We start from the raw sequence: 113765 nt of genomic DNA, 5'->3' as shown, positions 1-113765 counted from the left end.
CGGTGGAGTCCTCCCAGGGTGGAACCCGCTTCGTCGTCTGGCTGCCCCGCGAGCCTCCCGGCCGCTGACGGCCACACGTGCCTGGAGGGGCTGTGCTCCCTCGCTCGCCGGGCACCGGGGCACCGTCGCTTACCGGGTTGATAATGCCCCGAGAGCCCCGAATGTCGTGCGCATTGCAGTGGGTAGGGGTGCGTGGTAAGGGGCCCCGACTTCTAGCTTTCGGCGGACCCGAACCGACCCGGCCCGCCCCCTGTTCGAGGACGCAAAACGCCCATGGAAATCCGCGCCGACGAGATCAGCAGAATCATCCGGGAGCAGATCAAGGACTACGGCAAGAAGGTCACCGTCGCGGAGACGGGCACCGTGCTGTCCGTGGGTGACGGTATCGCGCGCATCTACGGGCTCGAGGGCGTGCAGGCCGGTGAGCTGGTGGAGTTCACCAACGGCGTGAAGGGCCTCGTGCTGAACCTCGAGGAGGACAACGTCGGCGTCGCCATCATGGGTGACTTCCAGGCCATCCGCGAGGGTGACGTCGTCAAGCGCACCCAGCAGATCGCCTCCGTGCCGGTGGGCAAGGGCCTGCTGGGCCGCGTGGTGGACCCGCTCGGCCTCCCCCTGGACGGCAAGGGCCCCATCGAGGCCACCGAGACGCGCCGCCTGGAAGTGAAGGCGCCCGGCATCGTGAAGCGCAAGAGCGTGCACGAGCCCCTGCAGACGGGCATCAAGGCGCTGGACGCGCTGGTGCCGGTGGGTCGTGGTCAGCGCGAGCTCATCATCGGTGACCGCCAGACGGGCAAGACGGCCGTCGCCATCGACACCATCATCAACCAGAAGGGCCTGAACGTTTACTGCATCTACGTGGCCATCGGCCAGAAGCAGTCGACGGTCGCCCAGGTCGTGGAGAAGCTCAACCGCTTCGGCGCCATGGAGTTCACCACGGTGGTCGCGGCGAACGCCTCCGACCCGGCCCCGATGCAGTTCTTCGCGCCGTACGCGGGCGTGGCCATCGGCGAGTACTTCCGCGACAACAAGATGCACGCCCTCATCATCTACGACGACCTGTCCAAGCAGGCCGTGGCATACCGCCAGCTGTCGCTGCTGCTGCGCCGCCCCCCGGGTCGTGAGGCGTACCCCGGCGACGTGTTCTACGTGCACAGCCGCCTGCTGGAGCGCGCCGCCAAGCTGTCCGACGAAGAGGGCGCGGGCTCGCTCACGGCGCTGCCCATCATCGAGACGCAGGCCGGCGACGTGTCCGCCTACATCCCGACGAACGTCATCTCCATCACCGACGGTCAGATCTTCCTTGAGACGGACCTGTTCTTCGCCGGCGTCCGCCCGGCCATCAACGTCGGTCTGTCGGTGTCCCGCGTCGGTTCCGCCGCGCAGATCAAGGCCATGAAGCAGGTGGCCGGCACCATGAAGCTGGAGCTCGCGCAGTACCGCGAGCTGGCCGCCTTCTCCCAGTTCGGCTCGGACCTCGACAAGGCCACGCAGGAGACGCTGGCCCGCGGCGCCCGCATGGTGGAGCTGCTCAAGCAGGGCCAGTACGAGCCGCTGCCCGTCGAGCGTCAGGTCATGCAGATCTACGCCGCCACCAACCGCGACGACCCCAAGAAGCGCGGCTGGATTCGCGAGATTCCCGTCGCGGACGTGGTGCGCTGGATGCGTGAGTTCCTGGACTTCACGGACGGCAAGTACCCGACCATCTCGAAGGACATCGCCTCCAAGCGCGAGCTCACCAATGACATCAAGGCCTCGCTGAACAAGGCCATCGTGGAGTTCAACGACGTCTTCCAGCCCACCCCGGGCGCGAAGGTCTAAGACTCTCCGGCCGCCAAGGCCCGTCGCACCGAGCCCCGCGCTCCCTTCCCTGGGACGCGGGGCTTCGTGTTTCTGGCGTGTGCCCGGGCTCCTGCTTCGGCTACCGCTTCGCGCCGTCGGCGGGCTTCACCTCGCGCTCCACGGTGCCAACGGACTCGCCCGTCCACTCCGGGTCCACGGGGATGATGAGGTAGCCCTCCTGGGCCGTGGGTGGGGGGCGTTGGTGGAGGGGTGGCGGCTCGTCGCTCGAGGCCACGCGGGCGGGCACGTCCGTCCAGGCGACGAAGCGGGCCTCGTACTCCCGCACGCGCTGGCCGCCGGCCACCTTGCGCTCCAAGGGGCGCGGCAGCAGCACCGCGTCCGCGCCCATCAAACAGGCGGTCTCCTGGAGCAGCTCCTTGCGGCCCTGCGCGCCCAGGTACTCGTTGCCCGTCACCGCCAGGGTGCCGAGCTCGGCATAGGGGCGCGGGGGCTCGCGCTCCTCGAAGACCTCGAACGCGCAGCCGGGCTCCCTCGCCGGACGCTGGACGCTGACGGAGTGCGCCTCCAGCGCCACCTGTGCCGAGGTCGCGCAGGCGGACATGCAGGCGGCGAGGACGCACGACGACAGCGAGCGGCTGACGGACATGGCGGGCTCCGATGAAAGGGCGCGGCGGACGACAGTCTCGTCAACGCCGCGCCTCTCGGGAGCATATCGGCGGGTGGCCGCGTCAGCGCAGGCGAGGCAGGAGCGCGAGCAGGCTCTTGTCCACGCCACCGCGAGTGCCCAGCGCCTCGATGGCCTTCAGCTCGTATGGCAGCACGTTGTCACGGGCGACGAGCTGCACGTGCGCGCCCAGGGCGGCCGGCAGCGCCAGGTCCAGCTCGTAGATGTCGCCAGCCACCAGCGTGTCCTCGGGCCGCGTGCCCGTGGTGTCCCAGATGCGCTTGAGGGCCTCGAAGTAGCGGCCCCGGCGCAGGTAGACGGGCCGGCGCAGCACGCCGTCCAGCGTCTGCGTCTCCGGCAGCGCGTCGAAGCGCGCGTCGGACACGTCTGGTGGGTCCAACAGGAACTTGCGCGCGTCGCCGGAGACCTTCAGCCGCTCGCGGCCCTTGGGCGCCAGGGTGTCCAGCTTCTTCTCCACCAGCTCCGTGTGCGCGTTCGTGACGACAGTCACGGGCAGGCCCGTGGCGAGCAGCGCCTCCAGCACCTCCTTCGCCTCCGGCTTGAAGGCCGTGGCCGAGTGCACGTAGGACTCGCGATACATCGTCTGCACGGCCTCCGAGCGCGTCACCTCGTCGGTGCCCACGGAGAGCCGCTGGAAGATGCGGTGCGCCGCCGTCGTGGCCGTCAGGTACGGGTCCGCCGTCGCGGGTGCCACCACCTTGCCGCCCAGGTTCCACCCCAGGAGGTCGGCGCCCGCTCGCAGCGCCGCGACTTCCTCCTCCCAGGCCTGCTCCACCCCCTGCCCCAGTGCGCGGACCAGTCCGTCACGAAAGTGTTTCAAGAAGGGCGCGCTCTCCGTCGCCACGTCCGTGAAGGTCCCGTCGAAGTCCAGCACCACGCAAGCAATCGCCATCAGCCCACCGACTCCCGAAGTTGGAGGAAAAGGGGCCGGATGACGCCCCGGCCCGGGTTCCGAATCAAGCCTGTGACATCATTTCGGCCCTGTAAACTTGAGGCCGCCCTGTAAATCCCGAGTGGCAGGGCCGTCGCCTTGAGTCCTACAGCGGGTGGCTCGCTAGCCTTGGGCGGGCATGGAAGCGACGCGGCGAAACGAGGCGGCGCTGTGGCGCCGGGCGTGGCTGCCCTGGGGCTTGCTCGCCGGAGTGTGCGTGCTCTGCGGGTCGGCGGCCTGGGCGAGCTCTCGCTCGGTGTCCGCGCTGGCGGAGCGCGGGGCGCAACTGGAGCGCGAGGCGGCCGAGTCCGAGGCCCGCGTGGCCGAGCTGCAGGCGCTGCGCGAGGCCATGGCCCGACGACTGCGCGTGCTGGAGCAGCAACACCAGAGCGCGCGGGCGGAGGTGCTGACCGCGGCGGCGGCCTGCTCCCTGGCGCCACCCGAGGCACCCCAGAGCCAGGGGCGCTCGGAGCCACGCCGCTCGGGCTCGGCGAAAGGCAAGAAGAGCGCGCGCCGCTGACGGGAGCGCGCTCCGACGTGGCCGCCAGGTCCACACCTGCCCTCGCCGCTGTGGACCTGGGGGCAACAGGGCACCGGGGCCGCGCGCGCAACCTCACGGAAATACTGCGAGGCGAGCGTCGGCCCGCCACGTGCTACCTCGCAACTCCGAGTCTCCTTTTCGCGCGAGGTCCCTTCCGCATGTCTTCCGTCATCCTCCGACTCCCCGCCCCCCTCCGCTCCGCGCTGGCCGCCCTCGTGTGCGTGGCCGCGCTGCTCCCGCTCTCCCGCGCGGAGGCCGAGCCGGGTATCCGCATCCTCAACTCGCTCTCCACCGCCGACCTGGCCTTCAACGCGCTCACCACCAACGCGGGCTCCATCGAGGCACTCATCTCGCAGCCGCTGACCTCGCGCGCCTTCGCGGGTGACTGGCGCCTCAGGCACCAGCTCGAGGACCCGGCCGCGCGCAACGTCATGCACTACCTGGTCGAGTGCGCGCTGGGCCCGACCTCCAAGGTGGAGTGGAAGGACCGCCTGGGCAACGTGTACACCTTCAGCGGAGGCGCGGCCCTGTGTCCGGAGTGGGATTTCACGGCGCCCAGCCCCCAGTGCCTGGGCTACGTGAGCGCGTGCCTGCTGTCGCGCAACAACGCCTACGGCCACACCGTGGAAATCTCCCTGCGCGGCGAGGACCCCCGGGACGACCTGCGCTTCAACCCCACCGGTGACACCAAGCAATGGCACCCCATGTTCCTGCCGTGCGACAAGGGCGGCTCCGGCCTGGGTGACGAGTGTGGCTGGGTGGGCGAGGGCGTGGGCGCCTGCACTCCGGGACTGGAGGTGACGGTGGCCGCCGGCGCGCCGAGGCCGGACACGTGCACCGGCCTGCTCGGCGCCATCTCCGGCCACCGCGTGCTGCGCGTGTGTGAGAAGCCCTGGGGCTGCGAGGCCGGCGACGCCCTGGCCGCGGCCGAGAAGAACGACTGCGGCGGCGACGCCCCCAGCGCCACGTTCTTCTGCCCCCGCGGCGGCAGGTACAGCGTCATGTCCGCGCCCTTCAACCGCATGGAAGCGCCGGGCTCGTGGGTGAGGCCCGGCACCACGCAGGGCCGCTACCCCGTCGCATCCTTCGGCGCCTTCACCTTCCGCGAGGGAGCGTTCTTCGGGAACATCTTCGACTCGAAGGCCCTGTCCGTGGAGGTGAGCATCAACATGGACACCTACCTGCCCCAGCTCTCCAAGCCGAACTTCACCGGCTACCCGTACCAGAACGTCCACGCCTGCTTCGCCAAGGACTGGATTGCCGGAGACGTGCACCTGGCCTCGCGCATCTGCGCCAACACCACCATCGGCGACCACAACGCCTTCGGCTGCCTGGCCCGCACCGTGGGGCCCTGCGAGTTCGGCAGCGCCAGCCCCCAGGCGCCCCGCTGCGCCGTGGGCGATGGCTTCAAGGTCCAAGGCGACGGCGACTTCGAGGTCTGCTCCGACGATGACGGCGTCTTCCACCCCGAACCCATCACCACCTACCTGAACAGCCCCTGCGACGCGCTGCCCGTGACGGACCGCAGCACGTGCGGCGGCGGCGAGTGCGACTTCAGTGTTTCGCCCCCCAAGTGCAAGAAGGGCTGCGAGCCGCGCTCCGCCAGCGAATGCCTGGCCGTGGCCTGCGTGAAGAACCCCAAGCTCTGCGTCCGGAAGTAGCACCGCGTCACGACCAGCCCGGGGGGTCGGCTTCCACCTCCCGGGCCCGGCGACACGGTGGGCTCGCGAGGGCTGCCCGGCCAGGGGGCAGGCGGCATCCCATACACCATGGGTGTATGAATAAAGCAGGCGGCCGGCCGTCCTGACTCGCGTTGCCTCGTTCCGGCCACCGCCGAGGAGCCCACCGTGTTCTCTTTCCGTTCCGTCCTGAGCGCCGTGCTTGCCCTGGGATTGCTGCTGGGCTCGACGCCGTCCGAGGCGCGCTTCGGCAAGCGTTCCCGTCCTTCGCAGTTCGACTCGAAGAAGGACGACGACAAGAACGACACGCACGAGGCCACGCCGGTGGGCCACTCGGACTCCGACGACGATGACGATGACGACAGGCCCCGGCGGCGGCGCAACAACTCGCGCCACGTCGCGTCGGACGTCGCGGACAGCATCGGCTTCCTCGCCTTCGTGTTCTCCGGCGGCAACCACCGGCTGATGGTGGTGGACGAGCCCCGGCACCGCGGTGAGCTGCGGCAGGAGCGTCACGCGGCGCCCCTGTCCTTCCGCGTGGGCTTCCAGGCCGGGCCCGTCAACAGCGGCGGCGCGGGCGACCTCTTCATCGGCCTGGAGGGCCGGCGCTTCGGCGTGGACGCGCGCATCACCGGCATCAGCGTGGACGCCGATGACGGCACGGACGCGTCGGACGGCATCACGCTGGTGGAGGCGCACCTCACCTGGGCGCTCGTCTCCCTGGAGCGCGTCCGGCTGCGCGTGGAGGCGGGTGTCAGCACCGCGAACGCGCCGGACATCTCCTTCGTGGGCCCCAGCCTGGGCATGTCCCTGGAGGCGTGCCTCGCGGGACCGCTCGACTTCGAGGCGCGCGCGCAGATGACGCCCTTCCCCTACCGCCAGGTGGACGCGAGCGCCGCGCTGGCGCTGCACCTGGGCGCGCTGGTGCTGCGCGGCGGCTACCGGGGCATGGTGCTGGACGACGCGGGCCACGTGGACGGGGTCGTCCACCGCGACGGCTTCCACGGCCCCTTCTTCGGCCTGGGCCTCACCTACTGATTCGTCGAGGCACCTCCGGCCTCGGTCCCGGGCAGTGCTCCTGGACCGTGGCCATCAGGTCCTTGAGCCGCACGGGTTTGCGCAAAAGCGCCACCACGTTCGCCGGACGGGGCCCCGGCTCCGCCGCCATGGCCACCACCCGCGACTGCTCGAAGCGCGCGTCCCGCTGCAGAGTCTCCAGCAACCCCAGGCCCTGCACTCGCGGCGTCTCCAGGTCCACCAACACCAGACACGGCACCTCCAGCGACACGAGCACGCGCAGGGCCTCCCGGCCATTGATGGCCATGGCCACGTCGTAGCCTTCGTCCTGAAGCGCTTCCGCCATCGCGCCCCGCAGGTCCGGGTCGTCTTCCACCAGGAGCACGGTTGGCTGCATCACCACATGGGTCACGATTGCCACCCTAGTGCCTCCGTAGCTCGCTGACACAGTTCACACCGCGAGGCCTTCGCCCACTGTCGAACCGTGAGCATCCGCCCGGTCCAGACAGGCAGATAGTCCCAGCTCCCCCGCGCGATGAGCCCAGGAGATGGGGTGCGGAGGGCCGGGATGCACGGCGAGCGTCCGCCGGTGAATGGCGATTCCTCCCACGTGTCGGGCCGTGCGCACTCATTGGACGGCGCGCTGCCCAATGCCACACAAGCGCGATTGGCCAACGCCCGCCCACCCCGGGGGACCATGGCCGCGCGGGGCCGGCGGCCCTTGAATGTCGCTCCCCCGTCGTCCCCCGCCAGGAAGAGGAGTGGACCTTGCCCTCATCGAAGGCCGTGCTCGGCTCCGCGCTCACCGCCACCCTCCTGCTCGGCGGAGCCCCCGCCGAGGCCCGCTTCGGCAAGCGCTCCACGCCGTCATCGTCTGGAGGCACCACCCGCCCGGAGCGCGGCGCGGACCGCCCGGACGCGAGCCACGAGCGCCGCTCGCGTGAGCATCCCGCCACACCCGTCGGACAGGGCTCGAGCGACGGGCGCTCCGCGCGCGAGCACCCCGCGACAGCCATTGGCAAGGAGCGTGACGCCCAGGACGACGCGCCCCGCAGGCGGCGGCGACGGGCCCGCGTCCCCGTGAGCGCCGCCGTCGTCGGAGTGGGCGCCGCGGGGGCCTCGGCTTCGCCCCGGCTGAACGCCACCACGCGCACGGAGCGCCGGCGCGACGAGCCCGTGCCGCTCCTGGTGCGCCTGGGCGCGCAGGCGGACTGGCTCACCGGCGGCGGCGCCATGGGACTCTTCATGGCCATGGAGGGCCGGCGCATGGGGTTGGACACCCGCATCACCGGCCTGACGCTCCGGGCGGAGGACGGCTCCGACAAGGTGGACCGCATCACCCTCTTGAGCGCGCGGGTGACAGCGGCCCTGTGGGCCAGCGCCCGCGGGCGCGTGCGGGTCGAAGCGGGCCTGACGAGCGCCCACGCCCCCAGCGTCATCTTCGTGGGCCCCAGCTTCGGCGCGTCCGTGGAGGCCTGCATCGGCGCCTCACCGCTGGACGTGGAAGCGCGCGTGAATGCCACGCCCTTTCCCCACCGCCAGGTGGATGCGCAGGCGGGCATGGCCCTGCACCTGGGAGGCTTCAACCTGCGCGGCGGCTGGCGCGCGCTGTACCTCAACGACGCCGGACACGTGGACGGCGTCGAGCACGAGGAAGGCTTCGGCGGGCCGTACTTCGGCCTCGGGTTGACCTTCTAGTCCCCGGGCACCTCTCCACGGGCCGCGCGCACGCACGAGCGGCCCGTCATGCCCTGCTCACACGACGGGCCGGAGCCGCCCGATTGAGGGAGCCCCGGCCCTCCAGTTCTTACTCGTCCGGCGACGCGGCCATGGGAACCGAACCGCCCCCGCCGCCGATATCCGCCACCGTGGTGAGCCCCGAGGACGGCCGCTTGCCGGTGCCTCGGCGCTTGGGCGGCGGCGCCAGCTTCGGCTCCGAGCCGAACAGCCGCTCGTACGTCTCCGGGCCGTTGATGTTCACAATCACGCCCGGGTCCTTCAACGGCACCCGACGCACCTTCATGTTCTTCAGCACCACCTCCAGCTGGTCACCCTCCGCCGCCCGCAGCCGCTCCGCCGCGGCCCGCGACAACATCACCGGCCAGCCAGGTGCCCCCTCGAACTCCGGACGCAGCGCCTCCTCCGCTTCTCCCATCAACTTGAGCAAGGACTTCACCGTGGTGGCCCGGAGCGCTGGCATGTCCACCGGATGCAGGAGCACGACGTCCGCTCCGGCCTCCATCGCCGCGTCCAACCCCACCTTCACCGAGGCCATCTGGCTGTCCTTCCACTGCTCGGACTCCACCAGGTCCAGCCCCGGATGCTGCTCGCGCACGGCCTCAGCATCCTTCCCCACCACACCCAGCACCTGACAGCTCGCCTTGCCAAAGGTCGACGCCAGCGACTGAAGGAAGCTCTTGTCGCCTTCGTGCAGGATGAGCGCCTTGGGGTGGGCCATCCGCCGGGCCTCGCCCGATGCGAGGATGATCGCCACTGCCTTCATACCAAGCCTCCTCCGTCCCCCGGGGAATCGAGTGCCAGCTGGCCCGGGGCCACCGGGAACAGGCTGTGGCCTCCGCGGTGGTTTTTGAGCCCACCCCCCGGTGCTAGCCGTCAGACGGCCCCCAGTCACTTCGCGAGCCGTGTGAGAGGAGCGCGAGCACGCGCGAGCAGCGCCGGAAGAGGCACGGGCCGCCTGCTCGTTCGTACCACCCCGGAGGCTCGCCTCCCCTGCCCTCCGGCCACCTGCCCGCGAAAGACTCAATGCAGCCACCGGGGCGGCGGCGTGTGCAGCAGCAGCGCCGAGGCGGGCACGGACGCGGCGGTCTTTTCTTCCGTGCTCGCCAGCGCCTTGGCGGTCAGAATTTCAGCCAGCCGCGCGAGCGGCGCAAAGGAAGACAGCCGATGCAGCTCATGCTGGGACACCTCGCCCAACCACGCTCCGTCCCGGCCATCCACCACCGGCAGCGCGTGCGCCCCATGACGGTGCATCACCTGAAGCGCCGAGAGGACGGTGTCCTCGGGGAAGAGCGTCACGGCATGGGCAACGAGCATCTCGAACTCGGGGCTGCGGCACATCGTCACGGAAGGCCTCCATAAAGCAGGCGTCAGGCGCCTCTGATCCACCCCTAAGCAAGGCCCTTGCCGGGCCCGGACGACTTCCGAAAGGCGACACACAACCTGGGACGGCCGGTGAGCGATAATCTCCAGGCAGCCCGCCACCCCCTCGACGCGTCCCGAAGTGGAGCCACCGCGATGAGCATCAAGTCCCTGCCGTCCTCCACACCGTCTGCCGCACCGCGTCGAACCCCGGAGCCCGTGCAGCCGCAGAAGGCGGAGGCCCCCAAGCCCAACCTGCTCGAGCGGATGGGCCAGGGCCTGCAGAACGTGGCGCGCGCGGCGAACCAGGTGGTGGACCGCTTCGAGGCGAAGCTGCCGGACCTGTCCAAGCTGGGCCTGCCCCAGCTCGCCGGCACCGGCGGCAAGCCCTGGGAGGGCATCACCCTCACCGGCAAGCCGCTTCAGATTCCGCTGAACAAGCTGCTGGACGTGGACCTGGGCGACCTTCGCAAGGTCCTCGAGCGCGTCCTGCCCCCCAAGATTGACGACAAGCAGGGCAAGCAGCTCGTCGAACAGACGAAGGGCTTCCGTGACGCGCTGGGTCAAGTGCGCTCGCTGTCGGCGCAGCTGGACATGCTGCCCTCCACGCATCCGCGCTACGCGCAGGTGAAGGCCGCGCTGGAGAAGGCGGAAGGGGCGCTGACGCAGCAGACGGGCTACACGCGGACCACCGCGCCGCGACCCGGCTCGCTCTGGTTGGATCCGCAGTTCCTGGCGAAGGAGCTGCCCAACGGACAGGTCCACGCCAGCCGCTTCCCCACGGGCACGCCGGTGACGAAGCCGCCCGCGGCGCTGGACATCGTCGCGGGGGGCGACGCGAAGAAGGCCGCCGAATACACGGCCTCCGTCGCCCAGAACCGCGCCGAGGCGGGCATGCCGGTGCAGGGCGGCGAGCCCATGGGCGTGCACCTGAGCCTGGAGGGCGGTGGCGGCAAGGGCAAGCGCTACGCGGCGATGCTGACGGAGATGCGCGAGATGGGCGTGGTGCCGGTGAGCCTGACGGGCACGTCCGCGGGCTCCATCGCCGCCGCGTTCGCCGCCACGGGCGCCACGCCGAAGCAGGTGGAGGACGTGGCCAAGGACCCGCGCCTGGGCAAGCTGTATGACGCCGACCTGGACCTGAACGACGGCGGCCTGCTGGATGGCCAGGCCGCGTATGACCTCTTCGACCAGAAGCTGCGCGAGCTGACCGGAATCACGGACCGGCCCGTGACGTTCGCCGACCTCAAGATTCCCCTCCAGCTCGTCGCCGCCAAGGCCTACGACAGCGCCGTTCCCAACGGCGGCTTCAAGAGCGCGCAGGACCGCATCTTCGTCTTCAGCCAGGAGACGACGCCGGACACGCCCGTGGCGCTCGCCATGCGCGCCTCCATGGCCATCCCCGGCGTCTTCGAGCCGGTGCAGGTGGTGGACCCCGTCACCGGCCGGCAGATGCACCTGGTGGACGGTGGCACGCTGGACAACCTGCCCATGGGCTACAACAAGAACGACCTGCCGCAGATTGGCGCGTCGCTCCAGCCGCGCGGTGGCACGCACCCGTCCAACGGCACCGCCCAGCCCAAGCCCTTGCCCACCGGCCAGCTCGACACGGACGACGTGGTGTGGAACGGCTTCAACGGCCTGGCCCTGCTCAAGGACAACGCCACCGAGGCCCAGGACTGGCGCGACAAGGCGAAGCCCGGCGCCAACCAGTTCATGCTCAGCGTCCCCACGTGGAACCTGGACAACCCCAAGCAGGGCAACAGCATCCTGGGCTTCGGCTACGACAACAAGGTGGACCCCATCCTGGATGGGCAGACGCGCGAAGTGACGCGCGACTTCCTGCGCGAGTTCATGGATGACATGAAGGTCCCCGGCTCGCGCGGCACCAACATGGTGACCCAGGTGCCCAAGGACTTGAAGTTCAGCGAGCCCGTCCAGATTTGGGGCGAGAAGTTCCAGGTGACGTACAACGGCGGAGACACCGTCGTCGCCACCGCCGCCAATGGCAAACGTCACGAAGTGCGGCTCGGCCAGAAACAGATTGAATCCATGTGGCTGGATGGCCAGGCGTTCAACGACTTCGGCGCGCAGCTGTCTCACTCGCTCAGCGACGTGCGCAGCGTGCGACCTTCCTGGTTCCCTTTCTGACACACGGTGTGGGGCTTGCGCCCCTGCTGCAAGGTTGAACCTCCAGACACCTTCACGCACCCGGGGCGCCTTGAGGCGCACCTGGGTGCCGTCGTTACGGTGGCTCGCATACATCCCCCTGGGAGGTCTTGATGCAAGCGGAGCGAGGGCGGGCCTGGGTGCCCTGGCTGGTGACGGTGCTGGTGGTGCTGCTGGCGGGCGGAGTGCTGTACCTGGCGCACCGAGGCTCGGCGCAGTCGCAGGCGCAAGCGGAAGAGGCGCGCAAGGCGGCGGACGAGGCCACGGCGCGCGCGCGTGACGCGGAGGCCGCGCGCAAGCAGGCGGAGGAGAAGCTCGCGGCGCTGGAGACGGAGCACGCGAAGCTGTCGTCGGAGAAGGAGCAGCTCAGCACGGAGAAGGAGCAGCTCTCCCAGACGGTGCAGGAGCAGGAGGCGGAGCTGGCCAAGCTCAAGGACACCTATGACGACCTCCAGGACAAGATGAAGTCGGAGATCGCCGAAGGCGCCATCAAGCTGTCCCAAGCCAAGGGCCGCATCCAGGTGGACCTGGTGGACAAGGTGCTCTTCGACTCCGGCGACGCGAGCATCAGCAAGCGCGGCCAGGAGGTCCTCAAGCGGCTGGGCGGCGTGCTCGCCAAGGTGGATGACAAGGCCATCCAGGTGTCGGGCCACACGGATGACTCGCCGCCGTCGCAGAAGCTGCAGGCCACCTTCCCCACCAACTGGGAGCTGTCCGTGGCGCGCGCCGTCAACGTGGTGCGCTTCCTGGAGGAGCATGGCGGGGTGCGCTCGCGCCGGATGATCGCCGCGGGCTACGGAGAGACGCGGCCGGTGTCGGCCAACGCCACCCCTCAGGGCCGCGCGCGCAACCGGCGCATCGAGGTGCTGCTGATTCCAGAGCTGCCCGCGAAGAAGGCCGCCCTGAAGACGGCCCGGGACAGCCGCTAGCTACTTCTTCTTCACCGACTCCAACAGCTTGCGGAAGGACTTCTCCGAGGCCGCCACCGTCTTCTCCGGGCCCGTCAGCTTGAAGAAGAGGGCGCCCTCGGGGCCTTCCACAATCGCGCCCAGCAGACGGAAGCCGGGCTTCGGCGTGGAGGGGCCCATCATCGGCCCGCCGCCCATGTACGTGCCCTTCACGTCCACGGTCGTCACCGGCATCCCGTTGAGCTTCTCCGTCTTCGTCTTCGCGACCTTGTCCACCGGCTTGCCCTCCGCCGTCTGGAACTGGCCCAGCCACCGCTTCACGTTGGCGTCCACCGCGCCGCCCTGCCCCTGCCCGAAGTAGAAGACCGCCAGCTCCCCGCCCTCCGTGTCCCCCTTCGCCGCCGGCAGCTTGTACGTCGCCGCGCGCATCGGCCGCTCGCCCTGCGCCGCCCACTCCGCCGGCGCCGTCCACGCCAGGCCCCCGGCCTCCTCCGCGGACGCCGCCATCGCCATGCACATCACCAGCACACTCAGCAGTCGGTTCATCCGCTCAGCGTACCGGTGATTGGCTCCAGCGCAGTGTGTCAAAGACAGTCTGTGCCACTCCCGCATACGCTGATGCATGAGTGACACAACGCGTCAAGTCCCGTCGCTTCCGGCCAACCCACGGACGTGGTACGCCACGCGACTGTCACCTAGTCCTGAAGTCCAAACCTGGACTCGGAGGGGGTTGTACCCATGAAAAAGGCGTTGTTCCTCGGGGCCCTGGCCCTGGGCACGGTAGCGTGTGATCCAGACATCGCGCAGGACCCACCTCCGAACGCGGCGGATGTCGTCGTGGCGGAGTTCGACCCCTCGGCGTCTCCGGCTGTCGTGCCGTCTCCGAATGACCTGGCCATCGCCAAGTTGCCGGATGGCTCGAACATCGTCGCGGCGCCCATCAACCCGAAGGCGCCGGCAGCCGAGCAGGAGTTCACCCGGGACTACCTCAACACGCTCAATGGCTTCCCGACGTCCGCGATCGCCACCACGCTGGTGAAGGACCTGAACCCGGCGACGGTCAACTCGGACACGGTCAAGGTCATCGACCTCTACGAGGGCACGGAGCTGGCGAAGCCCGTCACGGCGACCATCGGCTACCGCCCGGAGACCAACCAGATCACCGTCATCCCGCCGCAGCCGCAGGGCTGGCCCAAGGGTGGCCGCTACGCGGTGGCCATCATCGGTGGCAAGGATGGCGTGAGGACCAACCAGGACAAGCCCATCATCGCCTCGGCCACCTGGTCCTTCGCCAGCTCGCGCGAGCCGCTCGTCACCTGTCCTGGTCAGGACCTGGCGTCCCCGGACTGCCGCCTCAACACGGAGCTGCTGCCGTCCATCAAGACCGACCCGGCCGAGCGCCTGGCGGACCAGCTCAACAGCGCCAAGCGCCTGGAGCAGCTGCGCCTGGGCTACAAGGACGTCCTCAACGCGGTGTCGGCGAAGTTCTCCGTCAACCGCGACGACATCGTCCTGGCGTGGACCTTCTCCATCCTGAACCAGCCGGAAGCGACGTTCGATCCGAGCACCAGCACCATCCCCTTCCCCAACGACCTGCTGCGCACGCCGAAGACGGCCACGGCGGCGGCGCACCTGAACCTGCCCGTGCCCCCCACGGCCGGCACGGTGCAGGACCTCATCAAGGGCCTGAACACGCTGGACGGCTGGTCCACGACGGCGACCATCATCTCCGAGAACAGCGCCACCCGCGGCGTCATCGACAATGACGCCAAGCTGGACATGAACACCGTCCGGCTGGGCAAGGAGCTGCTGTTCGTCAAGCTGACCCCGGGCGGAACCACGCCCAAGGTCAAGGTGTGCCTCAACTGCGCCTCCAGCCGGAAGCGCGATGGCAGCGCCGCGGACCCCGCGCCCCAGCAGCTGCAGATCATCCCCGAGGTTCCGCTCGACCCCGCCACCCAGTACGCGGTCATCCTCCTGCGTGGCGCCAAGGACGAGAAGGGCAACTTCGTCGCCGCCACCGGTCCCCAGGCCCTGATGCGCCTGTCGTCGCCGCTGTTCGTCGACGGCAAGAGCCAGGTCGCCGCGGTGCCGGACGGCACCGCCGCCGCGCTGGAGCCCATCCGCGCGGGCATGAAGCCGCTGTTCGACAGCCTGGCCGCGAACTTCAAGATTGAACGCAAGGACGTGCTGCTCGCGTGGACGTTCACCACGCAGAGCACCCACACCGTGCTGGCCCAGCTCAACCAGGCGCCCACCCCGGTGCCCACCACGCCGCTGTACATGGTGGACCAGACGGCCCAGCTCACCGGCGCCATGGACGCCAACGGCCTGGAGCACCCGCACGTGGGCAAGGCCCTGGTCGGCGCGTTCCTGTCGCCCATCCTGCTGGACGACGTCAACGGCGCGCTCAACCCCCTGCGTCCCACGCGCCTGGACCACATCCCGTTCTGGCTGTTCCTGCCCGCCTCGGCGCCTCCGGCCACCGGCTACAAGGTCGTCGTCTTCGGTCACGGCCTGGGCAGCAACCGCACCTCCGTGCTCCCCATCGTCAACAAGCTCAACGAGGCTGGCTACGCGGTGGCCGCCATGGACACCGTGCTCCACGGCGAGCGCACCAGCTGCGCGGGCATCACCGCCGCGTCGGGGCTGGGCTCCATCACCACCCCGGACCAGGCCTGCGCCACCGGCTCCACCTGTGACGTGACGGCCAACAGCCCCACGTACGGCCGCTGCATCTCCGCGTCGCCCAACGCCTGCAACCCGCAGGCGGGTGGCGACCTCGCGTGCCAGGCTGCCGGCCAGGGCGTGTGCAGCGTGACGACGGCCAAGTGCGAGGGCGGCGACTTCCGCCGCGCGTCCGCGTCGTCCCCGCCGCTCGTCTCCAGCTGGAACTTCCTCAACCTCACCAACCTGTTCGCCACGCGCGACAACTTCCGCCACCACGTGGTGGACTTCTCGCAGCTCACCCGCGTGCTGGCCAGCGACGGCCTGCGCACGCAGCTGGGCACCGTCGTCCCGGGCGCCACGCTCAACGCCGCCACGGTGGACTACGTGGGTCAGAGCCTGGGCGGCTTCCAGGGCGCCCTGTCCGCGTCCGTCAACACGCGCGTGCGCCGCACCGTCCTCAACGTCCCGGGCGGTGACCTGGTGGACACCCTCCTGACGTCCGTCAACCCGACGTTCGTCGCCCGCCGCGAGGGCTTCCTGGGCTTCCTGGAGTCCGTGGGCCGCGTCTCCGGCACCCCGGCCTTCGACGAGTTCATCGTCCTGGCTCGCACCATCCTGGACCCGGCCGCTCCTCGCAACTACGGCTGGAAGCTGGAGAACCTGGAGGGTGCTCCCGCGGAGCGCGAGGCGTTCATCCAGTACATCGAGGGTGACGAGGTGATTCCGAACCCCGTGACGCAAGGGCTCATCGCCGCGGCCAACCGCGACAGCACCCGCACGGTGCAGAGCTACATGGCGGAAGTCGACCTGCTGCCCACGCAGACGCGCCACGTGTTCCTGCTCATCTCCGACCCGTCTGACCCGGGCAACCCGTTCCTGAAGTCCGTGCGCGACACGGCTCAGGCCCAGGTCGTCAACTTCTTCAACACGGGCGACGCGGCCACTCCGTAACGGACAGGACTCAGGGGAATGACTCACATGAAGAAGACACTGTCCCTCGTAGCGCTGCTGGCCGCGGGTTCCTCCCAGGCCGCCGGCTTCCAGATCAACACCCAGAGCGCCCGCTCCACGGGCATGGGCAACGCGGCGGCCGCGTGGCTGGACGACTCGTCCGCCATCTACTCGAACGCCGCGAACATCCTGGGTGTGAACAAGCTGGACGTGCAGATTGGCGACACCGGCATCCTCCCCGGCATCAAGTTCACCCCGGTGAACGGAACCGAGCAGGGCCAGAAGACGACGCTGTCGCCTCCTCCGCACCTGTTCGCCGTGTACAAGCCCTTCGACCGCTTCGCGGTCGGCGTGGGCGTGTACACGCCGTTCGGCGCGAACAGCCGCTGGGTGGATGACTTCGTGGGCCGCTTCAAGGCCCAGGAGTCGGCCATGGCCGTCTACAACATCAACCCCACCGCGGCGTACCAGCTCCACGAGCGGTTCCGCGTCGGCGCGGGTCTGAACATCTACCGCGGCACGCTGGAGCTCAAGCGCGCGCTGGGCTTCGTCGAAAGCGAAGGCCAGGTGCACCTGGGCGGCGCGTCGTGGGGCGTGGGCTACAACCTGGGCGTGCAGGCGGTGCTGCTGCCCAAGTGGGTCACCATGGGCCTGCACTACCGCAGCTCCGCGGACCTGACCTTCAAGGGCAACGCGGACTTCCAGAACGTGCCCGCGGAGTTCCAGTCGCGTCTGCCGGACGGTCCGGTGGAAGGTGACGTCACGCTGCCCGCGACGGTGGCGTGGGGTCTGGCCGTCACCCCGTTGGAGAACCTGACGATTGCGTTCGACGCCAACTGGGTGGACTGGTCCTCGTTCCAGGAGCTCGCCATCGAGTTCCCGGAGAACCCGGCCATCAACAACCCGCTGCCCAAGCGCTGGCGCGCCAAGTGGAACTACCACCTGGGTGCCGAGTACGGCGTGACGCCCGCTCTCCAGGTCCGCGCCGGCCTCATCCTGGACCCGGCTCCGGGTCCTGGCGGCACGCTGACCCCGGACCTCCCGGACGCGGACCGCTTCGGCGTCTCCGTGGGCGCGGGTTACCGTTGGAACTCGCTGCGCGCGGACTTCGGCTACCAGTTCGTCAGCCTGGCCGACAACGAGAGCTCCGCGCCGGGCATCTCCGGCACGTACAACGGCTCCGCGCACGTGTTCGGTCTGACGCTCGGCTACTCGATGTAGTCGGCTGACACCTCCGGCCCGCCTCACCGCGAGCCGGAAGTCCCAAACGCCCGGGTCTCCCTCATGGGGGCCCGGGCGTTGTCATTTCCAGGGCACGCACCACGGCCCGGCTCAGACGCGCAAATCCCCGTCGTGCAGCACGCGGCCGGAGGCCAGCACGCGCGCGGAGTTCTGCAGCCGCTCCGTGCCCATGCGCATGAGCAGCCCCTTCATGCCGGGCTGGCTGAGCAGGTGCTTCTCGAAGGCGGCGCGCGGCAGCCGCAGCACCACGCCCTTCACATCCGCGCGCACCGTCGCGGACACCGGCTTGTCCAAGAGCAGGGAGATTTCACCAAACACGTCCCCCTCTCGCAGCTCCGTGAGCGGCATGCGCCGCCCACCCGGCTGCTCCAGCCACGGCGTACACCGGCCCCGCAGCAACACGTAGAAGGCATCCCCCGGCTGACCCTGCGCCAGCAGCACCTCGTCGGGCGCCACCGCGCGCAGCATGAAGTCGTGGGAGAGCGCCGCCTTCTGCTCCGCCGTGAGCCGACTGAGCAGCGGATTGCTGCGCAGCAGGTTGTCCACCAGTCGCCGTCGGTAGAAGTCCTCCAGCACCTCGCCCACGCCCGGGTGACGCACGGCCACCGCCGTCAGGCTCGCGCGCGTCAACTCCAGCAGCACGGCGCGCTCGGTGGCCACCACGCTGGCCAGCCTGGGACCTTCGGACACCAATGCCAGCTCTCCGAAGAAGTCCCCGGGCACCACCGTGCCCACCACGCCGCGCGCACCGTCCTCCAGCGCGCGCACCACCTCCGCGCGGCCCTCCACCAGCGCGAACATGGACGCGCCCGCCGCGCCCTCCTCCACCACCGCCTGGCCCGGGAAGAAGGCGCGCACCTCCAGCACGCCCACCAGCGCCACGAAGTCCTCGCGGCTCAACCGGGAGAACAGCGGCACGGGGCGCTCCGCGACAACCCCCGGACAATGGGCGAAGCGCTCGGCCAGCGCCCGCGCGCACCGCAGCTTCGCGGCGTCGGACGCACCCAGCCGGGACAGGGCGACACACGCGGCCACCGCGCGCAGGGGCTCCTCCACCTTCGCCCACGCCAGCGCCGCCGTCTCGTGGGCCGCCGCGGCGTCGGCCGTCCGGCCCAGCCACTCCAGCAACTCCGCCACCCGCTGGCGCACGTCCGCGTCGTCAGGGGAGGACTTCAAGAGGCCCTGGTATTCCCCCAGCGCCTCCTCCAGCTTCCCCTGGCTCGCGAGCTCCACGGCCCGCGCCTTCCCCACGCCACGCATGTCCGCCATCCCGTCATCCTACCGCCACCCCGGGTCCTAGGCGCTCAGCGCGCGCACCCGCTCCGCCAGGTTGTGGGTGAACAGCCGGTAGATGCGCAGCGCCGCGGCCTCGTGCGTGGCCAGGTAGTGCTGGAAGTCCGCGCGAGTCACCCTCAGCGCCCGGACGGCCGAGCGTGAGCGCACGTGCGCGGACGTGGGACCATCCAGGATGAGGCTGATTTCCCCCAGCCACGCGCCCGGCCCCAGCGTGTTGAGCCGGCGAGCGTCCAGGCCCGGACCACTGGACACGTCCACCGTGCCCTCCAGCAGCACCAGGAGTCCCGTGCCCCGCGCGCCCTTCTCCAGCACCGTGGTGTCCTCGGGGATGGCCACCTGCTGCGCCATGCGGAACAAGTCCTTCAGGTCCTCCAGCGCCAGCTCACCGAAGATGGGGATGGCCTTGAGGTACTCGTACCCGTCGGGCGCGGCGCTCGCCCGCTCCGTGACGGGCGCGGACTCGTGGGACGAGGACGTGCCGTCCCCCAGGCCCAGGTGACGCAAGAGGCGCAGGTGCTCCGCCTGGAGCACCTCGTCCGCGCGCGCGTCCGCGGACTCCTGCCGCGCATCCGCCAGCAGCACCAGGGCGCGCCAGGATTCACCCTGCTCGTCGAGCAGCGCGCACATGCGCAGCACCGCCTCGCGCCGCCGAGGATGCTCGGGCGGCACGCCGCGCAGCGCCTCCAGCTCCGCGTGCGCGTAGCCCAGCGCGTGGTACAGCTCCGCGGCCTCCAGCGGACGCTGCAGTCGGGTGAGGCACTGGGCCATGGACTCGCGCGCGTCGAGCGCGCGGTACAGCTCCAGGGCCCGCTCCAGCGCACCCGCGCTCTCGAAGGCCGCCGCCGCGCGCGCCCGCTCTCCAGCGCGCAGCCACGCCTCGGCCGCCAGCATCAACGCGCCCGCCTGCTCGTGCAGCGCCGCGGCTTGCGCGTCCGCGCCCTGGGCTTCCAGGAGACGGGCCGCGCCCGCGAAGTCCCGGGCGCGCCGCAGCACGTCCACCAGGGCCGAGCGCGCCTGGGCAGGCACGTTCCCGGACTCCTCCAGCACCCGCTCACGTTGCACCGGCGACAGGTCCTCGTAGGCCCGCACCGCCACATCCACCGCTGCCTGCATCAGCGCCTCCCACACCGCACGGCCCGGGCCTCCCACGGGCACACTCCATCCCTTGGCGCCCTCGTCCAGAATGAGGTCGGACACCTTCGCGGCCCCCGCCATGTCGTGCTCCCCCCTGCGACTCAGTCTCCCGCGTCCGTAGCAGACCGGCCGCCAGGAGGCGAGCCCCCCGCACCGACGGCGTGGAAGTGGTGGATGCAGGACTCCGCGCATGTGGCGAAGCGCCACACCCGTCCATCCAAAGCCCGCCGCTATATGTCGGCCATCCAGGCGTTATCGTCCGGGATGGGCCGGCCCCCATACCCCCTGGAGCCCGAATCATGACGACTCGCCACATGCGCCGCTGGAGCCTGTTCGTCACCCTGTGGGTCCTGGGTGTCGGAGGGACGGCGCGAGCGCACGCGGGCCTGCCGGAGACCTCCAACGTCACCCTCCGCCGAGGTCACCCGGAGGATTTCTTCCTGGGCGCGACGTTCGGCGCGGTGATTTCGCGCGACAGCGGGAAGACCTTCAGGTGGATATGCCCGACGGCCATGGGCTACGGCGGATGGAGCCCCAACGCCTACCTGTGGCGCGAGGCGGGCGACATCGTGGCGGCTACCGGCAGCGCGCTCTTGCGCTCGCCCGACGGCGGCTGCGTTTGGAACACCCACCCCTACTTCAAGGAGACCTGGGTGGCGGGGCTGGCCGCGCATCCCACCGACGACCGCATCCTCTACGTCGTCACCTCCCGCCACGGCAGGCCCAACGGCGTCTATCGCTCCTACGACGGAGGTGAGACGTGGGCCCCCTCGCCGCTCATGCGCCTGGGCCTGGTACTCAACGCGGTGCGCGTGTCCCCGGCCAACCCCCAGCGCCTCTACGTGAGCGGCAAGAACGCGGAGAACCAGCTGCTGCTCTTTCGCAGCGATGACGCGGGCGAGACCTGGACCGAGGTGGCCCACCCGCTGCCGGAGCTGATGCTGCCGTATGACCTGCTCGTGGAGACGGCGGACCCCACATCGCCGGACGTGCTGTGGGCGCGCGTGTCCGCCCAGGGCGCCACGTACCTGCTGCGCAGCGACGACGCGGGCCAGACGCTGAACATCGTCTCCACCATCAACGACGTCTTCATCAACATGGAGCTGTCCGCCGACGGGAAGACGGCGTGGGTGGGCACCCTCAACCACTTCTTCCGGGGCCCCTCCACCGGCCCGCTGCAGATGTTGTCGCTGCCCACGGGCAACGCGTGCGTGCTGCGCGACGGGCAGACGCTCTACGGCTGCGGCTCCACCTGGCTGCACGACTGGGCGCTGGCGCGCAGCACCGACGAGGGCGACACCTGGCAGCCCCTGTTCGGCCTCTACGAAATCCAGGGCACGCACCACTGCCCGAAGGGCACTCCCGTGCGAGACTTGTGCCCCAGCCAGTGGCCGCAGCTCGCGGAGCAACTCGGCGCGCCGCTCTACCCGGAAGGGCCCCCCGGGGAGCCCGACGAGGACGCGGGCACTCCCGGGGACGCGGGCACTCCCGAGGATGCCGGCACCCCCGAGGACGCGGGCTCCACTCCCAAACCATTGCCTACCCCCAAGGGCTCGGGCGGATGCGGGGCCATGGGTGGGAACATGGTGCCCGTCCTGCTGTTGCTCTCCACCCTCACCCTGCTGCGCCGTGGTCGGCGGCGCCAGAACTGAACAGGTCCCCTCATGAAGCCCCTTTCGCGAAAGCCGCTCTGGACCTCCTCCCTGGTCGCCCTGCTCTCCCTGACGGCCACGGCCTGTGGCGACGACGGGGAGCCTGAGTCGAAGTGCGGCGAGCCCCTCTACGGCGGTGACGCCACCGACGAGGCGTGGCGCTCGCTCGTCGACGCGAAGGACCAGCCCGCGGACAGCACGGAGGCCGCGCAGCTCGCGCTGCCCACGACGGGCACCACGTATTCGGTCAACGACGCGCCGCCGAAGTGGACGTGGGCCTCGTCCCTGGCCAGCGCGCTGCCCCGCCCCGTGTCCCCCGCGAGCCCCTTCGACACGGCCCGCTCCATGCTCGCGCGCGTCGGCGAGTGGGTGCTGCCCACCGCCCATGCGCACCTGCCGCCCTTCACCGGCGACATCCACTGGGTGCAAGTCACCGTGCCCGGGCGCGAGTGCCCGGTGGAGATGCTCACGTCGAACCTGGAGTGGCAGCTCGACGCCGCGACCTGGGACACGCTCAAGGCGAGCGCGGGACAGGACCTCTCCGTCCAGGTGGTGAGCGCGTACCTGCTCCAGAACCGCATCACCGAGGGCCCCTACCGTCTGGCCCAGCCCGTCACCATCCGCATCCAGGAGGCACCATGAGGCACGCGTGGGTCTGCGCGCTGGGGCTCGCCTTCGCGGCCTGCAGCGACGACTCGAGTCCCTTCGACGGCGTGAAGCCACCCGAAGGCCTCGAGTATGCGCATCCGGAGCCGTGGGTGACGGGCACGGGCGTGCCGCCTCCCGGGCCCGGTGGACGCGTCATCATCACCAACAGCCTGGACGACACGCTGAGCCTGCTGGAGCTGGAGGGCGCGACGACCCCGGGCTGGCGCGAGCTGGCGCGCGTGCCGGTGGGGCTCAACCCGGTGGAGCTGGAAGGGCCGCACCACACCGCAGTGTCGCCGGATGGGAGCCACTACTACGTCGGCATCTCCAACTACGTGCCGGGCGGAGGCTCCGGTCCTCACGGCGCGCACGGCAGCGGCGCGGATGATGGCTACTGCCTGAAGCTGGACGCGCGCGACAACCGGCTGGTGGGCTCGGTGCGCGTGGACCCCAACCCCGGCGACGTCATCGTCAGCAAGGACGGGAACACGCTGTACCAGACGCACTTCGACACGCTGAAAATCGCGGAGGTGGCGCGTCGCGGCGGCATCGAAAAGGAGATGTACGCGCGGCTGGCCATCATCGACGCGAAGACGATGACTCGCAAAGCCATGGTGGACGTGTGCCCCGCGCCGCACGCCATCCGACTGTCCGCCGACGAGCGCACGGCCTACATCGCCTGCTGGTCGGACGAGGTGGCCATCGTCGACCTCTCCGCGCCCACCACGGAGGCCCCTCGCGTGAAGGTGGCCAACAACGCGGGCACCGCCACGGCGCCCCGGCACCAGCCCTACGCGCTGACGATGTCGCCCACCACGGGGGATGTCTTCGTCAGCTCCATGAGCAGCCGCGAGGTGCAGGTGCTCGAGGCGCGTACGCACGCCATGAACGCGGCCCGGACGATTCGCCTCGCGGGCTCGCCGATGTTCGGTGACATCAGCGCGGACGGGGCGACGCTGTACATGCCGTATCAAGGCGTGGAGGCCCTGGCCATCATCGACGCGGCCACGGGCTTCATCCGTCGCGAGGTGGACCTGGCGCCCGCGGGCTGTCTCAACGCACACCAGGCGAAGCTGACCCCGGACGAAAGCCACGCGCTGGTCGTCTGCGAGGGAGACCACGTGCGTCCTGGAACGCTGCACTCGGTGAATCTGGCGCAGGGCACTGTCGTGAACACGGTGCGGGTCGGCATCTTTCCCGACTCGGTGAGCATCCTGCGGGGGCAGCCATGAGCCACACGGCCTGGAAGATGCTGCCCTTCGTGGCGCTCGTCACCCTCGCGTCGGCATGCGGTGACGATGCGAAGCCGGTGAACGCGGCGGAGTACGGAGAGTTGCTGTTCCGCGACGCGCGCTTCTCGGAGAGCCAGTTCAACGACTTCTCCTGCGCGACGTGCCACGCGACGACGCCCACGCCGCTGAACGGGCGGATGGACTCCGGCTACACGCTCTACAACGTGGCCTCGCGCCCCCACTGGTGGGGCGGCTACGAGACGAACCTGCTGGACGCGGTGAACTTTTGCTACGTCAGCTTCATGCGCGGCGTGCAGAAGCTGCCCGAGGACTCTCCGCAGAGCCGCGCGCTGTATGAGTATCTGGTGAGCATCAGCCCGGATGCCCAGGCCCCCGCGCTGCCCTACACGGTGGTGAAGGACATCCAGGAGGTCCCTCGCGGCAGCCTGGAGCGCGGACAGGGGGTGTATCAAGCCGCGTGTCAGGAGTGTCACGGCGCGCTTCACACCGGCGAGGGGCGGCTGACGGAGATGGCCTCCATCCTCCCGGAAGTGACACATGACTACGATGAACTCTTTCCAGGGATTCCTCACTCACTCGTCGTCATCGAGAAGGTGAGACACGGCCAGTTCTTCCACATTGGCGGCAACATGCCCGCGTACAGCCTGGAATCCCTCTCAGACGCGGATATGGGAGCACTGCTCACGTACCTGGGGCTGTAGTGCTGTAGTAAGGAAGCCCGCATGGGTTTCTGGAAGAAGCTTTTCGGTCTGGCGAAGGCGGGCTCGGAGTCATCCGCGAGCCCGCCCGAGACGGTGAGCCCGCGCGAGTACCTGTGGCGCGAGATGGAGGCGGCGCTGAAGGCCGTCCCCACGGTGACGGAAGTGACGCGGCTGCCGGATGACTACGGCCTGCGGTTCTTGAAGAACGGGGAAGCCGTCCAGATGTACCTGGACAACCTCTTCGCGGAGACGCGCGAGGTGTCTCCCGACGAGCGCGCCCAGCAAATCGGCCGCTTCCTGTCGGCCTTCGCCGGGGAGAGCAGGGACAAGCTCTCGTGGAAGGAGGCGCGGAAGAGGCTGCTGCCCGTGGTGCGCTCGGCGACGTTCGGCCTGATGGCGCCACCGGGAGAGTCCCGCCCGCGCCCCATGGTGGGGCGCCGCACCATCCCCTTCCTGCGAGAGCTGCTGGTGTTGGACCTGCCCGACGCCACCATGTACGTGCAGCACGACCACCTGAAGGAGTGGGGCGTCTCCGAGGCGAAGGCCTTCAAGGCGGCCTTCGCCAATCTGGACCGCATCCACGCGTCCGGCGTGGAGCTCCAAGAAGAGAATCCGAGCCCGCTGTGGTCCGTGGACTCCAATGACACCTATGAGGCCTCTCGCCTGCTGCACCCGGGCTTCCTCGCGTCCTTCACCGCCCGCGTGAATGGCCGCCCCATCGCCATCATCCCCACGCGCTCCACGCTCGTCATCGCGGGTGACGGGGACCCGGCCCTGCTCAAGCGACTGTGCACGCTCGCCGAGCGCGAGCACGAAGCCAGCACTCGCGGCATCTCCCCCGCGCTCTACACCGTGGACGACGCCGGGCACGTAGTGCCCTACCGGCTCGCCGGCAACGACGAGTTCGCGCAGTTGGTGCGCCGGGGCCACCTGCGCCTCGCGATGGGCGAGTACGCCACCCAGAAGCAGTTGCTGGAGGCCCAGCACGCGGCGGAAGACGTGGACGTGTTCGTCGCCAGCTTCGGCGTCCTGGTCCGCGAGCAGGACAACCGGCCCATCAGCTGGTCCAGTTGGAGCAAGGACGTGGACACGCTGCTGCCGGTAACGGACGTGGTGGCCATCCAGGCGGGCGAGGAGGACTTCTTCATGGTCGCCTACCTCGACGTGGAGCGGATCGCCTCCAGATACCTCTCGTTCATGCCGGAGCTGTGGCCGCCGCGCTACCGCACCATCGCGTGGCCTTCGAACGCGGTGCTCAACGAGCTGCGCGCCGCCCAGGTGGACCTGGCGGCGTACGCGGACGACTGAGGCCCTTTCGCGCGACGTCAGCCGACCGAACGCCTCCGCGTCCGCCGGAGGCCGTGCTCCCGAGGAGATGATGATGCTCGCCTGCGTGGATGTGGACTACCGCGATGACGTCACCGTGGCCGCGTGCGTCGTGTTTCGCGACTGGGCCGATGCCTCGGAGGCCGCGCACCACGTGGACCGGGGCCCTCCCGCGGCGGCCTATGAGCCCGGCCAGTTCTACCGCCGCGAGCTGCCTCACCTGCTGCGCGTGCTCGCCCTGGTGCCGGAGCCGCTGGAGGCCATCGTCGTCGACGGCTACGTCTGGCTGGGACAGGACAAGCCGGGCCTGGGCGCGCACCTGTACGAGGCACTCGGCCGCGCGGTGCCCGTCATCGGCGTGGCCAAGACGTCCTTCCACTCCAGCGACGTCGCCCTGCCCGTGCTGCGCGGCCAGAGCCAGCGGCCCCTCTTCGTCAGCGCCGTGGGCCTGGGCTCCACCACCGCCGCCGAGCTCGTCCAGCGCATGCACGGCCCCTCCCGGCTGCCCACCCTGCTGGGCCGCGTGGACCGGCTGTGCCGCGAGTCGTGAGCCCGCTTCACCCCTGACACGCGCGTCGCGCTTACGCGCCATCCAGACCGCCTCGCGGGGGCTGCTTCCCTCGGAGGAAGGAGCCCACACCCCTGGTATGCGCCTTGCTCTGGGACTGGACCCCATGCGTCCACCCCGCCTTCAACGACATCACCTCGTCACGGGCCTGCTGCTCGTCCTCGTCGTCTCGGCCTGCCCTCCGGAGCGCCGGGACCTCACCCGCGAGGAAGTCGCCTCCATCACCTTCACGCGGCTGGAGCGCTTCGAGTCGGAGCAGACGTTCGACAACCATGTGAAGCAGCTCGAGGCGATTCGAAACAGCCTGTCGACGGGCGGCGGCCCTGTCGTCGGCTGTGGCGGCACAGGCTCCGACATGGAGCCCCCCACGCAGACGCCCGGGTCGGGGGAGCCCTCCATCACCAACAACCAGGAGGCCGGCGTCGACGAGGGAGACATCGTCAAGGCCGTGGGTGACTGGTTCGTGGTGCTGCGCCGGGGCCGACTCTTCACCGTGCGACAGACGGAGGGTGCGCTGGAGGCGGTGAGTCAGGTGGACGCCCATGCGCCGGGATTCACCTTCGGCACCTGGTATGACGAGATGCTCGTGTATGGCCGTCGCGTCATCGTCGTGGGCTACAGCTCCACGCTGAGCGCCACGGAGATTGGCCTGTTTCGCCTGGATGACGCCGGAGTGCTCACCCACGAGGGCACGCACTTCCTGAACGCCGGCGACTACTACTCCAGCCGCAACTACGCGAGCCGGCTGGTGGGCGGCACTCTCGTCTTCTACATGCCGTACCCCCTGGCGTGGTGGGGCAGCGAACGGATGATGATGCCGTCCGTGCAGAGCTGGATGAGAGACAACGACAGGACGCCCTGGCGACCCATGCTCTCGCGGAGCGACGTCTTCAAGCCCGTGCAGACGACGCTGTGGCCCATTCTGCACATGGTGGTGCGCTGTGACCTGGACGCGCGGGACTTCACCTGCACGGGCAACGCGCTGATGGGGCCGCCGGCGCGGACCTTCTACGTGTCGCGCGACGCGGTGTATCTCTGGGTCAACCCGGGCTACGAGTCGTGGACGGTGGAGGGCGAGACGCGCGACGCGAAGACACCTCGGGACTCCGTGGTGTACCGGCTGCCATTGGACGGAGGCGAGCCCGGAGCCCTGCGCGCGCGCGGCGGCCCGGTGGACCAGTTCTCCTTCCGGCAGAACGAGGATGGACACCTGGATGCGCTGCTCGTGGCCACGGGCAAGGGCGATTCGATGTGGGGCCCGGAGCTGACCCCGGGCGACGGCCGCTTCGCGCTGCTGCGCGCGCCGCTGGACGCGTTCTCCCCGGAGCTGACCAGCCTTCGCCCCGAGGACTTCACCACGCTCCCCGGCCCCCAGGAGGGCACGCTCCAGAATCGCTTCGTGGGCAACCACGTGCTGTGGGGCTCGGGCGAGGCTTACGACGACAGCACCACCGCGGGCGAGCGCGCGGTCTGGGTGACGGACGTGCGCGCGCCCTGGGATGTCCATCGCTTGTCCCTGGGCCACACGGTGACACGCCTGGAGCCGCTGGGCGCGGGCAGCGCGCTGGTGGTGGGTGAGAACACGCTGGGCCTGCGACTCACCACCGTGGCGCTCGGGGAAGGCGGGCCCGAGCTGAGAGGCACGCTGCTGCGCCCCGGCGCCGAGCAGGGCGAGTCGCGCAGCCATGGCTTCTTCTTCAAGCCGGACGGCTCGGGAGGCGGGGTGATGGGGCTCCCGCTGCGGTTCCAGGGTGGGGCCTGGAGTTCGCTGCGCTACGGCTCCGCGGAGGTGTCCTTCGTGCGGGTGGACCCGGAGTTGGAGCTGACGACGCTGGGCTCGCTGGGCGCTTCGGTGGAGATGGGCGACGACGCGTGCACGAAGTCGTGCACGGACTGGTACGGCAACGCGCGCCCCATCTTCTACCGGGAGCGCATCTTCGCGTTGATGGGCTACGAGTTCGTGGAGGCCCACCTCACCGAGCGCGCCGTGGAGGAGTCCTTCCGCGTGAGCTACCTGCAACCGGGCCGCTGAGCCCGGCTGCCTGGGGTGGAGAGAGGCACCGCGCGGGACGACTCGGGCGCGGTGCCCACCGGAGCGTGACTCCGAAGCGCTTCCCCTGAGGCGGGACCTGCGAGACAACGCGGGCCATGCACCGCCGTCACTTCCTGCGATTCTCCGCCCTGGGGGGCAGCACGCTGGCCCTGGGGAGCCTCGGCTTCTGGCGCAACGTGTACGCCGCGCCAGCCACACCGAGCGTCGGCGCGGGCCCCTACGGGCCGCTGGCGGACAGCCCGGATGCCCAGGGGCTTCGGCTGCCGCGCGGCTTCACGTCCCGCGTCATTGCCCGGAGTGGGGACGTGGTGCCGGGCACGGATTACGCGTGGCACATGGCCCCGGATGGGGGCGCCTGCTTCGCCCAGCCGGACGGCGGTTGGATTTATGCGTGCAACAGCGAGACGACACCGGATGGCGGTGTGTCCTCGGTGCGCTTCGACGCGAAGGGCAACGTCACGGGCGCCTGGCGCATCCTCTCCGGCACCCACGTCAACTGCGCGGGAGGCCCCACGCCGTGGGGGACCTGGCTGTCCTGCGAGGAACACCCGAGGGGGCTCGTCTGGGAGTGTGATCCTTCACGACCGGGACAGGGCGTCGCGCGGCCCGCGTTGGGAGCGTTCACGCACGAAGCGGTGGCGGTGGACCCGATTGGCCGGCGGCTGTACCTCACGGAGGACACGCCCACGGGGCGGCTCTACCGCTTCACTTCGGCGAAGTGGCCCTCGCTCGAGGAGGGCACGCTGGAGGCGGCTCGCGTGATGGGAGACCCTCGCACGGGAGTGAAGGTGCAGTGGGTGCCCGTGTCGCCCCAGGCTCCGGCAGCGATGCAGGCGGCGGGGAGGGAGACCACCGCGTTCCCGGGTGGTGAGGGCTGCTGGTACGACGGCGGCGTGGTGTACTTCACCACGAAGCACGACAACCGCGTGTGGGCGCTCACGCCGCTGACGGGGCGGCTGGAGGTGCTTTACGACGCGGCCACGTATCCAAACGCGCCCCTGCGCGGCGTGGACAACGTCACCGTGTCGCGGGCGCGCGAGCTGTTCATCTGCGAGGACGGAGATGACTTGCAGATGTGCCTGCTCACGCCGGACCGGAAGGTGACGCCGTTCCTCCAGGTGATGGGGCACGCGGGTTCGGAGCTGGCGGGCGCGGCGTTCAGCCCGGATGGCAAGCGGCTCTACTTCAGCTCCCAGCGCGGCTCGGACAGGCGCGGGGTGACGTACGAAGTGAAGGGCCCCTTCCGCGCCCGTGGCTAGGGGACCGTGGCAGCAAGCCCCCAAGACGGCTCGTCAGACGTGATCGGACAGCCCTCCTTCAGAGCCCGCGTGTCGGATGGTGACCGGGCGGACGAGCGTTCCTCTGGAAACCGCCCCCTCTGGAGGCATACCTTCCGGTAGCGATGGGAGTTCCCCCCTCACAGCTCGGGCTGTTCGACACGGTGCGGACCGAACGGCCCGCGTCGACGCCCCAGCCCGGCCGCGCGCAGGAGCCAGCCTCCACCGCGCGCTCAGGTCGCGAGGAGCAACGGCGCGCGGCGGCACTTCCCGTTCGCGACGAGCCCGCTCCCGCGCCTCGCTTCGCCGAGGATGTCGAGGCGACCACCGCCCCGCTCTTCTCCGAGCACGACGAGCCCGCCCCCGAGCGCCGCCTGCCCGAGCGTGAAGAAGCGCTGCTCCAGGCCGCGAGCCTCGCGCGCCGCCTGGCCGTGGAGCTGGGTGCACCGGTCCACCTTCGACTCACCGACAACCGCGCCACGCTGGTCAGCTTCCGCCGCGTCGCCCAGGGCCTGCGGCTGCGCGTGCACCACCTCTTCCTCGAAGCCCCCGACGACGTCGTGCGTGCCATCGCCCGCTATGCCATCCGGTCCGACGCGAGCGCCGGTGAGCTGCTGGAAGCCTACGCCCGCGAACGCCAGGGACTCGTGCGCCGCGAGCGTCGGCCCGGCAAGGCCCTGCGCACCCGGGGCCGCTGCTACGACCTGCGCGCCGTGCAGTCACGCCTCAACGCGGACTGGTTCGACGGCCGCGTGCGCGTGGACATCGGCTGGGCGCGACGCCCCTCCAAGGGTCGCCGGCGCACCATCCACCTGGGCGGCTACGACGCACGGCTGCGGGAAATCCGCATCCACCCCGCCCTGGACCGCCCCCACGTCCCCGCCTTCGTCGTGGACTACCTCGTCTTCCATTCGATGCTGCACGCCGACCTCCACGAAGAGGGCGGCTCCAGCCTCGACGCCGAGGGACGCTGCACCCCAGGCCACTCGCCCGCATTCCTCCAGCGAGAAGACACCTTCCCGCTGCGAGACACCGCCCAACGCTGGCTGCAGGACAACCACACCTCCCTGCTGCGCGGCTGAGCGTCGACACGTCTCCACACGCCCGCCGACTCCGTGCGGTTGTCCGCGCTCCGGAAAACGAGCGATGGCGGCGGCGAGGCAGACCCCTGCATGCTCCACGGCCATGCGCTACTTCAGCGTCGACGAAGCCAACCGACTGGTGCCCCTGCTGAGCCGCACCTTCGAGCACATCCGCCCGTGGGTGGAGCGCGTGCAACAGCTCGTGGAGACGCTGGGCACCCCCGAGGGCAAGGCCCTGTCCAATCAGGAGGCGCTGCGCGAGGAGCGCGATGCCCTGCTGGAGAGGGTCCGCACCGAGCTGCACCACTTCCACGAGATGGGCCTGGAAATCAAAGGCGCGCAGGGGCTCGTCGACTTCCGAGCCCACCGTGGTGACGAACCGGTGTACCTGTGCTGGCGCATCGGAGAGGCCGCCGTCTCGCACTGGCATGGCATGTACGACGGCTTCTCAGGGCGACGTCCCATCGACAGTCCGGACGAGTTCGCCCCCACGTACCTCAGTTGAGCCACACTCTCGGCTCAGCCGCCGTTGAAGCTCTTCTGGAGCAACGTCATCTTGTTGCGCGCGGCCAGCAACTGCTGACGCAGGGAGTCCGCCTGCCGCGCGATGTCGTTGAACTCGCTCTGCTCCGCGGCCTGGCTCAACGACTGGGCCTCGTCCGCCACCTCGGACATGCGGTCCTGCAGGGACTGGAACGTCACGGCCAGCGCGGCCTGCTCCTCCGGCGTCTTCGCGTTCTGGCGCTGCGTGGCGAACTCCTGCATCCGCACGTTGAGCTCCGCCGCGCTCTGCCCCAGGCCGCCGTAGCGCACCAGCAGGTCCTTGAAGGTCTCGGTGCGCGCCTGGAGTTCCTGCGCGCGCACGTGCACGGCCTCGGCCTGGGCCTGCTGCCTGTCACGCACCTGGGAGATGGCGCCCACCAGGGCGCTGACCCGGGCCCGCAACTGCTCGTCCATGTCGGCCAGGGCCTTCAAGGTGGCGGAGGCTCGCTCCAGGTGTTTCTCCGCCTGGAGGGGCGCGTCCTGGAGTTGTTGGGCCAGGGCCTCGAATCGCTCCAGTCCCTCGTCCAGGGAGCGGGCGGCCTCGACCAGCTCGGAGTCCTGCGGTTTGTCTCGCTTGCTCATGGGCGAGCGGGAACATGGCACGCGCGAGGGGCACACGGGGCGAGGACTTCACGGCGGATACGTCCAGGGCCCGCCTGCCCCCCTGCCCGGCGGGCCCGGCCGTGGGCACGGGCGGCTCCTTTCCCACGCTCGCCAGACCCACCCATCGTCCCCAACTTCCCGACATCCAGCAGACCTGTCTGTCGTGAGGTTCACACATGCCCAGGGCTCACTCCCTTTCCGTGCTCGTCACAGGCGCCACCGGTCGGCAGGGCGGCGCCGTGGCGCGCTACCTCCTTCACCGGGGACACCGCGTCGTGGCCTATGTCCGCCAATCCGACTCCCCTTCCGCGCGCGCACTGGAGTCCCTGGGTGCCGAGCTGTCCGTGGGCGACTTCGACGACGTGGACACGCTCGCCCGGGCCGCCAGCGGCGTGGATGCGTTCTACGCCATGGCCACGCCCTTCGAATCAGGTGTCGAGGCGGAGATACGCCACGGCATGAACCAGGTGGACGCCGCGCGGCTCGCCGAGGTGAAGCACCTGGTCTACGCGTCGGTGGCGGGAGCGGACCGGCTGACGGGCATCCCCCACTTCGACAGCAAGCACCGGGTGGAGCTGCACGTGCGCCGCAGTGGCCTGCCCTTCACCATCCTGGGGCCCACGTTCTTCATGGAGAACTTCACCAGCCCCATGTTCGAGGAGGGACTGAGGGCGGGAGTGCTCGCCTTCGGGCTGCCCCCCTCACGCGGGTTGCAGATGGTGACGACGGACGACCTGGCCGCCTTCGCGACGCGGGTGATGGAGGACGCGGAGCGCCACGCGGACCAGCGCATCGACGTGGCGTCGGACGAGGTGACGGGCCAGCAGGCGGCGGGCCTCCTGTCGATGGTGAGTGGCCATCGCATCCACTTCGAGCAGCTCCCGCTGGACTTCATCCGCGAGCGCAGCGAGGACCTGGCCGCCATGTACGAGTGGTTGGACCGGGTGGGCTACCACGCGGACATCCTCACGCTGCGCCACAGCTATCCGGACCTGCGCTGGCACACCTTCGAGGACTGGGCGCGGCGTCAGGACTGGAGCGCGCTCACCTCGCCCGCCTGGCCGCACGCCGCCGCCGAGGTCACCCCGCCTGCCGAACAGTGAGGCCCCGCGCCCCCTGGCGATGCGCCGGGGTGGCGCCGCTCACGCGTGCTCGGCGTGCCTTGCCGCTGCCTACCTTCGAACAGAAGGAGGCATCTCATGCGCTCGCTCGTGCCCGTCGCCGCGATGTTGCTGGCGGCAGGCTGTGTCACTGAATCGAATCTGAAACCCTCGATGGAGGCCCAGGTCCTCCAGGGAGACAAGGACACCGCCGTCGCGGAGTCCTCGGGGGTGACCTTGGTGGCGGATGGCGCCGCGTGGAAGGGCAGCCCCTCCAACCTGGAGCGCGCCCTCACGCCCGTCTACGTACGACTGGAGAACCAGAGCGGCAGGACGCTGCGCATCCGCTACGAGGACTTCTCGCTCGTCGGCACGGAGTCGCGCTTCAGCTACTCCGCGCTGCCACCCTTCACCCTGCGACAGCCGGTGGCGTCGTCCTCGTCGGTGGAGGGGACGCTGGAGGGCACGGGAGGCTCGGGGAGCGGCGCGGTATACATCGGCGCGGGGCCCGCATGGCGCACCGGCAGCTGGAGCTACGGACCGCGAGGCGCGTGGGGCAGTCCCTTCTACCCATATTATGGCCCGTACTACCCGGGGCCCTACACGACGTATCAATGCGAGGAGCCCCTGCCCACGCGGGACATGCTCCAGAAGGCCCTGCCCGAGGGCACGCTGGCGGACGGCGGCACCGTGCAGGGCTTCATCTACTTCCAGGTCGTCACCGGCCGGGAGAACGGCGTCATGCTCCAGGCGCGGCCCGTGGACGCGAACAGCGGCGAGTCGTTGGGGACGCTCGACATCCCCTTCCGGGTGGGAAAGAGCTGAGCGCCCCCACGCGCCGTCACCGTGACGGCGCGCGGGCCGCTCGTCAGTGGAGCGTCATCGAGACGCAGCGCGAGGACGCGCGCCGGTGGCCGTTGAGCAGCGAGGCCTCTCCCGTGACGCCCAGCTCGCGGCGGATGTCCGAGCCGCGCATGGGAAGCCCGAAGAGGGGCCCCAGCAACACCAGGTCCAGTGATGCGGCGACCAGGGGCCCCAGGCCCAACAGGGCCACCGCGGCGCCCCGGGCCGTCCCGGTACGCAACCCGCCCAGCACCAGACAGGAGCCCGTCACGATTCGCAGCCAACGCCCCGTTCGCGATGCCATGAAGCCGACGACCATGCGCACCTCCCCAGGGCGAAGATGGACACGCTCCGGCGAGCGACCACGGGCCTGACCTCTCCGCTCGGATGCCATGCGGGCGTCCGGACAAGCGCCCTCTTCAGTGGGTGGCCACCGCGTCCGGCTCGAGCAGCCAGGGCAACGCCGCGGCGGCCTCCCGCGCCAGCCTGCCCCGGGACTCCAGCAGGTGCTCCAGGGCCACGGCCGCGAAGTCTCGAGGCTGCTCGGGTGGGTGCCGCTGCTCCAGCGCATGGACCGCGGAGAGCTGCGCGCAGGAAGACACCAGCGCCATGTGCGTGAAGGCCTGGGGGAAGTTTCCCAGCGCCTCGCCGGTGAGCGGGACGGCCTCCTCCGCGTACAGCCCCACATCGTTGGCCAGTCCCAAGAGCCGCGACAGCAGCACCTCCGCGTCCTCCCGCCGTCCCTCGTGGGCCAGCACATCCACCAACCAGAAGGAGCACAGCAGGAAGGCGCCCTCTCCGCCCGACAGTCCGTCCGGCGCGAGGTAGCGGTACAGCAGGCCACCGGACTCCAGCCGCTCGCGCACTCGCCGCACCGTGCCGCGCACCAGCGGATGCGCCAGGGGAAGGAAGCCCAGGGCCGGCACCAGCAGCGTGGAAGCATCCGCCACGTCCGAGCCCCGCGATTGCGGAAACCAGCCGTCCGCCGCGCACTCCATCAGGTAGCGACGCAAGGCCTCGCGCTCCCGAGCCCAGCGCACCAGCGGCACCGGAAGTCCTCGCTCCCGCGCCAGTCGCAACCCCCTGTCCAGCGCCACCCAGCACAAGAGCTTCGAGTGGATGAAGTGTCGAGGCGCGTCCCGCATCTCCCACAGCCCCTGGTCCGGCAGTCGCCAGCGTCGGCACACCTCCTCCACGAGTCCGGAGAGGAAGGCCCAGTTGCTCGGCGTCACCGGCCCGCCCGCGCGCGCATACAGCCACGTCGCCTCCAGCAATTCTCCAGGCACGTCGAGCTGGAGCTGCTTCACCGCGCCATTGCCGATGCGCACCGGGTGCGAGCCCGCGTGTCCGGACAGGTGGCTCAGCTCCACCTCGGGCATCAGGCGATGGCCCTGGATGCCGTACATGATTTGCACGTCCTCCGCGCGCCCCGCGCTGGTGCGCCGCAGCCAGTACCGGAAGGCATCCGCCTCTTCGCGGTAGCCCAGCACCAGGAGCGAGATGAGCGTCAGCGACGCGTCCCGCAACCAGGTGAAGCGATAGTCCCAGTTGCGCGAGCCCCCGAGCTCCTCGGGCAGCGAAGTGGTGGGCGCGGCCACGAGCGCCCCGGTGGGCGCGTACGTCAGGGCCTTCAGCGTGAGCGCCGAGCGCCGCACCGCCCTCGCGTGCTCGCCCGTGTATTCGCAGCGGCCAATCCACGTCCGCCAGAAGGTGAGCGTGTCCTCCAGGCGGCGACGGAAGTCGTCGAGGGACGGCGCGTCCGTGGGAACCCTCTCGACGAAGGACGGCGTCCACGCGGCTTCAATCCACGCCTCGTCTCCCGCGCGCAGCGTCCAGCGGGCGCGCAGGGCGGACTCATGGGCCATGAGCGGATGCGTGGCGGCAATCCACAGCGCGTCCGCGCCGCCGACGACCTCCGCGGTGCGCCATGACGTCAGCCGCACGCGAGGGACGAAGGCGCCATACTCGAAGCGCGGGGCCACCACCGCGCGCACCCGGACCTCGCCGTCGAGACACCGCACGCGCCGCAACAGCGCGTGACGCGTGCTCACGCTCGTTCCGCCCGACGCCCCGGGCGACACCGGCATGCAGTCCACCACCTCCAGCACGCCACGCGACGTGGTGAAGGTGGTGGCCAGGACGTTGGTGTCCTCCACGTAGGCGCGCGTGGCGGTGAAGGGGCCCTCGGGTGACACGCCGAAGCTGCCGCCCCGCCGCGCGTCCAGGATGCGGCAGAAGACAGCGGGCGCGTCGAAGCGCGGGAAGCAGGCCCAGTCGATGGAGCCGTCCCGTCCCACCAGCGCCGCGGAATGACAGTCACCCAGGAGGGCATAGTCGGCGATGCGTCGCATCCACGCTTCCTTCCCTGAAGGCTCGCTTGTTTCAGTCCTGGAGACAGACCTCCTCACACCGATGGGGACGCGCGGGCGCGGGTGCAACCAGGCTTCAGTCCATTCCCGGACTCACCGCATCGGTCGCCTGCCTCCCGTGAAACATCCCTGTCGACTGAAACATCACCCGCACGCCCGGGCGCCGAGTCGCGGGGGTAGCCGTCTCCCGCAAAGCCTCCGAGGGGCCGTCTCACCGTGCGGGCGTTGCACCCGGCGAGGTCCCTCTCCAGCTTGGCCACGAGGGGCTTCTCCCACGCCCCCAGGGAGCTCCCATGTTCAGCCGAGCCGAGATTCAGAAGGGAATGAAGGTCCGCGGCAATGATGGCCACACCATTGGCCGCATCATCGACATCACGGAGAAGGAGCTCATCGTGGAGAAGGGCCTGCTGCGCCGCCATGACTTCGCGGTGTCCTTCGACGATGTGACAGAGGTCCTCCACGGAGAAGTGGTGCTGCGCCATGGACGCGACAGCCTCTTCTCCGCCCCCCGAGAGGTGCCCCCCGTCGAGCACTGAGCGCTAGTCCGCGCGCGCGGCCCCGGGAGCGGCGGTCGTCAGCGGAGCATCATTCCACCCCGCGCGGGCGTCGTCCTCGCGAGCGGCGCGCTTGCCTGCCTCCACGTCCACGCGCCACAGCACCGCCGCGCCCGCGCCGAAGAAGCCGAGCAGCGACAGCACCGCCAGGCGACTGGAGCCCGTCAGCTCCACCGTGGCCGCGAACACCAGCGGGCCCGCCACCGCCGTCACCTTCTCGAAGACGCTGAACAGGCCGAACATCTCCGCGGCGCGGTGACGCGGAATCATCTGCGCGAACAGCGAGCGGCTCAGCGCCTGGCTCCCGCCCTGCACCATGCCCACCAGCAGCGCCAGCGCGAAGAAGTGCACGGGCGAGCTCATGAAGTAGCCCAGGAACGTCACCACCACGTACACCGCCAGCGCGAACATCAGCGCCGGCTTCGAGCCTACCCGCGACGCCGCCTTGCCGAACAACACCGCGCAGGGCACGCCCACCGCCTGCGTCATCAGGAGCGCTCCCATCAACGCGCCCTGGCCAATGCCCAGCTCCGTCCCATACAGCGTGGACAGCCGGATGATGGTGCCAATGCCATCGCTGTAGAGCAGATAGGCCACCAGCAGCAGCAGGGCCTGCCGGTATTGCCGCAGCGCCCGCAGCGTCTCCGCGAGCTGCGAGAAGACGCCGGTGAGCGACAGCCGGGGCAGGGGCGCGCCGCTCGGGGGCCGAGGCTCGGGGACGCGCAGGAACAGCGGCACCGAGAACGCGCCCCACCACAGCGCCACCGTCACGAAGGACACGCGCGAGGCCGCCGCCGCGTCCGGCAGCCCGAACCAGCCGGGCTTCACCAGCAACACGAGCTGCGCGGCCAACAGCAGCCCGCCTCCCAGATAGCCCAGCGCGTAGCCCGCGGTGGACACCCGGTCCAGCTCCTCGTCCCTGGCGATGTGGCGCAGCAACGCGTCGGAGAAGACGATGCTGCCCGTCACCCCCACGTTGCCCAGACCGAAGCACACCAGCGCCCAGGCCCAGTCACCGGGCCCCACGCCGGCCAACCCCACCGTGGCCAGCAACCCCAAGGCGAGGAAGCCACCCAGGAGCGCCTTGAGTCGGCCCGCCCTGTCGCTCAGCGCGCCGAGGACGGGCGACAACACCGCCACCGTGCCCAGCGCCACGGCGGTGACGGCGGCGAAGCGGCCCGTGGCCACCTCACGCTCCAGCCCCTTCGACGCGACGGAGGCGTAGTAGATGGGAAACACCACCGCGATGACGGTGGTGACGTAGGCGGAGTTCGCCCAGTCGTACATCGCCCACGCGCGCAGCTCCGGCCGCGTGAGCCCCAACCGCGACATGAGCGAGTCCCAGACCCTCATGCGCTGAAGTCCAGGCCCTGGATGGCGTCATCACCCCGCGCGGCTTGATACACGTGCCACGCGGCCGCCAGGTCCTGGAAGGGCAGCCCCACCGCGCCGAACACCGTCACCTCCGCTGGAGACGTCCTGCCGGGTTTCAGCCCGGCAATCACCTCGCCCAGCTCCGCGTGGATGGCGTCCTCGCCCAGCCCCACGTTGCCCACGGCTCCACTGGTGACGGACAGGCCCCGGTGGTCGCAGATGAAGCGCGCCTGTCGCAGCAGCTCCGCGGAGACCTCCGCCTTGCCCGGCTCGTCCGCGCCCAGCGTGGTGACGTGCGTGCCCGGTCGCACCATGCCGGGGTGGAGGAAGGGCTGCCGGCTCCACGTCGCGGCGATGACGATGTCCGCGTCCGCCACCGCGTCCGCCACGGAGTCCTCGGGCCGCACCGGCAGGTTCAGCTCCTTGTACATTCGCGTGGCGAAGGCGAAGGAGCGCGTGGGGTCCGTGTCGTAGACCCGCACGTGGGACAGCGAGCGCACCAGGCGCAGCGACTTGAGTTGCATCACCGCCTGCGCGCCCGCGCCGATGATGGCCACCCGGCTCGCGTCCGGCCGCGCCAGCACGTCCGCCGCCAGCGCGCCCATCACCCCCGTGCGCACCGCCGTCAGGTGGCCGGAGTCCATCACCGCGAGCAGCTCGCCGGTGGCCAGGTCATTCAGGTGCAGCACGCCCTGGATGGCCGGCGTGCTCGAAGGGAACTTCGCGTGCACCTTCACCGTGTACGCGGGGATGCCGGGCAGACAGCCGGGGAGGAGCGCCATCACGGTGCCTTCGGCGTGCAGCGACGCGCGCACGCGCTGGGGAGCCACGGTGCGTGCCAGGGCGTCGGTGCGGAAGGACTCTCGCAAATCCTCCAGCAGGGTGAGCGCCTGGAGATTGCGAGACACATCGGAGCGGGTCAGCAGGAGGGTGCGCATCTGCCACTCACCCTAACCGAGCGCGTGCACTCCGACAGCCCCCGACGTCGTCCTTCGGGGTCAACCGATTGCCGGTGGACGGACGAAGACCTCGTCCAGAGGGGAGCGACGGACGACTCCGGCGGGCGCCACGCGGGCTCCTCGGATGACGAGGGCTCGGGGTGGCCCTCGCACGCGCGACTCCCGCCAAACGGAGGGGCCGGACATACATACAACTGCCCAGGTGCCCAGATTCAAGTCAGGGCGGCGCGAGGGGGCGGGGCCTCAGGAGGTCGGTGATGCTGGAGCCGGAAACACGCTCCACGGAGCACGGCGAGCCCGAGCGGGAAACACCGCTCAGGGCGTCGGACTTCCTGCGCGCGAATCGAGAGGCCCTCTTGTCGGAGTGGGAGCATGCGATGCACGCGCTCCACGCCGGCTTGCGCGAAAAGCCCTCCTGGTTGCTGGACCACATGCCGGGGCTGCTCGTGTCGCTGGCGGACACGCTCGACCAGGGGGAACAGGGCCCCGACACCGCGCTGGCGGACGAGCACGCGGTGGTGAGACTGGACCAGGGCTTCGACTTGGGCGAGGTGGTGGCCGAGTACGCGCTCCTTCGCAAGTGCATCCTCCGAAGGCTAGAGGCCCAGGCCCGGCTCCTCGAACCCGGGGAGTTGGAGCGACTGGAAGGCGCCCTGGACCGGACGGTGGTGAGGACGGTGCAGCGCTTCGCGGAGGAGCGACAGCGCGGCCTCCAGGCACTGGACCGCATGGCGCAGGCCACGCTGGACGGCCCTGCGGTGGACACGCTCCTCGTGCGGCTGCTCAACGTGGTGATGGAGTCGACCCTCACGGTGGACTCGGCGGGGGTGTTGATGTTGGAGGCGGACCGCCTGGTGGTGCGCGCCGCGGTGGGGCTGGGCGGAGACAAGGCCCTGGGCAGCTCGGTGGCGCTGGGCGAGGGCTTCGTCGGCGAGGTCGCCGCGACACGCCAGCCCATGACACTGCGCTCGGCCTCCACGGACTCGCGCGTCGTGCTGCCGGTGCTGCGCGACGTGGGGCTGCGCGCCGTCTACGGCGTGCCCCTGGTGGAAGGAACGCGGCTTTTGGGCGTGGCGTACCTGGGCTCGCGTACGTCTTTTGGCTTCTCCGACGCGGACCTGTTGCTGTTTCGCACCATGTGTCAGCGCGCCGCCGCATACATCCTTCAGGCCCGGCTCCAGGACATGGAGCGGGATGCGCGGGTGGAGGCCCAGCGCTCGCTGGCGCTGCTCGACGCGCTGCTGGCGGCCTCGCCCCTGGGCATGGCCTTCCTGGACCCGGAGCTGCGCTACCTGCGCATCAACCAGACGCTGGCGGACATCAACGGCTTCCCGCCCGAGGCGCACCTGGGCAGGACGCTGCGGGAGATGCAGCCGAAGGCGGTGGCGGACCTGATGGAGCCCTTGCTGCGGCGCGTGCTGGAGACGGGCGAGCCCCTGCAGTCCTTCGAGTTCGCCACGCCGACCTCGCTGATGCCGCCGCGAGGCAAGCGCATGTGGCAGGTGACCTTCTATCCGGTGCGCGAGCCCCAGGCCTCGGGGCTGTTGGGCCTGGGCTGCGTCCTGGTGGACATCACCCATCACAAGCAGACGGAGGCCTCGCTCCAGCGCGCGGTGGACTTCCGGGAACAGCTCCTCGCCGTCCTGGGACATGACCTGCGAAACCCGCTCAACGCCATTGGCGCCTCGGCCTTCCAGTTGGCGCGCGCGGAGGAGCTGGAGGCACCGGAGCGCCGCGCGGTGGAGCGCATCCGCAAGTCCGCCGGGCGCATGGGGCGCATGATTACGGACATCCTCGACTTCGCGCGCAGCAAGCTGGGCGAGGGCATCCCCGTCTCACCCCAGCCCATGGACCTGGCGGACGTGTGTCAGGCGACGCTGGAAGAACTCCAGGTGAGCCACCCGGGGCGTCCGCTCCTGTTCGAGTCGTCGGGAGACACGTCGGGCGACTGGGACCCGGACCGGGTGGCGCAGGTGCTGGGGAACCTGGTGTCCAATGCACTTCAGCACGGCGGCGGCGACACGCCGGTGCACACCCGGGTGCGTGGAGAGGCCCACGACGTGGTGCTGGAGGTGCACAACCGCGGCGAGCCCATTCCCGCGGAGCTGCTGCCGCGAATCTTCGACCCGTTCAAGACGCCGGTGGCGACGTCCGAGTCGGCCTCGACGTATCAGAAGCAGCGCAGCCTGGGATTGGGCCTCTACATCGTCCACCAGATTGCCCGCGCGCACGGCGGCCGCGTGGAGGTGCGCTCCTCGGAGGAGGAGGGCACCACCTTCCGCGTGTACTGGCCCCGCGCGAAGAGCCCGCCCGCGAGGGCGTAGCCTTTACTTCTCCTGCGCGGAGACGGGCGCGGGCGTGAGGGCCAGCGTGTGGATGGCCTCCGCGAGCATGCGCGTGCCCAGGTCCAGGCTCTCCAGCGAGATGGACTCGTCGGGCGCGTGGCCGGTGTACTCCTCGCCCGGGAAGCCAGGGCCGAAGTCCACCGCCTTGGGGAACAGGCGCGCGTAGGTGCCACCGCGCACGGACGTCGCCTTCGCGTCCGGGACGTTCTTGTGACGCTTGTAGATGTCCAGCAGCGTGGTGACGAGCGGCCCGGACGTGTCGGCCACGTGCGCGTCTCCCACGTAGCGTCCGCCACCCTCCTTCACGCGGCCTCCGGAGTCCTGGCCCACGCGCTCCGCGGCGTGGTCCAGCGAGGCATTGAACGCCGCCGCATCCTTCCCCTGGGGACGGCGCATGTTGACGCCCAGGCTCACCTTGCCATCCGCCACGCGCAGCACGGTGGGCGAGACGATGAGCGTCCCCATCAGCCCGCCGTCCGAGTACACGAGACCCAGCTTCTCACCGTGGTGGTCGCGGTCGAAGCGCGTGGCCAGGACGTGCAGCATGGCGGCGATGCCGTTGTCCTCCATGAGCAGCCTCGCCGCGACACCGGACAGGCCCCACAGCGCGTTGTTTCCCTCGTCGGCGATGGAGGCATGCACCGCCTTGCCGTGGACGGTGAGCACCACCGCCCCACCCTCCTCCTTCACGTCCGCCTTCAGCCCGGGGCGCACCCGCTGCTCCTCGGTGACGGCGCTCCTGACGGTCTCCAGGGCGACGGCGAGCGAGCCCTCCTCACCGGGCAAAAGCTTCAGCGTGGCCGTGCCGGGCACCTGCGTGAGGAACTCGCCGGCCTTCACGTCCACCGGCCGCAGCGCGACCTTGGAGGACTTCAGAGCCGGCCCCACGGGCGCGACGAGGTTCCACGCGACGAAGCCGGACTGCGCGGCGACGACGGGGTAGCCCGAGTCCACGGAGATGACGTGCGTGGGCTTGGGCTCGGTGGCCGCGTACTTCGCCATGCCGTTCCAGTCGCTCTCCTCGCCGTTGCCGACGATGACGAGCACCTTGCCCTGGGGCTTGAGCCCGAGCCTTCGCGCGTGGTCGAGCGCCACCAGCGCCGACGCGAGCGGCCCCTTGTCGTCCTCCACGCCCCGGCCGAACAGGCGGCCCTCCTGGACATAGGGTTCGAAGGGCGGGCGCTTCCACTCATGCACGGGGGCGGGGACGACGTCACCGTGGAAGACAAGGCCCAGTGTCGGCGCGCCCTCGCCCCAGGCAATCTCGAACACGTCGTTGTCGCCCACGACGCGGTACGCCATGCCATGGGCCTTGGCCCACTTCTGGAGGAAGCGGCCCATGGCGGCGATGTCGGGGCTCTTCGCGGGAGGCGCCTCGCTGCTGACCGTCTTGAAGCGCACCAGCTGCTTCGTCAGCTCCACCACCTCGTCGAGCGCACATGTTTGCACATACGCGGCATGGCGCTGCTGGGCGGAGGCGCCCTTCATTTCCTGCGCGGAGAAGCGGCTGGCGCGGCAGCGGGAGTCCGCACCGGCGAGCGCGAGGGAGGGGACGAGACACAACAAGGCCGTGGCGGTGGGGAGGCGCATTCGGTGGGAGACCCTATTTCAGCGGGGCAGGTCGGCCTACCTTGGTGGAGGAGGGCCTGTGGCCCCAACACCGCCTGATTGGCCGCCTGCTCCTTCTAGGGGTGAAACCAGACGGGCGGGAGGCTATTCCTAGGGCATGTTCTTCAACTCCACCAAGAAGCTGCGGATGCCGTCCCCGGCGGAGGCGCTGCCGGGCCGTACGGAGGAGATGTCCGTTCCCCCCAAGCACGAGGTGCTGGGCACCCCGCTGAAGGGGCCTGTTCCGGAGGGCCACGAGGTCGCCATCTTCGGCCTGGGCTGCTTCTGGGGCGCCGAGCGCAAGTTCTGGCAGACGCCCGGCGTGTACAGCACGTCCGTGGGCTACGCGGGGGGCCTGACGCCCAACCCCACCTATCGCGAGGTGTGCAGCGGCATGACGGGCCACAACGAGGTGGTCCGCGTGGTGTTCGACCCGAAGAAGCTCAGCTACGAGCAGTTGCTGCGAGTCTTCTGGGAGAGCCACAACCCGACGCAGGGCATGCGGCAGGGCAACGACGAGGGCACGCAGTACCGCTCCGGCATCTACACCACCAGCGAGTCCCAGAAGCGCACCGCCGAGGCCAGTCGGGACGCCTACCAGAAGGCGCTCACCGCGAAGGGCCTGGACACCATCACCACCGAAATCATCCCGGCGCCCGAGTACTACTTCGCCGAGGACTACCATCAGCAGTACCTGGAGAAGAACCCCGGTGGGTACTGCGGCCTGGGCGGCACCGGCGTGAGCTGCCCCATCGGCGTGGGCGTCAGCGCCTGAGCCACGGGGCCGTGACAGGAGTCACCGGGAGGCACCTTGGGTGCCTCCCGTCGGGGGGCAGCCTGGGGGCTCGGTGGCCCCTTCCGTTTGCGAAGACCCGTCGCCGACGTCCACCTCCGACTCGCTCAACTCCCACGCCGCCCTATTCCGGATCGAGCGCCCAGGTGCCGTCCTTCCAACGTCGCAGGGTCATGATCGCTCCGATGGCGGCAATCCCTCCCTCGTTTGCTGCCGCGTCCAATACCGCCTTGGCTTCTGCCGTCCGGTAGCGGAGCAGAAACGCAGCCGCCATGGCTCGAACATCCGTACGCGGATGCTTCAGCAGCACGGCGAGGGCGTCTCGCCCAGTATCCCCCTGCGCGCGTAGCGCCTGAAGCGCGGCGGTGTACTGCTTGGCGTGCTTGTTCCCTGTCCTGGAATCTCCTCGATGAATGGCATCAGTCTGGGCCGCGACATTCCGAGCGAACTGCTCGACCAGTTCTTCCAAAATCATCACCAGACCCTCTGCTTCACGTTCTCAATGGCCAACAGCCCGAACTCGCGTTGGGCCTCATAGGACTGTGTACTCATCCACTGCCGTACGGTCTGCGTGAGCGACTGAGTAATGTCGTAGCGGACCGACGAGTAGAGGGAACTGACCTTGGTGTGCAGGCTCTTGTCCAGCGGGATGACGTTCTCTGTGTTGTGGAGGGCCTGGGGGCCGAAGCGGTTCACGTTGCCCGGGGTCTGCTCGACGATGTGGTGCCACTCCTTGTTCTTGCCCGCCGGGCCCATGGCCCTCTTGAAGCCACTGAACGAGCCCCAGGCCCTGTAGCCCATGGGACGCGCCTTGACGGAGGCGCCGCCGCTCGTGCCTCTGGCCGCCATGGCCACGGCACCGGGGGCGAGGACGATGGTGACGGTCTCGGCGCTCACCGCCACCGTTCCCACGTCCGCGACCGCCGCGAGCCTGAGGCCCACCTGCGCTTCGGCCTGCACCGCCGCCTGCGCGGCGCCGGGGAGCTTGGGCACCTTCGACCCCAACCCCGCCGCCGTGTTTCCAATGGCGGCCACGGCCAACATGGCGAACGCGCGCGCCGCGTTGCGGCCCATGACCTGGCCATAGCGCTCGCCCGCCTCGCGGAGTTCGTCAAACGTGGTGGCCCGCTCCGACTCCTCCACCAGCCGCTTGAAGCCCACGATGAGGGTCCAGAACGTATCGACCCCCACATAGGCGATGAGGGTGGCGGTCATCACGGCGGCCACGCCTTTCGAGAAAGGCTCGGGCACCGCGAGCAAGATGCAGTACGTGGTCCACGTCCAGAGAACCGCCGACATCATGGCCTGGGGGTCGGTCATGTCCTTGAACGCGTCCATCATCTCGTCCAACACGACGCCCTGTGCCAAGGCCATGGCCAGGGCGTAACGGCCATCTCCGGTGACCGTGGGGTTCTCCACCAGGAGGCGCAGGCAATCGCCGGGATTGTTCGTGCGCTCGCACCAGCGCAGGTATGCGCGCGTCAGCTCCACCTCTGTCGCAGGCTGTTCGCCCTCCAGGTGTTCGCCCGGTCCCAGCGGGATGACGCGGTGGCCGCGTGGCTCGTACAGGTACGAGCCACTGCGCGAACCCACCTCGAACAATCGCCGGGCCATTTCCTGGGGACAAGTGGAGGGCCGCACGCTCTGGGCCAGCGCTTCCACGGCTTCAACGAAGTCGTCTTCGTCCAGCTCCACCGGCGCGGCATCGCCGCTGCGTGGGGTGAGGACGATGGGCTCGCCGAGGCCCGTATTCAGGCGCACGGACTTCGTGGTGCCGCTGCATCCGGCCATCATCACGAGCAGCAGCGGAATCGACCATCGCGGCGACATGCGAAGCCCTCCTGGCGATGGCCCCCATTCGTCGGGGGTCCGTCGTCGACTGGAGGTCTTGCAATACCAGAAAGAGCTGACAGGCACTCCGAGGGGTAGCTGCGCCCGTGAGCTGGCGATTCGCGGCGCTGGCGTTTGAGGAAGGGTTCAGGTCTGGGCTTCTCCAACGCAGCCCCGGCCATGTTGGTGCGGGCCCGCCCCTCGCCCCGGATGGACGAGGTGACGACTGGAACGTTGTCTCTCCCCCACGAGCGCACCGAAGCGCCACACGGCCACGCAATCGAGCCGCCGCTGAGCCGTAGGTGCGTTGGATATCAGAGGGGGAGCAACACACCATGCGTGTCGACGGCTCATCACGTCCGACTCAAACCATCTCATCCGAAGGCGCGACTGAAACAGCCCGGAACGAGACATCGTCTCAGAACCACGTCGTCGAGCAGGAAGACACTTCCGGCACGGAGGGCTTCGACTCGACCTCCCGCTTCGAGGACGGTGACGGCGGCGCCGTCCACCGCGAGCGGCTCCAGCCACCACCGCCGCCGCCTCCTCCCGAAGAAGAAGAGGAACCCCCCGTCCCGCTTCCGCTGAAGGACCTGAAGCGCGGCGACTCCGGCCCCGAGGTGAAGGCGCTGCAAGACGCACTGGTGACGCTGGGCTATCTCACGGAGGAGCAGGTCACCACGGGGCCAGGCCAGTTCGGCCCGAAGACGGCGGCGGCACTGGAGCGCTTCCAGACAGAACACGACGTGACGGCCACCGGCCAGTACGCGGCGGGGACACGCGAGGCACTCACCCAGGCCCTCACGACCCAGGGCGGCTCACGACGGCCGGCCATGTCCGCCGAGGCCGCGTTCATCACCCAGTTCACCTCCGAGTACAACCCGACCGGTCCGCGCGGCAGCACCAACTGCGGGCCCGCGAGCCTCGCGATGTCACTGGCATACACGGGCCACATGCCCCCGGGGCTCTCCAAGGAGCAACAGGTGGACTACGCCCGCGCGCTGATGAGCCCACGTCGCGAGAGCGAGTTCACCCACGTGAAGGCGTCCGACGGCACGCGAGTGCCGCAGTTGGACAGGGACCGCGAGCTGACGGGCGGCACCATGGTGGGTGATGGCATCAAGGCCGCGGGCCTCGGCTCTCGCTACGGCCAGGGCTGGGAGGCACTGGACCAGCAGCTCGCGGCGGGAAACCCTGTCATCGCGAATGGCCAGACGAACGCGAAGTGGCGCGACCAGTTCCCCGAGCGCATGGGCTCCGGAGACATCGGCCATCTCAACGCCATCCTCGGCAAGACATCCGACGGCAAGTACCTCGTCGCGGACCCACTGCACACCGGTGGCCCCGTGGCGATGACGCGCGAGCAGCTCGGCGTCTTCTTCTCCCCCACTCGGGGACAGCCGTCCTTCACCGCGCTGGAGGGCGCCTCTCGAGCCACGAGTCCAGCCGCCAACGCGGGCTCCAGCGCGGGCACGAGCGTTGGCAACTCCATCGCGAGCCGGCTCGACGAGGCCGCCCAGGGACTCCCCGTCCCTGAGCCCGAGCTCACCACTCCGAAGTCGGGCGTGGGCATCGTCAGCGTCTCCGCCGACACGGACGTGAAGACGCGCGCGGCGCAAGACGCGAAGGCGCTGGAGGGCACGCTCAAGAACAGCCTGGAGCAGGGCGCGCGTCAGTTCGAGCAGTTCATCGCCAGCAACCCGGACCCCGTCTACCAGGAGGCGTTCGTCCGCGCCGCCGAGCCGTCCCTGGCGAAGATGGGCCAGCTCTTCGCCGGCGTGTCTCCGGAGACGAATCGCCAGCTCCACCCCCGTCCGCCGCTGCGCCAGCCCGACCTGGACAATCCGGAGGTGCTCAAGAAGCTCGCGGACCAGGAGAGCCGCATCGAGCACCAGACGTTCTACTCCCTGACGCGCGCCACGGAGCTCTTGAAGGACCCCGCCGCGGGAATGGTGGGCAAGGCCTTCACGCGCGACGCGCCTCCGGGCCTCGTGAACATGTCGATGACGAGCGCGGTGCGCACCGCCGTCAACTTCGGGCTCGGCACTCGACTCGCGTTCGACATCGAGCGCTCGCTGAATCGGAGGGAAGTGATTGCGCCGGGCAGCACCGCGCCCACGTACGGCAAGGACCAGGCGGCGCTTCACCGCACGCTGTGGAGCGCCATCGACGGCGTGCGCGGCGACTTCGCCATGGCCGCGGAGAAGGCGGAGCTGCACCAGAAGAAGCTCACCGCGCTGCTCGGCGGCCCCTCCGCCATCCTCACGCCCCAGCAGCAGAAGGACTTCATCTCCACCTACGTCGGGCAGGCCGGCATCCAGAAGGACCTCGCGGAGTTCGAGCGGCTGGGCAAGCTGCTCGCCACCGCCGCGCCGGACGGCGTGCCTCAAGGCGCGGATGACCCGCGTGTCGCCGCGCTCGCTCGCGAGCTGCCCCGCATGGCGGAGACACAGGGCGGAGCCAGCTACCTCGCCGGACAGCTCGCGGCCAAGGCGGAGGACGCACCGCTCTTCCTCGACGTCGTGGGCAAGCTGAAGGACGGCAAGGACTTCGACGAGAAGCTCGCCCTCGCGCTCGTGAAGAGCGCGGGCACCGGCGCCCTGCTCGCGGCCGGCGGCAAGTCCCCGGGCACCGCCCAGAAAATCTTCGACGGGCTCGCGCGCTGCTCGGATGTGTTCGGCATGAAGCCGGACGACATGAAGGCCTACGTCCGCCTGCTGCGGACCATCAAGCCAGGCACCTCCGAAGCGGACGTGCGCAAGACGACGCAGTCCCTGAATGCCCTCCTGACGGAACAGGAGACGGGCCTGCCCTACAGCGCGAACTCTCCTCGGGGACAGGCGCTGCGCGGGCTGGGGTTGCTCGTCGTCGGCACGGCGTTCGCTGGCGACGCCAGCAACTGGAGTCAGGCGGACCTCGCCGCGAAGCTCAAGATTGTCGGAGACGGCCTCAGCTTCACCGCGGACGGCGGAGTGTTCCTCGCCGGCGTGCTCGGCAAGACGGCGACGGCGGCTTCTACCGTCGCGGCGCTCGGCAAGGCGTCCGCCATCGGCGCGGTGCTGGGCGCGGCGGGAGACGCGTTGCAGAGCTTCCAGTATCTGCGCGAGGGCGACGGCTGGAAGGCCAGCGCGTCCGGAGCCCAGGCCCTGGGCGGCGCGTTGATGGCGGGAGCGGCGCTCTTCAGCTGGGCACCGGGCTTCCAGGTGCTCGGCGCGGCCCTGTTCCTCGGAGGACTCGGCGCCAGGTACCTGGACCCGGAGAAGGAGCGCACCCGCGAGGAGCAGGTGAAGCTGCTCACCGCCAGCGGCATGGACGCCACGCTCGCGCGCAACCTCATCACGCTGGGGCCGGAGCTGCTCGACCAACGGCTGTGCCAGGACCTGGCCATGTCGCCGGAGCAGGTGCAGAAGCTCATCGCGGACCACCCGTCGCTGGGGCAGAGCGCCACCCACCTGGACAGCCTCGTGCAGGCCGCCGACGCCATGAAGATAGACGGCGCGCGCTTCCAGGAGTTCCTCGAGCGGCTCGCGAAGGCCCACGGCGTCGACGTGGGCACCCTCGCCCGCGAGGTGCACACGCGCTTCTTCGGACACCCGCCCTCCAGTGGCGCGGGCGGCGGCGAGGTGTACCTCTCCCAGGCCCATGAGTTCCGCGCCTGGGTGGAGTCACGCACGCCCGAAGTCGCCGCGTGGGCGAAGCAGAACGAGACGCGCTGAACCCGCATCGGTCGAAGTGGGCGCGCGACAACACTCGCCGCGCGCCCGCACCCGACGCCCTTGTCGACAACGCAACGCGGCACCCGCGTAACCTGATGAAACTTCAACGCGGGGCACCGTCACGCCTTTCGCGACTTGCCGCGTTAGCGGGTCTTCGTTTGACTTTCTTTGCCGTCCGAAGAAATAGAATCATGGGTTGAAAGGAAAGGACCGCTCGGACGCAGAACCGTCTCGGTATGCGCTGGCTCACCCCCTCCCCTACTTTCTCCAGCGGCCCGCTTTTCGTCCCCATGCGATTACCAACCCCTCTTGTGCAGGCCACGCACCGTGTCAGGAGTCTGCTGACGCGGGTGTGTGCGACAGCGGTAGCAGTGGGTGTGATGGCGTTCGGCGCGGACGCGAGCGCCCAGGCCGGAAACCTCGCGCTCAACCGACCGACGGTGACGTCGTCCGCGGAGCCGGGACTCACGGGCAACTACGCGGTGGATGGAGATGGAGGCACGCGGTGGGGCAGCACCTTCACCGCGAACGAGTGGATCTACGTCGACCTGGGAGCGAGCACCACCATCAGCCGCGTGGTGCTGACGTGGGAGACGGCGTACGCCATCGGCTACAAGGTGCAGACGTCCCCGGACGCGGCGAACTGGACGGACATCCGCACCATCACCGACGGCGACGGCGGGACGGATGACCTGACGGTGTCAGGCACGGGCCGCTACGTGCGCATCCTCGGCACGGTGCGCGGCGCGGTGGACTACGGCTATTCGCTGTGGGAGTTCGCCGTCTACAGCGGCACGGCCACCACGGGCGACCTGGCGAAGAACCGTCCCGCCACGGCGTCGACGGTGGAGGGCAACGCGGCCCACCTCACGCCGGGCTATGCGGTGGACGGCAACACGACGACGCGCTGGTCCTCGGACCCGCTGGACGGCCAGTGGATTCGCGTGGACCTGGGCTCGGCGAGGACGCTCGGCAAGGTGGTGCTGAACTGGGAGGGCGCCTATCCGTCGACGTATGCGATTGAAGGCTCGACGAATGACAGCACCTGGTCACCGCTCGCGACGAACATCACCGACGGCGCGCCGGGCCGCCGCGAAGTCACCGTGTCCGGCTCCGCCCGCTACGTGCGCGTGCGCGGCATCACCCGAGGCACCGGCTACGGCATCTCCCTCTGGGACTTCGAGGTCTACGCGCCCGGTGACGGACCGCAGGAGCCGCCGCCGCAGACGACGAACCAGACCATCAAGCTGATGTTCCCGGAGCTGGCGTACGCGAAAATCAATGTCTCGCCCGCGCCCATCAGCGTCACGCCCACGCCGGAGGAAGGCAACACCACGCCGTCGGTGCGCAACCCGCCCGGGCCCTTCACCTACGAGCTGACCTTCGCTCCCAACACGACGATTACGCTCTCCAAGAATCAGTTCTCGCCCACCGCGCCCAACACGGACATCCGGCTGGCGGTGACGACGTCCACCGGCACGGTGCTGCGCGGGCAGAGCGTCACCTCGCTCGCGGTGCAGGGCGCGGAGTGGAAGGTCGAAATCTTCACCACGGGCGGGCCTCCGGACGGAAGAGACCGCACCATCATCCCGGACCCGTACCAGGCACCCGCGCCTCCCGCCATCGCGGGTGCGTTCGCCGTCGTCGCTCCGGCCAACAACGCCATGGTGACGAACACGCGCCGCCCCACGTTCCAGTGGGCCGCCGTCGCGGGCGCGGCCAACTACAAGCTGTATCTGAACATCAGCCGCGTCGACTACGACTGGATGGCCGCCGGCAGCCTGCTGGACCGCTACACGCTGATGACCACGACGACGGGCACGTCGTTCACCCTGACGCAGGACCTGCCGGACCGCTGGACGTACAAGTGGTACGTCGTGGCCACGCAGGCCAGCGGCGCCACCAGTCGCTCGGACTTGCGCCAGTTCAGCGTGTACCTGCCGGTCGTCGAGACGGCGGCGGACGGCGTCGCGCTCATCAACGGCATGCGCGACTTGAACAAGAACGGCGTCATCGACCCGTACGAGGACTGGCACAACCCCATCGCCACCCGCGTCAACGACCTGATGGCGCGGATGACGACGCGCGAGAAGGCGCTGCAGATGTTCTACGAGGCCAAGACCTTCCCCGAGGCGGGCTTCACCATGGGCCCCCTGAGCCCGGAGGACATCATCAGCTTCCAACGCGCCTCGGCGGGCACGCGGCTGGGAATCCCGAACGTCGACGCGGGTGACTCCATCCACGGCTACAAGACGAGCTGGCCCACACAGCCGGCGCTGGCCGCCTCTCGCGATTTGGACACCGTCTACGAGCTGGGTGACATGCAACGCCGCGAGCAGCTCGCGGTGGGCAGCCGAGGCACCCTGTCGCCGCTGGCGGAGGTGGGCACCAAGGTCCTCTATCCGCGCATCCAGGAGGGCAACGGCGAGGACGCGGACCTGTCGGCGGGTCTCACCCGCGCGCTCATCGCGGGCCTGCAGGGCGGTCCCGAGGTGAACCCGCACTCCATCTGGGTCACCACCAAGCACTGGCCCGGCCAGGGCGCGGGCGGCGAGGCCGGAATCACCTATGACGGCACCACCATCCACTACCACATGCGTCCGTGGCACGCGGCGCTGGAGGCGGGCACCAGCGGCATCATGCCCGGCTACGCGGGGAGCTGGCTGTTGGGCCCGGAGGGTTACGGCGCCGGTGACAGCGTGGGCATCCTCAACTACCTGCGTGTGAATCTCGGGTACCAGGGCGTCATCTGCTCGGACTGGCTGCCGTCGGGTGCGTGGACGCGCTCGGCGACGGCGGGCTCGGACGTCATGGGCGGGGCGAATCCCGCGCAGATGGGCGACTTCGAGACGGCGGTGCCCATCGCGCGCATCAACGACTCCGTGCGCCGGATTCTGGACCTGAAGTTCCGCCTGGGCATCTTCGAGGACCCGTACCGCAGGGGCCTCGCGGGCACGTCCGAGTGGCACACGGCGGACCACAAGGCGCTGGTGCGGCGCGCGGCGCAGAACGCGATGACGCTCTTGAAGAACGACGGCGCGCTGCCGCTGCGGCTGGGCGCGGGCTCGAGCATCGTCGTGGCGGGGCCTTGCGCGGATGCGGGCCCCTGCATGGTGACGTGGCGCTCGGACTTCCACGGCACGGAGTTCGGGGACCTGACCATCTACCAGGCCATCAAACAGCGCGCCGAGGCGGCCGGCATCACCGTCTACAAGGACAACGCTCCGGCGGGAGTCACGCCCAACGCGGCCATCGTCGTGGTGGGCGAGAGCTACTTCACCCACGGCACCGAGTGGGACAAGGAGAAGCCCTACCTGCCCGGAGACCCGATTGGCCCGGCGCATGATGCCAAGTGGGGCAACCAGTACGGCCTCATCACCGGCTTCCGCTCGCGCAACATCCCCACGACGACGGTGCTCATCCTGCCGCGTCCGTATGTGCTGACGAACGTCGTCCCGCAGACCAACGCGCTCCTGGTGGCGTACCGGCCTGGAGACTCGGGAGGCCCGGCCGTGGCGGACATCCTCTTCGGCGACGTGTTCCCGCGCGGCAAGTTGCCGTGGCAGTTGCCCAGGGGCATGGACCAGGTGGGCACCGACGTGGAGAACAACCAATTGGAGCAGTGGGACATCCCGTTCGATTTGGGCGCCACCGCCGCCGAGCGAGCTGCCATCAAGTCTCGGATTGCCCAGGGCCTGCCCATCCTGCCCATCTACGGCAACCCGCTGTTCCAGTACGGCGCGGGCATCCAGGGCTTCGGGCTGACGGATGCGACGCCGCCCACGGCGTTCACGTTGCAGACGCCGGCACCGGGCTCCACCATCACCACGCGGCCGAACTTCACGTGGACGGCGAGCAGCGACCCTCAGACGGGCATCCACCGCTATGAGGTGTTCCTGGACGGCAGCCCCTTCCCTGTCGCGACGACGCGCACGAACTCCGCGCCCGTCATCAACGCCGCGCTGGGCAACGGCGCGCACACGTGGTTCGTGAGGGCCTACAACTGGGCGGGCGGTGTCACGCAGTCCGCCACGGCGACCTTCACGTTGAACGACACGGCGCCTCCGGCGGCCTTCGCGGCGCTGGTGCCCGCGGCGGGCGCGGCGGTGCCGGGCGCGTCGACGACGTTCATCTGGGAGCAGACGACGGACGTGGGCGCGGGCGTGTCCAGGTACGTGCTCGTGGTGGACGGCACGGACCGCGCGCCGGACGTGACGCCGAAGACCTACGTGGGCACGTCGACGAACCTGGCGCTGGCGAAGAACGTCTCCGCGACGTCCTCGGAGTTCGGCAGCCCCAACGACGCGGTGGACGGCAACGTCACCGCCACGCGCTGGTCCAGCCGCACCGACGTGGCCAGCCCCGACACGGAGTCCATCACCGTGGACCTGGGCGCCGTGTACTCCATCAAGCGGGTGAACCTGTTCTGGGAGGCGGCGTATGGAAGGCAGTACGCCATCGAGGCCTCCGTGGACGGCGCGACGTGGAGGGCCGTGTACACCGAGGCCAACGGCAACGGCGGTCAGGATGACCTGCTCAACCTGAGCGGCGTGGGTCGCTACGTGCGCATGCGGGGCATCCAGCGCGCCACGGGCTATGGGTACTCGCTGTGGGAGTTCGAGGTGTACGGCGTGGGGACCGAGCAGACGACGCTGACGGGCCTCGCGGCGGGCAGCCACACGTGGCGGGTGCGGGCGGTCGACGGAGCGAACAACACCACGCTCTCCAGCGGCCCCATCACCTTCACCAAGTAGTCGGCCCGCACCGGGACGAGGGGAAGACGGCGGCTGACCTCCCGGCCGTCTTCCCTTCGCGTGTCGGGGCAAGCCCTGGTGCCAATACTCACAACGAAGCAGCACGGGCTCGCTCATGGCGAGCGCCCGGTTCTCCGAGCCGCGCTTCTTCCGGATGCATGTGACACGGCAGCACCCGGTCAACAGTCGTACAACCGACGCCACGCTGTCCCCATCGCGTCGCGTGACAACCTGTCACGACACCCTGTCACCCGTGAATCCGCGACGCGTGACAGGAGGGGTCTTCGCCAGGCCCGCAAGACAACGCGGGCCCGCCCCGGCGCGACGCGGCCCCGAGTGAAGACAGACACGCGCACCTCCCTGGCACCGAGCTTGCTCTTGTCTCCTTCACCCTTCACGGGGGAGGAGGCAGGACACGATGAAGCACAAAGTCTTCTGGCGGTACGCGGGGTTCCTCTCTGGCGCGCTCATCCTCGCGGGAGCACTGGTCGCCGCGCGCACGTTCCATCTCTTCACCAAGCCCCCGCTCGACGATTCCGACTCGAGCGTGGATATCCGAAGCGTGGGCGAGAACGCCTACGAAATCACCAGCAAGGAGCCGCTCGTCGACACGTTGCAGCCCCGGCACTCGGAGATGGCGATGCAGGCCCGCATCGTCCCCGCATTCAAGGATGGCAAGGCGCAGGGCTTCAAGCTCTTCTCCATCCGCGAAGGCTCGCTCTACGACAAGCTGGGCTTCCAGAACGGCGACGTCATCCAGCGCGTCAATGGAATCTCACTCGACACGCCGGAGAAGGCGCTGGAGACCTACGCGCTCTTGAAGACCGCCCGCAGGCTGGAGGTGGACCTGCACCGCGACGGAGCCCCGCTGCGCAAGGTCTACGACGTGAAGTAAGGGAAGAACAACACAGGCCCGGAGACGGGGACGCTCGTGACGAGCGCCCACTCCATCCCGGGCCCACGGCCCACTCAACCCAGGTTGTGGAAGACGCGCTGCACGTCGTCGTCCTGCTCCAGCGAGTCCACCAACTCGAGGACCTCGTTGGCCTTGTCCTCGGGCAGCTCGATGAGGTTCTCCGCGATGTACTCGGAGTCGGCGGAGATGGGCGTCAGGCCCTTGGCTTCAATCGCCGTCTGCAGCTTGCCGAAGTCGGAGAAGTCGCACCGGATGATGAGCTGCTTCTCGCCCTTCTCACCCGTGCCCTCGCCCAACTCCTGGAGGCCGTGGTCGATGAGCTCCAGCTCCAGTTCGTCCTGGTTGAGCCCCTCCGGGTTGAGGCGGAAGACGCCCATCCGCTTGAACATGAACGCGACGCTGCCCGCGTTGCCCATGTTCCCGGAGTACTTGTTGAAGCGCATGCGCACGTTGGCCACGGTGCGCACGACGTTGTCCGTGGCCGTCTCCACCAGCAGCGCGATGCCGTGGGGCGCGTAGCCCTCGTAGAGGACGATTTCGTACTGCGTCGCCGTCTGGCCGCTGGCGCGCTTGATGGCGGCCTCGACCTTGTCCTTCGGCATGTTGGCCGCACGGGCATTCTGGAGGACCCGGCGCAGCGTGGAGTTCGTGTCCGGATTGGGCCCACCGGACTTCACCGAGATGGCGATGTCCTTGCTGATCCGCGTGAACACCTTCGCCATCTTGTTCCAGCGGGCCATCATCGTGGCCTTGCGCGTCTCGAAAATGCGTCCCATGGGTCGATGCGACTCTTTGGTAGGGGGGCGTTGAAGCGGTGCGGCCAATCTAGCGCAACTCGGGTGGGGCGCCCGCGCTTCGTGTGCGGGGCGGCGGCCTACCCGGCGCTCGGTCCACGAAACGGGCGGGCGGCGACCTCCAGGCCACCGCGCCAGTCCCCTCCCAAGGGCCCTGCGAATGACTCAGCGCGCCTGCTGCGCGGGAGCCTGGGGCTGCGCCTGCTGCGCGGGCGTGAGGCTATTGGCCCCCGTCCCCTGCTCGCCGTTGGCGAAGGCCCGCTCCATGTGGGCGTCGAGCTGCCCCACCGCCATCAGCCCCGCCATCCGGAAGTCGGAGATGAAGGACCAGAGCGGGTACTTGAAGCTCGCGGGCTTGTTGCGCTCGATGAAGAAGTGGCTGAACCACGCGAAGCCGTAGGCGGCGACCAGGGCGGCCGGCACCAGGGCCCCGCGTCCGGTGACGATGGCCGCCACGCCCGTGGCCAGTCCCAGACTGGTGCCCACGAAGTGGAACCGTCGAGTCACGGGCAGTGAGTGCTCGCGCAAGTAGAACGGCCAGAACTCGCCATAGGTCTGGAGGGGCTTGGGCATGGAGTGAAGTTGTGTCCAGGCAGGGGCATCCCGTCAACCCGCTCCAGGTCGGAGCGTGAAATCAGGGCCCTCGACGGCCCCCGAGGGCATGGCCAGCGAGCGGGCAAGCGGCCCCCTGGTGCGCATTTCCCGACAGGTGGGCCCCCTCCCCCGCCTGGGACGACCGGACCCCGAGTGCTCCAGACTTCGAGCCCGGGGCTACTTCTTCACCTTCTTCGCGGCGGCGCGGAAGCACGCCTCGAACTTCTGGGTCTTGCTCTGGACCAGGCCCAGGTGCTTCATCATCGCCATCGTGGCGGAGCTGCTCCTGTCGCGGATCTCCGTATCCATGCACGTCATCGCCGCGTCCCAGCGCGAGCACATGCCCGTGTCGCTGAAGAGGTTCTGGCCCTGGATGCACTTGTCGAGGAGCGGCAGGAACCCCTTCACCGTCGACTGGGCACACGGCATCAGGTGCTTGTCGAAGCAGGCCGACGCCTCCTTCAGGAAGCGCTCCGGGAGCGGCTTCTCACCGACGACGGCGCACACCTTCGCCCGGTCCTCTTGAATCGTCTTGAAGAGCGCCAGCGTGGTGGACATGGTGGCCCCCGCCACCTCGGGACATTGCTGGGCCTGTGCCCGCAACGGACAGATGGCGATGACGGCGACGAACAGCACTCCCGCGAATCTCGACATGTCGTGCTCCTGGTGCCCCGCCCACCAGAGGATGCCGCCGTGGACGTCCGGGCGTTTCTCCTGAAGTTCTAGCGCCAGGGACAGCACCAGAAAAAGTAGGAAAACCAGTACTTCTGGTGTGAGGGCTCGCGGCCTCTTGGGACGGCTTTTCGCCCCCTCGTCACCCCCGCCGCATGCCGTCGCTCCACAGTTTTCCGCTCGTCATGCATCGCGAGACGGGCCCTCTCCACCTCGTACACGGGTCGTGGGAGACTCGGAGCTGATGACGGATTGGATTCCCAAGCCGAACCCCCAGGTGGACCTGCGCTCCCTGGTGCTCAGCGCGGAAGAAGGCTTCGTGCTCTCGCGGCTGGATGGAGCGACCGCCGCGCGGAATCTGCCCGCCCTCACCGGCCTGCCTCCCGAGCGACTCCAGGGCATCCTCACGCGCCTGGTGTCGCAAGGCGCGCTGCTCCCCGCCGCGCAGCAACCAGCGCCCGCCGCGAGGAGTTCCTCCGCCACGAGCCCCACGCCGCCCTTCCCCAGCACCGCGAGGCCCCTGGCCACGATGCCCCCAGGTGGAGCAGCCACGGGAGGCCCTGTTGTCACGGCCCCCTCCCCTGTCGGTGGCTCGGCGCCCGCACCGCGCACCGCCTCGCTCTCCACGGTGAGCCCGGGCTACGAGCCGCTCGCCGCACCCGCCACGGAAGCCTCGTCGCCGGACGAGGAGCTGCCGATGCTCGACCTGCTGCCCCAGGAGGCGGAGGAGCCCGACTCCTCGGAGTCCGGAGCCCATGACGGCGAGGCTCCGGAAGAGGACACGGAGGACGTGCCTGAAGTCGCGCTGGGCAACTTCCGCCAGCTCTTCGAGACGCGGTTGCATCCGCAAACGGAGGACCAACGCGTGGCGCTGGCTCGCGCGTGTGAGGACCCGGAGCTGTCCGCGCTGTGCTTCGACCCGCTGCCTTCCGTCGTCAAGGCGGTGCTGGAGAACTCTCGTGTGGGGCTCGCGCATGCGCGGCTCATCGCGCGCAACCACCGCAACCCCGTGGGACTGGAGGCGCTCTGTGGCCGCGCGGCCTTCACGGCGGACACGGGCGTGCGCCGGTGGCTGGTGCGCAATCCGCAGCTGCCCTCGGGACTCTTCCGGCGCCTGTGGAGCTCGCGGCGACTGATGGAGCTGTACAAGGTGACCATCGACCGCGACGTACCAGAGGGCACGCGGCGCTCTTCACGCGAGGTCCTCCGTCAACGCTTCACCACCGGCCCCGCCGAGGAGAAGGTGGAGCTCATCCTCAACACGGAAGGCCGAGCGCTCGCGTCGCTCATCGGCATGTCCGTGGACGGCAAGACGGCGTCGCTCTTGTGCGGGCGCACGTATCGCTCACCGATGCTCATCCAGAACATCGCCCGCTGGAGCGCGGCGCCACCGCCCCTCATCGCGCACCTGTTGAAACAGGAGGCGGTGCGCCGCCAGCCTCAGTTGCGCATGTTGCTCACGCGCCACCCCAATGCTCCGGCGGACGTGAAGCGCGGCGGCGGCTGAGCCTCACGGCCTGCGCGCGGTGAGGATGGGCTGGTGGAAGCCGGTCTCCTCGGGCGAGTACCAGCGTGTATCCATCAGCCCCGCCCGGGTCAGCGCGCGCTCCACCTCCACGCGCTGGAGGGCCCGGTAGACGCCGGTGTGCTCCGTCGCCTGCCAGCCCGCGCCCTCGGGACGAAGGATGAACTGGTGCACCTTGTACGTGCGGCCGTCGGCGGCCCAGTCCCAGACCTGAAACAGAATCCGACGACCCTCGGGTGCATCCAGCACACGCTCCGAGGTGAAGCGCGGCTGCTGCGCCATCAACAAGTCGTAGTCGCGCACGCTCAGCGCCAGCATGCCGCCCGGTTTCAGCTTGGAGGCCATCGCGTGCGCCGCGGCATCCAGGTCCTCGTCGGTGAGCAGGTGCGGCACGGCGTTGTCGAAGGCGAGCACCAGGTGGAAGGTGCCTGACACCTGCGTGTCCAGATGCCGCATGTCCGCGACGCCCGTGGTCAGCGTGATGCCCATGGCGCGCGCTTCGCGCTCGGCGCGAGCCACGGCGGCGGGGCTCAAGTCCGTGGCGTGGACGACGTAGCCTCGGCCCGCGAGCCCCAGGGCCTGGGTGCCGATGCCGCACGCGCAGTCCAGCACGCGCCGAGGGGGAGGCTCGCCACAGCGACGCAGCAGCGCATCCAGCGCGGCGCCCTGCCGCTCCACCGACTGCGCCCAGTTGACGAAGAGCAGGTGGTACTCCTCCGCCAGCCCCTCGTAGAACCCGAGCACGGAGTCACTCATGCGCACGGGCTCCGTGAGCACAAGTCCCGTCTTGGAGTGAGTCGCTCCGGAGGTCTCATGTCCCGAAGGACCGTCCCTCCACGGCCTCGATGGCGGCGCGCAGGTGCGCGGGCACGGGGACGGTGTCGTTGGTGACGTAGTTCAGGGTGACGATGACGGCGGTGCCCTTCGTGTAGAGCACACCGTCCTCCTCGCCGAACACGGCGTGCTCCAGCGTGACGGACGTCGTGCCGATGCGGGAGACGCGCGCGCAGGCCACGAGGCGCGCCGGGAAGACGACGGGGCGCACGTATTCGGCCTGGGTGGCCTTGAGGATGGGGCCCACGCCGCCCGGGGCCCGGGTCTCTCCCGTGCCCGACGGACCCGTCATTCCGATGCGCACCAGGTAGGAGATGCGGGCGGACTCGAACCACGTGAAGGTCCGGGCGTTGTTGGCGTGGCCGAACGCGTCCATCTCACTCCAGTGCAGGGTGAAGGGGACGGCAACGGGGAAGTCCTGGGAGGTGAGGTCCGCCATGTCGGGCAGGGTGCCCCAGTCGAGGCCATGAGGGAACGAAGAACACCGCCTGCCTGCTCTCCAGTCAGGGGCCGTGGCCGTGATAATCCAGCGACACGATGAGTCCACGACTCCAGATCTCCGCGCTGGCCCTCATGGGGCTCGGTATCGCCACTCCAACCTGGGCCGGCGAGCCCGCGCCCCAGACATCGCCCGGTGTGAGCTCGCCCCGTCCGACTGTCGACACATCGCGAGCCACCTCAGCGACAGGGGCGAAGCCCACGCCGCCCGCCGACACGCGAAGCGCTCACGCCTCGAGCCCCACCGCCGCGCCAGGTGTGAAGCCCACGCCATCCGCCGACACGCGAAGCGCTCAGCCCTCGAGCCCCACCTCCGCGCCGGGCACGAAGCCCATGCGACACCGCGTCACCACCGCCGAGGCCCCGCGTCACATCATCGCGGGAGGCAAGGGCCGCGCGACGCTGTTCCTCAACGAGGGCACGGGCGCCACCGCCGCCTCGCTGACGCTGCTGGAGCTCCAGCCCGGAGGCGAGGTCCCCGAACACACGCACGACACGAGCGTCGAGATTCTCTACATCGAGGAAGGCGCCGCGGACATGACGGTGTCGGGGCAGACGATGCGCGTGAGCAAGGGCGACGCGGTCTACATCCCCGCGGGAGCGAAGCACTCGGCACGCGTCGTCTCTCCAGGCGCGCCCTTCAAGGCCGTGCAGGTCTACGCCGGCCCCGGCCCCGAGCAGCGCTTCACCCAGGGCCCGAGGGAGAACATCCCCCATGGCAAGTGAGCGGGACGGGGCGGCGGCGCGCAAGGACGGCGAGGCACCCGCGACACAGTCCGCGAAGGTGACGACGGGTGAGCGTCCTCACCTGGTGGAGTCGAGAAACGAAGCCGCGCTCATCTCCGACAGCGGCACGGCGACGAAGCCTCGGCGGCACGCGGGCATGGTGCGCTGGCTGCACCCGGCCCAGCTGTTGCGCACGGGCCTGGATGCGCTCGTGGCGGCCGTGTTCGGCGCGCGCGCGGACCATCGCCTCATCGAAGCGGTGGTGCGTCCGCAGGAGCCCTACTTCGACTACTCGCAGGAGACACTGCCCGACGGCGACTTTTGGCTCGACTACGTCGCGGACACGGGAGACGGCTGGGACTCCACGTACACGGTGGCGCGACTGCTGGCCCTGCCGGAGCTGAAGCTGACCGTGCGAGGACAACCCAGGGCGGGCGAATACGAAACGAAGCGCGGACGCGTGCTCGTCTCTGGCGGTGACGGCGTCTACCCCGGCGCCAGCCGTGAAACCTACGAGGAGCGGCTGATACAGCCGTACGAAGCGGCCATGCGTCGCTCTGTCGCGCCCAATCCGGACCTGTTCGTCATCCCGGGCAACCACGACTGGTACGACGGCCTGTCTTCCTTCATGCGGCTGTTCTGCGCGAACCGGTGGATTGCCGGACGGCGCACGCGGCAGAGCCGCAGCTACTTCGCGCTGAAGCTGCCGCACCGTTGGTGGCTCATCGGCACGGACGTGCAGCTCAACAGCGACATCGACGTGCCGCAGGTGGAGTACTTCCGGCAGGTGGCGGAGAGCATGGGCCCGGAGGACCGCGTCATCCTCTGCAACGCGGAGCCGGCGTGGATTCTCGCGGCCACGCAGCGACGCAAGGGCAGCTACCTGGAGAACAACCTGGAGTACCTCCAGGAGAAGGTGCTCGGCCGGCGCATCAGCGTCTTCCTCGCGGGAGACCTGCACCACTACCGGCGCCACGAGGATGCCGCGGGCCGGCAGAAAATCACGGCGGGCGGAGGCGGTGCGTTCCTGCACCCCACGCACGCGCCCAAGGCGCACGTGCTGCGCGACGGGTACAAGCTGGAGAAGAGCTTCCCGGACGAGCGCACCTCGCGGAAGCTCGCGCGAAAGAACCTGTTCCTCATCCGCTACAGCCCGCTGTTCGGCTTGATGACCGGGGCGCTGTATCTGCTGCTCGCGCTGGCCGCGTACGCGGAGGTGGGCTCGCTGGGCGTCGCTCAGCTCGGCGACGTCGTGATGGCGGTGGCCAACAGCATGGTGAGCCGTCCCTGGACGATGGTGCTGGGGCTGGGCACCATCGGCGGGCTCATCGGCCTCGCGGATTCAGCATTCGGGAAGTGGCGGTGGTTGGCGGGCACGCTGCACGGACTGGGGCACATCCTCGCGGCCTTCTTCGTGGCCTGGGGTGGGACGTACATCGCGGTGAGCGGGCTGGGCATCTGTCCGGAGCTGACGCCGGACGGGCTCAACTGCACGGCGGGCTGGGCACACCTGGCGGGCAAGTTCCTGATGTCCTCGGGGCTGACGTTCCTGGGCGGCTTCCTGGTCGGCCCCTTCGTCATGGGGCTCTACCTGTGGCTGAGCGTCAACGTCTTCGGGGCGCACTCGAACGAGGCGTTCATCTCGCTGGCGCTGCCGGACTGGAAGAACTTCCTGCGCCTGCACATCAACGAAGCGGGGCACCTCCTGGTGTACCCGGTGGGAATCGAGCGGGTGCCTCGCAAGTGGAAGCAGGTCCACGCCGGTCCCCATGCGCCCGCGTACGAGCCGGATGACGCGAAGGCCACGCCGCCCGCGCTCATCGAACCGCCCCTGCGCGTCTAGGTCGTTTTCCCTGGAGGCGGACGTGCCACCTCCGAACGCGGCCGTCCCACAAGCGCACAGTGGACGAGGCTCCCCTGACGACGCACGTCGTCACTTCGCGCCCTTGAGTCGGGGCGTCGGGTTGGCACGCGAATGGCTTTGAGGTGGGGCATGCCCTCTTTCATCCAGGACCTGCGCCACGGCGCCCGCTCACTGCGTCGCAGCCCCGGCTTCACGCTGGCGACGGTGCTGGCGCTGGCGCTCGGCATCGGCGCGAACACCATGCTCTTCAGCGTGGTGAGCGCGCTCCTGCTGCGCCCGCTTCCCCTCCCTGGAGCGGACAAGCTGCTGTCGGTGTGGGGGCAGGACACGCAGCGGACGGACCGGAACACGGGCCTGTCGCGGCTCGACGCGGAGGACCTGCGGCAGAAGGTGAAGTCCTTCGACGGCTTCGTGGCCTTCGACGTCAACGGCGTCACGCTCACCGGTCCGAACCTGGAGCCCGAGCGGGTGGAGGCCGCGGCGGTGTCGGAGGACTTCTTCCGCGTGGCGGGGGTGAAGCCCCTGCTCGGTCGGGTGCTCATCGACGAGGAGTTCCTGCCCAACGGCGCACGCGCGGTGGTGATTTCGCACGGGCTGTGGAAGCGCCGCTTCGGGGCGGACCCGCGCGTCCTGGAGCGCATGGTGGAGATGGAGGGAAACGCCTACCAGGTCGTCGGGGTGATGCCGCAGGGGTTCGACTTTCCGAGGGAGGGCGCCAGCGAGCCGCTGGGGCTCTGGGCCTCGCTGGCCTCGCAGGACTTCATCCGTGACAACTGGGACAGCCGAGGCACGCACCTGCTCGTGGGCATGGCGCGGCTGGCGCCCGGAGCGACGGTGGAGCAGGCGAACGCGGAGGCTCGCTCGGTGATGGCGGCGCTGACGCAGGCGTATCCGGACTCCAACCAGCGCACGAGCGCGACGGTGATGGGCTTGCAGGCGCGGCTGTCCCAGGACACGCGCCGTCCCGCGCTGCTGCTTCTGGGTGCGGTGTCGTTGTTGCTGCTCATCGCCTGCGTCAACGTGGCGCAGTTGCTGCTGGCGCGCGCGCTGGCTCGGCAGCAGGAGTTCGCGGTGCGCACGGCGCTCGGAGCGGGTCGGCTCGCGTTGGCGCGGCAGTTGTTGGCGGAGGGCTCGTTGCTGGCCGTCACGGGCGGAGTGTTGGGATTGCTGTTGGGAACCTGGGGCACGGATGCGCTGAGCGCGCTCCTGCCCGAGTCCGTGCAGCAGGTGCAGACGGTGAGCGTGGACGGACTGGCGCTCGTGTATACGGCGGGGTTGGTGCTCGCGGTGGCGTTGTTGTGCGGGTTGGCGCCGCTGGGCACGGCGGTGAAGGCGAGCCTCGGCGGTCTGCTCCAGAGCACACGTGGCACGAGCGCCAGCAAGTCCGCGTTGCGCTGGCGCGCCGTGCTGGTGTCCACGCAGGTGGCGCTCGCGTTGGTGTTGCTGGTGGGGGCGGGGTTGTTGGTGCGCAGCGCGCAGCGACTGGCGGCGGTGGACCCGGGCTATCGGTCCGAGAACGTGACGCTGATGCGGTACAACCTCCCGGCGGCGCGCTACACGGGCGAGACGATGGCGACCTTCTACGCGCGCTTGCTGGAGCGGGTGCGCGCGCAGGCGGGCGTGGAGGCGGCGGCGCATGTGACGCCGGGCGTGGTGACGGGCGGAGGCATCAGCCTGACGTTGGATATCCCAGGTCGGCCCACGGCACCGGGCGAGCAGCAGGACACGAGCTACCGGGCGATGAGCGACGGGGCCTTCGCGACGCTGGGGATTCAGCTGAAGCGGGGCCGGGACTTCACGACTCAGGACACGTTGACGTCGCCGCCGGTGGTGGTGGTGAACGAGTCCTTCGCGCGGCGCTTCTTCCCTGGGGAGGAGGTGCTTGGCAAGCGGGTCATGATTGGTTACGGCGACAAGGTGGAGCGCGAGGTGGTGGGGGTGGTGGGAGACGTGCGAGGGCGGGCGCTGGACAGTCCGGCGGAGCCGGAGCTCTACGCGCCGCTGGGGCAGACGCCGTGGCCGGGGACGACGCTGATGGTGCGCAGCCGCCTGCCGATGGAGAGCGTGGCGGCGGCGGTGAAGGCGGAGATGGCGCAGCTCGACTCGCAGTTGTCGATGCGCAAGCCCACGACGCTGGAGGCGAACCTGGAGCGCTCGGTGGCGGACCGGAACTTCCAGCGGGTGTTGCTCCTGGCCTTCGCGGTGTCGGCGGTGGCGCTGGCGTCGCTGGGTATCTACGGGTTGATGGCGTACAGCGTGGCGCAGCGCAGGCGGGAGCTGGGCATCCGGCTGGCGCTGGGAGCGATGCCGGCGGACGTGGTGCGGCTGGTGATGCGTCAGGCGCTGCGGATGTGCGCGGTGGGCCTGGGTGTGGGATTGCTGCTGGCGCTGGCGATGTCCCAGGTGCTGGAGGGCATGCTGTACGACGTGAGCGCGACGGACCCGCTGACCTTCCTGGCGGTGCCGGTGCTCCTGCTCACCGTGGTGGCGCTGGCCAGTTGGCTGCCCGCGCGCCGGGCCTCGAAGGTGTCGCCCGGCGTGGCGATGTCCGCGGACTGAGGCGCTGGCCTGGGCCCACTCCCAGGTCGGGAGTGGGCTGGCTCATCCACCCAGCCAGTACACGCGGCCGCCACTGCGCAAGGCGCGGGTGAGGAACTCCTCGAAGGAGGAGGCGATGCGCTTCGTCTGGGGAAACGTCTCATGAAACGCGTCGAAGAGGGGGTAGCGCCCTCCCTGTTGTTGAGCGACGTCGAGAACGACGAAGTTCGTGTCCTGCATGTCCACCAACGTGTACTGCGAGGCCGCGCCGTACGTGTCCTCGTCGCGTCCCATGATGGCGACTCGGGCCCGCTCGATTTCCTCGAGCGACAGGATGCAGTAGTTCGCATCGGGCAACGGCTTGAAGAGCGTCCCGCCGTTGGAGTGCAGATAGAAAGCACGCAGGTCCGAGTCCAGCGTCCAGCCCATGCGTGCCTCGAATGAGGAGAGCTGGGCTGACGTCGCCGGTGGCCGGGGGAAGTGGAGCCGGGAGAACTCGGCCAGCAGGTGTTCCATGTGCATGCCTCAATCCACGTAGGGGTGCGAAGGCCCTGGTGTGCTCCACTGACTTCCCCCGGCATAACAGGCGGGATACTCGGCATTGAACACCTTGTGGACGTCCGTCGGCACGGGAAGCACGTTGTCACGAGCCACGGGAGGTCCGCCGTGTGCCAGGTCGAAGATGTGATGGCCCGGCCAGTTCTTTCCTTGGCTCATGGGCCAGTCCCCCATCTCCGCGCTCCATGCGTCTCGGAACCCCTCTCTCGCGTTGTTCCAGGCATCACGTCGATGCTCCAGGTCAGAGACTTTCGGGTAGCTGCAGCAGCAGTGCGTCATGGCAAGGCGTCCTCCAGCCGCTGAAGGGAAAGCCAGGAAGCGGCCCTCCCAGTCGCCCTTGATGTCGGCCAGCCACATGCAGCCCATGAGCACATGCCCCTCGGCCGCGCACCGACGCTCACAACGCGCCATCCACCCGGCACTGCACTTCCAGGGGCCGTAGTAGATGGTGGTCTGAACTGTTCCTCCGGATGGACTTGGAATCCTCGGGCCCACCCACTTGGCGGCAGCCGGCGTGCCACCGACGGAGCCGACCGTGGCCGAGCCACAATCCACGAGGACTGCCCCCAGCACGCCAAGGGTGAAGATGGTGCGCCAGGGATTGAGTGGGTCGCTCACATTTGCCTGGATAGCATGTCAACCTGACAGCCTGGTGCTTCCCCCGACACCCGAGGTGGACCCCGCGCCGACCTGAGAGGAAACATCGTTCCATCAGGTGCGAGCCCGGGCGACAGCGGCTCACCATCGGGTTGTCATCTTTCAGTCCGGCCACGCTCAGCACTGCGCCGTCTCCTCCTGGATTCCCCACCGTGGGAAGTCATTTTCCCACCCCGTCGGGCATACGCCTTGCTGTGCATCTGGCGGCAGCGAGATGCCCTGGGAGGGTGGATGCGCGGTGGGTGGCGATGGGCGACGGCAGTGGGCATGGCGGTGTTCCTCGGCGCATGCGGTGACTCCGCCGACGCGGACGACATCGATTCGCCTGATGGCCCGGGCCCCTGGCCCACGGACGCGGTGAAGGACTACGCGGCGTCGTTTGGCATTGGCGCCGGTGTCCAGAGCATTGGCGTCGATGAAGGGCACAACATCTGGCTGCTGAAGGGCGCGGAGATTGGCGTGCTGCGTCCCGGCGACACGGCCCCCACGTGGACGCGCGGCGTGGGACAGGCAACGGAGGGCTTCGGGCGGGACAAGAAGGCGCTCGGCTCCACCGTCATCTGCGGCGGCGAGGCGGGGCGCGCCTACGTGGGCTACCACACCTACGAGCTTCAGCCCGAGGTGCCGGAAAAGCCCCACGCATACATTCCCGTGGAGGGAGAGCCTCACTACTCCGCGGAGCGCTTCGCGGAGTACCAGAAGGGGGACCTGGACGCGGTGCGCCTGGGGTCCGACGGCAAGGTGGAGTTGGAGGAGCACCTGTGGCGCAGCGCGGGCGTGTCCGGCGGGAAGCAGCAGCTTGGCCTCCGCAACACCAATGACTTCCACTATGACGAGGACCGCTCGGTCCTCACCTGTCAGCGGGTGATGCGCGGAAGGGACCGGGGAGATGTCTACATCGGCACCAACCACGGCGTGACGCTGATTCGCGGCCTCACGTACAACAGCCACCGTCATGCGGCCTGGTATCGCGAGACACCGCGCGAGGACGGCAGCGTGTCCCAGTCACTCCAGGCGGGCTTCAACTGGGGGCTCGGACTTGGCCCCGACGGTGAAGTGCTGGTGGCCAATGACTGGCTGGTGGGCATCCTCGAGCCCAATGGCGTGCTGGAGGACTTCGACACGGAGCGCACCTGGGAGGGCCCGGTGCCCTGGAGCTACAAGGGGCACAACTCTCAGCTCAACAGCCTGGAGGAGTTCGACAATTGGCGCGCCATTGCCCGCACGAAGGCGGGTGCCACCTGGGTGGGCAGTCGCGACTTCGGCCTGTGGCGCATGGAGCAGACGGACCGCTCCAGCGCGAACTACACGCGCATCACCGCCCTGCCCTCCGACAACGTGACGGCGCTGGCGGCCACCGACAAGGGCATCGTCTACGTGGGCACCGATGACGAGGGCCTGTGGCGCATCGAGGAGGACGCAGAGACGCTCACCCGCCTGGACTCCGTGAATGGAAAGCACGTGCTCCAGCTCGTGTATGACCCCACCGTGGCACCCGCCATGCTCTATGTCCTGACCGACGCGGGTCTCACTGTGTTGCGGGAGTAGCGAGACGACCTCCGACCTTCCCTTGCAAGGCATCGCACCATGGGCAATGGAGCCAGGTCCCCTCCAGGCGAAATCAAGCAAGGCTTCAATCGAAACCGGAGCAAGTCGGCGAGCCACACCGGCCACACCGCCGCGCCGCACGTCTGGCAATGACGTGCGACGCGGCGTGACGACTCACCAGACCTGCACGGGAGCAGCCCGGATGAGTGACAGCCCGGTGCCAAGCTGTCCATTGGCGCTACCGCCCCAGGACCAGAGGCTCCGGTCCGCGAGGATGGCGTGGGAATGGTCTCCTCCGGCGGCGACCGCCACGGCGGTACCAAGCGCGCTCACTCGCGCGGGCAGGAGCTTCGACGTGGACGGGACTCCATCTCCCAGCTGTCCCTGCTCATTGCGTCCCCAGGACCAGACCAGTCCTCCCACCGTGATGGCGAGGTTGTGATTCACACCCGCCGCGATGGACAACACTCCGGTCAGCACCTTCGTCTGGACGGGGATGAGCTTGCCGACCGTGGTGCCCTCCCCCACCTCTCCGTAGGAGTTGGAGCCCCACCCCCACACCGTCCCGTCGGACTTCAAGGCCAGGACATGGCTATTTCCCGCCGACACGGCGGTGATGGCCGTGAGCCCCGGCACCTGGACGGGCAGCGAACGCGGCACCGTGGAGTTGATCCCCAACTGCCCCTGACTGTTGGCGCCCCAGGTCCACACCGTCCCGTTCGCCCTCAAGGCCACCGAAAAAGAGTTCCCCGCCGCGATGGCAGTCACCTGCGTCAGCCCCTGCACCTGGACCGGCTGGGAGCGCAGGGTCTGCGTCCCGTCCCCCAGCTCTCCATATCCATTGCCCCCCCAGGCCCACACCGTCCCATCTTCCGCCAGGGCCATGCTGTGCGCGGACCCCGTGGAGATGGACAGAAACCGGGTCGAGGGCATCACCTGCACGGGATTGAAGCGCTGGGTCCGCGTCCCGTCTCCCAAGGTTCCACTCGAGTTCGACCCCCAGGCCCACGCCGTTCCGTCTGACTTCAACGCCAGCGCATGGGAATACGCCATGGAGACAGCCACCATCCCCGTCAGCCCAGGCACCTCGATGGGCTCCGGCCGGGTGAATCTGCTTCCGTCCCCCAACTGCCCCCACGTGTTCACGCCCCAGGTCTGGACCTTGCCGTCCGGAGTCAATCCCATCGAGACCTGAGTGGCCGCGGCCACCCCACGCGAGCGAAGCACCAACGAGGGAACAGGGCTCGCCTTCCTGTCGGTCACCCCATCACCAATCTGGCCGTAATAGTTGTGCCCCCAGGACCACAGCGTCCCGTCGTCCTTCATCACCAGGGCATGCGTCCCGCCCGCCATCAGGGACCGGACATTGGACACCCCCGGAACCTGCGCGGGCAGCGGCCGCGACGCGGAGACGCCCCCGCCCAGTTGCCCGAGCGAGTTCCCGCCCCACGTCCACACCGTCCCGTCCGCCTTCAGCGCCGAGGAGAACGCCCCATTCGCGGACACGGCGACCACCCCCGACAGCCCCACCACCTGGGCAGGCGCCATCCGCGACACGAAGGTGCCATCCCCCAGCTGCCCGGAATCGTTGTTGCCCCAGGCCCAGACCGTTCCATCCGCCTTCAGCGCCACGGAGTGGCTGTTGCCGCCCCCCACGGCCACCACGTCCGCGAGCCCCTGCACCTGCGTCGGGGCCACCAGACCTGGTCCAATCGGCTCCTCGGGGTCCAGCTCCATCGGGAGCGTGCTGTTGTAGCCCCACGTCCAGACCGTGCCGTCGGACTTCACGGCCAACGAATGCGCCTCACCCGCGGCGATTGAAACGATGCCCAACAGCCCCGGGACATAGGTGGGCAGGGTCCGGTTGAGTGCCGTCCCATCGCCCAGCTGTCCGGCGGAGTTCGCACCCCAGGACCACACCGTGCCGTCCGCCTTCAACGCCAGGGAATGACGGATGCCGGTGGCCACGGCCACGGCCACCAGAGGACCTGGGACCTGGACCGGGAGCTTTCGCCAGGTCGTCGTCCCATCTCCGACGGAGCCGTAGCCGTTGTAACCCCAGGACCACACCGTGCCGTCTTCCCTGAGGACCACCGAATGCACTCCTCCGGCGGCGACCGAGCCCACCAGGGGCAGCCCCGGGAGCGTGACCTTGATGGGACCCCAGCGCGACTCGGTGGACCCATCACCCATCTGTCCATACAGGTTGCTGCCCCAAGACCAGACAGTGCCGTCCGCCTTCAACGCCAGGGAATGGCTCTGCCCCCCCGAGGCCTCGACTCGCTCCAGCCACGCGCGCGTCGCGATGGGCACCGACTTCATCAGATACGTCCCGTCGCCCACCTGCCCGTCGCTGTTCGAACCCCAGGCCCAGACTTCGCCACTCGCCTTCACCGCCACCGAGTGCTGTCCGCCGCCCGCCGACACGCCTCGGACCTGCGTGAGGCCTGGCACCTGCACGGGAGACAGCCGCTGGAGCATCGTCCCATCCCCCAGCTGCGACCTCGCGTTGCTGCCCCACGCCCACACCGTCCCATCCCCCTTCAGCGCCACGGTGTGCTGCCCGCCGCCCACCACCGCCTCGACACCGCTCAGCGCCGGAACCTGCGTGGGCACGAGGCTCACGCCAGTCGACCCCAGGCCGAGCTGCCCCTCGTCGTTCTTGCCCCAGGTCCACACCGTGCCGTCCACCCTCAGCGCCACCGTGTGCGAGCCTCCGCCCGACACGGACGTCAGGCCCGTCAGGCCTGGGAGCGCCGCGGGCAGGGTGCGGCCCGTGAGGTCTCCGGTTCCCAGCTGTCCGTCCGCGTTGCCGCCCCAGGACCAGACGCGCCCATCCGCGGTCAGCGCCAGTGAATGGACATTGCCCGCGGAGATGGCCATCACCCCGGACAGGCCCTGCACCTGCACGGGCGACGTCCTTCGCGTCGTCGTCCCATCCCCCAGCTGTCCTGTCGCGTTGTTGCCCCACGCCCACACCGTTCCATCCGACTTCAGGACCAGGGAGTGGGAGAAGCCCGCGGCGATGGCCACGCCGTTCGTCAGTCCAGGCACGGGCACGGGCACGTGACGCGAAGTCATACTCCCATCCCCGAGCTGTCCACTCATGTTGTTGCCCCACGCCCACACCGTCCCATCCGACTTCAGCGCCAGCGAATGCAGCTCACCCGCGCCGAGCGCCCGGATGTCGAACAAGCGCCACACCCGCACGGGGAACGGACGCGAGCGCGTCGTGCCATTGCCCAGTTGTCCGAAGGTATTGCCACCCCAGGACCACACGGTCCCATCCGAGCGCAGGGCCAGGGAGTGGTTGCGCCCCGCCAGCACCGTTCCCTGACGAGAGAAGCCCTCCGCGGCGCGCGCGGAGGCGGGCTCGGGTGTCGTCTCCTCCGGAGCACTTCCTGTGCATCCCCCCATCCACAGCGCGCACAGCAACCCGCACCACGCAGCGATGCCAGACATCCGTCTCGTGCCACGATTCATGAGTGAGTCCCCCTTTTCAAAACAGCTCGGGAACCAAGCACCCGTGAGGACAAAGAACAAGACCCCGAATGTCTCTCACGGCCTCACGGGCGTGAAAAACGTCTCGGGACTGGCTGACACGTGTGTCTCGGTTGCATCCAACCGCCAGGTCAATGGAGACCTCCAGGTTGGGGGTTCGTGTGGTGACGGGAAACGCGGGCCGTTACGCTGCGCTGCCCCTCCTCCCCCTCACGACACGAACATGCCTACTCTCTTCGACCCCATCACCGCGGGCGACCTGCGGCTCGCCAACCGAATCGTCATGGCGCCGCTGACGCGCAACCGCTCGCCCGGCGCCATCCCTCCGGACCTCGCCGCCACCTACTACGCCCAGCGCGCCTCCGCCGGGCTGCTCATCAGCGAGGCGACCGCCATCAGCCACCAGGCGCAGGGCTACGCCGACGTGCCCGGCCTGTACGCCCCCGAGCAGCTCGCCGCGTGGAAGAAAGTCACCCACGCCGTACATGAGGCAGGGGGCCGCATCGTCACCCAGCTCTGGCATGTGGGGCGCGTATCCCACACGGAGCTTCAGCCGGGCAACGCAGCGCCCGTGGCTCCCTCGGCCGTCGTCGCCAACACCCGGACCGTGTTGTTCAGGAACGGAGTCCCCACGTTCGAGCCGACCTCCGTTCCTCGCGCGCTGGAGGCGGCGGAGCTCCCCGGCATCGTTCGGGATTACGCGCGCGCCGCACGCGACGCCGTGGAGGTCGCGGGCTTCGATGGGGTGGAGATTCATGGCGCCAACGGCTACCTGCTCGACCAGTTCCTCAAGACGGGCTCCAACCAGCGCACGGACGACTACGGCGGAAGCATCGAGAACCGGGCGCGCCTGATGCTGGAGGTCACGCGCGCGGTGATTGACGCCGTGGGGGCCGGACGCACGGGCATCCGCCTGTCCCCCGTCACCACCGCCAACGACGCGTTCGACGCCAACCCGCAGCCGCTCTTCGAGTCCGTCGTGCGTGAGCTGGCGAAGCTCGGCCTCGCCTACGTCCACATCATCGAAGGGGCCACTGGGGGAGCGCGTGAGCTGGCGGACCGTCCGTTCGACTACGCCGCGCTGAAGAAGGCGTATCGCGACGCGGGCGGAAAGGCGGCGTGGATGGTCAACAACAGCTACGACGGGGAGCTCGCGCGCAAGGCCGTCGAGGCGGGCGCGGACCTCGTCTCCTTCGGCCGCTTGTACATCTCCAACCCGGACCTGGTGCGCCGGTTGCGTGAGAACGCGCCCCTGGCCCGGCTCGACAAGACGACGCTCTACGGCGGCGGCGCCAAGGGCTACATCGACTATCCCAGCCTCTGAGCCGGGCGGCTCATCTCGGGGGACCTCGCGAGAAGGCGCTCTTCGCGCGGGGCCTCCACCTCGGAGGCCTTCATCGCTGGAGGCGGAGCCATCAAAGATGCGCAGGTGGCGAATGCCGTCACGCGCCGCCTCCCACGTCGCCAATCCCAGCTCAACAAGCTCCCGCTGGTAGGACTTCCAGGCAGTCCGCCGTTTTCAGCACTGCGAAGCGCGGAGAATTCCATCTTCGCGAGCACTTGCTCGTGAGGTTCGGGCAACCACCCATCGTTCGCGTCCAGTCAATCATCACAGCAGGCAGAGCGTCCTTTTCCTGCGGGCGAGTTGATTCTCCGTCGTCCCCCTTCGCCGACTCCCGCTTTGCATATACTCCGGGACATGGTCACCAGAGGATTGCGATCAGATGCCATCGCGGTGACGGGGCTCGGGATGATGTCATCCCTGGGCGGAGTGGTGCAGTCGTGTGCGGCGGCGCGGGCGGGCATCATGCGTTGCGTCGAACTGCAGGGCCTCCACACCTTCGACGCGGACGAACCGTTTGAGATGGTGCCTCTCCGGGGACATCCCATTCGAGGGCTGACGGACGGATTCCAGGGGATGGCCAGAAGCCTACGACTGGCGACGGCGGCCCTGAGCGACCTGATGGGCTACGCGGGCCAGGAAGCGCACGATGCCAAATCCCTGGGTCTGCTGCTGAACCTGGACCACGGGTATTTTCACCAGTGCCAACAAGCCCGGCAGCGACAACAGGCCGAGCAATTGGGGCTCCCCACAAAGGACCTGCCCGACCTGGAGGAGGAACGCGAACGCTACCGCAGGCGCTTCCTTCCCCGGCTCGAGGAACTCAGCGGTGTGACCTTCCACCCGAGGCACCAGCGCCTGTTCTTCGAAGGGCCAGCGGGCTTCTTTTCCGCGCTGGAGGAGGCGATCCGCAAGCTGCGTGCGCGGGAACTGGATGGGTGCGTCGTGGGTGGAGTGGACTCCTACTTGGACCCCGAGCTGCTCCGGATGCTGCTGGGCCTGCGGATGCTGAAGACTCCCGACCAACCCGTGGGGTTCCTGCCAGGTGAGGGCGCGGCCCTGGTGCTTCTGGAGCGGTACGAGCACGCCGCACGCCGCAGCGCGCGCATCGAGTCGCTGGTGGGGACGCCAGGTGTGGGGCAGGACTCCCATCATCGCTTCTCGGGGAAACCCAACGCGGGTGGGACGCTGGCCCAAACCCTGCGCGGGTGCATCCAACAGCCGGAGCTGCGCGGGCGGCGGGTTGGCCTGACCATTGGCAGCCTGAATGGGAACGAGTGGCGGGCACGCGAGTGGGGAATGTCCCTGTTGACGCTCGGTCCGGAACTGGGGGATGCCCGGCAGTGGCATCCCGCGGAGTCGTTCGGCGAGACTGGGGCGGCCACCGCTGCGTTCGCGACCTGCATGGCGGTGCGCGCGCTGCAACGGACATATGCGAGGACGGAGGACGTGCTGGTGTGGGCGTCGGGAGAAGACGGACGCAAGGGCGCAGTCAGAATCCACTCCCTCCACGGGCCCCAGCCCTGAACGGGACAGGAGAGCCAGATGGATGACAAACATATCGAACGGTTGACGAAGAACTCCGACTACCACAAGAACGGAGCCTGCGTCGTCCGTCACGCCGCCGCGCAGAATGCCGAGTGCAAGTACGCCAGGAATGGCTACAACGTGACCCTGCGGGCCCGGCAGAGCTACTACAACAACCCGCGCTACACCCCGGCGGAGGTGACGGGCGTCCGAACGAAGAGCATTTCGCTCGCACAACCGGATGGGACGACCCGGGCCTTCATCACTCCGAAGCAGCAACAAGCCAACCAGCCGGTGGATCCTCACATCTGGGACATTGGCCACCATGGCAACTTCGTCCCCCTCTACGACAATGGCGAGGGTGGCCATCACCCATACAAGCACAATTGGCATCACCTGATTGCCAACGACATGCTCTTCCAGGAGCTCTTCGACGACAGCCGCTCCGATCCATATCAACTCCTGGAACTGCTCATGGTGGCGGGGTACAACCTCAACGGCGAGCGGAACATCGTCCTGCTGCCGAAGTGGAAGGAAGTCGGTGAACTCATCGACTGGCCCATTCACCCGAACAACCATCCCGGCTTCGATGAGTTCGCGAAAGAGAAGTTGAACTGGTTGAAGGATCAACTGGACAAGGCCCTGGGTGACCAGGAGGTGCACAAGGTCGACCCCAAGAGCGTGCAGAGCCTCAAGGATGACCTCGAAACGATTTCGGACAACCTGTTCCTCGTCCTGGAAAAGATGCCAGGAGGTGTCCACATCAACAAGATCAAGAAGCTGGGAGCCGCACTCGAGGCGGAGCTACGACAGCAGGGGCGCCTCAAGTGAACTACAAGATTCTGCGGGTCCCTCCGCGCGACGAACTGGGTTACCTCGAGCAGGAGACCCGGGGCGTGGCCCAGGCCTGGCGACTGGGAGACGGCGAGCCCATGGGGGACAAGTTCCCCAAGCAGGCTTCCTATCCACTCTCCAAGAAACACAGGGGGATGAAACTCACGGATTTCATCCCCAACAAGTTCTCGCGCCTCATCATCTCGGAGAAGGCGCGCAAGCTCCTGGAAACCGCGCCGGTCGATATCGAGTGGCTTCCCATCTCCATCATCGACAAGAAGGACCGCGTGGTCGACGCGCCCTACTCCATCGCGCACGTGCTGGGAACCGTGGATTGCGTGGACCTCGAGCGCTCGGAGTACGACCGCTCCAGCTTCTCGCCGGAGCAGTTCCTCGTCATCCGCCGCCTGCTCCTGCGCGAGGACAAGATTCCCGAGCAGAGCTCCTTGTTCCGCATCAAGGAATACCCCCGGGCCTTCATCATCCGGGAGGATCTGCTCGACAAGCTCACTGCCGCGGGAGTCACGGGACTGGATGTGCTCGAACTGGGCGCTCCCGTCATGCTCTGAGCCAATATCCACCCTGGGGTGAGCATGTCATCGGACCTGGAAGACGATTACAGGAACATCCGCTTCACCCTGGGCCGGCTGCTGGAGCAGCTGCGGACATCGCAACGCATCGAAGACGAAGCGGTGCTCATCCAGGGACTCTGCACCCAATACCGTCGTCTGGCGATCTGCCTGGTACTGCTCGAAGCGGATGTCGAGTCATCCTTCGCGAGCCTGAGCAAGAGTGCCCATGCCTACCTGTCGCTCCTCCAGCGCGTTGATTGGAACGCGGTGGTTGACCGGTATTACCTCTGCGCGAGCCGGGCGTGGCCCTTCTTCGATGCCCTGGCGGCGAATGAATTCGACTCAGCGCGGAGAATGGCCCCCTTGTGCGCGAGCACCTGGGCCCGTGAAGACGAGTACGAGGACGACTTTCTCTACATGAAGTTCCTCTTCGACGTGCTGTGCGCAGGCACGAAATCCGAGCAGGCCATCGCCACCGTCGCGCGATTCCAGGCGCTGGCCCAGTCTCAAGCTCCCGCCCGACTCAAGCTGTGCGAGGCCCTGCTCACCGGAGACGAGCAAAAGCTCGAGACAGCCTGGGCAGACCTGCTGCACGAGCGCTCGCGGGAACTCGCGCGCGAGCGTGGGAACCCGCGCGCGGATCCAGAGATGCTCCGGACGGAGGCCCACGTCTTCATCGAGGGAGTCGCACTCCTTCGGCTGGCAGGCTCGCTGGGAATGCACGTCCAGCACCTGTCCGCCCCGGACATTCCGGAGTGGCTGCTGGCCAGTCCCCGGCGCCCCCGGCCCTCGGCCCTCGACTGGCGCACGCCCCCGTGAGTCCCCCACTCCGCACGACTCAGGGTGCGCGAAGCTCCACCTGCGAGGACTGTTTCCCCAGCCATTCACCTCGCAGGTGGTTGTTGCCAACCTCCAGCCGCAGCTGCGCCACCGGGGTGCCGTCCGCATCCTGCTCCTGCAGGTCGAGCTTCCCGCCTTCTTCCTGGCCGTTCAGCTCAATCCGCTTGCGATATTTCTCGTAGAAGTACACGCCGGACACCGAGTTGTCGTACTGCTTCTCCAGCACCATGACAATCGGCTGCTTGCCGATACGACCGCGCAGCACCTGACCCAAGACATCGCCTGACAACGCCTGGCCTTCACCCAGCAGCACGCTCTTGCCATAGGCCGTCAGATGCGGCCGCAGGGTGGCGTACGGCAGTGACAGGCTGACGTCGCCTGCGTCGTCGAGCGCGCGCGAGGCGTGGTTGCTGCAGCGCTCCGCCGTCAGAACGGCTGCCTCCGCTTTGAACTCCCAGCGCTCATCGAAGGAGGTCCTGGCGGACGCTTCCTCTGCATCCTGCGCATTGCTGGCCAGACACTCGCGATTGAGGGCGATGCGCGACTCCAGGTCGTCAAGCTTCTCGCTATCAGCTTTCTGCTTGCGTGACGCCTTCAACTCCTTCTCATGCTTCACCATCTGCGCCCGGTAGACGCGCTGTTTTTCCTTCTGCATGCGTTTGATGAGCGCCTGCACTCCGGCACGGGTGAACAACTCCTGCGGATTGAGCAGGCGGCCGGTCCGTGTGTCGAAGCTGAAGGCGACATGGTCCGTCTCGCAGTAGGCGCCGCAGACTTCGGCCTTGAATCCAATCGTGAGCAGCCGCGCATCGTTGCGCTTCACTCCGAATTCCTGACCGGCCAGGCCCGCAAGGTCCATTTCCTGAGCGGGCAGTCGAGGTTCCGCCTTGGCTGGCGCCAGCGCCTTGAACCGGGCGATGAACAGGCGGTCATTGATATTCGCGGCCACCTCCGGCTTGTCGTGGGTGATGAACGGCATCTGGATGACGTCCTGCGGATAGGGGTGCTCCGCATCCGGCTTGGGGATGACCGTGAGCGTCGTCACCTTCAGGTCGGCCGCCTGGGTACCGCCCGCGAGCAGCGTGGCCAGAAGAGGGAGCAGCGCGAGATGTACGGGAAGACGGTTCATCAGGAATCCTTGGACATGACGACGACGTCGGCATCCTGCCGCATGGAGCAGCCGAAGAGCAGCCCATGCACCACGTCGTGGACTCGCGCCTGGCGTTATTGCAGGCTTCACTCGCAGGCCGTGCGGGATATGACACTCCGACGGCCCTGCACGGCTTCACAACCGCCGTACCCACTCGACCCGGAGGACCTCCATGCCCCGTTCCGCTTCCGCGCTGCTTGCCCTGGGACTGCTGCCTTTCGCCCTGACCGCCTGTGGTTCCCCCGAGGAGCCCACCCTCGGTGACGACGCCCTGGGTGAGGCCGAGCAGACCGTCTGCACCCCGAACATGTCCGTCACCTTCGGAACGGCTGACAACTTCGGCGGAGGACCGGACCCGTTGCCCTACGCCCCCACGGCGATGCCCGAGTTCGTCACCTACCTCGCGGCCAACGGCATTCCGGCCAGCCAGCTCAAGACGCTGGATGACGCCACCTCCAACCGTCATACCGTGGCCACGCTGCGGCACGGACTTCGGAGCTGTTTCACCCAGACACCGTTCTGCACGCTGACGCTCTGCGCCTATTCCCGGGCGCTTCCGACAACCCCTCAGAACGACACCATCACCGTGCACGACACGGACTTTGGCACCTACAGCTTCCCCATCATCGCCAACACGGCCGTGACGCCCGCGCTGACCCCGACGTGGAACCCGGGCAACACCGCCTTCCTGTGCATGCCGCTCCCCATCACCTCGGTGGGCGACATGCTGCAGTTCCGCATGCAGAACGAGTCCATGGTGGACTTCATCCGCATCAACCTGAACTGCTGACACTCGCATGAGCCGGGCCATGGTCTGTCTCCCCCTGGCCCGGCTCTGGAGGCACCGCGAACCCGCGCCCCGTCAGGGACTACTCACACTTCAGGGGGCAGCGCTCGGTAATCGTCTGACACCACGCCTGGGCCGCTGGCGTGGTGGCGTTCTGCCAGCACCTGCTGCTCTGAACCGCGCAGGCCTCCAGACAGGCCGCGCGTGCATCCAACGGCTGTGCGACCGCCTGCGTGTCCATCGCCTCTTCTGTCTCCGCTCCACCACAACCCGTCAACAACCCGGCTACGAACGCGACCGCGAGGAAGGTCTTTCGCATGGGACACTCCTGATTCAGCGTGAATGCGGCTGGGGGACTTCGGTCCGCAGAATGACATGAAGCCCGAGGAGGACCAATCCCTCACATGTCTGGCATCACCTCCCAAGGGAGACCCGAGGCAGGAATGACTCCGGAGGCAATACCTCCCGCGCAAGGCGACAGGCAGCCGCTCGTGGCCGGGCGAGTCGCTCCGCGAACTCGTCCTGGCACAGTTGGCGTCCCAACCCCACGCGACCCGCCGTGAGGCGGTGTACACAGAGGCCATGCGTGCCCCTGTCTCCTTCTTCCTGACTCCCCCCGAGGGACTCGCCGGTGTGCTGACTCCCACGCGACTCGCGGCCATGCGCGCCACGGTGGCCGAGGGCCTGGAGGACCCCGAGGAGGACGATGACGACGTCCTGCTCCTGGAGCTGATGGACCACCTGTCCCGGCACGGCGCGGACACCGTGACCCGGCTTCCCGAGCGACTCGAGGACGGAGTCTGGGACCTGCTCGACGTGCTCGCCGACGAACTCGTCCACCTGGACGAGGACACACGAGGGGAGCCCCTGGAGCTGGCCACGCAGCTCCATCCCAGCGAGTACGACCTCCAGGCGGCGGAGGCCGTCGTCGGCACATCCTGTCAGGAGCCCATCCAGCGACTCTGGCGCTTCACCGTCTCGGGCCGTATGCCCGGAAAGGATGGCCCCATGGGCCGTGGCTTCAAGCGCGTGTACCCGGCCCTCGGCTTCTGGACGGGCTCCGAGGTCCGCCAGCTTCGCGAGGGCCTGCGCGAGCACCTCGCCGGCGCCCCCGACTACGAGCCCCTCCTCCGCTCCGCCCGCCTGCGCGCCTGGTTTCAGCGCAAGCTGTCCCTCGCGCGACGCGGCGACCCGGCACGCGCGCTCGACGCGGCCACGCACGCCCTGGACAAGGCCTCCCGCCAGGGCCTGGGCCTGCTCTTCATTCGCTGAAGCCCCGTCACGCGAGGCTGCGCGCCAAGCTCCCCAGCGTGGACACCGCCGCTTCGACTCGTGGCGTCCACGGCTGACCACAGCTCAGTCGGATGAAGTTCCGATACGAGTCCGGCCGCGCGGAGAAGATGGGCCCGGGCGCGATGCTGATGCCCGCCTCGATGGCGCGCTCATGCAGCGCCAGTGAGTCCACCTTGGGCGGCAGCTCCACCCACAACAACGAGCCCCCCGACGGCCGAGCCACCCGCGTCCCCTCCGGGAAATACTCCGCCACGCCCCCAGCCATGCTCTCCACCTGGGACATGAGATGGCGGCGCAGCGAGCGCAGGTGCCGGTCATACCCGCCCTCTTCCAGGAACCGCGCAATCGCGAGCGGAGGCAACGACGCCGTGGCAATCGTGTGCGAGAACTTCAGCAACTCCACCCGCTCGCGGAACCGTCCCGGCGCCACGTACCCGACGCGGAACCCCGGCGCGAGCGTCTTCGAGAACGAGCCACACAGCAGCACGTTCCCCGACGTGTCGAAGGACTTGCACGTGCGCGGGCGCTCCGCATCGAAGTGCAGGTCTCCATACAAGTCATCCTCGATGAGCGGAACGCCCCGCGCCTCCAGCATCGCCACCAACCGACGCCGCCGCGCCTCCGGCATGCAACTGCCCACCGGATTGCTGAAGCTCGGCACCACCAGGACCGCCGCCACGCGCCGCCGCTCCAGCGCCGCCTCCAACGCATCCAGCTCCATCCCATGTCGCGGCGAGCACGGAATCTCCAGCGCCTTCAGCCCCAGCGACTCGATGGCCTGCAGCGTGCCGTAGTACGCGGGAGACTCAATCGCGATGGTGTCCCCCGTGCGCGCCACGGCGAGCAGGCACAGGTGAATCGCCTCCGCCGCGCCACAGGTGATGATGAAGTCCTCGGGCGCCAGCGCCCCACCCCAGTCGAGCGAGCGCCGCGCCAGCTGCTGCCGAAGCTCCGGGCACCCCGGCGGCGCGTCGTACAGCACCCCCACGTCACCCGCCTCGCGCGTGAGCGCGTTCAACTCCCGGTACAGCCTGCGCGTGGGCAACAGCTCCGGCGCGGGCCACGCCCCACCGAGCTGGACGATGCGAGGGTCCCTCATCGCCTGGTACACGCGGGACACCAGCCCGCTGATGGTGACGGGCGTGGCGCTCGTCGCGGGCCGGGACACCTGCGGCTCGGCGAGACGCGGGCGCTCGCGGCGACGCACGTAGTGGCCCGACTGCGGCCTCGTCTCGATGAGCCCCACCGACTCCAGGTGCAGATACGCCTGGAGCACCGTGGAGACACTCACCCGCTCACGCAGGCTGAGCTGTCGCACCGAGGGAAGCCGGTCCCCCGCTCGCAGCGTCCCCGCGGCGATGGCCTCCTCCAGTCGCTCGGCCACCTGCTCGTACAGCTTCGGTTTGTGTGCCAGCGCGCCCATGCCACCTCCGTCGAGATGCCGTCCCGGGACCTGTATCGGTACCGGGCCCGACGCCCGCTGCCCAGATACACCTGACCGCATGTCGGACCGGTACAGTTTCCCACCCCGGGACTGTACTGGTCACAATGACAATCGGCTGCATCTGTTCTGTTCCCGCGACAGGGCGCATGTTGCGACGCGCAAGGAGGTCATGGAGCCATGGAGTCGATGTTCGCTCTGACGCGGCGGAGCTGGTGGAGCACGCTGTGGAGTCACTTGAAGCCGGAAGTACACCCGGAAGCGGAGTCAGGCTGCTTCGGACTGTTCCAGGGCGCACTCTGGAGTCGGCGCGTGCGAGGAACCGAGGGCCTGACGCTCACCTGCACCGAGGGTCGGCTCTGGCTCACGCTCGACGCGGACCCGACAGACTACGTGCTGGAGCCCGGCGCCACGCTGCGCCTGGAGCAGGCAGGCCACATCGTGGTGCAGGCCCTGAGGCCGGCGCGCTTCCGCCTGACGAAGGGCGCGCACCCGCCTCCCTGCCCCTCGTGAGCCTCACCCCTCCAGCTTCACGGGCGCGGGCACACCCACCGCGTCCGGACGCTGGCCCAGCACGCTCAGGAGGAAGGCCGCCCCCACCCCCAGCATCAGCACGGGCGGGAGCACCCCCTGCTCAAGCTGGGCGGCGAAGGACAGGTTCGGCTGGGCCTCGCGGAACAGGAGACCGCCCAGGGACAGTCCTCCTTGCAGCGTGAAGAACAGCCCGCTCAGCAGCCCCACGGGCCGCGAGCGCCAAAGCGCACGCACCGCCAGGAGGACACCGCCCAGGAGCAGTCCCTCCAGCGCGGCCTGATAGAGCAACACGGGGTGCCGCGCGGGGAGGATGCGGTGCAGCTCCGCGAGGAAGGCCGCATCCGCGCGCGTCAGCGCCGCCACCTCATGCCCCGGCGCATAGGCCAGGGTGGACACGTCGAACGACGGCGTCACCACGGGCTGGAAACCCGGCATCCCCACCTCGGCGGGAAAGCGCACGGCCCAGGGCACGGAGCTCACCTGCCCCAGCGGCGCGCCTTCCATGAACACCGCGAGGTGCGCGAGCAAGAACCCCAGCGGCGCGAGCACCGCCAGCGTATCCGTCACCTGGAGCCACGGGCGTCGCTGCTGGCGCGCGAAGTACACCGAAAAGGCGAGAACTCCCAGCACCGCCCCCAGCACCGACGCGCCTCCCTGTCGGAACTGGAAGAAGACCGAGCCGTCCCGCGAGAAGTCATCCCACTGGTGCAGCAGCACGTACCCCAGTCGTCCGCCCAGAATGACTCCGAAGAGGCCGGCGTAGAGCACGAAGCCCGACACCTCCTGCTTCGCGACAGGGCCTTCACCTCGCGCCGCCTGACGCCGGAGCACCGCGAACGCGAGCAGGAAGCCCACGAGGTACGCCGCCCCCGTCCAGCGAAGGGAGAGCGTCTCCGAGAAGCGGAACAGGAAGGGATTGATTCCGTGCAGGAAGGGGGTGTCCACGACGCCTCGCTCGGCAAGTCCCACGGGCGGGCGAGCCGCCCCACCCGTGGGCACACGTCCGCTACTTGAAGAAGTCTTCGGGAGCGATGTTCGTGAGTTCCTTCCCGACGACCTTCCGGAAGTAGAGCGTGGTCGAGCCATTGCTGCTGGTATCGGCCTTCTGGTAGCGGAAGCCATCCAGCTTGCCCTCGGCGAGCAGCCGATTCCAGTCCGTCCCGTTGATGCGAATGGTCGCGCTGGGACCACAGCAGTTGTAGGTGACGTCCGACGTAATCACCCCTCCGGTCCAGGACATCGACATACAGCTCTGCTCATACAATCCGAGCTTCACCGTGGCGGAGCCCTGATTCATCGTCTTGATGCAGTCCTCGGCACCCTGCGCCGTTCCCTGGGACAGACACAGCCAGACAAGACACAATCCCGCCATCATCTTCTTCATGGGGTTTGCCCTCCGTGGGGTTTCGAGTCAGGGCTACAGCAGCGGCTTGCTGGCGGTCTCGGTGGCCTTGGTGTCCACCTTCTTGTTCTTCGGCTCCTGCTTCGCGGCCTTGTCCTCCTCGATGGTGAGCGTCCTGGGCTCGGCGGCCTTGGACTCCGGCGCCGGCTTCGTGGTGGAGGGAGGAGGCGTCTTGGCCGGCGGAGTCTTGTCCGCGGCGAATGCTCCGGAAGCGATGCAGACAAGGCACAACGTCACCCAGTTCTTCATGGGAACGATTCCTTTCAGGACTGAAGGGATTCATGGGCCCTCTGAATGACGCGAAGTCACACCACGATGGGCCCACGCGCACTGTTGCCGCGTGGCATCAAACTCACAATCACCCTGGCAGGCTGATTGCTGTTGCTATTCAAACAGCGGGAGCGCTATCGGAGGCTCCTCTTCAGATAGAGCGCGAACGGCACGTGGGTGACGGCCTCGCCGGAGAGCGGGACCTCCAGCGTGCCGTCATACCGCGCGGGCCTGCGCCCCCGGGAGACGACCTCCGGCTGGATGGTGATGCTCATCCCCACCTTCAAGAAAGGCTCCCGCGAGTCCTCCACCTCGGGGGCCTTCAGTCCGAAGTAGAGGTCCAGCTCGTACCGCTGCGCCAGCTCATTCACCCGGAACGCGGCGCGCTCCACGAGCAACTTCTCCTCCAGCTTCTTCAGGACGCCCGGGATGAAGTCCACCTGGAAGGTCCCCTCCAGCGTCTGGATGACATCCTGGACGCTCTTGAGCGACTGGGGGTCGACAGCGATATCGAGTGCCATGGCGCGCCTCCGGCGACACAACCGCGTGGACAGTCCCTCGTCGGAGCGCTCCGCGTCGCGAAAGCCAGACACGTCGAGCCCCGGCCAGGCGCAGGTGATACCGCACCGTCCGGACGAGGCTGGGAGGCCATTTGACGGGGGCGTCGACTCCGCGACAGGGATGAAGCCCTCGTGTCGGGAAGTCCGCGAGCCGGAGACTGTCTGCCTTCACACGGCCGGCTCGGACCGCGGGGCGACGCGGGAACACCGTAGGTGCCCGAGGAGGCCCCCTGGTGTGCAGGGGGCCTCGTGTCGCGGAGGACGGCTCAGGGCACCGTGAGGATTTCGGCGCCCTGCTCGGTGACGAGCAGCGTGTGCTCGAACTGCGCGCTGCGGGTGCCGTCGGCGGTGACGGCGGTCCACCCGTCGTCCCACGTGCGGTGGCCCCAGCCGCCCTGGTTGATCATCGGCTCGACGGTGAAAATCATGCCCGTCTGGATGACGGTGTCGGCCTCCGGCTCGTAGTAGTGCGGAATCTGGAGGGCCGTGTGGAACGTCTCGCCGATGCCGTGGCCACAGTAGGCGCGCACCACGCTCACGCCGTTCTTCGTGGCGTGCGTCTCAATCGCGCGGCCGATGTCGCTGATGGGGCGGCCGGGCTTCACGGCGGCGATACCCAGCTCCAGGCACTCGCGCGTGACGCGCACCAGCCGCTCGCTCTCCGGCTGCGGAATGCCCACGAAGTACGTGGCCGAGCAGTCCCCGTGCACCCCATCCAGGAAGATGGTGATGTCCAGGTTGACGATGTCCCCATCCTCCAGCGCGCGGCTGTCGGGGATGCCGTGGCAGATGACCTCGTTGACGGAGGTGCACAGCGACTTGGGGAAGCCGTGGTAGTTGAGCGTGCTCGGGTAGCCGCCCCGGCGGATGTATGCCTCGTGGGTGATGGCATCCAGCTCGTCGGTGGTGATGCCCGGGCGGACGTGGCTGGCCACCTCCTGGAGCACCTCCGCGGCGGCCTTGCAGGCGCGGCGCATGCGCGCGATGACGTCCGGCGTCTTGATGTCGGAGTCCCCGCCGCCTCGACGCAGCGGCCGCCCGGACACGGCGTAGTCCGGACGAGGGATGTTCAGGGGCACATCGCGGCGGGGGCTGATGATGCCCGGCCGGATGCCATTGCGCGCCACCTCGGGGCCCTTCTTGCGGGCCTCGACGGCGTCGGCGCCACGGTGACACTTCTTGTACTTGGTGCCGCTGCCGCACCAGCAGACGTCATTGGGACCGGGCAGCACGGCGGGAGGGGTACGGGGACTGGCGGTGGTCATCACTCAACTCCGGTGTGGACCGTGTCGGACTTGCGGGCGCGCAGCCAGCGCATCACCTGGGGACGCAGCCACAACCGGGGACGTCCCGTACCCAGGTCCAGGATGGGCCGGGGCATGTCCGGGTAGCGGCGCAGATAGGTGCTGACGCTGTTGGAGTGGCGCAGTTGCAACAGCCCGGCCACGCCCTGTGCGTCGATGAGGTCTTCGGTCTTCACCATGGGACACATGAAGGGCTTGTCTATACCCTTAGACACGGCTCGGCGCACGGCTTCTTTCCGCCTCCCCGGGTGAGGGGCGGCCGGGCGACCAGTGGAGAACAACGCCCCCTGGGGGCCCTCCGGCCGAGGTCGGGGACGCCAGGGCTGGAGGGGAGCGGGCCCGCGGGTCGGCGAGCGCCTGGTGCCGGGCTCCAGGTGGCTTCCGCCCCATGTCGCGCGGGCGCGTCGAGCCCTGCCCTGGGAGTTGTCCGCCGGTGACCCACCATGGCGGGTCACACGAGGAGGGTTCGACCTGCTAGGTTCAGCGGCTTCCAGGAGACCTCTGACGACCATGAGCACGCGGACCCCATCGATGAATCCGGACGCCCTTCCTCCGGGCCTCGTCATCACGGGCGGATGGCGCGTCATCGAGCGACTGGGCTTGGGGGGCTATGGCGTCGTCTATCGCGTGGAGCCCACCGACGCGCCGGGGCGCTACTTCGCCCTCAAGCTGGCCCGCGACGCGTCCGAGGGCCGTGCGCTGCGCGAGCTCACCCTCTTGCTGGACCGCGCGGTGCATCCGAACGTGGTGGCGGTCCACGCCTGTGGCCGCTGGCCGGACATCGTCACCGGCCACTTCTACTTCGTCATGGACTGGGTGCCCGGACCTCCGCTCCATGTCTGGGCGGACCACCACAACCCCACCTTCCGACAGCTCCTGGAGACGCTCCGTCGCGTGGCCCTGGCCCTGGACACGCTGCACGCGGGGGACGTGCTGCATCGGGACCTCAAGCCAGAGCACATCCTCTTGCGGACCCCCGAGGGAGACCCGGTGCTCATCGACCTGGGCGCGGGCGTGTACACGGGAGCGCCCACGTTGACCACCGGTCCCCTGCCCCCGGGGACGCTCTACCTGCGCAGCCCGGAGGCCATCCGCTTCCACCAGCGCCACTGGCGTCATCCGGATGCCCGCTACACCTCCGTGGCCACCGATGACCTCTATGCGTTGGGGGTCTGTCTGTATCGCGCCGCCACCGGGCACTACCCCTTCCTCCCCGACTGGCCGGCGGACGTGCTGTGCGCCGCCATCACCTCGCAGGAGCCGCCCGCGCCCTCCACGGTGAATCCCCGCGCGCCGCCCGCGCTCGACGCCCTCCTCCAGCGGATGCTGGACAAGGACCCCACGCGCCGCTTCCAGAGTGGCGCGGAGCTGGCATCGACGCTGGTCGCCACCCTGGAAGACACACCCGGCGAGTCCTGGGATGAGCCCCTCTTCGACTGGGCGGAGCCTCCGCTCGTCGCGGTGGACGGCGAGCCGTCGCAAGCGCTGCGCCGCGTGCGCCGTCCGGAGTGGGCTTCACATCTGCGCAAGCCTCCATCGAAGGCACGGGCCCGGTTGCAACAACTGTGGGCCACGGTGCTGGGCACCCTGCGTCCACCACCGAGTCCCGCGCCGTGGACCTCGCCCAGACACGCCACGTTGGAGGGCCAGGCGCGACGGCTGCATCCCCATCCCTATCGACGCCTGCTGTTGACGCTGGTGGGAGTGGTGGCCCTGGGCGTGTCTGGGAGCCGCTTCATGGGCGGGTGGAGACAGACAACTCCACAGGTCACCCATGAAATGACCTCCCCCACTGGTCAGAAACTGGCCAGCGCGCGTGAGTCGCCGCACAGTGGCGGAGTCGCGATTTCGCCCATGGCGGAGCCCACCCCCGCGACCGTCGCCCCCGTGGCGCCGTCACTCCAGGACCCCACTCCCGTGAAGAAGGCCCCCGCCCTGTCCGCGTCGCCCCCCGCCCCTGTGAAGCAGCGCTCCCCTTCCCTGACCCGTCTGTCCAAGGTGGCCCTGGCTTGCACGGGGCTCGCATGCGCCGGCTCCCCTGCCGTGGTGAAACACCAGCCAGTGCCTGCCGCCGCGGACTGCCCTCCTGGAGCGCGGGAGGCCATGGCGCGGCTCAACATCCGGATCGGCGTTCAGGTCTCCGCCTCCATCGGGGAGAGGGACCACACCGGACTTGCTCATGCGGACATCACCCTCCGCGAGTCTCGAATCTCGACCCATCTGGACCGGACGTTCGGAGCGCTCCGCCGAGGAGCGGAACTCATCACGAACATCTACGTCACCCCCACCCGGGTCTATGGCCGAGTCGTCGAGGCACGAATCGAGGGCAAGAGCTACCCTGTCTGCATGTCATATGTCGACCCCAATCAGAGAGGGGTGTATGGCATTCCCGCCAAGGCAGGCAGCGACGATGACCATGGCGTCGTGGCCAACAAGTTCGCCGTGCGCGCCGTGGGTCGCTTCCAGGAGACCGGTGACGAGGAGAATTAGCACGAGCCGTCCACGACGCCTCCTGCCGCTCATGATGTGCCTCGTCGCCATGAGCATGCGGAGCGGGCCGGCACTGGCGCAGTCTCACACGGCATCGTCTTCCTCGGAGGTCCGTCGCATCGACCTGGGGACACGACAGGGCCCAGCACCTGCCGAGATCTTCATTCGTCCCGGGGGCACCACCGCGCTCCTGTTCGACACCTCTCTCGCACGAGACGCCGTCACGCTGGAGGGACGGGAGCGTTTTCACCGGGTGGTGATGAGCGAGGACGCCCTCGTGCTCCTGCCCTCGGACAAACTCCAGGAAGGCACGCGGCTGCGTCTGACCCTGCGCTTCGAGGACGGCTCCACTCCCAGGGAAGCGAACTTTCTCCTCGTCGTGGCCCCGGGGCACTTCGATGCCCAGGTGGAGGTCGTGAGCAATCCACCAAGAGTGCGCAACAACCGGACCGAGACCGCCCAGCTCGAGGGCGAGCTTCTGAGGCTGCGCGAGGAGAACGCGAGGCTTCGAGCTGAGCAGGGTCCAACGGGCCTGACAGGACTTTTCGCCACAGGGCTTCTGAACGAGCAGGGCATTCTCGGAAACACACTCGGTCAGGACCTCTCAACGGCCCAGTCCATTCTGTCTCGTGAAACCGAGGCACAGGTCTTCAGGAGCATCTCCCGCGTCGCGGTGGCACTCGTGATGGCTTCAGCCGGCCATCATCTTCCGTGGACCGCGAGCCGAGCCACGCTCAGGGACTCCCTGGGTCGCCGCGCCCATGAGCTGCGGGCCTGGCAGTCGAAGCCCCTGACCGCTGGCGACATCGAGGTGTTGCTCATCCTGGAGACAGAGGCCAGCCCGGACGAACTGCAAGGCACCTACACACTCGAACTGCGCGACGGGAACGATTCACGGGCCGTCATCATCGGCCCCGTGAACTTCCCTCGGATGTGAATGGCTCACACCCTCTCCGGTCCTTGACAGGCGTCAGACCAACGCGCTCAGGGCGCTCGTCGACGGCAGTGCCGACAGTGGGCGCATTCGCGCCTGCGTCATGGATATGATTCGAAACGCCAAGGAGGAAGCATGAGCAAGGTCTTCGCCAACGGCCGCGCCATCCTGCACAAGGGAAGCGGTAACACGCACACCTCGGCCGCACCCGACGTCTGCAAGGTGCCGACGCCGGGAGGTCCTGTGCCCACCCCCTTCGTCAACTCCGCTCAAGACTCCACGCTCATCCATGGAAGCACGAGCGTCACCATCAATGGCCACCCGGTGGCACTGACCGACTCCGAGTTGAGCATCAGCTCGGGCGATGAGCCGGGCACGGCGGGCGGCATCATCTCCTCCAAGCTCAAGGGGAAGATGGCTTGGGGAAGCGGCAGCGTGGACGTGAAAATCGAGGGAAAGGGCGTCGTGCGCTACCTCGACGTCACCCTTCACAACGGCAACTCCTTCAATACCACGTTCATATCAAATGGACATGGTGGGACGGGATTCGCGTACGGGGACGACTTCGAGGGGCTGTGCATCATCTGCCAGAAGGACGCGGACAGCCATGCGGTGCTTGAGCGTCCAGAAGGAAGCCTCGACGTCGCCAACAAGATTCTCAAGGACCTCAAGGTCCGCGAGACCGAGTGGGCCAAGGTCCACCAGGAAATCACAACGAAGGTCGCCGAACTTGAGCGCCTCGGGCGTCAATCACCCCCACCCAAACAGACGACCTTGGATGAGCGGATGGCGTATATCAAGACCCTTGATCGGACACGTGAGGGGCTTGAGAATCATCGTCGCAGCAGGTCTGGCGGGTACATGTTCGGAGTCATGGTGTGCCTCACCGGCAAGAAATTCGCCGCGGTATCGGGTAACGAGGTGCCTCCCGGCTTCACGGCCATCGCCGAGGCTCACGGTTGCACGGTCATTGAGCGGGCCTCCACACTGGAGGACCTCATGACCATCAACCCAAGGTGTGCCGCGGGAGACACCCAAGCCATCGACAAGGTGGCCAAACAGTGGGACGACACCAGGAACTATGTCATCAGGGGTGAGAGCGGATACAACAACGTCCCTGGAACCTGTGCAGGCGCCAAACTCATCGGAGCGAGCGGTCATGTCGCGCATTCGATGACCGAGATTTACTTCTCCTTCTCCAGTGAGAAGAAGCAGGTGAAATTCAATGTGCCCTATCGCGGCCCCATCGGCTTCGCGCCGTCTGAGGGGCCCTGGACGCCTCCGAGCGCCGCCGACATCATGGAAAACAGGGGCGGCGAGTATGTCGAAGAGCACCGTGACATGAAGCGCAAGAAAGAGGTCACTGTCCTTTCCTGCCAATCGTGTCAGGACACGCTGTTCATGGCCCGGTGCGACGTCAAGAAGCAGAGTTGCGCATGACCTGGTCAAGGATTCTCAGGTCCCCTCCTGCCTTGTCGCTGACGGGCCTACTCGCGTTCATGGAGCGATGGAAGCCCGGGAGCACTCATGGCTTCGAACCAGCAACGACCGACCAGATGACAGCGCTTGCCCAGCCACATGGAGGACTCGACGCGCTGCCCGGCCTGTATCGCGAGTTCCTCGCAACCATGGGTGCATCGACCGGCGAAATGCGGTTGATGTGGGGGACAACCTCAATCTCGGCCCTGCTAGAGGATCTTGAAGATGAGCAACGCGAGCGGCCCGATTCTCGCCGCTACCTCAAGTTCGCCATGGGTGAGGACGACTACAACGGCCGTCACCCGGACGACTTCTTTGATCTCTCCCGCCCAACACCGGACGGGCGTGACACGGCCATCCTCCGCATTCACGAAGAGGATTTAGTGAGCAGCAAGGTCGCGGCCGAGCAGCCCTTCCCGACTTTCTCCGACTTGCTACGAGCGGTCATCGTGGCCAGGGTCAGCTTGGAGGCCGCTCCTCGGAAACAAACGCAGACCTATAACCTTGGGCCAAATCCCGAGGCTCCGGCCAGGACCTACGAGTTCTTCGCACGTTTGGGATTCGCTCCAACGGAACTCGGGGCCTCGTCGTCAATCATTCCTCTTGAACACGCGGAGCGCGGCGCGGTCGCCCTTATCAGGGCGCCTTCGACATTGATCCCAAGAGCGGGCGTAGAAGTGCGCGCACGTGATAAGGCCCAGCAAACGCTCCTTGATGAAATCATCCAGGACCATCAGCAGGAGTTGAGCGGTGGTTGACGAGGGTCGCCATTCGCATGACCCGCGAGATTTCACCAGATTCCCGTCGACGTCAGAGCGGAGGCTCCCTCCGGAGGCGGCTTCACATCCATCCACGAGTAGAGTCTGGACAGGGCCTGAGCGCGTGAGTTCACCCATGATACTGCCCTGCAGTGGAAGAGGCGCTGTTTCGAGAAACACAAACTGCCGTATCTCAAGAGGCCACATCCATGACGTCGGCTAGATGGGACGGGAGCAGATTCCTCTGGGTGGTCCTGAGCGTGTGGATGGCCTGTGTCGGGTGCCGGTCGAGTCACCTGCACACGCCTCCGTCATCCGTCACGGAGAGGGCGACGGAACACAAGGGCTTGATCGTTGGAATGCGGCGTACGGGATGTGATGGGCTGTGTCCCGTTTATGATGTTCATGTCTATGACGATGGATGCGTTGTGTATGGGGGAATGGAGCACGTGGAGGTCGTAGGGAGGAGGGATTCCCAATTGACTGGGGAGCAGGTTGGACGTCTCAGAACGATTCTCGCCGAGCATGTCCGTACCGCGGAGGTCTACGGAGGCGACACTGCGAGTTTCTTTACTTGTCCTCATGGTGTCATCGGGTTTGCGGGAGTCGTATTGACAGCTCCAGAGGTAGGGGTGGTGAATCCTGTTTGTTATGCTGAGTTCATCTCGAAGGGAGAGACGCCACTGCTTGGTGGGGTGGATTACCTGATCGACGAGTTGCTCGGGACTTCTCGCTGGATTGGATGTGCAACCGGTGTGAAGGGATATGGTGGGTGTTGAGGGATGGATGAGACGGCCACGCGCCTCCTCGACGAGGCGGTCCTGGAGCCCACGACCGCCCACCCTCTCCGCTGCCCCGCACATCAGGCCCGTTGAGCGTCGCCGGGGCCAGAGGACGTCAGACCGGGAGCCCCTCGGCCGCGAGCGCCTTGCGCACCGCCGGACGCGCGGTGACGCGCTCCATGAACGCCATGAGATTTGGGAAGCCGGACAGGTCCACCTTCACGTACTTCGCCCAGCGGGTGACGGTGTAGAGGTAGGCATCCGCGATGTTGAAGGTGTCACCGAAGAGATAGGCGCGCGTGGCCAGGCGCTCCTCGATGAGCTTGTAGCGTTTGAACAGGTACACCGTGCGCTCCTCGCGCGTCACGTCCGGCGTCGTCGGCTGGAAGAGCGGCGCGTACGTCTTGTGCAGCTCGGAGTTGATGTAGCCGAGCATCTCCTGCACGCGGTAGCGCTCGCGGCTGCCCTCCGCGGGCACCAACCCCGCCTCGGGCCGCAGGTCCGCCAGGTACAGCACGAGCGCCGGGCCCTCCGTAAGGACCTCGCCCGGCTCCAGCTCCAACGCGGGCACATAGCCCTTCGGGTTGATCTTCCAGAAGTCGCCGCCCGACTGGAGGACCTTCGTCTGCGTGTCGACCTTCTCGAGCTGGAGCTCCAGCCCCGCCTCGTGCGCGACGATGTGGGGAGACAGCGAGCAGGCGCCCGGGGCGAAATAGAGCTTCATTGGCTTCCTCGGAATGAGTGGGAACGACGGCACATCCCTAACGGGCCTGGTTACCTTTGGATAGCAACGCGACTAAGGTAAGCGCACTTTCCACTCACCTCCTGGTAACTCCACTCACCTCGCGGTAACCGCCCATGTCCCTGAAGCTGAGGAAGAGCAAGGCCCCACCCCCGCCCCCGGGCTGTCCCATTCATGCCTGCATGTCGTTGCTGGGCGGAGCGTGGACCACCAGCGTCGTCTGGCAGCTCTCCGGTGGCCCCCGGCGCTTCGGGGAGCTGCTCCACGACATCCCCGGCATCTCGCCCAAGGTGCTCACCACGCGGCTGCGCGAGCTGACGGCGAAGGGCGCGGTGACACGAGAGGTCCTCCCCACCTCGCCGCCCTCCGTGGAGTACGCCCTGTCCTCGCTCGGCCTGGAGCTGGTGCCGGTGATTGACTCCATCGTCCGGGTGGGCACCCGGCTGCGCGAGATGACACTCGCTTCGCATCGCCACGACAAACCTTCCTCTCGGCGATGAGGCGCGGGTGGTGGGAGACCTCGTGGTCCACGATTCCACCGACCAGGGCCACGGAGGCGGTGAGGCTCAACGAAGAGGTCGCGGACAGGGCCCCAAAACCACTGGGGCCCTGTGGGGGACGTTCAGGACACGTCCCACGAGCCCCCGGCTACAGCGGCGGCCGTCCATCCACCAGCGGAGCCACCTCCTCCAGCCCCGTCGACGTCAGGGCGGAGGCGTCCTCCGGCAGCGGCTTCGCATCCATCCACGCGTAGAGCCTGGACAGGGCCTGGGCGCGGTCTGGAGCGGCCAGGAGGCCGATGAAGGCATCTTCATGGTTGGTGTTCGGCGCGGTGAAGCGGAACGAGTCATTGCGCTCGCGCACCTCGAACGCCCCGGCGGACCACGGGTCGGTCTCCCCGTAGATGAACAACATCCGCTCACCCTGCTGATGAACCCAGCGCTCCACGTCGCGCATGAGTCCCTGAGAGAAGGGCACCTGCACGGGGAATGACAGATACGTGGCGGGCACGTCCTGGCGCGGGTAGCTCAACAGGCCGCGCAGGTGCTTCGTGGGGAAGCGGTTCCAGCCCAGCTCCGTCGCGCTCTGGTAGTAATAGGGCGCGTAGTAGAGCACGCCCGAGTCCGCATAGCTGACGTCCATGTGGGTGACGTTGCCGACGAAGTCGAGCATCTCATTCGCCGGAGCCCCGGGCAGCGGGACGGTGTCGCAGCGAGACTCACGCTCGTACATCCAGAAGTAGAACGACGACTCGACGATGGCGAACTCCAGCGCGCGGTCCATGCCCAGCAGCGTGAACTCCATTCCATACGACTCCAGCACCCGCAGCAGCTCCTCGCGGCGCCGCAACGCGTCCTGCTGGAAGTCCCGCAGCCGCGCACGACAGGCCTCACTGCCCACCTGGTCGAGGAAGCGCACGAAGCGCTTGTCCTTCAGCCCATGGAGGCTCGGGGCCACGTACGCCACGGTGGCGTCCACGTCGTCCGGGTAGAAGTAGCGGTGGTACACGGCGGACATGCCGCCCTTGCTCGCGCCTGTCGTCAGCCAGCGCCTGGGATACATCGGCTTGAAGGCCTGGATGATGCGGTGGTAGTCGCCCGCGGTCTGCTCGATGTCGAGCTTCGTCCAGTCGGCCGACTCGGGCCGCGAGGAACTGAAGAAGCGCTGCTCCACCGACAACTGGTTCGCATCCAGCAACATCGTCGGCTCGGACTGACCGGGAGTCGTGCGGATGGCGTAGCCCGTGCCATACACCACCGTGGGCGCATCGAACGAGCGGTGCAGCAACGTGGCGCGCAGCCAGAACCACTCGCCGTCCTGCGCCCGGTGGTCCACGGGCTGGGCGAACCAGAGGGTGAAGAAGCGCGTATTCGGAAAGGGCGAGACCTTCTCGCTCGCCACCACCACGTCGGGCATCGCTCGCAGCCGCTCGAGGATGTCGTCCGACTCCGCCCCTCGCTCCAGCACCCCTACCTCTCGCGCGGGAGGCTCGACGACTCCAGGCTCGACTGGCTCCGCTCCACCACAAGCCTGTGACACCACGGCGGCGAACAGCAGCCAGGCCGCCCTGAAACCACCCGTCTTCTTCATGGGAACATTCCTCGCGATGCGACTCACTCCACGTCTCGCGCGTGGAGCGCCGGCCCTGGTGCCGCATCAACCCGTCACCGCGCGAAACTGCGCACGGCCCCCCGCATTCAGCGCCCCAACGTCGCGCACGTCATGCAGTAGCGCGCCTCGGGAATCGCGCGCAGGCGATGTCTCCCCATGGCACCCCCACACCGCTCGCAGCGGCCGAACTGGCCCCCGGCGATTCGCTGGAGCGCCGCGTCGATGTCGAGCAACTCCTGTCGCTCCGCTTCGGAGAGCAGCGAGCCAGGCTCCGGAACACTCGGCGGGGGTCGGGCCCGTGACCTCAGGCGTTCGCCACGTTGCACCAGGGCGTCCCGCGCCTCACGAGCCAGACTGTCCATGCTTCACTCCCGCCACCCCACGCCGGGCGCATCCGTCGCGTCCACCGCGACCGTCCTTCCCAGCGGAAGAGTGGAGGTCGGGCACTTCAGAAAGCATGCCACTTCACTCCAGAGCCACCCGTCGTCCCCCACCCGCAAGGCTTGCGCGCCCCCCGAGGACGTCCGCAGCCCTTGCGGAAGTCCGGCCCGCCCGCCTGCCCTGCCGCTACTGCTCGAAGGGATAGATGACCTTCCAGTCCTTCTTCATGTCCACCAGGTACCAGCCGCGCCGAGGCGCCTCGTCCAATCCCCGCGAGAGCTTCCCGATGTGCGCGTTCCGGTCATACGCCCACTCCCGCTCCGCGTCGGTGTGGTGGACGAAGAGCCCGAAGCGCGGCCCCGTGCCCGACGTCGTCCACTCGAGCATCTCGAAGTCCCCATCCGAGTTGCCGAAGGCCGCGAGCGGACGCCGACCGACGACCTGCTGGATGCCCACCGGCTTGCCGGCCTTGTCGTTCATCAAGTCGAGCTCCGGCAACAACAGGAGCGCCGGCGTGCCATCCCGGACCTCGTAGCGAAGCTTCGCCCGACTGCCGATGACCTGCTCGGGGGGAATCCCATACACGCGCTCGGCCCAGGCGCGCATGAAGCCCACGTCGCCTCCTGACACGATGAAGGTCTTGAAACCATGGGCCCGCAGCAGCGCGAGCAACTCCAGCATCGGCTGATAGACGAGGTCCGTATAGGGCCGGTTGAACCTCGGGTGTTTCGCCGTGGTAATCCAATCCTTCACGGTGACGTCGAACGCCTCCGTGGTGACACCCGAGTGCGTCGCCGCCAGCAACTGCATCAGCCCGCGCTCACCGCTCGCGGCCACCGCCTTGAGGTCGCCTTCGAGCACGCCCTGGAAGGGCTGTTGGTGCCTCCACTCGGGATGCTGGGGCGCGAGCGCCTTCACGCGGTCGATGACGAAGGCCAACTCCACGGCGAGAGGCTGCTCGGTCCACAGCGTGCCGTCATTGTCGAAGGTCGCGATGCGCGCCTCGGCGGGAACGAAGTCGGGCCCGCCCTCGCGGGTGACACGCTCCACGAAGTCGAGCAGCGCCGCCTTCGTGGGCCCCTCGTTCCACGAAGGCAACGGGTCCCCTTGTCCGGAGAGCCCCGAGCCGCCCCGCGCAAGGGTCGAAGGCTCCGGGGCGACGTGCTGCGCGGACTTGCAGCCCACCGAGACAAAGAGGGCACACAACGTCACCGCCAGCCAGGAGCGGGCCAAAGGCTCCCATCGATACCCGCGGCCCGGCGTTCCCCGCAGCGAAGCTCCGTCCATGGCATTCCCCCAAGAGGCCATGTGCGTCACGAGCGGCCTCACGCCGCAACCTGCGCATCCCCCCATGGGTTTCCATCGTTCCGTCGAGGACCGGAAACACGCGGTGCTTCACGGAGTGGGTCCCCGCCACCCTAGACTGAGCATGAACGGTCGACACCGTGGGGAAATGTTTCCCTGACAGCTGTCCTCCATCCGCGCATCACCTGCACACAGGGATGAGACCTGCCTGGCTGGCTCGTCTTCCCAGCGGGGGCACCCACACCTCGTCAGCCTCCCGGACAAGCGTCGGGTCCGGTTCCACACTGGGCATGTGGATTGAACGGGCCGCGCCCCATGCGAATGAAAAAACAGTGGTTGCTTTTATCACTTCTGGTTCCATCACTCGCGACCGCGCATGACCTCGACTGTGAGGTCAGCGTCAACGAGCAGTCTGACCTCGTCGTCCGCGAGTACCCCGCCACGCTCACCTTCAGACAGGTGGTGAGGAACATCCATCCCACGCTCCCGTCCACCCTCCAACAGGCGACGGACCCATTGCTGGAGCCCCTGGGTTGGTCCTTCACGCCTCCGCCCCCGGTGACGATTCCCGTCAATGACTCCCTGACGTACGAGTTCACCGTCACCGTGGAGAGCCTGGAGGACTGCGCGCGCATCGGACAGGTGCCTCCGTCGGAATCGGTGGAGTTCACGGACACACTCCAGATTGGCTGGGACCAGGGCATGGCGACGTGCTCCGCGCGAGTCCAGTGCGTGCCGGCCGACACCTTCGTCTGTGATGACACCATCTACGTGTCCTCCAGCGCGGGGACGAACACGGAGTTGATGACCCTGGACCCGGTCACCCTCGCGACGACCCCGGTCTCCAGCACCACCGAGTTCGGCTACGACGCCATGGGGCTCAGCCACATCGACGGCTATCTGTATGCCATCAGCAATCGCAACCTGTCCGGCGACCCCATTCCCCATGTGGTCCGCGTCGACCGGGCGGGAAACATCGAGGACCTGGGAGGCCTGCCGGAGCTGGCTGGCCAGGAATGGATTGTCGGCACCATCATGGAGGATGGCAGCTATGTCATTGGTTCATTCCTGGGGAGCCACTGGCTGCGCCTGAATACCAGCACCCTCGAAATCCTGGGCCAGGGGACCCTCCCCACCACGACGCCCACCGCCTGGGCCACCAACCCGCTGGACAACAAAATCTACGGCTACCAGAGCTTCCTGGCCCGGATGAGCGTGTTCGACCCCTATACCGGCGTCCTCACCGTTTTTGGTCCCGTCCTGGGCAACGTGGGGATTCAGCCCTGCTCCTGTGCCTTCCAGCAGGATGGGACGTACCTGCTCTACTGCTACACGTCGGACCCGACGCTCGACGCCTTGTTCGAGGTGGACCTGGTCAACGGCGGCGCGACGCTCCTGGGCAGCACCACGTCGCTGGCCGCTGGAGACATGGCGTCCTGCGCGTTCCCTCCCACGGAGGGCGCGGCGCCCGCCGTCCGCCCCGCGGGCTATTACATGACTCACGAGGCCGCGCTGGAGCGCTGTCTGGCCCCGGGCCCCGTGAAGCTGGGACTCCTTCCGGCCATCGTGACGAAAGAGGACGCGCTGCGGCTGCTCTGGTCGTCACCCGCCTTCACCTTGGGCGGTGAGCAGCGCTCCGAGGAGCAGGCCACCCGGCACGCCCTGGCCAGACAGACGCTCACCGGGGTCTGCAACCAACGGCTGTTCGGTGGCACGCCAGAGCTTCAGCGCCTGCTGCTCGACGCCTCCACCACACTCGGCCGCACCCAGACCCTGTCACGTCTCGAACGACACCTCGGCGCAGCCAATGGCCGGGGACTCGATGTCGCGCTGCCCTTCTCCCTTCGGAGCCGCGCGACGCCATCCCATGCGCTGGAGCAGCTCCAGCCCAGGAGCTCGCCATGAAGAAGACCGTTTCCAGAATCCTCCCGCTCGTCATGTTGCTGTGGGGTGTTGGCCTTTCCGCGTGTGGAGACAGCGCCCCGGAACCTCGGCGCTATGAGCTGCGCCTCCAGGGAACCTCGAATCGCTTCTCCACCACCTACCTGACCGCGAACGCCGTGCAGGTGACCCTGGGAGGAGTGCCGCTGCGCACGGAGCTGCTGACGTCCTCACAGCGGATGGACGTGGCCAAAGCCACCCATGCGCACCTGGTGGCGTACTTCTGGCTCATGCCCGAGCAGGCCCGTGGCGCGCTGGAGGCCACCGTGACGCTGGATGACTTCGGCGCCTTCGAGGGCTCCGACGGCTCCGCGGGCTTCGTCGATGCCCGGAGTGCCCCGCTCCGCCTGAAGCTGGAAGGCGCCGCGCTGGAGCGCAATGGCCGGGCCGTCATCCACCTGGACCTGGACAGGTCGCTCGGCGCCGAGCGACAGGGGAGTCGTCCCCTGCTCCCCCATCTGCGGCTGGTGTACTGAAGCCCTCACCCCGTCAGGGCATGGGCCCGGCCCCCGAAAGAGGGACTGGCCATGGACGGGACGGCAGGGGCGCGGAGCTTGTGCGCGGCAGGCGACGAGGCCGAAGACAGGCATCGACTTTTGGCGCGGGACGGGGCAAGCCAGGACTCCTATGCGCCCGCAACCTTCCGGTCCCCCGCCCGAGCGGGGCCTGTTCTGCAACCGCACCCTCAACCTGCGCGCCATCAAGGCCGTGGGCTACGACATGGACTACACGCTCATCCACTACCGCGTGGAAGCGTGGGAACGCCGCGCGTACGAGCACATCCGAGACAGGCTCGTGGCGCAGGGCTGGCCCGTGGGTGACCTCCAGTTCGACCCGGCGCTCGCCATCCGGGGCCTCATCATCGACACGGAGAAGGGCAACCTGCTCAAGGCCAATCGCTTTGGCTTCGTGAAGAAGGCCCTGCACGGCACGCGCTCCATGGACTTCATCTCCCAGCGCGACGAGTACTCCCACACCGTCATCGACCTGCACGAGCGCCGGTGGGTGTTCCTCAACACGCTCTTCTCGCTGTCTGAGGCGTGTCTCTATTCGCAGTTGGTGGACCGGCTGGACGCGGGGCAGTTGCCGGGGCCCATGGGCTACGCGGACCTCTACGAGCACGTGCGGAAGAATCTGGACGCCACGCACATGCAGGGTCAGCTCAAGGCGGAAATCATCGCCGACCCGGAGCGCTACGTGCTGGATGACCCGGAGACGCCGCTGGCGCTCCTGGACCAGAAGAACGCGGGCAAGAAGCTCCTGCTCATCACCAACAGCGAGTGGGCCTACACCGAGCCCATGATGCACTTCGCCTTCGACAAGCACCTGCCCGCGGGCATGACGTGGCGGCAGCTGTTCGACGTGGTGATTGTGTCCGCGCGCAAGCCGGAGTTCTTCACCACCCGCTCCGCGCTCTTCGAAGTCGTGGAGACCCAGGGCGAGGCGCTCCTGCGTCCGCACTCCGGTCCCTTCAAGCCCGGCACGCCGTACTTCGGTGGCAGCGCGCTGGAGCTGGAGCGCCACCTGGGGGTGAGCGGCGACGAGATTCTCTACGTCGGAGACCACATGTTCGGCGACGTGCACGTGTCCAAGAGCGCGCTGCGCTGGCGCACGGCGCTCATCCTCCGCGAGCTGGAGGACGAGGTGCGCGCCATCGCCGGCTTCCGCGCCACCGAGGTCCGGCTCGCCGAGCGCATGGTGCTCAAGGAGAAGCTGGAGTGGGAGAGCTGCCAGCTGCGGCTGGAGCTCCAGCGGCGCCGAGCGGACTACGGGCCCCGGACGGAGGCCCCCCCGGAGACGGAGCTGGTGAGCCGGCTGGGCGAGCTGCGCGAGTCCCTGGAGGCCCTGGACGCGGAGCTGGGCCCCATGGCCCGCGCCGCCACCGAGCTGTCCAATCCCATCTGGGGCCTGCTCACCCGCGCGGGCAACGACAAGAGCCACCTGGCCCGCCAGGTGGAGCGCTACGCGGACATCTACACGTCACGCGTGTCCAACTTCCTGTTCGCCACGCCCTTCGTGTACCTGCGCAGCCCGCGCGGCAGCCTGCCGCACGACCCGAGCCTCCCCGGCGGCACCCCCGTCTTCCCCGCCACCGACAGCGGCGGCGGCATGGCTGACGCCGAGTAGCCAGGCGCGCCCGGGCCTGCCTGCCTGCCCAGGCAGACAACCCAGGTGCGCGGAATCACTGGATTTTCGTTCAGTGCCCCTGAACGAGGGGCGGGCAGGCATTTCCCCTCTGAAAGGCCGTGTCAGACCCCCCAGCTAAGAGTTGGGGGGTGAGCCACTCGAACCAGAACAGCTCTTCAACGCGCGTGCTCGAGCAGCGGAACCTGCTCGGAGGGATGGACCTCAAGCCCGTGCTCGGCCGTGGAGGGCGCAGGCGCGCCCGCAGCTTCCATGTCGCCACGGAGAAACGGGTGGGCTTCGCCGCGGCGCTGGCGCTGGTGGTGGCGCATGGCCGCGAGAAGGCCAAGGAGATTGGCGTCACGTCGCTCAAGCAGTGCCCGCGCTGCGACCACGTGGGCCCCACGGAGCAGGACTTCGGCTACCGCATCATGCGCGGTGAGCGCCGTCCCCAGTCCTGGTGCCGGGGCTGCCGGGGGCTGCACCTGGAGACCGAGGCCAGCGAGTCCACGCAGACGACCAGCGTCTCGCACGGCGAGGAGGGCTGGCTGTTTCCGCCCGAGACGACGACGAGCACCCGCCCGCCCCGGCGTGGCAAGCGCTCGTCGACGTGAAGCAGGCGGTTTGAAGTCTTCCGCCGAGGGCAGCGGGTTCCAGGCCCCGGGTCGACCCCGTGGCCGGGCCCTCTCCCTCGGGGGGACGACGGAGCGGCTGGGCGGCTTCCAAGCACGGAGCACAGCCCCTGCTTCCGTCCCTGGAGGGGGTTGGAAACGCCGTGGCGCCGTCCTTACCTCACCAGGGAAGGAGGGCATCATGGCGGTTCGGACCAAAATGGCGGGAATGAAGAACAAGCGACGGGTGGCCTCGGCGGACGAAGCACAGCCCAACGTCCAGGCCAGCCACGGGCGGAAGACACTCCCCCGGGATGAGGCGGCCGCGCTGCGCCGCACGAAGAACCTGTCGCGAGTGACGCTCGGCCCCGCGGCGGAGTCACATGAGCCCAAGAGCCAGCAGCGGCGGCGCACGTCGCTGAACGGGCGCAAGAAGGCGCCCAGCGAGATGGCCATCAAGCATCGGGGCGGGCCGCGCAATCGCGCGCGCCTGCACGGCGGCTGACACCCCAGCCAGGGCCCCTTTCCACGGCCACACCGCCCCGTCCGGAAGCACCGGGCGCGGGCGGTGTCGTCGTTTCAGGGGCGGACTTCAGCTCACGGCGCGCTGGCGGCGCAGGCGGGTGACGAAGGCCTCGAAGGCGACGTAGGACAAGGGCAGCAGCAGGGAGAAGGTGACGGTGAGGCCCGTCAGGTACGGGAAGGCCAGGGGCTCGCGCAGGTGGGCGCCGATGGACGCGAAGAGGCTTCCGGGGTCCGTGAGCACGTGCCAGCTGTTCCACCGCTCCACCCGGCCCAGGTAGATGCCATAGCCGCACAGCAGCGAGGTGACGCCGACGAAGGCCCAGGCGCCAAACCGGCCCCAGCGCTCCTCCAGCCACTGCTTCCATATCTCCAGGGACAAGAGGCCCAGCATCCACCCGGTGGCGGCGAACAGGGCGAGCAGGGCCGCGTCGAACCACAGCGGGACGACGGGCCGCTGGTGCAGGTGGATGAAGTCGGTGAGGAGGTAGGGCGCGTTGGGGAACAGCGCGAGCCAGCCGGCGGCGAGCGGCGCCAGCACCCAGCCGCGTCCGTGGCCCCGCACCATGAGCACCCGCGCGACCAGCGCGAGGGTGTAGGGGGCCCAGGCGAGGAACAGGTTCCACGCGAGGAAGGCGAAGCTGGCGCGCTCGCTCCAGTCGAGGCGGATGGCCAGCAGGCACGCCGCGAGGACGGTGCACAGCACCGCGGGCAGCAGGCCATGGCGACGCGACACGGACAGCAAGGACATGGAAGTGGACATGGCGTGCGGTGACGGGGCCGCACTCCGTGGCCCGGGGACCACGGTGGGACGGCGCCAGGAGTGGATGTTGCCAGGGAGCTCCGACAGCGGAGCCCGTTGCCGTCGACCTTGAGCAATGCGTGGGCCAACGCCCTGTTCAGATGACCCCGTTCACGGAGGTTCGGTTCCCTTCTCGGCGGACGGCCACGCGCGGGCCCGGTCTTCGAGGGCTCCGTGGCCCTCAAGGGCCGGGCGGCCAGAGCGCGCTCACTCGAGGGTCCTCGGGAAGATAGACGACCCAGATGCGTTCCCCGGGGCGACGCTGGACATCCAGGGCGTGCGGGGACGGCATGTCACCGTGCAGCAGCTCACCATGCACGGTGAAGACATACGCGAGCCGCGCCACGCTGCCCGCCTTCACGGACGGAACGAAGTCTCGCTCCACGCGGGTGAGCTCCGCCGCCGCGGGCAGTCCCCAGCGCAGCGCGCGCAATCGCTGACGCTGCTCGCGCCGGAGCGCTCGGGGCCAGGCCGTGCGCCGCAGCACCATCCCGAGCCCACCGAGGATGGCGGCCAGCACACCCAGGGGCCGCAGGTAGGCCACCGCCACCGGCACCATCAACACGGCCACCGTGAGCAGGAAGGTGCCCAGCGCGTGCCGCGAGCTGCTCGCCGGACGCCACACGGCCTGACGCTGCGCCCTCGTGAGCGCACGCGGCGGCAAGGGCGGCGGTACTCCTCGGGCCGCGCGCAGGACTTCCGTCAAGGAGCCTCCACACTCCGCGCAGCGCTCCTCGGGGCCCACCAGGACGACATGCGCGCACGTCGGACAGACCAGACGCGCATCCACGGACTCCCGCGTCGGCTGGCCGTGTCGTTGCATAGCGCTGAATGGGAGCACCACCCCGTGCTCTCACGCAACCAGGCCAGGGGATGAACCCTCTGCGGAATTCGCAGCCTGGGATGCGGAATCCGCATCGCCACACGCAACCAGCACCCGAGGTCGTCCATGAAAACCACCCTCCTGCTGTCCTTGCTTCTCCTGTCGGCCTGCAGCGGACTCAAGACGGGCTCCACGGCCCCCGCGTCAAAGAGCGACCCCTTCGCCTTCGCCTCCTCCAATTCCAAGCCCACCTGCACCGCGGAATCGGACATGGTCTTCTGCGCCCACCACATCAAGTCCTGCGGACACGTGACCGGCGCCGACTCCTGCGGCAAGACACGCACCACGTTCTGCGGCACATGCCCTCCTCCCATTTCGTCGTGCGCCCGCACCTGCATCCCGCCCAAGACCTGCGGCGGAGCCGGTGTGCCCGGCGCCTGTGGGTAGCTTGAGCCACGCCCTGCTCCGGAGGTCGCGACCCGCGCCATGAGCACGGGGCGCGCCTTCGGGGCGTCGTGCGCCACCGCCGAGGCGAGGCTTCAAATCGAGGGAAGAACAACCGTCAGGAACAACGACGCCTCGCCGTCGATATGAACTGAGCGCGCCCGTCCGAAAAGGTCCTACACGCTCATCAATGACGGTTCGAGTCCGTCCACCTCCACTTGTTTATGGGGGTGACGCCGCGGGTGCGGCACCTGATTCGTAATCAGACTCAAACGGCTTGTTCACTCGGGCGCGCTCAAGCCTCCCCTTTCGTGTCATTTCATCCCACGGACGACCCACCGCTTCAGTGCGGGCTCGGGCGTCGCCGTGGACCGGGCCTCTGATTCAGCTCCGAGGCACTCCCGACAGCGCCAGCACCCGTGACTCCAGGTCCGGATGACTCGCGAGCGACTGTTCGACCCAGGTCGAGACGAGCTGAGCGACGTCGGCCTTCGCCTCCGGATTCGCCAGCTGCTCCTGCGTGGGCCCGTACCACACGGTGTCAGGCACGACGAGCTCCAGCACTGCCGTGAGATGTCCCAACAGCGCGGCATCCGTGAAGGACAGCGCCTCCTGCTCCGGGCCACGGGCCTTCATCCTGGCACGCAGCGCCTTGCGCAAGCCCAGCAGGAGCCCGTCATGGTGCGTGCCATCGCGTGTGCACTCGCGCACGTTCGCCCACGACCTCACCCCGGAGCCAGGGGCTTCGCCCCACTGAAGCGCGAGCCGCACCCGTGTCGTGCCCGCCTGCCCCTCGAAGCTCCAGGGCGCATGGATGGGACGCGAGGACTCGGAGAACTCGGCGCACAAGTCCGGGAGTCCCCGCTCGCGCCGGTAGCACTCGTCGAGCCCGGACACCGCGTCGCGGAAGCGCCAGGTGAGGCCCGCGTGAAAGGCTGAGAACGACGAAAGCCGATCCCTCAACCACTCCACTGCGAATCGGTGGGGCTGGTCGAAGATGGCGGCATCCGGCATGAAGGTGATGTGGAGGCCCGAGTCCGAGGCGGATGGTGTCGCGCCGGGTGCGATGGCGTGCGGCTCGCCCTGGGGAAGCCCCTCCCTGAAACACTGACGCCAGCGCTGTCCCCCGACCCAGGCGACGACCTCGAGCGACGAGGCGAGCGCGTTGACGAGTCCCAGGTCCACATGGGGCACCGGAAAGATGACGCCTCGGGGCATTCCGGGCGGCCTCACCGCATTCATGTCGAAGTTCACGAACGTGAGCCACCGCCCGACATCCGCGATGGGCGACGTGCCGGAAGCCAGGGGCCATGGCCAGCCATCGAAGGAAATCTCGCAGGAGCCATCCACCCCCAGGGACAGCGAAATCTCCCGCACCCGCCCTTCCCTGCCCGCGATGACTCCCAGCAAGAGGAGGGATTCAGCAAGCCGGGACAGGCCGTATGTCGCCGTGTCGCCGATGTACATCCCCGGCCGCCGACGGATGGCCTGACGCAATTCCTCTCCAACGAAATTCATGCGCGGACAATACCAGACACGGTTCCAGGACTCAGGTGCCCATCGCCCGCGGAGCGCGATTTTCGAGGGCCGAAATCAACGCCGCCGCTTGACTCCCGCCAGCGCCAACACCCCGAAAATCACGAGCCCTGGAGCACTGGAACAGCCTCCCCCGGAGGCCTCGTCCGGTGCCTCGGGCTCGGGGTCGGGAGGCAGGGGTGTGCAGGGTGTGAAACAACGACAGGCGTCGTCTCCCTCCGACTCCAACCGGGCGCAGAGCCCTCCTGCTCCGCACATGGCGTCCTCGGTGCAGGTCGCACCGAAAGAGCCCTCTCGAAGCGCGGGCAGGAGGCATCGACCTGGCGCTCCCTCCGTCGCGACACAGGTGAGTCCAGAGGGGCACTCGGCGTCTCGCTCGCAGGCTTCACGGCACAGCGCCTCGGGCTGAAGCGTGGGCTCCGTCGCCGGTGGAGCGCTCGCGAGAAACGGGCGGATGAAGTCCTCCAGCAACGCATCCACTCGCACGTTGACGGCTTCGGCACGACAGGCCACGTCACCGCTCACGGTGAGCCCGATGAGGACTCCGTCGCTCGCGAGCACGGGGCCTCCGCTGTCACCCACGCAGCTCATGCCCGGTGCGGGACCTGCTCGAAAGGCCGCAGGCTCCACGCTCGTCACCTGGAGCGCGCCCTGGCGCCGACGGCCCGACGGCGCATTCGCGTCCTTCGTGTCGCCATACCCCACGGCTCGCACGTGCGTGCCCACGGACATGGACACACCGACACCAGGAAGAGGCACGGGCGCGACATCGACAGGAGCAGCCAGTCGCAGCAGCGCCGCGTCATAGGCGTGGGTGCTCGGAACATAGCTCGGATGGAGGGTCGCTCGAGAGACACGGATGAAGCGGCCCGAGACCTCCGGCGTCGGCGACAACACCGTCCCGAAGAACACCTCGTGCGCCCCCTCCGCACCGAACAGGTCCAGACAGTGCGCCGCTGTCAGCACCACGTCCGGCGCGATGAGTACTCCAGAGCAGAGCAGCAACGGTGACTCTCCGCCGCACCGTGTCCGGCGAGCAACCAGCGCCACGGTGCCGACATCGTCGGGCGCGTCCGTGCCCTGGACGATGCGACGCGACACCTCGCCTGGAGGAACATCTCGCACCTCGGGCGCTTCCGAAACGGGCGCACACGCGACCAGTCCCACCAGCACCAGCAACACCATGCGAGCAGGAGGACGGCCACGACACGAGGAGAGGTGCGTCATGCTGGAACCAGACGTCATGGCACGCCTCGATGTCGTCGTTCGACAGCGTTGGCTCGGTGGATGTGGCAATCGAGCATCAGGCGGTGCACGGTGCCCTCTCCGGCGAAGCCCGGCCCCGAGGAACCCCGATGCCCTTGTCGATTCGACCCGAGACTCCCGCCGACAGCGCCACCATCGAGCGCCTCACCACCGCCGCGTTCCTGGACGCCCCGCACACGAGCCACACCGAGCAGTTCGTCGTCAACGCGCTCCGACGGGCCGGAATGCTGTCCGTGTCCCTGGTCGCTGAGGACGATGGTGTCATCGTCGGTCATGTCGCCCTTTCACCCGTTCGCCTCTCGTCCGGAGAGGAGGGCTGGTACGGCCTGGGGCCTATCTCCGTGCTGCCCGAGCGCCACGGCCAGGGCATCGGCGCCCGGCTCATGACGTCCGCGCTGGCTGAACTGCGCGCCCTCGGCGCATCGGGCTGCGTGCTGCTCGGCGACCCGGCCTTCTACCAGCGCTTCGGCTTCCTGCCTCGACCGGGCCTGGTGCTGCCCGACGTGCCCGCCGAATACTTCCAGGCGGTCTCCTTCACCGGCCATTGGCCCGTCGCGCAGGTGACCTACCACGACGCGTTCAACGCGACGGAGTGAGCAACGGCCCTCACGGAGCCGGGCGTCCTTCCCGAGCGGCCTCCGCCGCCGCCGCTTCGGTCAGCGTGCGGAGTTCCTCGCGCAGTCCCACCAGTCGACCATGGTGACGATTGAGCAGGGTCTCGAGCTGGTGAACGCGCCCCGAGTCTCCCCGAGCCTCCGCCAGCTCCCGCTCGTGCTCCAGCCGCTCCACATCACGCCCCAGCAGCGCGGTGATGTGCGTCGTCTTCTCCAGCTTCCACTGCGCCGTCTGGGGCAGCTCCGGCTGAAGCTCGTCATTCGTCTGCGGCGGAGGATTCGCCACCTCCGGCTCCGGCGCCACCTCCCCGGGCCGCAGCGCCACCACGGTGGCGTCACGCGGAGCCGCCTGGGACTCCGGAGGGGACTCGGGACGAGGCACTGCCGCCGCCACGGTGGGGCTCGGCGCGGGCGATGACGGAGGCGGCGCGGAGGCAGCCTCCCCCATCACCTCGGGAGCCTCGGAAGGGGACGAGCGCCACAGCAGGCCCAGCGACACGGCCACGCCCAGCGCCACTGCCGCCATCAGCATCAGTCGGTATCGAGTCTTCATCGCTCGCCCTCTTCAGAAACGCACGCGCCAGCCGCCGGCCTGACGCTCCACGCGCAACAACCACGGCTCCTTGCCCACCTCGCCGTCACGCGCGATTCGCGCCCGCACCAGCACCGCGTCCGAATCCCGTCCGTCCAGCTTGGACTCGACGATACCGACAAGCGACAGGCCGTGCTCGTGCATCTCGCGCACGGCCTCCTCACACGGACGCATGCTTCCCCCGGTGGCGAGCAGCGGCCCCAGCACCGCGCAGTCCTCCGAGGGAAGCGCCTCGAAGAAGCGCCGCACCGTCTCCTCCGCGGCCTCCGTCTTCGAGGCCGTGGACGAACACGCGAGCAGGGCCCACACGGCCCCGCTCACCCACACGCCCCTGCTGCCACGACGGATGCGCATGTCTCAGTAGCAGTTGGAGGCGAACAGCTCGTCGTCCGTGGCGGACACGAACTGGTCATCACACCAGGCGCTCGCCAGGACGTGGCCGTTGCGCACGCAGCCGTCGTGGTTCGTCGCATCCAGCGTGTACTGCGTGTCACCACCACAGCCACCGCCGCAGCGACCGAAGCAGTTGCCCATCACCTTCGGGCGGGACCAGTGGTCCGGCTCGCCGCACAGCCAGGAGCTGCCGCTCAGGTAGAACTCATCCCCGCCGCACGACGTGTGGTCACCGAGCTGGGCGATCTGCTGGTTGCCCGCGTAGCTGAAGCCACCCTTGTTGCAGTCGTGCTTCGCATACGAGTACCAGTTGTAGACGCCGCCGCAGCTGCCGGTGTTCTTGCCATTGCAGCGCGCATAGCTGCACAGCATGGTGTAGCCCCGGCCCTGCTCGCCCATCACCGTGCGCTGGAGCTCCACGGTGGACGGATGCTGCGCCCACAGGCCCACCGCGCGCCGCAGATACATCGCCTCCGGAGCCGCCGCGTCACCCGTGGGCAGCTGGGCGCTCAGCGCGTCGTAGAACGCCGACAACAGCTCGCGGTCCGCGTCCGTCAACTGCGTGTCCGCCGCGCCCTCGTCCGCGAAGCCATCCATCGTCGACACACCACTGGCCGGGTCCAGCAGACCCGCGAGCGTCATTCCTCTCAGCCGCACCTCCAGCCGGTAGACACCGGGCTCCACCTCTCGCGCGGAGAAGGCAACCTCGCCTCCGTCCCGAGCGAAGGTGCCACGCGTGTCGCCCGTCTCCGAGGACAGCGTCAGCCCCTCCTGCCGAGACTGAACCGTCTCACCGCCGCCAGAACCACCACAGGCCCACAGCATCAACGTCGCGACCGCACAGAGCGCCTTGCGCATACCGTTGCATTCCCTCCGGCCAGGGGACTTGGCCCCGAAAGACAAGCGGTGGTACCGGGCGCTCCTCGCTCACTCAAGGCCGGGTGCGTCACGGCTCATCCATCCCCGCGTGAAACACCTGGATGTCTCACGGGTGCAGAGGGACCCGGCCCAGACTTCAGCGTGAGACAGGCACACGGAAGACTGGCAGCGCACCCGCGACGCGCTCCAGGTCCACACCCCCTTCCGGGAGGGACTCCCGGGTGCCGATGACGAGCAATCCTCCTGGCGCGAGCCGGGCCACGAGCCCCGCGAGCACCTCGCGCTGGAGCGACGGCGCGAAGTACGTGAAGGCGACGTTGCGACACAACACGAGCTGGAACGGCCCCTCCTGCATGCGGGCTCGCAAGTCTTCATGGAGGAAAATGAGACCGTCACGGTACTCGGAGGTGAGACATGGCTCGGTGTCGGAGCCAGGAAAGGCTTCGGTCCGCCAGTCGGCCGGAAGCTCGCGCAAGGTGCCGCGCGGATAGCAGCCCTTTCGGGCCCGGGCGAGCAGGGCTCCGTCAGCCTCCGTGGCGACCAGCTCCAACCGCGCCCGCGGAAAGCGCGGCAGGAGTCCCAGCCGGAAGAGGATGCTCACGGTGTAGGGCTCCTCGCCGGAGGCACAGCCCGCGCTCCAGACTCGCAACACGGGGGACGACTGGAGGAGCGCGGGGAGCAGCTCGTCCCGCAGCGCATCGAAGACGCGCGCGTCGCGGTAGAAGCGGGAGATGGTGACGCGACAGAGCGCGTCCAGCACGGCCCACTCCTCCGGGTCCGAATCCAGCCGTTCGCGATACGCGGCGAGGTGCGGGAGCCCCAGCGCATGGAGCCTTCGGCCCAGGCGCTTGCAGACCTGCCCGCGCACCCGGTGGAACCCCTCCAGCCGCAATCGCAGCCGGGGCGCGGCCCACCGCAGCAGCTCCGTGCAGTCGTCGTCCTTCACCGCGCGCTCCCGCTCATGTGTCCACTCTCCAACCCCGTCACCGTCACCACCACCGTATGCCTCCTGCCCGCGCTGGCGAGCCCATCCGGAGAATGTCAGGCACGCCGGGGGACGGGCGAGCGAAGCAGGCCGGGATGTGGCATGACGCTCCGGCGTTTGCGTTGGAACCTGGAGGAATCTGCCCTTGAAGAGACTCACTGCGCTCACCCTGTCGGCGGCCCTGGCGGCGGTCGGCTGTACGCATGGCACCGCGGCCACCGAGCCGACCACCCCTCCCGAGCAGGCCGCCGCGCCCGCCGCGCCCGTTCAGGAGGCCGCGCCCGCCCCTCAGCCGCTCCCTCCGCCTCGCACGGCCGACGTGCTCTCCGGCACCGCGGAGGCGTTCAGCGCCGCGTGCACCGCCGACATCGAGCGGGCCCAGGGCCAGGTCGCGGCGCTGAAGAAGCTGGACGCGCGCAAGGACGGCAAGGCGGTGCTCGCGGCGTATGACGAGGCGACGGGTTCGCTCGTCTCCGCGGCCAACCGCTCCAGCCTCGCCCGCGAGGTCCACCCGCTGCCGGCCTTCCGCGACTCCGCCCGCGAGTGCGAGCAGCGCGTGGACACCACCAACGTGGATATTTCGCAGGACCGCGGCGTCTATGACGCCCTGTCCGCCGTGGACCTGTCGCAGGCGGACGGGCCGACGAAGTACTGGATGGAGCGCACGCTGCTGGACTTCCGTCGCGCCGGCGTGGACCGCGACGACGCCACGCGCGCCAGGGTGAAGTCGCTGAACGAGGAGTTGCTCAAGCTGGGCCAGCAGTTCGGCAAGAACATCGCCGAGGGCGTGCGCCAGGTGTCCCTCACGCCGAAGGAGCTCAACGGGCTGCCCGAGGACTACGTGAAGACGCACCCGGTGGGGAAGGACGGCAAGGTGGTCATCACCACCAACTACCCGGACTACTTCCCCTTCATGACGTACGCGAAGGACGGCAAGGCGCGCGAGAAGCTGTGGCGCACCTACCGTCAGCGCGCGTTCCCCGGCAACCAGGAGGTCCTGTCGCAGCTCATCGCCAAGCGCTACGAGCTGGCCACGCTGCTGGGCTATCCGAGCTGGGCCGCGTACACCACCGAGACGAAGATGACGCGCACGCAGCAGGCGGCGTCGGACTTCATCGACCGGCTGGCGGCGGCCACCCAGGCGCGCGCGAAGCAGGAGTTCGCGGACCTCTTGGCCCGCAAGAAGAAGGACGTCCCGAGCGCGAAGACGCTCGAGCCGTGGGACCAGGACTACTACGAGGACCGGCTGCGCGCGGAGCGCTTCGGATTCGACTCGCAAGAGGTGCGGCCCTATCTGGAGTATGGCCGGGTGAAGGCCGGGGTGATGGACATCACCTCGCGCATCTGGGGGATTACGTACCGCCGCGCCGACGACGCGAAGGTGTGGCACCCGGAGGTGGAGGCCTATGACGTGCTCGAGGGGAGCACGCTCCTGGGCCGCATCTACCTGGACATGCATCCGCGCGACGACAAGTACAAGCACGCGGCGCAGTTCGACCTGGCGTCGGGTCAGGCCGGCAAGCGGCTGCCGGAGGGCACCCTGGTGTGCAACTTCGCGCGGCCAGGCGAGCTGATGACGCACGACGAGGTGGAGACGTTCTTCCACGAGTTCGGCCACCTGCTGCACGCGGTGTTCTCCGGCAAGCAGCAGTGGAGTGGCATCACCGGCATCCGCACGGAGTGGGACTTCGTGGAGACGCCGTCGATGCTGCTCCAGCAGTGGGCGGGCAATCCCCAGGTGCTGAAGGAGTTCGCGAAGCACCACCAGACGGGGGCGGCGATTCCCGCGGAGATGGTGGAGAAGCTGAACGCGTCGAAGGAGTTCGGCAAGGGCCTGTGGGCGCGGCGGCAGTTGTTCCTGTCGGCGGTGAGCCTGGATTACTACTCGCGCAAGCCGGGCTTCGACACGACGACGGCGCTGGTGGAGCAGCAGACGAAGCTCAGCCCGTTCAAGCACGAGCACCGTCCGGGGACGCACTTCGAGCTCGCCTTCGGGCATCTGGATGGGTACTCGGCGGCGTACTACACGTACCTGTGGTCCTCGGTCATCGCGAAGGACCTGGAGACGGAGTTCCAGAAGAACGGGTACCTGGACCGTGAGACGGCGATGAAGTACCGCCGCACCGTGCTGGAGCCCGGTGGCTCCAAGCCCGCCGCGGAGCTGGTGAAGGACTTCCTCGGCCGCGACTACGGCTTCGAGGCGTACCGCGCCTACGTGGACGCGGCGAAGTAGCCACACGAGATGTTCTTGGGGAGCCCGTGTGTCACGGGCTCCCCTCGTGGTCTTCCTTCGCGAGCGCGGCTTCGACTTCCGCTCCCAGCGGGTAGATGACCAGGTGCCGCGAGGGCTCGCTGCCGTGGCTCACCGCTTCCAGCGGATAGCGGCTCACCAGGCGATGCTGGAGCTTGCGCACCCGGGACTGGCGCGGCGACAAGGCCACCGAGATGCCTTCGCCCAAGGCCCGCTTCACCGCGTGCTCGGCCTCCGCGATGGCGTCTCGGACTTCTTCCTCGTCCACGCCCTCCAGCACGTTGAAGAAGCCCTTCAGCGCCCGACGCAACTCCGTCGAGCTGGCGCGCTTCACCGCTTCCACCCGCGCGCCCGTCTTCGCCACCACCCGTCGCATCCTCGGGTCGTTCGCGCGTGAGCGCAGCGTCACCACCAGGTCCGCGGACTCCAGTCGGCTTACCAACCGGACCTCCACCGGCAGCTCGCGCAGCACTCGGAGCAGCAGGTCTCGATTCACGCCGTGCGGATAGAGGCGTGTGAGCCCCTTGGGCTCCTCGGCGGGCCATGCGTCGGGGGAGTCGTCGGCACGGCGCGGAGCGAAGCGCGTGGGCCGTGACGCGGAAGGCATCGAGGCGCCCATCGTGCTCCGAGAGTCCGGCGAGCCGATGCCCAGCGCAGTGACGCCAGCTCGCGTGTGACGCTCGGCATCCGCTTCCGTGAGCGGCATGGGGGGCGCGACGGATTGCTCCGTCCCGGCATGAGCGCCCGTCACTTCCTCATCATCCAGCGAGGCTTCGTCGTCCTCACCCACCAGGTGCTCGCTTCGGCGTGTGTCATCCGCGTGCGAACTCTCCTCCGTGCCAGCGGACTGAGTGACGCCCGTCTCCAAGATGCGTCCTGTCCTTGGCTCGCGGCGCGCGCCTCCCTCGCCAGCGGGCTGCGTGACGCCCGTCTCCGAGGGCTGACCGCGCAGCGCGCCTCCCTCGCCAGCGGGCTGCGTGACTCCCATCTCCGAGGGCAACCCCATCCTCGACGCGCGCAGCGCGCCTCCCTCACCAGCAGGCCTCGTGACGCCCATCGGTACAGCACGCGCCGCGGGCCGCTCCGCTCCCGAGCCCGTCCCCACCGGACGTCTCACCATCGGGCCTCGCCCCAACTCCACCGGAGGCAACGCCTTCGCCGGCTCCACCTCCACGCGCCCCGTCACCGCGTCCTGCCTTCGCCGCTCGCCACCCACGTCCTTGCCGGCCAGCAACCGGTCCACCGCATCCGCGGTGTCCGCGTGCACGCGCACCTCGTCGCGGCTCACCATCTCCACCACGATGTCGAACGTGGGCGGCGCCTTGCGCTCGCTCACCGTCTTCTGCGTGCGCCGACGCCGTGCCTCATCGTCGCTCAGCGTCACCGTGTGCACCCCGCCCACGAGGTCCGACAGCGTCGGGTTCAGCACCAGGTTCTCCAGCGTGTTGCCATGCGCCGTCGCCACCAACTGCACGCCCCGCTCCGCGATGGTCCTCGCCGCCGACGCCTCCGCCGAGGTCCCAATCTCATCCACGATGATGGCCTCGGGCATGTGGTTCTCCACCGCCTCGATCATCACGTCGTGCTGCCGGTCCGGCCGCGACACCTGCATCCGCCGCGCTCCACCAATGCCCGGATGCGGCACGTCCCCGTCCCCGCCAATCTCGTTCGACGTGTCCACCACCATCACCCGCTTGCCCAGGTCATCGGCGAGCACGCGCGCCACCTCGCGCAGCTTCGTCGTCTTCCCCACCCCGGGCCGCCCCAGGAGCAACAGGTTGCGCCCCGAGCCGATGAGGTCCTTCAACATGTCGATGGTGCCGTAGACCGCCCGCCCCACCC

Annotated in this window: 100 protein-coding genes (1 of these 100 running past the window's edge); 54 read left to right on the top strand and 46 right to left on the bottom strand. The window is 68.7% G+C overall.

Annotated features, from left to right (window positions below; genetic code table 11):
- Together HUA75_RS12780 and atpA are read left to right on the top strand one after the other, a co-directional pair.
- Positions 1-68: the final stretch of a PAS domain-containing protein gene (locus HUA75_RS12780; protein WP_141640438.1), read on the top strand. The gene continues 1408 nt to the left of window position 1, outside the view; 68 of the gene's 1476 nt are visible here — the last part of the coding sequence; its start codon lies off the left edge, out of view; its stop codon occupies positions 66-68.
- A 205-nt stretch (positions 69-273) separates the two neighbouring features.
- The gene (atpA, locus tag HUA75_RS12775) at positions 274-1821 is read left to right on the top strand and encodes a F0F1 ATP synthase subunit alpha (protein ID WP_141640437.1); all 1548 of its coding nucleotides are present in this window, start codon (positions 274-276) and stop codon (positions 1819-1821) included.
- Between the two features lie 100 nt (positions 1822-1921).
- Here atpA and HUA75_RS12770 read toward each other — a convergent pair whose 3' ends face one another.
- Together HUA75_RS12770 and HUA75_RS12765 are read right to left on the bottom strand one after the other, a co-directional pair.
- Complete coding sequence (locus HUA75_RS12770; protein ID WP_141640436.1) at positions 1922-2449, bottom strand: hypothetical protein; 528 nt, start codon at positions 2447-2449, stop codon at positions 1922-1924.
- A gap of 82 nt (positions 2450-2531) precedes the next feature.
- Complete coding sequence (locus HUA75_RS12765; protein ID WP_174486568.1) at positions 2532-3380, bottom strand: HAD family hydrolase; 849 nt, start codon at positions 3378-3380, stop codon at positions 2532-2534.
- A 178-nt stretch (positions 3381-3558) separates the two neighbouring features.
- On the opposite strand from HUA75_RS12765, the gene HUA75_RS12760 reads away from it, so the two are divergent.
- From HUA75_RS12760 to HUA75_RS12750, 3 genes are all read left to right on the top strand, one after another.
- Positions 3559-3939 (top strand): hypothetical protein, encoded by a 381-nt coding sequence (locus HUA75_RS12760; RefSeq protein ID WP_141640434.1) that lies wholly within the window; start codon positions 3559-3561, stop codon positions 3937-3939.
- Positions 3940-4118: 179 nt separating this feature from the next.
- A complete protein-coding gene (locus tag HUA75_RS12755; protein WP_174486567.1) occupies positions 4119-5621 on the top strand; it encodes a hypothetical protein in 1503 nt (500 codons plus the stop codon).
- Between the two features lie 186 nt (positions 5622-5807).
- Positions 5808-6677 carry a hypothetical protein gene (locus tag HUA75_RS12750; RefSeq protein WP_174486566.1) on the top strand — a complete coding sequence of 290 codons (870 nt, stop codon included), beginning with the start codon at positions 5808-5810 and terminating at the stop codon, positions 6675-6677.
- On the opposite strand, the gene HUA75_RS12745 is transcribed toward HUA75_RS12750, so the two are convergent.
- On the bottom strand, positions 6667-7077 hold the full coding sequence (locus HUA75_RS12745; RefSeq protein ID WP_141640431.1) for a response regulator: 411 nt from the start codon (positions 7075-7077) through the stop codon (positions 6667-6669). The genes HUA75_RS12750 and HUA75_RS12745 overlap by 11 nt on opposite strands.
- A gap of 347 nt (positions 7078-7424) precedes the next feature.
- Between HUA75_RS12745 and HUA75_RS12740 the strand changes: the two genes are divergently transcribed.
- Positions 7425-8354 carry a hypothetical protein gene (locus HUA75_RS12740; RefSeq protein ID WP_174486565.1) on the top strand — a complete coding sequence of 310 codons (930 nt, stop codon included), beginning with the start codon at positions 7425-7427 and terminating at the stop codon, positions 8352-8354.
- Positions 8355-8463: 109 nt separating this feature from the next.
- On the opposite strand, the gene HUA75_RS12735 is transcribed toward HUA75_RS12740, so the two are convergent.
- Positions 8464-9159: an NTP transferase domain-containing protein gene (locus tag HUA75_RS12735; protein ID WP_141640429.1), complete on the bottom strand. Its 696-nt coding sequence runs from the start codon at positions 9157-9159 to the stop codon at positions 8464-8466.
- Between the two features lie 257 nt (positions 9160-9416).
- Positions 9417-9734: a CBS domain-containing protein gene (locus HUA75_RS12730; protein ID WP_141640481.1), complete on the bottom strand. Its 318-nt coding sequence runs from the start codon at positions 9732-9734 to the stop codon at positions 9417-9419.
- 177 nt (positions 9735-9911) lie between these two features.
- On the opposite strand from HUA75_RS12730, the gene HUA75_RS12725 reads away from it, so the two are divergent.
- The gene (locus tag HUA75_RS12725; protein ID WP_174486564.1) at positions 9912-11906 is read left to right on the top strand and encodes a patatin-like phospholipase family protein; all 1995 of its coding nucleotides are present in this window, start codon (positions 9912-9914) and stop codon (positions 11904-11906) included.
- Positions 11907-12037: 131 nt separating this feature from the next.
- Complete coding sequence (locus HUA75_RS12720; RefSeq protein WP_141640427.1) at positions 12038-12853, top strand: flagellar motor protein MotB; 816 nt, start codon at positions 12038-12040, stop codon at positions 12851-12853.
- Here the strand turns inward: HUA75_RS12720 and HUA75_RS12715 are convergent, their stop codons facing one another.
- Entirely contained in the window at positions 12854-13378 is a 525-nt protein-coding gene (locus tag HUA75_RS12715) for a hypothetical protein (protein WP_174486563.1), read from the bottom strand.
- Between the two features lie 192 nt (positions 13379-13570).
- Here HUA75_RS12715 and HUA75_RS12710 point away from each other — a divergent pair, with 192 nt between their 5' ends.
- Positions 13571-16453, top strand: coding sequence for a hypothetical protein (locus HUA75_RS12710; RefSeq protein ID WP_141640426.1), 2883 nt, complete (start codon positions 13571-13573; stop codon positions 16451-16453).
- 27 nt (positions 16454-16480) lie between these two features.
- Entirely contained in the window at positions 16481-17674 is a 1194-nt protein-coding gene (locus tag HUA75_RS12705) for an OmpP1/FadL family transporter (RefSeq protein WP_141640425.1), read from the top strand.
- A gap of 111 nt (positions 17675-17785) precedes the next feature.
- On the opposite strand, the gene HUA75_RS12700 is transcribed toward HUA75_RS12705, so the two are convergent.
- Positions 17786-18964 carry a cyclic nucleotide-binding domain-containing protein gene (locus HUA75_RS12700; protein ID WP_141640424.1) on the bottom strand — a complete coding sequence of 393 codons (1179 nt, stop codon included), beginning with the start codon at positions 18962-18964 and terminating at the stop codon, positions 17786-17788.
- A gap of 27 nt (positions 18965-18991) precedes the next feature.
- On the bottom strand, positions 18992-20206 hold the full coding sequence (locus tag HUA75_RS12695; protein WP_141640423.1) for a cyclic nucleotide-binding domain-containing protein: 1215 nt from the start codon (positions 20204-20206) through the stop codon (positions 18992-18994).
- Positions 20207-20424: 218 nt separating this feature from the next.
- Here HUA75_RS12695 and HUA75_RS12690 point away from each other — a divergent pair, with 218 nt between their 5' ends.
- The 10 genes from HUA75_RS12690 (at position 20425) to HUA75_RS12645 (ending at position 31190) form a co-directional block, all read left to right on the top strand.
- Positions 20425-21777: a sialidase family protein gene (locus HUA75_RS12690; RefSeq protein WP_141640422.1), complete on the top strand. Its 1353-nt coding sequence runs from the start codon at positions 20425-20427 to the stop codon at positions 21775-21777.
- Positions 21778-21789: 12 nt separating this feature from the next.
- The gene (locus tag HUA75_RS12685; protein ID WP_141640421.1) at positions 21790-22419 is read left to right on the top strand and encodes a hypothetical protein; all 630 of its coding nucleotides are present in this window, start codon (positions 21790-21792) and stop codon (positions 22417-22419) included.
- Entirely contained in the window at positions 22416-23657 is a 1242-nt protein-coding gene (locus HUA75_RS12680) for a YncE family protein (RefSeq protein WP_141640420.1), read from the top strand. The genes HUA75_RS12685 and HUA75_RS12680 overlap by 4 nt, the downstream gene beginning before the upstream one ends.
- Positions 23654-24379: a c-type cytochrome gene (locus HUA75_RS12675; RefSeq protein WP_254627553.1), complete on the top strand. Its 726-nt coding sequence runs from the start codon at positions 23654-23656 to the stop codon at positions 24377-24379. The genes HUA75_RS12680 and HUA75_RS12675 overlap by 4 nt, the downstream gene beginning before the upstream one ends.
- 21 nt (positions 24380-24400) lie before the next feature.
- Entirely contained in the window at positions 24401-25687 is a 1287-nt protein-coding gene (locus HUA75_RS12670) for a DUF1444 family protein (RefSeq protein ID WP_174486562.1), read from the top strand.
- 70 nt (positions 25688-25757) lie between these two features.
- Positions 25758-26255 carry an endonuclease V gene (locus HUA75_RS12665; protein ID WP_254627552.1) on the top strand — a complete coding sequence of 166 codons (498 nt, stop codon included), beginning with the start codon at positions 25758-25760 and terminating at the stop codon, positions 26253-26255.
- 124 nt (positions 26256-26379) lie between these two features.
- The gene (locus HUA75_RS12660) at positions 26380-28305 is read left to right on the top strand and encodes a beta-propeller domain-containing protein (RefSeq protein WP_174486561.1); all 1926 of its coding nucleotides are present in this window, start codon (positions 26380-26382) and stop codon (positions 28303-28305) included.
- 116 nt (positions 28306-28421) lie between these two features.
- Complete coding sequence (locus HUA75_RS12655) at positions 28422-29585, top strand: alkaline phosphatase PhoX (protein WP_174486560.1); 1164 nt, start codon at positions 28422-28424, stop codon at positions 29583-29585.
- Positions 29586-29728: 143 nt separating this feature from the next.
- Positions 29729-30685, top strand: a complete 957-nt coding sequence (locus HUA75_RS12650; RefSeq protein WP_174486559.1) for a hypothetical protein — start codon at positions 29729-29731, stop codon at positions 30683-30685.
- 103 nt (positions 30686-30788) lie between these two features.
- Complete coding sequence (locus tag HUA75_RS12645; protein ID WP_174486558.1) at positions 30789-31190, top strand: DUF2203 domain-containing protein; 402 nt, start codon at positions 30789-30791, stop codon at positions 31188-31190.
- A 14-nt stretch (positions 31191-31204) separates the two neighbouring features.
- Here the strand turns inward: HUA75_RS12645 and HUA75_RS12640 are convergent, their stop codons facing one another.
- Complete coding sequence (locus HUA75_RS12640) at positions 31205-31810, bottom strand: hypothetical protein (protein ID WP_141640413.1); 606 nt, start codon at positions 31808-31810, stop codon at positions 31205-31207.
- A gap of 197 nt (positions 31811-32007) precedes the next feature.
- On the opposite strand from HUA75_RS12640, the gene HUA75_RS12635 reads away from it, so the two are divergent.
- A complete protein-coding gene (locus tag HUA75_RS12635) occupies positions 32008-32934 on the top strand; it encodes an NmrA/HSCARG family protein (RefSeq protein WP_174486557.1) in 927 nt (308 codons plus the stop codon).
- Positions 32935-33030: 96 nt separating this feature from the next.
- Positions 33031-33756, top strand: a complete 726-nt coding sequence (locus tag HUA75_RS12630) for a hypothetical protein (RefSeq protein ID WP_141640411.1) — start codon at positions 33031-33033, stop codon at positions 33754-33756.
- 43 nt (positions 33757-33799) lie between these two features.
- Here HUA75_RS12630 and HUA75_RS12625 read toward each other — a convergent pair whose 3' ends face one another.
- Positions 33800-34093 (bottom strand): hypothetical protein, encoded by a 294-nt coding sequence (locus HUA75_RS12625; protein WP_174453839.1) that lies wholly within the window; start codon positions 34091-34093, stop codon positions 33800-33802.
- 100 nt (positions 34094-34193) lie between these two features.
- Positions 34194-36125 carry a glycoside hydrolase family 15 protein gene (locus HUA75_RS12620; protein ID WP_174486556.1) on the bottom strand — a complete coding sequence of 644 codons (1932 nt, stop codon included), beginning with the start codon at positions 36123-36125 and terminating at the stop codon, positions 34194-34196.
- Positions 36126-36436: 311 nt separating this feature from the next.
- On the opposite strand from HUA75_RS12620, the gene HUA75_RS12615 reads away from it, so the two are divergent.
- Entirely contained in the window at positions 36437-36679 is a 243-nt protein-coding gene (locus HUA75_RS12615; protein WP_141640408.1) for a hypothetical protein, read from the top strand.
- 3 nt (positions 36680-36682) lie between these two features.
- Here the strand turns inward: HUA75_RS12615 and HUA75_RS12610 are convergent, their stop codons facing one another.
- Both HUA75_RS12610 and HUA75_RS12605 read right to left on the bottom strand, forming a co-directional pair.
- Complete coding sequence (locus HUA75_RS12610; RefSeq protein WP_141640407.1) at positions 36683-38050, bottom strand: MFS transporter; 1368 nt, start codon at positions 38048-38050, stop codon at positions 36683-36685.
- Complete coding sequence (locus HUA75_RS12605) at positions 38047-39009, bottom strand: ornithine cyclodeaminase family protein (protein ID WP_174486555.1); 963 nt, start codon at positions 39007-39009, stop codon at positions 38047-38049. Before HUA75_RS12605 ends, HUA75_RS12610 begins: the two co-directional genes overlap by 4 nt.
- A 278-nt stretch (positions 39010-39287) precedes the next feature.
- On the opposite strand from HUA75_RS12605, the gene HUA75_RS12600 reads away from it, so the two are divergent.
- Positions 39288-41354: an ATP-binding protein gene (locus HUA75_RS12600; RefSeq protein WP_174486554.1), complete on the top strand. Its 2067-nt coding sequence runs from the start codon at positions 39288-39290 to the stop codon at positions 41352-41354.
- A gap of 3 nt (positions 41355-41357) precedes the next feature.
- Here the strand turns inward: HUA75_RS12600 and HUA75_RS12595 are convergent, their stop codons facing one another.
- Positions 41358-42965 (bottom strand): Sapep family Mn(2+)-dependent dipeptidase, encoded by a 1608-nt coding sequence (locus HUA75_RS12595; RefSeq protein WP_174486553.1) that lies wholly within the window; start codon positions 42963-42965, stop codon positions 41358-41360.
- 136 nt (positions 42966-43101) lie between these two features.
- On the opposite strand from HUA75_RS12595, the gene msrA reads away from it, so the two are divergent.
- The gene (gene msrA / locus HUA75_RS12590) at positions 43102-43758 is read left to right on the top strand and encodes a peptide-methionine (S)-S-oxide reductase MsrA (RefSeq protein ID WP_141640403.1); all 657 of its coding nucleotides are present in this window, start codon (positions 43102-43104) and stop codon (positions 43756-43758) included.
- A 142-nt stretch (positions 43759-43900) separates the two neighbouring features.
- Here msrA and HUA75_RS12585 read toward each other — a convergent pair whose 3' ends face one another.
- The gene (locus tag HUA75_RS12585; RefSeq protein WP_174486552.1) at positions 43901-44251 is read right to left on the bottom strand and encodes a DUF2019 domain-containing protein; all 351 of its coding nucleotides are present in this window, start codon (positions 44249-44251) and stop codon (positions 43901-43903) included.
- The gene (locus tag HUA75_RS12580) at positions 44251-45606 is read right to left on the bottom strand and encodes a hypothetical protein (protein WP_174486551.1); all 1356 of its coding nucleotides are present in this window, start codon (positions 45604-45606) and stop codon (positions 44251-44253) included. The genes HUA75_RS12585 and HUA75_RS12580 overlap by 1 nt, the downstream gene beginning before the upstream one ends.
- Before the next feature lie 335 nt (positions 45607-45941).
- Between HUA75_RS12580 and HUA75_RS12575 the strand changes: the two genes are divergently transcribed.
- The 3 genes from HUA75_RS12575 (at position 45942) to HUA75_RS47710 (ending at position 54971) form a co-directional block, all read left to right on the top strand.
- Positions 45942-49322, top strand: a complete 3381-nt coding sequence (locus HUA75_RS12575) for a peptidoglycan-binding protein (protein WP_174486550.1) — start codon at positions 45942-45944, stop codon at positions 49320-49322.
- 380 nt (positions 49323-49702) lie between these two features.
- The gene (locus tag HUA75_RS12570; protein WP_174486549.1) at positions 49703-54076 is read left to right on the top strand and encodes a discoidin domain-containing protein; all 4374 of its coding nucleotides are present in this window, start codon (positions 49703-49705) and stop codon (positions 54074-54076) included.
- 418 nt (positions 54077-54494) lie between these two features.
- Positions 54495-54971 carry a hypothetical protein gene (locus tag HUA75_RS47710; protein WP_174486548.1) on the top strand — a complete coding sequence of 159 codons (477 nt, stop codon included), beginning with the start codon at positions 54495-54497 and terminating at the stop codon, positions 54969-54971.
- A gap of 74 nt (positions 54972-55045) precedes the next feature.
- On the opposite strand, the gene HUA75_RS12560 is transcribed toward HUA75_RS47710, so the two are convergent.
- The 3 genes from HUA75_RS12560 to HUA75_RS12550 all read right to left on the bottom strand — a co-directional run bounded on the left by HUA75_RS12560 (position 55046) and on the right by HUA75_RS12550 (position 57034).
- Positions 55046-55768 (bottom strand): YebC/PmpR family DNA-binding transcriptional regulator, encoded by a 723-nt coding sequence (locus tag HUA75_RS12560; RefSeq protein ID WP_174453827.1) that lies wholly within the window; start codon positions 55766-55768, stop codon positions 55046-55048.
- Positions 55769-55951: 183 nt separating this feature from the next.
- Positions 55952-56359, bottom strand: coding sequence for a DUF962 domain-containing protein (locus HUA75_RS12555; protein ID WP_141640397.1), 408 nt, complete (start codon positions 56357-56359; stop codon positions 55952-55954).
- 198 nt (positions 56360-56557) lie between these two features.
- The gene (locus HUA75_RS12550) at positions 56558-57034 is read right to left on the bottom strand and encodes a hypothetical protein (RefSeq protein ID WP_174486547.1); all 477 of its coding nucleotides are present in this window, start codon (positions 57032-57034) and stop codon (positions 56558-56560) included.
- A 262-nt stretch (positions 57035-57296) separates the two neighbouring features.
- Here HUA75_RS12550 and HUA75_RS12545 point away from each other — a divergent pair, with 262 nt between their 5' ends.
- Positions 57297-58559 (top strand): hypothetical protein, encoded by a 1263-nt coding sequence (locus HUA75_RS12545; RefSeq protein WP_174486546.1) that lies wholly within the window; start codon positions 57297-57299, stop codon positions 58557-58559.
- A 3-nt stretch (positions 58560-58562) separates the two neighbouring features.
- On the opposite strand, the gene HUA75_RS12540 is transcribed toward HUA75_RS12545, so the two are convergent.
- On the bottom strand, positions 58563-59333 hold the full coding sequence (locus HUA75_RS12540; RefSeq protein ID WP_141640394.1) for a bifunctional 2-polyprenyl-6-hydroxyphenol methylase/3-demethylubiquinol 3-O-methyltransferase UbiG: 771 nt from the start codon (positions 59331-59333) through the stop codon (positions 58563-58565).
- Positions 59334-59388: 55 nt separating this feature from the next.
- Positions 59389-59850 carry a thioesterase family protein gene (locus HUA75_RS12535; protein ID WP_174453825.1) on the bottom strand — a complete coding sequence of 154 codons (462 nt, stop codon included), beginning with the start codon at positions 59848-59850 and terminating at the stop codon, positions 59389-59391.
- Between the two features lie 392 nt (positions 59851-60242).
- Here HUA75_RS12535 and HUA75_RS12530 point away from each other — a divergent pair, with 392 nt between their 5' ends.
- From HUA75_RS12530 to HUA75_RS12520, 3 genes are all read left to right on the top strand, one after another.
- Positions 60243-60635 (top strand): cupin domain-containing protein, encoded by a 393-nt coding sequence (locus tag HUA75_RS12530; protein ID WP_174487011.1) that lies wholly within the window; start codon positions 60243-60245, stop codon positions 60633-60635.
- Between the two features lie 157 nt (positions 60636-60792).
- Entirely contained in the window at positions 60793-62478 is a 1686-nt protein-coding gene (locus HUA75_RS12525; RefSeq protein ID WP_254627590.1) for a metallophosphoesterase, read from the top strand.
- Positions 62479-62628: 150 nt separating this feature from the next.
- Positions 62629-65058 carry an ABC transporter permease gene (locus tag HUA75_RS12520; RefSeq protein WP_141640392.1) on the top strand — a complete coding sequence of 810 codons (2430 nt, stop codon included), beginning with the start codon at positions 62629-62631 and terminating at the stop codon, positions 65056-65058.
- Positions 65059-65100: 42 nt separating this feature from the next.
- Here HUA75_RS12520 and HUA75_RS12515 read toward each other — a convergent pair whose 3' ends face one another.
- Both HUA75_RS12515 and HUA75_RS46635 read right to left on the bottom strand, forming a co-directional pair.
- Complete coding sequence (locus HUA75_RS12515; protein WP_174486544.1) at positions 65101-65559, bottom strand: SMI1/KNR4 family protein; 459 nt, start codon at positions 65557-65559, stop codon at positions 65101-65103.
- Between the two features lie 3 nt (positions 65560-65562).
- A complete protein-coding gene (locus HUA75_RS46635) occupies positions 65563-65754 on the bottom strand; it encodes a hypothetical protein (protein WP_254627551.1) in 192 nt (63 codons plus the stop codon).
- Positions 65755-66483: 729 nt separating this feature from the next.
- Between HUA75_RS46635 and HUA75_RS12505 the strand changes: the two genes are divergently transcribed.
- Positions 66484-67800 (top strand): hypothetical protein, encoded by a 1317-nt coding sequence (locus tag HUA75_RS12505; RefSeq protein ID WP_174486543.1) that lies wholly within the window; start codon positions 66484-66486, stop codon positions 67798-67800.
- 174 nt (positions 67801-67974) lie between these two features.
- Here HUA75_RS12505 and HUA75_RS12500 read toward each other — a convergent pair whose 3' ends face one another.
- Positions 67975-71262 (bottom strand): RCC1 repeat-containing protein, encoded by a 3288-nt coding sequence (locus tag HUA75_RS12500; protein WP_174486542.1) that lies wholly within the window; start codon positions 71260-71262, stop codon positions 67975-67977.
- A 262-nt stretch (positions 71263-71524) separates the two neighbouring features.
- On the opposite strand from HUA75_RS12500, the gene HUA75_RS12495 reads away from it, so the two are divergent.
- The 5 genes from HUA75_RS12495 to HUA75_RS12475 all read left to right on the top strand — a co-directional run bounded on the left by HUA75_RS12495 (position 71525) and on the right by HUA75_RS12475 (position 76395).
- Entirely contained in the window at positions 71525-72625 is a 1101-nt protein-coding gene (locus tag HUA75_RS12495) for an alkene reductase (RefSeq protein ID WP_174486541.1), read from the top strand.
- Positions 72626-73219: 594 nt separating this feature from the next.
- Positions 73220-74170, top strand: coding sequence for a beta-ketoacyl synthase N-terminal-like domain-containing protein (locus tag HUA75_RS12490; protein WP_174486540.1), 951 nt, complete (start codon positions 73220-73222; stop codon positions 74168-74170).
- A gap of 18 nt (positions 74171-74188) precedes the next feature.
- A complete protein-coding gene (locus HUA75_RS12485) occupies positions 74189-75001 on the top strand; it encodes an AHH domain-containing protein (protein WP_174486539.1) in 813 nt (270 codons plus the stop codon).
- Positions 74998-75573: an imm11 family protein gene (locus HUA75_RS12480; RefSeq protein WP_174486538.1), complete on the top strand. Its 576-nt coding sequence runs from the start codon at positions 74998-75000 to the stop codon at positions 75571-75573. The genes HUA75_RS12485 and HUA75_RS12480 overlap by 4 nt, the downstream gene beginning before the upstream one ends.
- 24 nt (positions 75574-75597) lie before the next feature.
- Positions 75598-76395: an immunity 49 family protein gene (locus HUA75_RS12475; protein ID WP_217446062.1), complete on the top strand. Its 798-nt coding sequence runs from the start codon at positions 75598-75600 to the stop codon at positions 76393-76395.
- 19 nt (positions 76396-76414) lie between these two features.
- On the opposite strand, the gene HUA75_RS12470 is transcribed toward HUA75_RS12475, so the two are convergent.
- Positions 76415-77545, bottom strand: a complete 1131-nt coding sequence (locus HUA75_RS12470) for a hypothetical protein (RefSeq protein ID WP_174486536.1) — start codon at positions 77543-77545, stop codon at positions 76415-76417.
- A gap of 193 nt (positions 77546-77738) precedes the next feature.
- Here HUA75_RS12470 and HUA75_RS12465 point away from each other — a divergent pair, with 193 nt between their 5' ends.
- Positions 77739-78356 carry a hypothetical protein gene (locus HUA75_RS12465; RefSeq protein ID WP_141640387.1) on the top strand — a complete coding sequence of 206 codons (618 nt, stop codon included), beginning with the start codon at positions 77739-77741 and terminating at the stop codon, positions 78354-78356.
- Between the two features lie 79 nt (positions 78357-78435).
- On the opposite strand, the gene HUA75_RS12460 is transcribed toward HUA75_RS12465, so the two are convergent.
- A complete protein-coding gene (locus HUA75_RS12460) occupies positions 78436-78672 on the bottom strand; it encodes a hypothetical protein (protein ID WP_174486535.1) in 237 nt (78 codons plus the stop codon).
- 263 nt (positions 78673-78935) lie between these two features.
- Between HUA75_RS12460 and HUA75_RS12455 the strand changes: the two genes are divergently transcribed.
- Positions 78936-79625: a hypothetical protein gene (locus HUA75_RS12455; protein ID WP_174486534.1), complete on the top strand. Its 690-nt coding sequence runs from the start codon at positions 78936-78938 to the stop codon at positions 79623-79625.
- A 7-nt stretch (positions 79626-79632) separates the two neighbouring features.
- On the opposite strand, the gene HUA75_RS12450 is transcribed toward HUA75_RS12455, so the two are convergent.
- On the bottom strand, positions 79633-81069 hold the full coding sequence (locus HUA75_RS12450; protein WP_141640384.1) for a PLP-dependent aminotransferase family protein: 1437 nt from the start codon (positions 81067-81069) through the stop codon (positions 79633-79635).
- 198 nt (positions 81070-81267) lie between these two features.
- On the opposite strand from HUA75_RS12450, the gene HUA75_RS12445 reads away from it, so the two are divergent.
- On the top strand, positions 81268-81600 hold the full coding sequence (locus HUA75_RS12445; RefSeq protein WP_254627550.1) for a DUF2917 domain-containing protein: 333 nt from the start codon (positions 81268-81270) through the stop codon (positions 81598-81600).
- 3 nt (positions 81601-81603) lie between these two features.
- On the opposite strand, the gene HUA75_RS12440 is transcribed toward HUA75_RS12445, so the two are convergent.
- The 6 genes from HUA75_RS12440 to HUA75_RS12415 form a co-directional block, all read right to left on the bottom strand.
- Complete coding sequence (locus tag HUA75_RS12440) at positions 81604-82566, bottom strand: prolipoprotein diacylglyceryl transferase family protein (RefSeq protein WP_174486533.1); 963 nt, start codon at positions 82564-82566, stop codon at positions 81604-81606.
- Positions 82567-82627: 61 nt separating this feature from the next.
- Entirely contained in the window at positions 82628-83005 is a 378-nt protein-coding gene (locus HUA75_RS12435) for a hypothetical protein (RefSeq protein WP_174467873.1), read from the bottom strand.
- A 33-nt stretch (positions 83006-83038) separates the two neighbouring features.
- Positions 83039-83272: a hypothetical protein gene (locus HUA75_RS12430; RefSeq protein WP_141640381.1), complete on the bottom strand. Its 234-nt coding sequence runs from the start codon at positions 83270-83272 to the stop codon at positions 83039-83041.
- A 155-nt stretch (positions 83273-83427) separates the two neighbouring features.
- Complete coding sequence (locus HUA75_RS12425) at positions 83428-83814, bottom strand: hypothetical protein (RefSeq protein WP_174486532.1); 387 nt, start codon at positions 83812-83814, stop codon at positions 83428-83430.
- Positions 83815-84119: 305 nt separating this feature from the next.
- Positions 84120-85118, bottom strand: a complete 999-nt coding sequence (gene map / locus HUA75_RS12420) for a type I methionyl aminopeptidase (RefSeq protein ID WP_174486531.1) — start codon at positions 85116-85118, stop codon at positions 84120-84122.
- Complete coding sequence (locus HUA75_RS12415; RefSeq protein ID WP_174454334.1) at positions 85118-85336, bottom strand: hypothetical protein; 219 nt, start codon at positions 85334-85336, stop codon at positions 85118-85120. Before HUA75_RS12415 ends, map begins: the two co-directional genes overlap by 1 nt.
- Positions 85337-85667: 331 nt before the next feature.
- On the opposite strand from HUA75_RS12415, the gene HUA75_RS12410 reads away from it, so the two are divergent.
- The 5 genes from HUA75_RS12410 to HUA75_RS47910 all read left to right on the top strand — a co-directional run bounded on the left by HUA75_RS12410 (position 85668) and on the right by HUA75_RS47910 (position 91597).
- On the top strand, positions 85668-87647 hold the full coding sequence (locus tag HUA75_RS12410; RefSeq protein ID WP_174486530.1) for a serine/threonine-protein kinase: 1980 nt from the start codon (positions 85668-85670) through the stop codon (positions 87645-87647).
- A gap of 49 nt (positions 87648-87696) precedes the next feature.
- Positions 87697-88584: a DUF2381 family protein gene (locus tag HUA75_RS12405; protein ID WP_174486529.1), complete on the top strand. Its 888-nt coding sequence runs from the start codon at positions 87697-87699 to the stop codon at positions 88582-88584.
- Positions 88585-88716: 132 nt separating this feature from the next.
- Entirely contained in the window at positions 88717-90021 is a 1305-nt protein-coding gene (locus HUA75_RS12400; protein WP_141646179.1) for a DUF4150 domain-containing protein, read from the top strand.
- A gap of 116 nt (positions 90022-90137) precedes the next feature.
- On the top strand, positions 90138-90818 hold the full coding sequence (locus HUA75_RS12395; RefSeq protein ID WP_254627548.1) for a hypothetical protein: 681 nt from the start codon (positions 90138-90140) through the stop codon (positions 90816-90818).
- A gap of 209 nt (positions 90819-91027) precedes the next feature.
- Positions 91028-91597, top strand: coding sequence for a DUF6438 domain-containing protein (locus tag HUA75_RS47910; protein WP_371746099.1), 570 nt, complete (start codon positions 91028-91030; stop codon positions 91595-91597).
- Positions 91598-91715: 118 nt separating this feature from the next.
- Here the strand turns inward: HUA75_RS47910 and gstA are convergent, their stop codons facing one another.
- On the bottom strand, positions 91716-92324 hold the full coding sequence (gstA, locus tag HUA75_RS12390; RefSeq protein ID WP_174486527.1) for a glutathione transferase GstA: 609 nt from the start codon (positions 92322-92324) through the stop codon (positions 91716-91718).
- Between the two features lie 134 nt (positions 92325-92458).
- Here gstA and HUA75_RS12385 point away from each other — a divergent pair, with 134 nt between their 5' ends.
- Complete coding sequence (locus tag HUA75_RS12385) at positions 92459-92842, top strand: helix-turn-helix domain-containing protein (RefSeq protein ID WP_141646175.1); 384 nt, start codon at positions 92459-92461, stop codon at positions 92840-92842.
- Positions 92843-92990: 148 nt separating this feature from the next.
- Here HUA75_RS12385 and HUA75_RS12380 read toward each other — a convergent pair whose 3' ends face one another.
- From HUA75_RS12380 to HUA75_RS12370, 3 genes are all read right to left on the bottom strand, one after another.
- Positions 92991-94433: a S28 family serine protease gene (locus HUA75_RS12380; protein WP_174486526.1), complete on the bottom strand. Its 1443-nt coding sequence runs from the start codon at positions 94431-94433 to the stop codon at positions 92991-92993.
- A gap of 107 nt (positions 94434-94540) precedes the next feature.
- Complete coding sequence (locus HUA75_RS12375) at positions 94541-94816, bottom strand: TraR/DksA C4-type zinc finger protein (protein WP_141646173.1); 276 nt, start codon at positions 94814-94816, stop codon at positions 94541-94543.
- 205 nt (positions 94817-95021) lie between these two features.
- Positions 95022-96068, bottom strand: a complete 1047-nt coding sequence (locus tag HUA75_RS12370) for an HAD family phosphatase (protein ID WP_254627547.1) — start codon at positions 96066-96068, stop codon at positions 95022-95024.
- Positions 96069-96455: 387 nt separating this feature from the next.
- Between HUA75_RS12370 and HUA75_RS12365 the strand changes: the two genes are divergently transcribed.
- From HUA75_RS12365 to HUA75_RS12345, 5 genes are all read left to right on the top strand, one after another.
- A complete protein-coding gene (locus HUA75_RS12365; protein WP_174486524.1) occupies positions 96456-98045 on the top strand; it encodes a hypothetical protein in 1590 nt (529 codons plus the stop codon).
- Positions 98042-98557 (top strand): hypothetical protein, encoded by a 516-nt coding sequence (locus HUA75_RS12360; protein WP_141646170.1) that lies wholly within the window; start codon positions 98042-98044, stop codon positions 98555-98557. The genes HUA75_RS12365 and HUA75_RS12360 overlap by 4 nt, the downstream gene beginning before the upstream one ends.
- 151 nt (positions 98558-98708) lie before the next feature.
- A complete protein-coding gene (locus HUA75_RS12355; RefSeq protein WP_174486523.1) occupies positions 98709-100208 on the top strand; it encodes an HAD-IG family 5'-nucleotidase in 1500 nt (499 codons plus the stop codon).
- 149 nt (positions 100209-100357) lie between these two features.
- Positions 100358-100819 (top strand): hypothetical protein, encoded by a 462-nt coding sequence (locus tag HUA75_RS12350; protein WP_371745788.1) that lies wholly within the window; start codon positions 100358-100360, stop codon positions 100817-100819.
- A gap of 199 nt (positions 100820-101018) precedes the next feature.
- Positions 101019-101321: a hypothetical protein gene (locus HUA75_RS12345; protein ID WP_141646167.1), complete on the top strand. Its 303-nt coding sequence runs from the start codon at positions 101019-101021 to the stop codon at positions 101319-101321.
- Between the two features lie 87 nt (positions 101322-101408).
- Here HUA75_RS12345 and HUA75_RS12340 read toward each other — a convergent pair whose 3' ends face one another.
- From HUA75_RS12340 to HUA75_RS12325, 4 genes are all read right to left on the bottom strand, one after another.
- Positions 101409-102089: a DUF1361 domain-containing protein gene (locus HUA75_RS12340; protein ID WP_254627546.1), complete on the bottom strand. Its 681-nt coding sequence runs from the start codon at positions 102087-102089 to the stop codon at positions 101409-101411.
- 232 nt (positions 102090-102321) lie between these two features.
- Entirely contained in the window at positions 102322-102846 is a 525-nt protein-coding gene (locus HUA75_RS12335) for a hypothetical protein (protein WP_254627545.1), read from the bottom strand.
- Between the two features lie 945 nt (positions 102847-103791).
- Positions 103792-104925 (bottom strand): DNA gyrase subunit B, encoded by a 1134-nt coding sequence (locus tag HUA75_RS12330; protein ID WP_254627544.1) that lies wholly within the window; start codon positions 104923-104925, stop codon positions 103792-103794.
- A gap of 75 nt (positions 104926-105000) precedes the next feature.
- Positions 105001-106188, bottom strand: coding sequence for a trypsin-like serine protease (locus tag HUA75_RS12325; RefSeq protein ID WP_254627543.1), 1188 nt, complete (start codon positions 106186-106188; stop codon positions 105001-105003).
- Between the two features lie 110 nt (positions 106189-106298).
- On the opposite strand from HUA75_RS12325, the gene HUA75_RS12320 reads away from it, so the two are divergent.
- On the top strand, positions 106299-106805 hold the full coding sequence (locus tag HUA75_RS12320) for a GNAT family N-acetyltransferase (protein WP_174487006.1): 507 nt from the start codon (positions 106299-106301) through the stop codon (positions 106803-106805).
- Positions 106806-106815: 10 nt separating this feature from the next.
- Here the strand turns inward: HUA75_RS12320 and HUA75_RS12315 are convergent, their stop codons facing one another.
- The 4 genes from HUA75_RS12315 to HUA75_RS12300 form a co-directional block, all read right to left on the bottom strand.
- On the bottom strand, positions 106816-107376 hold the full coding sequence (locus HUA75_RS12315; protein ID WP_174486520.1) for a hypothetical protein: 561 nt from the start codon (positions 107374-107376) through the stop codon (positions 106816-106818).
- Positions 107377-107388: 12 nt separating this feature from the next.
- Entirely contained in the window at positions 107389-107769 is a 381-nt protein-coding gene (locus HUA75_RS12310) for a hypothetical protein (RefSeq protein WP_141646162.1), read from the bottom strand.
- A 3-nt stretch (positions 107770-107772) separates the two neighbouring features.
- Positions 107773-108666: a hypothetical protein gene (locus HUA75_RS12305; RefSeq protein ID WP_174486519.1), complete on the bottom strand. Its 894-nt coding sequence runs from the start codon at positions 108664-108666 to the stop codon at positions 107773-107775.
- A 157-nt stretch (positions 108667-108823) separates the two neighbouring features.
- A complete protein-coding gene (locus HUA75_RS12300; RefSeq protein WP_174486518.1) occupies positions 108824-109633 on the bottom strand; it encodes a CheR family methyltransferase in 810 nt (269 codons plus the stop codon).
- A 184-nt stretch (positions 109634-109817) separates the two neighbouring features.
- Here HUA75_RS12300 and HUA75_RS12295 point away from each other — a divergent pair, with 184 nt between their 5' ends.
- Positions 109818-111905: a M3 family metallopeptidase gene (locus HUA75_RS12295; protein ID WP_217446061.1), complete on the top strand. Its 2088-nt coding sequence runs from the start codon at positions 109818-109820 to the stop codon at positions 111903-111905.
- Between the two features lie 31 nt (positions 111906-111936).
- On the opposite strand, the gene HUA75_RS46630 is transcribed toward HUA75_RS12295, so the two are convergent.
- Positions 111937-113765, bottom strand: a 1829-nt coding sequence (locus tag HUA75_RS46630) for a R3H domain-containing nucleic acid-binding protein (protein ID WP_254627542.1), incomplete at its 5' end; no start/stop codon positions are given.

Source organism: Myxococcus sp. CA040A (assembly GCF_013336725.1).
In the GTDB taxonomy this organism is placed as follows: Bacteria; Myxococcota; Myxococcia; order Myxococcales; family Myxococcaceae; genus Myxococcus; species Myxococcus llanfairpwllgwyngyllgogerychwyrndrobwllllantysiliogogogochensis.
This window is presented reverse-complemented; position numbering and strand designations above follow the sequence as displayed.

Coding starts and splice junctions, on each gene's coding strand:
- atpA (WP_141640437.1), top strand. CDS start 274: ATGGAAATCCGCGCCGACGAGATCAGCAGAATCATCCGGGAGCAGATC.
- HUA75_RS12770 (WP_141640436.1), bottom strand. CDS start 2,449: ATGTCCGTCAGCCGCTCGCTGTCGTCGTGCGTCCTCGCCGCCTGCATG.
- HUA75_RS12765 (WP_174486568.1), bottom strand. CDS start 3,380: ATGGCGATTGCTTGCGTGGTGCTGGACTTCGACGGGACCTTCACGGAC.
- HUA75_RS12760 (WP_141640434.1), top strand. CDS start 3,559: ATGGAAGCGACGCGGCGAAACGAGGCGGCGCTGTGGCGCCGGGCGTGG.
- HUA75_RS12755 (WP_174486567.1), top strand. CDS start 4,119: ATGTCTTCCGTCATCCTCCGACTCCCCGCCCCCCTCCGCTCCGCGCTG.
- HUA75_RS12735 (WP_141640429.1), bottom strand. CDS start 9,159: ATGAAGGCAGTGGCGATCATCCTCGCATCGGGCGAGGCCCGGCGGATG.
- HUA75_RS12730 (WP_141640481.1), bottom strand. CDS start 9,734: ATGTGCCGCAGCCCCGAGTTCGAGATGCTCGTTGCCCATGCCGTGACG.
- HUA75_RS12725 (WP_174486564.1), top strand. CDS start 9,912: ATGAGCATCAAGTCCCTGCCGTCCTCCACACCGTCTGCCGCACCGCGT.
- HUA75_RS12720 (WP_141640427.1), top strand. CDS start 12,038: ATGCAAGCGGAGCGAGGGCGGGCCTGGGTGCCCTGGCTGGTGACGGTG.
- HUA75_RS12715 (WP_174486563.1), bottom strand. CDS start 13,378: ATGAACCGACTGCTGAGTGTGCTGGTGATGTGCATGGCGATGGCGGCG.
- HUA75_RS12710 (WP_141640426.1), top strand. CDS start 13,571: ATGAAAAAGGCGTTGTTCCTCGGGGCCCTGGCCCTGGGCACGGTAGCG.
- HUA75_RS12705 (WP_141640425.1), top strand. CDS start 16,481: ATGAAGAAGACACTGTCCCTCGTAGCGCTGCTGGCCGCGGGTTCCTCC.
- HUA75_RS12700 (WP_141640424.1), bottom strand. CDS start 18,964: ATGGCGGACATGCGTGGCGTGGGGAAGGCGCGGGCCGTGGAGCTCGCG.
- HUA75_RS12695 (WP_141640423.1), bottom strand. CDS start 20,206: ATGGCGGGGGCCGCGAAGGTGTCCGACCTCATTCTGGACGAGGGCGCC.
- HUA75_RS12690 (WP_141640422.1), top strand. CDS start 20,425: ATGACGACTCGCCACATGCGCCGCTGGAGCCTGTTCGTCACCCTGTGG.
- HUA75_RS12685 (WP_141640421.1), top strand. CDS start 21,790: ATGAAGCCCCTTTCGCGAAAGCCGCTCTGGACCTCCTCCCTGGTCGCC.
- HUA75_RS12680 (WP_141640420.1), top strand. CDS start 22,416: ATGAGGCACGCGTGGGTCTGCGCGCTGGGGCTCGCCTTCGCGGCCTGC.
- HUA75_RS12675 (WP_254627553.1), top strand. CDS start 23,654: ATGAGCCACACGGCCTGGAAGATGCTGCCCTTCGTGGCGCTCGTCACC.
- HUA75_RS12670 (WP_174486562.1), top strand. CDS start 24,401: ATGGGTTTCTGGAAGAAGCTTTTCGGTCTGGCGAAGGCGGGCTCGGAG.
- HUA75_RS12665 (WP_254627552.1), top strand. CDS start 25,758: ATGATGCTCGCCTGCGTGGATGTGGACTACCGCGATGACGTCACCGTG.
- HUA75_RS12660 (WP_174486561.1), top strand. CDS start 26,380: ATGCGTCCACCCCGCCTTCAACGACATCACCTCGTCACGGGCCTGCTG.
- HUA75_RS12655 (WP_174486560.1), top strand. CDS start 28,422: ATGCACCGCCGTCACTTCCTGCGATTCTCCGCCCTGGGGGGCAGCACG.
- HUA75_RS12650 (WP_174486559.1), top strand. CDS start 29,729: ATGGGAGTTCCCCCCTCACAGCTCGGGCTGTTCGACACGGTGCGGACC.
- HUA75_RS12645 (WP_174486558.1), top strand. CDS start 30,789: ATGCGCTACTTCAGCGTCGACGAAGCCAACCGACTGGTGCCCCTGCTG.
- HUA75_RS12640 (WP_141640413.1), bottom strand. CDS start 31,810: ATGAGCAAGCGAGACAAACCGCAGGACTCCGAGCTGGTCGAGGCCGCC.
- HUA75_RS12635 (WP_174486557.1), top strand. CDS start 32,008: ATGCCCAGGGCTCACTCCCTTTCCGTGCTCGTCACAGGCGCCACCGGT.
- HUA75_RS12630 (WP_141640411.1), top strand. CDS start 33,031: ATGCGCTCGCTCGTGCCCGTCGCCGCGATGTTGCTGGCGGCAGGCTGT.
- HUA75_RS12625 (WP_174453839.1), bottom strand. CDS start 34,093: ATGGTCGTCGGCTTCATGGCATCGCGAACGGGGCGTTGGCTGCGAATC.
- HUA75_RS12620 (WP_174486556.1), bottom strand. CDS start 36,125: ATGCGACGCATCGCCGACTATGCCCTCCTGGGTGACTGTCATTCCGCG.
- HUA75_RS12615 (WP_141640408.1), top strand. CDS start 36,437: ATGTTCAGCCGAGCCGAGATTCAGAAGGGAATGAAGGTCCGCGGCAAT.
- HUA75_RS12610 (WP_141640407.1), bottom strand. CDS start 38,050: ATGAGGGTCTGGGACTCGCTCATGTCGCGGTTGGGGCTCACGCGGCCG.
- HUA75_RS12605 (WP_174486555.1), bottom strand. CDS start 39,009: ATGCGCACCCTCCTGCTGACCCGCTCCGATGTGTCTCGCAATCTCCAG.
- HUA75_RS12600 (WP_174486554.1), top strand. CDS start 39,288: ATGCTGGAGCCGGAAACACGCTCCACGGAGCACGGCGAGCCCGAGCGG.
- HUA75_RS12595 (WP_174486553.1), bottom strand. CDS start 42,965: ATGCGCCTCCCCACCGCCACGGCCTTGTTGTGTCTCGTCCCCTCCCTC.
- msrA (WP_141640403.1), top strand. CDS start 43,102: ATGTTCTTCAACTCCACCAAGAAGCTGCGGATGCCGTCCCCGGCGGAG.
- HUA75_RS12585 (WP_174486552.1), bottom strand. CDS start 44,251: ATGATTTTGGAAGAACTGGTCGAGCAGTTCGCTCGGAATGTCGCGGCC.
- HUA75_RS12580 (WP_174486551.1), bottom strand. CDS start 45,606: ATGTCGCCGCGATGGTCGATTCCGCTGCTGCTCGTGATGATGGCCGGA.
- HUA75_RS12575 (WP_174486550.1), top strand. CDS start 45,942: ATGCGTGTCGACGGCTCATCACGTCCGACTCAAACCATCTCATCCGAA.
- HUA75_RS12570 (WP_174486549.1), top strand. CDS start 49,703: ATGGCGTTCGGCGCGGACGCGAGCGCCCAGGCCGGAAACCTCGCGCTC.
- HUA75_RS47710 (WP_174486548.1), top strand. CDS start 54,495: ATGAAGCACAAAGTCTTCTGGCGGTACGCGGGGTTCCTCTCTGGCGCG.
- HUA75_RS12560 (WP_174453827.1), bottom strand. CDS start 55,768: ATGGGACGCATTTTCGAGACGCGCAAGGCCACGATGATGGCCCGCTGG.
- HUA75_RS12555 (WP_141640397.1), bottom strand. CDS start 56,359: ATGCCCAAGCCCCTCCAGACCTATGGCGAGTTCTGGCCGTTCTACTTG.
- HUA75_RS12550 (WP_174486547.1), bottom strand. CDS start 57,034: ATGTCGAGATTCGCGGGAGTGCTGTTCGTCGCCGTCATCGCCATCTGT.
- HUA75_RS12545 (WP_174486546.1), top strand. CDS start 57,297: ATGACGGATTGGATTCCCAAGCCGAACCCCCAGGTGGACCTGCGCTCC.
- HUA75_RS12540 (WP_141640394.1), bottom strand. CDS start 59,333: ATGAGTGACTCCGTGCTCGGGTTCTACGAGGGGCTGGCGGAGGAGTAC.
- HUA75_RS12535 (WP_174453825.1), bottom strand. CDS start 59,850: ATGGCGGACCTCACCTCCCAGGACTTCCCCGTTGCCGTCCCCTTCACC.
- HUA75_RS12530 (WP_174487011.1), top strand. CDS start 60,243: ATGCGACACCGCGTCACCACCGCCGAGGCCCCGCGTCACATCATCGCG.
- HUA75_RS12525 (WP_254627590.1), top strand. CDS start 60,793: ATGGTGCGCTGGCTGCACCCGGCCCAGCTGTTGCGCACGGGCCTGGAT.
- HUA75_RS12520 (WP_141640392.1), top strand. CDS start 62,629: ATGCCCTCTTTCATCCAGGACCTGCGCCACGGCGCCCGCTCACTGCGT.
- HUA75_RS12515 (WP_174486544.1), bottom strand. CDS start 65,559: ATGCACATGGAACACCTGCTGGCCGAGTTCTCCCGGCTCCACTTCCCC.
- HUA75_RS46635 (WP_254627551.1), bottom strand. CDS start 65,754: ATGAGCCAAGGAAAGAACTGGCCGGGCCATCACATCTTCGACCTGGCA.
- HUA75_RS12505 (WP_174486543.1), top strand. CDS start 66,484: ATGCGCGGTGGGTGGCGATGGGCGACGGCAGTGGGCATGGCGGTGTTC.
- HUA75_RS12500 (WP_174486542.1), bottom strand. CDS start 71,262: ATGTCTGGCATCGCTGCGTGGTGCGGGTTGCTGTGCGCGCTGTGGATG.
- HUA75_RS12495 (WP_174486541.1), top strand. CDS start 71,525: ATGCCTACTCTCTTCGACCCCATCACCGCGGGCGACCTGCGGCTCGCC.
- HUA75_RS12490 (WP_174486540.1), top strand. CDS start 73,220: ATGGCCAGAAGCCTACGACTGGCGACGGCGGCCCTGAGCGACCTGATG.
- HUA75_RS12485 (WP_174486539.1), top strand. CDS start 74,189: ATGGATGACAAACATATCGAACGGTTGACGAAGAACTCCGACTACCAC.
- HUA75_RS12475 (WP_217446062.1), top strand. CDS start 75,598: ATGTCATCGGACCTGGAAGACGATTACAGGAACATCCGCTTCACCCTG.
- HUA75_RS12470 (WP_174486536.1), bottom strand. CDS start 77,545: ATGAACCGTCTTCCCGTACATCTCGCGCTGCTCCCTCTTCTGGCCACG.
- HUA75_RS12465 (WP_141640387.1), top strand. CDS start 77,739: ATGCCCCGTTCCGCTTCCGCGCTGCTTGCCCTGGGACTGCTGCCTTTC.
- HUA75_RS12460 (WP_174486535.1), bottom strand. CDS start 78,672: ATGCGAAAGACCTTCCTCGCGGTCGCGTTCGTAGCCGGGTTGTTGACG.
- HUA75_RS12455 (WP_174486534.1), top strand. CDS start 78,936: ATGCGTGCCCCTGTCTCCTTCTTCCTGACTCCCCCCGAGGGACTCGCC.
- HUA75_RS12450 (WP_141640384.1), bottom strand. CDS start 81,069: ATGGGCGCGCTGGCACACAAACCGAAGCTGTACGAGCAGGTGGCCGAG.
- HUA75_RS12445 (WP_254627550.1), top strand. CDS start 81,268: ATGGAGTCGATGTTCGCTCTGACGCGGCGGAGCTGGTGGAGCACGCTG.
- HUA75_RS12435 (WP_174467873.1), bottom strand. CDS start 83,005: ATGAAGAAGATGATGGCGGGATTGTGTCTTGTCTGGCTGTGTCTGTCC.
- HUA75_RS12430 (WP_141640381.1), bottom strand. CDS start 83,272: ATGAAGAACTGGGTGACGTTGTGCCTTGTCTGCATCGCTTCCGGAGCA.
- HUA75_RS12425 (WP_174486532.1), bottom strand. CDS start 83,814: ATGGCACTCGATATCGCTGTCGACCCCCAGTCGCTCAAGAGCGTCCAG.
- map (WP_174486531.1), bottom strand. CDS start 85,118: ATGACCACCGCCAGTCCCCGTACCCCTCCCGCCGTGCTGCCCGGTCCC.
- HUA75_RS12415 (WP_174454334.1), bottom strand. CDS start 85,336: ATGGTGAAGACCGAAGACCTCATCGACGCACAGGGCGTGGCCGGGCTG.
- HUA75_RS12410 (WP_174486530.1), top strand. CDS start 85,668: ATGAGCACGCGGACCCCATCGATGAATCCGGACGCCCTTCCTCCGGGC.
- HUA75_RS12405 (WP_174486529.1), top strand. CDS start 87,697: ATGAGCATGCGGAGCGGGCCGGCACTGGCGCAGTCTCACACGGCATCG.
- HUA75_RS12400 (WP_141646179.1), top strand. CDS start 88,717: ATGAGCAAGGTCTTCGCCAACGGCCGCGCCATCCTGCACAAGGGAAGC.
- HUA75_RS12395 (WP_254627548.1), top strand. CDS start 90,138: ATGACAGCGCTTGCCCAGCCACATGGAGGACTCGACGCGCTGCCCGGC.
- HUA75_RS47910 (WP_371746099.1), top strand. CDS start 91,028: ATGACGTCGGCTAGATGGGACGGGAGCAGATTCCTCTGGGTGGTCCTG.
- gstA (WP_174486527.1), bottom strand. CDS start 92,324: ATGAAGCTCTATTTCGCCCCGGGCGCCTGCTCGCTGTCTCCCCACATC.
- HUA75_RS12385 (WP_141646175.1), top strand. CDS start 92,459: ATGTCCCTGAAGCTGAGGAAGAGCAAGGCCCCACCCCCGCCCCCGGGC.
- HUA75_RS12380 (WP_174486526.1), bottom strand. CDS start 94,433: ATGAAGAAGACGGGTGGTTTCAGGGCGGCCTGGCTGCTGTTCGCCGCC.
- HUA75_RS12375 (WP_141646173.1), bottom strand. CDS start 94,816: ATGGACAGTCTGGCTCGTGAGGCGCGGGACGCCCTGGTGCAACGTGGC.
- HUA75_RS12365 (WP_174486524.1), top strand. CDS start 96,456: ATGCGAATGAAAAAACAGTGGTTGCTTTTATCACTTCTGGTTCCATCA.
- HUA75_RS12360 (WP_141646170.1), top strand. CDS start 98,042: ATGAAGAAGACCGTTTCCAGAATCCTCCCGCTCGTCATGTTGCTGTGG.
- HUA75_RS12355 (WP_174486523.1), top strand. CDS start 98,709: ATGCGCCCGCAACCTTCCGGTCCCCCGCCCGAGCGGGGCCTGTTCTGC.
- HUA75_RS12345 (WP_141646167.1), top strand. CDS start 101,019: ATGGCGGTTCGGACCAAAATGGCGGGAATGAAGAACAAGCGACGGGTG.
- HUA75_RS12340 (WP_254627546.1), bottom strand. CDS start 102,089: ATGTCCTTGCTGTCCGTGTCGCGTCGCCATGGCCTGCTGCCCGCGGTG.
- HUA75_RS12330 (WP_254627544.1), bottom strand. CDS start 104,925: ATGAATTTCGTTGGAGAGGAATTGCGTCAGGCCATCCGTCGGCGGCCG.
- HUA75_RS12325 (WP_254627543.1), bottom strand. CDS start 106,188: ATGACGTCTGGTTCCAGCATGACGCACCTCTCCTCGTGTCGTGGCCGT.
- HUA75_RS12320 (WP_174487006.1), top strand. CDS start 106,299: ATGCCCTTGTCGATTCGACCCGAGACTCCCGCCGACAGCGCCACCATC.
- HUA75_RS12315 (WP_174486520.1), bottom strand. CDS start 107,376: ATGAAGACTCGATACCGACTGATGCTGATGGCGGCAGTGGCGCTGGGC.
- HUA75_RS12310 (WP_141646162.1), bottom strand. CDS start 107,769: ATGCGCATCCGTCGTGGCAGCAGGGGCGTGTGGGTGAGCGGGGCCGTG.
- HUA75_RS12305 (WP_174486519.1), bottom strand. CDS start 108,666: ATGCGCAAGGCGCTCTGTGCGGTCGCGACGTTGATGCTGTGGGCCTGT.